The following is a 115343-nucleotide window of genomic DNA, read 5'->3' on the forward strand; positions in this document are numbered from 1 at the left end:
GTGCTGGACGTCTACCGTGAACCCATGCCCGCTATCGCCGGCTCACCGGTACCCGGCGCGCAATTCCAGTCCGCGGTCGAACACTCGGGTCGCGCGATCCCCCACGTCTCGCAACAGCTGATCCAGAAGTACCTTGCCGACCTGGCCCAGATCGGTGTGCTCACCCGGTGATCCGCAGCGAGAAGTGATCCCAACGAAGGGACGATGATGTCCAGCCCAGCCCGCACCGTGTACCCCGAGGGCGTGATCGGCGCGCCCAAGCACCGTCACGGTCACGCCGCGGAATTCGGCACCGGCCTGCCGCCCGGCACCGAGGTGTTCTCCGCCGACAACCACATCTCGGTGGCCGACGACATCTTCTACGAGCGGTTTCCCGACGACCTCAAAGATCAGGCCCCCCGGATCTGGTACGAGGATGGCGCGTATCTGCTCGGCCAACCCGGACAGTCAATGGTGGTGGGCGATTTCAGCGCGGTGCTGATGCAATACGACGATCTGGCAGGTGCGGCCACCAACAACGTCGAGGCGCGGATTCGTGAGCTCGCCGAAGACGGCGTCGACAAGGAACTGGCCTTCCCCAATGCGGTGCTGGCGCTGTTCCATCACCCCGACCACGACATTCGCGAGCGCATCTTCCGCGTCTACAACGAGCACATCGCCGCGGTTCAGGAGGGCTCAAACGGCCATTGCTACGGAGTCGGGCTGATCAACTGGTGGGATCCGCGCGGCGCCCGTCGTACGCTGACCGAACTGAAATCGTTGGGGCTCAAGACGTTTCTGATGCCGATCAGCCCCGGCAACGACGAAAACGGCCGGCTCATCGATTACTCCAGCTCGGCGATGAGCGCGGTATGGGACGAGATCGAAGAGGCTGGGCTGCCCATCGCCCATCACATCGGCGAGAGTCAGCCGAAATTTCCCAGCGAGGTCAACAGCGTCGCGGTGGCGATGATGGTCAACATCGACTCGTTTCGGGAGATGTTCTCCAAGTACATCTTCGGCGGCATCCTGGACAGGCACCGACGGCTGCGGGTCGGCTGGTTCGAGGGCGGAATCGCCTGGGTGCCGACGGCACTGCAGGACGCCGAGCACGTCCTGGCCTCCTACCGGCACATGCTGCGCCACCTTCCCGAGCACGACATCCGCTACTACTGGAACACCCACATGTGCGCCTCGTTCATGGTGGACGGGCTAGGCCTGCGACAGATCGACGAGATCGGCATCGACAAGGTGATGTGGTCGTCGGACTATCCGCACAACGAGAGCACGTTCGGCTATTCGGAGCGGTCATTGGCCGCGGTGGTCGACGCCGTCGGCCCCGAGGACGCCGTGCGGGTTGTCGGCGGCAACATCAAGAAATTCCTGGGGATTTGAGCATGACGAACACAATCGCTGCCCGCCGCTCGGTGCTCGACGCTCCCGACGAACCCGACTGGGCCCGGATGCGCACCGAGGTCGGGGCGCGGATACGGTCCGCGATGGCCGAACAGGGCATCGACGCGCTGATCCTGCTGATGAACGGCTCCGTCGGATATGCGACGGGAGCCAGCTGGCCGCTGTTGGACGCGGGCCTCTCGCACGTGGAGCGCCCGGTCGCGGTGGTGCTCGCCGACGACGTGCATCCACACCTGTTCATGCCGCTGCGCAGCGGATCGTCGGCGGAGTCGCCGGTGCCCGACGACCAACTGCACGGCCCCGCTTACCTCGAATTCGACCACGGCGTCGAGGATTTCGCCCGGCAGCTGGCCGGGCTGATCCCGCCGGGAGCGAGCATCGCCGTCGACGAACTCACCGGGGCGATGCGACGCGCGGCACCCAAACTGTTTCCCGCGGGACCGCCGACCGATGCGGCCATCGTGCTCGGCGCGGCGCAATTGGTGAAGACCCGCGACGAGCTGTCCTGTCTGCGCAGGTCGGCCCGCATCACCGAGCAAGCCATTGTCGACGTGCAGCAGGCCCTGGTGCCGGGCGTGCGGCAGATCGATCTTTCGGCCACCTTCGTGCGTCGTGCGTTCGAACTCGGGGCCACCACCAACATGCTGGAGGCCATCTGGCAGGTGATGCCGAGTTCGCGGGAGACCGGGGTGTGGACGACGCACGGCGATCTCGCGCTGCCGCTGCTCCCCACCGACCGGGAACTGGCCGCCGGCGATGTGCTGTGGACCGACATCAGCATCACCTACCACGGATACTGCTCCGACTTCGGCCGCACCTGGATTGTCGGCGAGAAACCGACCCCGCGCCAGCAGGAGCAGTTCCTGCAGTGGCGCACGGTCCTGGACGCCGTGCTCGCGGTGACCAAAGCCGGTGTCACCTCCGGTGATTTGGCGCGTGCGGCGATCGCCGCCAACGGTGGCCGCAAACCGTGGCTGCCGCATTTCTATCTGGGCCACGGCATCGGCACCTACCCCGCCGAAGCGCCGATGATCGGAACGGATCTCGGCGAGGAGTTCGACGACAACTTCGTGTTTCCGCCCGGCATGGTTCTGGTTCTGGAACCCGTGATGTGGGAGGACGGCACCGGAGGCTACCGCAGTGAGGAGATCGTGGTGATCACCGAGGACGGCTACGCGCCGATTACCGACTACCCCTATACGCCCTATGGCGACTGAAATTCTGCCCGACACCCGGGCACTACGAACCGGACGCCGGGAACGCGCACTGGCCCAGATGGACGAGCACGGCCTCGACATCCTGGTGCTCGGCCGCCAGGCCAACATTCGTTATGTGACTGGCGCGCCCCAGCTCTGGATCGCCGGGACGCGGCCGTTCGGTCCGATGTGCGTGCTGGTGCGCGCCACCGGAGACATCTACCTCAACAGCACCGACGACGAGGGGGTCCCCGAGGAGATCGACCACGATCACCTCTACGGGCTGGCCTGGAACCCGATGACGCTCATCGACGTGCTCAAGAAGGTCGACGGCGCCGAGGCGGCGCGCCGGGTCGGAACCGACGCCATCACACCGACTTTCGCCGCTTTGCTGCCCGACGCGTTCCCGAATGCCGAACTCGTGGACGCCGAGCCGGCGATGCGTGCGGCCCGGCGCATCAAGACACCCGACGAGATCGCGGCGATGGACAGCGCGCTGCGCATCGCCGAACACGGATTGGCCACCGCCCTGGGCGAATTGGCGCCGGGCGTATCCGAGCAGACGCTGGCCGGGGTCATGATGGAGGCGATGGCCGCGGGCGGGGTCAGCACGCCGGCCACCCAGGACGCCGCATGGGTGACCTCGCCGGAACGGCCGTGGCATCGCGGTCAGGCGCAGGCCCGGCCGGGCGACCTGGTCGCATTCGCCGCCGGGGCACTGGCCGATGGCTATGTCGCGGAGGTGGGCCGAACGTGGCCCGTCGGCGATGGCGCCGACACCGTGGCGCTGTTCGCACGGTCGAACACGTTGTACGACAAGATGCTTGCCGCCTGCCGTCCCGGTGCGTCCACTAGTGATCTGCTTGCCGCCTACCAGGCCGCCGGCGAGCCGATACCGCCGATGCCGATCGCACACGGGCTGGGATTGGGGTTCGACCCGCCGGTGGTCTCCGAAACCCTGGTTGCCGCGGGCGAACACGACCAGCTCGACGCCGGCATGGTGCTGGCGATTACCGGCTACGTCTGGCAGCAGGGCATCGGCGCGGTGTTCCGCCGCGACACCGTCCTGATCACCGACCGCGGCGTCGACGTGCTGACCACCAGCCCGACGTGGGCCAGCGGCTGAAAGCACCTGCGGCGCTGCGGATTCAGGCGTAAGAGATCTCTGTCGGTAGCCCCGACCGCTTCGGGGTATGAGTCGTTGACCTTCGGGTCTCAGATGATTTCTTGGGCAAGGTTGCCGAGAACTGGCCGTGTCCTCAGGGGCAAACGAATCAACGGACCTCGAGGTATAGGCCCTTAAGTGGTTTCGCGACCAATCTCCCTGCGAACGGCGCAGCGGTCCTCGCCAGCGGGACTGCCCACTCTGCAACCATGGTGCCTCCACTCTTGACGCGTCGATCTGGTGAAACGTTTCGATCAGGTCGGAGGAATACTTGCCGTCAATCGAGCGCCATTGTACGAAGGCGGCCGACTAACCTGGAAGTTCCCTTCTGTGCCGACCAATGTCGGCTGCCCGCAGCGACTTCTGAATTCCCTTGCATCACTTGCGTTTCGCGTGTCACGGGAGGGCATTTTTTGTCGGTGGGTATCGATAAATTTGGGCTGTGAGTATCGATCGCGAGGCTTTGACGGAGGCTTTCGACACCATTGACGCTGCCTTCGACGAACTTGTCTCACACGACTGCGACGCACTCGCGACCCGGGAGCTGATGGCGCTGCTGGAACGGTGCGAGAAGGTGCGCCGCCGGCTGCCGGCGGTCGAACACCCATTCATCAACAATCTCGTGCGGCAAGCGACGCCCCAAGAGATCGGCGGCAAGCTGTCGCATGCGATTGCCGAAGCGACGTTGATCAGCCGTTCCGAAGCGTCTCGGCGCATCCGCGAAGCCGCCGACCTGGGGCCGCGGCACGGGTTGACCGGCGAACCGCTCGCGCCGATGTTGGCGGCCACCGCCGCCGAGCAGCGTCGGGGCACGCTGGGGCCGGGTCAGGTCGCGGCGATCCGTAAGTTGTACCACCAGTTGCCCGGCTGTATCGATGCCGTCACGCGCGAACAGGCTGAAGCCAAATTGGCCATCGAAGGCAGCCGCTTTCGGCCCGAGCAAGTCACGGAGCTGGCCGCCATTTTGGCGGATTGCCTCAACCCCGATGGCACGTACACCGATCAGGATCGTGCACGGCGCCGCGGACTGAGCCTGGGCAACCAAGGTTGCGACGGGATGTCGGAGTTGCGGGGCCGGCTGACCCCCGAGGCCCGCGCCACCGTGGAAGCGGTGTGGGCGAAATTGGGTGCCCCGGGAATGTGCAATCCCGACGACGAAAGCCCCTGTGTGGAAGTCAATCCCAGCGAGCGGTCGATTGAGCGCGACTCCCGCAGCGCGAGCCAACGCCAGCACGACGCGATGAATGCGGCACTCAGAGGATTGCTTGCTTCGGGCGAACTCGGGAAGCACAACGGGCTGCCGGCTTCGATCATCGTCACCACCAGCCTGGCCGAGTTGGAGGCCGCCGCCGGTCGCGGCCTGACCGGTGGTGGCACCATCCTGCCGATGAGCGACGTGATCCGGTTGGCTCGCCATGCCCGCCACTACCTGGCGATCTTCGACAAAGGCAAAGCCTTGGCGCTGTACAGCACCAAACGGCTGGCGTCACCGGCGCAGCGAATAGTCCTGTACGCCAAGGACCGTGGCTGCTCGGCTCCGGGCTGCACGGTACCCGGTTACTACTGCGAGGTTCACCACGTCACCGATTGGGCCACCTGCCACACCACCGATATCGACGACTTGACCCTCGCATGTGGGGCCCAACACCGACTCCTGCAACCCGGGGGCTGGACCACCCGCAAGAACGCTCGGGGTGACACCGAATGGCTCCCGCCCCCGCACTTGGATCGCGGCCAACCGCGCGTCAATACCTTCCACCACCCCGAGAAGCTGCTGCAAGACCGTGACGACGACGCGCCTTAGCTCACGCGTCCCTCCTCGGCCAGGGCCGAGTCCAGCAGATCTCCCACGCGATACCGTTCCCACGCGCTCAGTAGGTTGCACAACATTTGCAGTGGCGCGCGGACACTTTCGTCGTCCCTGATCCGCGGATCCGTGCGGCTGCTGGGCACGGTGTCGAATCGCTTGCGTATCAACGCCGGCACGTCCAACAGCCAGGCGACTCCCATGGCGGCGGCGTACAGCAGCGTGTGACGGCGCAACCGGGCCGCATCGAGTTCCGGGCCGCCATGGCGATGGACTTCGGCGACGAACAGCTGCAGCAGATCGTCGAGATGTACATCCCACAGCTCGGTTTCGGCGCCGGACATCGCACCCCAGATGGCCATGCCCAGATTCATCTGGCTGACGCATCCCCAGTCCATCAGGCCGCAGTGCAACACATCGTCGGCGTCCCGCCAAAACCACGCATTGTCGATGTTGGCGTTCCAATGGCACAACGCGACATAGTCAGCGTCACCGGCCAATTGGCCCGTGACGGCGTGCTCGTGGTGCGCGAGGCGGGACGCATCGTCGCGCAGGCGGGCCAGGAATTGCGGCGAGCGCACATCCGCGGGCAGTAGCCCGGGATGAGTCTCGGCGAATTCGGCAAGCTGGCCAAGTCGTCGTTCCAGTTTCTCGACGGACAGCGGTGCGCGTTCCCCCACCGTCGCGGCCTGCACGTCCAACGGAAAGTCGTCGGCCGGAAGGTGCCCCGATCGATGTGTTCCGGCCAGCCGGGCCAGGGCGGTGAGCAGCGCCCGATAGTGCTCCAGCGGCTCGGGCATTTCGTAGTCGAGGCACTTGTGATATTGACGTTCGATTCCGTTGTCACCGAATCGGATTCGTTCGGTTATCAGTATCCCGGTGCCGCTCTCCCGGTGATAGTCGCCGAACACCACGCCGGGCACCGCGATAGGAAAACCGGGTGCCCGCGACAACGCGGCGAACCGCACCTCCGTCTCCATTTGCGTCTTGCCCCGATCGCGAATGGGGTTGTCGAGGTCGCGGGAGAACTTGACGAACAAGTCGGTATGCAAACCCGCTGTCGCCGTAGCGTATTCGACCGACAGCATGACCTTGCGACCCGTGCTGCCCCCGTGCACCTCGGCGAACTCCGCTATCCCGGTGACCGCGTTGCCGTCGCCGAGCATGCCCGAAGCCCGGAATGCGTCGGTGAGAAAGCGGGCCCCACCCTCACGCAACGACGCGGGGTCGGCGGGAAACGTCAGCTCGGACTCGTCACCGACGACCCACCGCGAAGTCACCTGATTACCAGGTCTGCTCGGCGGCGCGCACCAGCATGTGGTTGACCGCCACCCGACGATCGCGGGTCACCATGAACAGCACCGCGTCGGCGATGTCCTCCGGTCGCAGCTTGACCATGCCGGCCGTCTGCTTTTCGAATGCCTCTCGTGACGAGTCGGCCAGGTGGCTGAAGATTTCGGTATCGACGGTGCCGGGCCCGACCACGCCGACCCGAACCCGCTTGCCCAGTACCTCTTGGCGCAGCCCCTCGCTGAAGGCGTTCACACCGAATTTGGTCAGCGAGTAGACCGCGGTGTTGGGGCGGGCCACCCAGCCGGCGGTCGAGCTGATGGTGACCAGGTCGGCCACGCCGCGCCCGGCGTCGGCGGCGGCCTCGATCAGGTGGGGCAGCGCCGCCCGGGTCGCGTAGAGGACGCCCTGCACATTGACGGACACCATCTGGTCCCAGTCCCGCAATGGCGCCTCGGTGGCGGGCGCCGACTGCATCAGGCCGGCATTGTTCACCAGGATGTCGAGACGCCCCAGCTCGGCGACCGTTTGCCGCACGGCGGCCGCGACCTGCTCGGCGTCGGTGACGTCGGCGGGCACCACCAGCGCCGTGCCGCCTCTTGACTCGACATCGGCTTTCAGGTCGGCCAGCCGGTCGGCCCGGCGCGCCAGCAGGGCGACCGCGGCACCCTCGGCTGCCAGCGCCTTAGCCGTCGCCGCGCCGATCCCGCTGCTGGCACCGGTCACCAGTGCCGCGGTCTGTGTCAGTGTTCCCGTCATAACCCGCCCAACGTAGGTGATGTGGCCAGTATTTCGTGCAGCACGTAGTCGGTGTCCTCGCCCAGGTCGGGCGCGCCCCGCTCGATTCGCGCCGGCCCACGCGTCATCCGCCATGCCGGCCCCAGCACCGGGCGCTGGCCTTCGCGGTGATCCGAGACGAACCGATACAACTCGCGATCCCAGAGTTGCTGATCCCCGATCACGTCAATGGCGTTGGCGCTCTTGGTGGCCGGCACTCCCGCGGCACGCAGACGACGCGCGAGGTCTTCTGCATCGAGATCACGGGTCAGCCGTGCGAGGTCGGCGTCGAGTGCCTCCACCTGCTTGCGACGCTCGCCGAAGGTGGCGTAGCGGGGATCGTCGGCCAGCGCGGGCGCCGCGAACACGTCACAGAGCCGGTGCCATTCGCCGTCATTGGCGACGGCCACACTGATCCAGGAGCCGTCTGCGCAGGGATAGCAGCCGTGCGGGCACATGTCGGGGTGATTGTTGCCGTCGGGTTCGAGGCGCCGTCCGGTGAGACTTTGTTCGAGCAGGCAGTCCCCGATCATCGAGGAGAGGGTTTCGACGGCCGAGATGTCGACGAATTGTCCTGTGCCACTGAGGTCGCGGTGCAGCAGCGCGATCACCGCGGCGTATGCGGCCGCGGCGCCGACCGTGGAGTCGCCGTAGCGCATGCTGGTTCCGAGCGGGGGCCCACCCGGATAGCCGACCAGCGAGGCGAGCCCGGCCAGCGCGGCGAAACACGGTGCGTAGCCGGTCTGGTGGCCCAGCGGCCCGTCGTTGCCCCACATTTTGATCGATACCGAGATGATGTCCGGTTTGATCTCGGTGAGCTCCCGATACCCCAGACCTTGCCGCTCCATCGCACCCGGGCGCAGGTTGTTGATCACGATGTCGCTGCGCGCGATCAGCTCGCGCAGTTGCGCCATGCCCTCGGCCGACTTGATATCGAGGTCCACGCTGAGGATCTCGGGATTGATGCTCAGGAAGAACGGCGCGTGGTTGATGTCGGTGCCGCCGTAAGCGCGCATCTCTTCGGGCAGGGCGGCCGTCTCGACCTTGATCACCTCGGCACCCAGCATCGCCAGCAGCTTGCCGGCGTACGGGCCGGCCCACACCTTGGTGAGCTCGACAACGCGCACGCCCTCCAGCGGCCCGCCGCGCGGGTTCTTCGGTGGTTTCAGCTGTGGTGCGCGCACCGCGGGCGGCGAGTGTGGCGAATCGAGCCGGCTCAGCACCGCCGCGGTGTGCTCACCGAGAGCTGGTGCGGCAGAACAGATCGCCGCGGGCGACGCGCTGAGCAGGTACGGCACCGTGGGGTAGGCCGCATCACCCAGCACGGGATGGCGGACGTTCTGGAAGAAACCGCGGTGCCGATACTGCGGCGAGTGGTGCAGATCGGCGGCCTCGTTGACCGGAACCAGCGGCACGCCCAGGCGCTGGGCTTCGTCGGCTGCCGTCTCCTTGTCCAGATCCACGACCCACGCCGCGAAGCCCTGCTGGAACGCCTTGACCTTGTCGACGGTGACCGAGAACTCGAGCCAGTCGTCGTCGAAGTCGTCGAGCCAAACCGGTTGGCCCATCAGCTTCTTGACGCCGAGCCAGTGCGCACGGCTGGTCATGTACAGGTAGACGAAGCCATCTGCACAGGCGAAGAACGACGCCGGGCCTTGCTGGTCGTAGTCGTCGCGGGTGCCCAGGGCGGGGACCTCCCCGGTGATCAGACGCCCCAGAATGCAATCGGCGCGGGAGACCAGCACGGCATGCCCGGAGATGTCGATGGCCTCACCCCGGCCGGTATGCAGCCGCCCGAACAACGTTGCCGCCACGCAGAGCGCACCTTCGAGTCCGGCCTCGTAGTCGGCCATGAACCGGCCCGGTCCCTGCAACGGCGGCTTGCTCGCATCCGGATGGCTGGGAGTGTGATAACCCCATCCGCTGGCATGGAATACGTTGATGCTCTTCGCGTTTGCGTAGTCGGCCGCGGCATTCTGCCCGAACGGAGTGATCGAGCAGAACACCACGTTCGGGTGCCGGTCCGCCCAGCCCGCCGCGGCGCCGTCGTCGATCACCGCGTCGGCGGTGCCGATGAGCTCGTGCAGACGCTCGGCCGCCGAGGCGGTGTCGAGAACGACGGAATGCTTGTTCGTGTTGAGGTAGGCGAACAGCACGCTCCCGTCGCACCCGTCGTCGAGGATGGGCGCCATAGCCCGAGTTGGGCTACCGCGCCCCGCCGCCTCGACCTTGATGACCTCGGCGCCGAAGTCGGCCAGCAGTTTTCCGCAGTACTCCCCTGCGACCGACCCCGCCAGCTCAACGACTCTGAAACCCGTCAGCGCCGACATGCGAGCTCAGACGGTCAGGGCTTCGCGCGTCCCGAGCGGCTCAGGCGCCACTCCGGCGGGAAGTTCATGTCGTTGTCCTTCACGACGTTGTTCAGGCCCTTTTCGAAGGTGCCGCCGGTGAGGTCGACTTCTTCGGCGTCGTTCTTGATCATCGGCAACATGCCCTCGACCATGCCGGTGAGCAGGCTGCCGAAGTATTCGCCCTTGTGCTGCTTGTAGAGCTCCAGGAAGGTCTTCTGCACCGCGACCGTGTCGGTTGGACGCGACCGCGAGCAGGCCAGCGCGTACTTGAGGGTTTCCGCCTCCAGCTTTTCGCGCGGCACCACGCTGTTGACGAAGCCGCAGTCGTACATCTCCTTGGCGCTGAACGGCCGTCCGGTGAACAGCATTTCGGAGAACTTGCGCAGTCCCATCGTCTCGGCCCACCACCACAGCCGGGGTCCCCAGCCGACGTAGCGAAACGCCGGGTGGCCGAACAGGGCATCGTCGGAGGAGATCACCAGATCGGCGTCGCCGGCCTGGTAGAAGTGCCAGCCGTAGCAGTAGCCCTTGGCCTCGATGATGCTGATCTTGCGGAGCTCTTGCAGCGGACGGTTACCGGCACGTGCCTTGGCGTAGAAGTCGGTGACGGTGGACAGGTAGCGGTACGACCCACCCGGCGGATACTTGACGTCGTCGTCGTTGATCGCGAGCTCGTGATGCAACGGCAAGCCCGGGTTCTCCAGCATCGGACGCTGCTCGGGCAGGTCCCCGCCGCTACCGAAATCCTGTCCCTCGCCCCGGATTACGACGACCTTGACATCGTCGTCCACATTGCACTTGTGGATCAGGTCGGCATAGTTCTGCCGCATCCCCAGGCTGGTGGCGTTCTGCGCGTCGGGACGGTCGAAGGTGATATAGGCGATCCGGTTCTTCTTGTCCTTCTCGAACTTGATGTACTGCTCGGCTTCTTTCTTCAGCTTTTCGTAGTCGTACTCAACCATGACGTTCTCCAAATCTTCGTTGATCTACGGGTTTTTATTTGAGCAAGCTGCCCGCGTCAACGGGAAGCGAAACGCCAGTGACATAACGTGATTCGTCAGAGGCGAAGAACAAGACCGCATTGCTGATATCCACCGGATCTACCCAGGGCACCGGCAAGGTGTGCATCATCTGCGAGATCGGCGCGAAGTCTTCGGGCCCGGGCTCGGCCAGGTCCGGGCGAAAGAGCCGGTAGGTGTTGTCGTTCATCACCATCGTGGTGCTCACCTGAGTCGGAAGCACCGAGTTGACCCGGACCATGTCCTGGCCCAGTTCGACGGCGAAGGCCCGCATCAGCCCGATCACGCCGTGTTTCGCGGCGACGTAGTGGCCGGTGTTCTGGTAGGCCTTCTGTCCGCCGACCGAGCTGGTGAGCACGATCGATCCGCCGCGGCCACCCGAAAGGATGTGCGGTACACCCGCTTTGACGGTGTGCCAGACGCCGCTCAGGTTGATGTCGATCATGTCCTGCCAGACGTTCTCCCGAATCTTGTGCAGCCTGCGGCCATCGGTGCCCACGCCCGCGTTGGCGACGATGATGTCGAGCCGGCCGAGCTGTTCCACACCGCTGTCAACCGCGGCCTTGAGCGCCTCGTAGTCACGGACATCCACCTGGGCGGTCACGATTCGCCGGTCGAGATTTTTGACCAGATCCGCGGTTTCGGCGAGATCCTCGGGAGTCGAATGCGGGTAGGCCAGATTGTCGATCGGCCCGCAGATGTCGATCGCGATGATGTCGGCGCCCTCTTCCGCCAGACGCACCGCATGACTGCGCCCCTGCCCGCGAGCGGCACCGCTGATGAAGGCGACTTTGCCCTCAACCCGGCCGGTCATCAGGGCACCACGGTTGGCAGGGTTTCCCAGCCCCGTACCGACGACGTCGGGCTCAGCGTGGCGTTGGCCAGATCCGGCTCCCACTCCGGGAAGCGCTTGAGGATCTCCTCCAGGGCGACCCGGCCTTCCAGCCTGGCCAGCGCCGAGCCGAGGCAGAAGTGTGCTCCCACACTGAACGTGAGGTGCGGCCGGGGCGGACGATGGATGTTGAATTCGCCTGCGTCGGGGCCGAACTGGCGCTCGTCGCGGCACGCCGCCCCGAGCAGCATCAGCATCACGCTGCCTTCCGGCACCGTCTGGTCATAGAAGCTGACATCGCGCGTCACATAGCGCGCCATGTGCGGCGCGGGCGGCTCGAAGCGCAGCAACTCCTCGATCGCCTGCGGGATGAGCGAGGGGTTGTCGACGAGTTCGCGGCGCTGGTCGGGGTGCTCGGCGAGAACCTTGCCCGCCCAACCGATCAGCCGCGTCGTCGTTTCATTGCCCGCTCCGGCCACCACGTTGAGGTACACGAGAATCTCTTCGCGCGTCAGCCGCCGGGTGACCCCCTTGTCGTCGACGAACTCCACGTTGAGCAGCTCGGTCATGATGTCGTCGGACGGATTGTCGGCGCGCCAGTCGATGTAGGCCTCGAACTGCTCGCCCACCGACAAGCCATGTTCGGCCGCACTCATCGGCTTGCCGGGCTCGGTGCGCAACTGGGCATTACCGCGATCGCGGATGTACTCCTGGTCTTCTTCGGGAATGCCGAGCAGCGCGCTGATGACCTTCATCGGCATGATCGCGCCCAGGTCGGTGACGAAGTCGAACCGGCCGGAGCCCACCAGCGGGTCCAGCGATTGCGCGCAGAACTCGCGGATCATCGGCTCCAGCGCGGCGATCTTGCGGGGGGTGAACATCCGCGACAGCAGCTTGCGGTGCACGTCGTGAATCGGCGGGTCTTCGAAGATCAGCATGCCCGGCGGGATCTCGAGGTTGGCCTTGATCAGCTCCATGATCACGCCGCGGGCGGAGCTGAAGGTTTGGTGGTCGATGATGCCCTTGTTGACATCGGCGAATCGGCTCAACGCGTAGAAATCGTATTCCGAGTTGTAGTACAGCGGCGCCTCGTCACGCAGGCGCGCAAACATCGGATACGGGTCGGCGATCAGCTCGACATCGTACGGATCGAAACGAACATGGCTCTCGGTGCTCGCCGTCACGAAATCCCTCCTAGCACTACCGATTCCGGATGCCGACGCGATCGAAACACCGCTGAAGTTGCCAGTGGATGAGCGCCGGACCCGGTTCGGGCAATTTGTACACTCCGCTTAAATGCGTTTGCTTCGACAAACGCACGGGCTCGGCTGACACGATGCTCGCCGACGGCCCGTGAACGTCGGCTTACTCTATTCTCGTAGAGAACCATATAGCGGATGCTGTGGCAAGACCCAAAAAGCACGAAATGCGGCGCGTCGCACGCCTGACCGGCGGTGTCGGTTCGTCAGCCGGAGGCGGCGGCACGGCGCCCGCCCGCCGGGTGCACCTCGCCGGCCGCGGTGAGCCCGCCCCGATCCGGACTCTTCAGGATGCCGGTGGCGATGGCCGTCAGGATCGCGTCGAGTTGCTCCGGGGTGTCGACCACCCGGTCGCCGTGCGCGGCTCGCATCAACAGACCGTTGATGAAGGTCAGCGTGACATTGCTCAGATCTTCGACCACCGCCGATTCCAGCTCGGCCCCGCGCGGCATCAGTTGCACCAGGATCTCGCGGTGCAACTTGGTGAAGGCGTCGGTGGCCTGCTGCAGAATCGCGGCCATCGCGGGATCCCGCGCCGCCTGCATGGTCAGCTCGTAACGGGCCTTGGTCCAGGACAACTGCGGCTCGGTGCCGGCCTGGATCACCACCTGCGCCAGCAGCGACGGCGTGGGGTTGTCTCCGCTACTGCCGGCGCTGTCCGCGATGGACTGCAGCCGTTCCAGATCCAGCTCGGCCAGTCGTTCGGCGACCGCACGCAGCAGCGCGGAGCGGGTCCGGAAATAGAACGAGGTGGTGCCGTCGGGAACGGCGGCCTTGCGGTCGACCTTGAGATGACTCAGCCCCTTGGCCCCCTCGGCGGCCAACAGCTCGATCGCCGCATCGCACAGATCGCGGCGGCGCTCAGCAGGGTTGGGCTTTCGCCTTTTCGCCGACGCGGACGGGTTTCGAGCCATGAACACAGGCTTTCGTGGCGAGGATCTAAAGTGAATATTCGCTGACGTGCAGCACGACCATACTCTATGTTCGTAGTGTCCGTAAAGCACGCGTCGCTAGTGCAACGGTGTCATCACGATTCGCCCTATTGGACGACAATCGGCGTTCGACCTACTTTGCTTGAATTCGATGCTCGCTACGACGACCGCTCGGCTGACCAGCGCCATCCTGCTCGGCGCGCTGTGTTGTGGCTGCCATCCGGCCCAACACCCGACCGCCACCTCAACCAGCACCGCTGCACCGGCCACCCCGTCCGTGGCGCCGGTGGTCAGGATTGCGCCGCTGCCGGTGCGGCCGGTCGAGAAGTCACAACCGACCACACCCGACAAGTGCCCCGCGACGAATCCGGCCGCCCCGGCACCGTCGAGCGGCGTCCTGGTCACCTGCGACCTCACCCGGACCACACGGTACACCTTGGGACCGGAGATGATGCGGCTCGAGCTGACCCACGTGGACGCCCCCAAGCCGCTGACGGCGGATTTCTACCAAGTGATCCTGACCGTGGACCCGGCCTCGGAGACCGCATGGGCGGGGTTCACTGCGGCACACCCGCACGCCCACATCGCGTTCATCCGCGACGATCTGGTCCTGGAGGCACCGATGATCCAGGAGCAGGTCACGTCCGGGCAGATCGCGCTGACGACCCAAACGGCTGCCGCCGCCACCCAGTTGGCTCAATTGGCGGGCCGACCGGCATGACCGAACTCGCGATCGGCTTTCTCAACGGATTCGGGCTTCCGCCAATAGAATTCGTCGAGCTCGCCGCGGATCTCGGCTGCCGCTACGTCTCGGCCGTGGTGCAGGGCGCCCCCTTGGTACCGCTCGGCTACGCGCCGTTTTCACTCAAGGACGACCCCGCGCTGCGATCCAATGTGCTTGCCGCGATGCGGCACCATGGCGTGGCCGCCTCGCTGGGCGACGGGTTCCTGGTGCTGCCGGACACCGAAACCAGTTCATTCGCAGCGGATCTCGACGTATTGGCCGAGCTCGGCGTACCCCGAATCAACGTCGTCAGCCTCGACCCCGATCTCGGCCGCACCTTCGACCAATTCGCCGCGCTGACCGAGCTGGCCGCTCAGCACCGTATCCAGACCCTCGTCGAACCGGTGCCCGGGCTGACAGTGGGTGACCTGCCCACTGCTCTCGCCGCACGAGAATACATCGGACGAACGGACTTTCGATTGCTGATCGACACCATGCATCTGGTGCGCTCCGGTTCCGGCGCCGCCGATCTCGCGGCCGTCGAGCCCGAACACATCGGCTACGCCCAACTCAACGACACGACGCTGCGGCCGCGATTGGAGAACTACATGGAGGAAGCCATGTTCGAGCGCATGGTTCCCGGCGAGGGTGAACTCCCCCTCGCCGACATCCTGTCCGTGCTGCCCGCCGACATCGTGCTCGAAATCGAAGTGCCGCAACGGTCGTTGGCGTTGGCCGGGGTCAGCCCGATCGATCGGACGCGTCCGTGTGTCGAGGCCGCACGCCGCTTGTTGGCCGAGGTCGGCCGCTAGCCTGTCAGCTCGGTTCGCGAAGCGGCAGGCCGGCGGCGCGATAGATATTGTCGATGACGGTCATGTTCTCGATCGCGTCCTGGGGGGTGGTTTTCACCGGCTCACCGCGCAACACCGCCGCGGCGAACGCGTCGAGCTGGTAGGCGTACGTGGCCCGGCGCGGAAAGCTTTCCACGCGATTGTCGTTCGCGGTCCGGATCGAGAGCCGATGGAACATCTGCGGCAACGCCGGATTGAGCACATGCAACCGGCCGCGTTCGCCGACCACCTTGGCGCTGATATCGACAAGACGTCGCGACCACATCGAGCAGCGCACGCGGCCGGTGTGTCCCGCGGCGAACCGCAGCTCGGCCGTCATCGCCCGGTCGATCTGGGGATCGTGCAGTTTCGCCTGCGCCGAAACGACTTCCGGGGTCGAGCCACCGAACGTGCGGACCATGTTGACCGTATAGCAGCCGGCATCCATCGTCGCGCCGCCGGCCAGCGCGTAGTTGTATCGGATGTCGGAGAATTTCGGCAGCGGGAAGCACAGCGTCGCCTCCACGTGCTTGAGTTTGCCCAGCTCCCCCGAGGCGATGATCTCCTCCACCCGCAGGGTCTGCGGATGGTAGCGATAATGGAAGGCTTCCATCACCACTCGATCCGACTTCGCGGCCAGGTCGGCGATCTCGCGGGCCTCGGCGGCGTTGGCGGTGAACGGCTTTTCACACAGCACGTGTTTGCCGGCGTCCAGGGCGGCTCGGGTCCACTTGCCGTGCAACCCGTTTGGCAGCGGGTTGTAGATCGCGTCGAGATCCGGATCGGCGATCAGCGTGTCGTAGTCATCGTGCACGCGGTCGATGGCGTGCTTCGCGGCGAAGGCGCGGGCACGCGCGCCGTCGCGTGCGGCCACCGCGGCGACCACCACCTCGGCGTTGTCCTTGGCTGGCTTGACGAGCGCCATGGGCGCGATCGCGGCGGCACCCAGGATGCCGATCCGCACTGGGGCTTCGTTTCCGGACACGGAATGCACGCTAGCACTTGGAAACTGCGCCGGGTGCGTCAGCGACGCGCGAATGCCGGGGCACGCTCCGGCCTGACCCCGACACCGATGAAATATGCGGGCAGAAAGGACAGCCACGGCAGTCGCTGCATCACGTCCAGGAAGGCCGCCGGCGGAGTGGGGTTGCCGCCGCGCAACAGCGGACCGATGCCCCGCTGCAGAAACCGTTGCACGCCTTGGGTCACCGCGGTCGGAAACAGCCGTCGGCGCCGGACGGCCGCCAGGTCCCGCTCGGTGACCAGATGCTGCCGCAGCGGCTCGGCCAAGATGGTCGCGGCCGCCACGGCATCCTGGACCGCCAGGTTGATGCCCATACCACCCAGCGGGGACATCGCGTGCGCGGCGTCTCCGATGCACAGCAGCCCGTCGGTGTGCCAGCGCCGCAGGCGATCGACCCGGACGTCGAGGTGCTTGATCTGGTCCATCGACTTCAGCGTCGCGACGGCCGCGGCGGATTCCGGAATGAGCGCGGCGACGTCGTTCCGAAACGCCTCGATGCCTTTCTCTCTCAGCTCCGGGTCCGTTCCCTTGGCCCCGATGTAGGCGATCTGGTTGTAGCCCTCACGCGGAATCACCCCAAGGGCCTTGCCGGGGCCCACCCGCGGCAAGAACGAGAACTCCTGTTTGCCCTCGCGCGGCAGGCTGAACCACCACACGTCGAAGTTCACCGGAAATTCGACACTCGGCAGACCGGCCGCACGGCGAACCGCCGACCACCGGCCGTCGCACCCGACGGTCAACTCGGCCCTCAATTCACCCGGCCCGTCCGGGCCCTGGTAGCGCACCCCGGTGACCCTGCCACCCTCGCGCAACAGCCCGGTGGCCTCCGTCTTCATCCGCAACGTGAAGGTCGGTTCCTCACTCGCGGCGTCGGCGAGCAGGTTGAGCAGATCCCATTGCGGCACCATCGCGACGAAGGGATGGGGTTGGCGCAGGCGATTGAAGTCGACGTAGGTCACCGACCGGCCGTCGGCTTCGAATTTCGCGCTGTGCAGCTCGCTGTGCGGCAAGGCCGCGAAGCGCTCCCACAGGCCCAGCTCGTCGAGCAGGCGCAATGTGGTGGGATGCACCGTGTCACCGCGAAAGTCTCGGAGAAAGTCACCATGCTTCTCCAGCAGGGTGACCTCGACGCCGGCCCGGGCCAGCAGCAGCGCGAGCACCATCCCGGCCGGTCCGCCGCCGACCACCGCGCATGTTGTCGTTTCAGTCATGACCCCCCCGAAATCCATTGCCGCATAACGTTGTTAGCCGAATAGCTGCGGGTCGGCGTCGTACACCGAGACCGGCTCGGTCAGCACCCCGTTCTCCTCGACGTAGCGGTCCCACAACTCGAGAAGCTCGGCCAGTTTGTCGGGATGGGTGGCGGCGAGGTCGTGGATCTCGCCCCGGTCGCGGGACAGGTCGTAGAGCTGCCACTCGCCCGGGCCGTACGGTGGCGGCAGGTAGAGCGCCTTCCAGTCGCCTTGGCGGATCGCGCGGCGACCGAACAGCTCCCAGCCGGTGCCGGTCTCGCCCGGGTGAACCGCCTCGGTGTCGCACGACAGGTAGGGCACCAGCGAGCGGCCCAGCACCGGTTCGACGTCACGGTCACGGTAAGAGGTGCCGGGATGTTCGACGCCGGCCAGTTCCAGCACGGTGGGAGTGATGTCCATGACGGTCGCGAATGCCGTGCCGATCGCGTCCTGGCGCGCGAAGCCCGGCCAGGTGACGAAGCCGACCACCCGAATCCCACCCTCGGTGGTGAACGCCTTGTGCAGACGTGACGGCGCGGTGGCCGCCTGTGCCCAGCGGGGGCCGTACCAGATGAACGACGTCGGCCGGCCCAGGTTCTCCAGGCTGTTGTCGCAGTTCTTTTCGATCTGCGCGACGATCTGCGGGCCGCGCAGCGGCATCGCCTCGACGATCGCACCCTCGGCGCCGTTGTCGGACATGAACATCACGACGGTGTTGTCCAGCTCGCCGGTCTCGGCCAGGTAGTCGATCACCCGGCCGATGTTCCAGTCCATCCGGTCCACCATGCCGGCGTAGACCTCCATGGCGCGGGCCGAAAGCGCGCGCTGCTCGTCCGTCATGTCGGCCCACTCCGGGGCGCCATCGGCCACCACCGGGTGCGGCTCGACATCGGGCGCACACAGGCCGAGGCGCTTGAGCGCCGCCAATCGCTCCTCGCGCAACGCATCCGGGCCCGCGTCGTAGCGACCGCGGTACTTGGCAATGGACTCGTCGGGCGCCTGCAGCGGCCAGTGCGGCGCCTGGAACGGCAGGTATGCGAAGAACGGGCGGTCGTCGTCCTCGGCGCGGTCGCGGAAATAGCCGAGCAAGGTGTCGGTATAGGAATCCGACGAGTAGAAGTCTTCACCCACCGTGACAAACTGGTCGTCCTCGGTGTAAAGCGTTGGCACCGGCGAGAATCCGCGGCCCGCGGCGCCGCCGTAATGGCTGGCGCCCGCGGGCAACAGTGCAAACGAACGCTCGAATCCGCGTGCCCACGGCGATCTTTCGATCGTGTGGCCCAGATGCCATTTGCCCGACATCACCGTGAAATAACCCGCGTCACGCAAGAGCTCGGGCAGCGCGACGACCCGGTCGTTGAGATAGCCCTCGTAACCGGGCGCACCCTGAAATCCCGGGACCGCGACCTCCAGCATCGTGCCGATACCGGCGATGTGGTGGTCGGTTCCGGTCATCAGCATTGCCCGGGTGGGCGAGCAGGCCGGCGCCGAATGGAAATCGGTGAGCCGGATACCCGCGTGAGCGAGCCGGTCGAGATTGGGTGTTTCGATCTCGCTGCCGAACGCGCCGATGTCGGAAAACCCGAGGTCGTCTGCCAGGATCACCAAAAAGTTGGGCCGCTTCACGCTGAAGCATCCTGTCAGGTCCGGCACCCGAATGGAACGTCCGGGAACTGACTAGGCTCGGTTTTGCGAAACACCGAGCCCGGACACCGACGAAGGGGCGCGCCATGTTGGCACAGTTCGAGATGTCCATTCCCCTGGTCGCCGCGCCGATGTCGGGCGGCCCGACCACGCCGGCGATGGTGGCGGCCGCAACCGCGGCCGGCGGCCTGGGCATGCTCGCCGCGGGCTACAAAACGGTAGAAGCCGTCGAAGCCGAGCTCAAAACCGTTCGTGCCGAGGCAATCCCGTTCGGCATCAACCTGTTTGCGCCAAACCCGGTGCCGGTCGATCCCGACAGCTACCGCGCCTACGCCGCGATCATTCAGCGGGAGGCCGACCAGCTCGGCCTCACCCTGCCGGCCGATCCCGTCGAGGACACCGACCGGTTCGACGAGAAGATCGCGTTGTTGCTCGACGACCCCGTGCCGATGGTGTCGTTCACGTTCGGCATCCCGCCGCGCAGCGTGATCGCCGCGCTGCGGCAGGCCAACACCGTGGTGGTCCAAACGGTGACGACGCCGGACGAGGCGCTGCAAGCACATGACGCCGGCGTCGACATGCTGGCTGTGCAGGCGGCGGTCGCCGGCGGGCATTCCGGCACGCTCTCGCCGCTGCGGCCGTTGCAACCGGTTCCGATCGTGGATCTGGTCAAACAGGTCGCGGCGGCGGTGCCACTGCCCGTGCTGGCGGCCGGTGGGCTGGCCACACCCGACGCGGTGGCCGACGTGATCCGCGCGGGTGCCGCAGCCGCCGTCGTCGGCACCGTGCTGTTGCGCGCCACCGAGAGCGGTGCGTCGGCAACTCACCAGGCTGCGCTGACCGATCCCGCTCGGACCGAGACCGTGCTCACCCATGCCTTCACCGGACGCCCCGCCCGCGGATTGCGCAACACGTTCATCGACGATCACGAGGCCCAGGCACCGTTCGGCTATCCCGCAATTCACTACCTGACCAGCCCGCTGCGCAAAGCCGCTGCCGCAGCGGGGATACCGGACTACGTCCACCTGTGGGCGGGGACGGGATACCGGCACGCGACCGCCGAACCCACCGCGGACATTCTGCGGCGGCTTGCGTCGAATCTGTGATTATTCGCCGAGCAGCGAGGAGCTCAGTTACTCAGGTACAAGTACCAAAGGCCGTCGGAATGCTGAACGCACGAGAAATGAGTCCAGGTCCCGGGATGAACGACCTCGACGTGCGGGCCGTCCACCATGCACGCGGCCTGCGTCGCGTAGTTGCCCTCCACCAGAATCTCGTCGGCGTTACTGATCCCGACCCCGGTTGTCATTAGCCCAGCAAACGCCAGCGCGCTAACGGCTATCATCTTTCTCACGAAAAACCTCCTGCTCGCGCTCGAACTTATCTTCGCGCTTGAGGCCCCGACACCCCCGGTGTTGCGTTGACGCTACCAGCTCGCGATCGCCCGTGCAGCAAATCAATAGAATTTGCGAGACCGCCCCGACCCGGCTCGGGTGAGCAGTGGCGCCGTCCCGGCCGAATGGGGCCGCGCGGTACGTCGAATTGTTCGGATAGTGCGGGCCGCAGACTACCGATACGCCAGGTGAAACAATGGTGTATAAGCGGTACTTTCGATATGCACTGAAGCTCTCGGCCGTTAAATTGTGCGAGTGGATGCCTCGCCAGCCGACGTCACCAGAGTCCGGCACACGGTCGACGCACACCACGGTGCGGTGACCGAACAGGCTCCTACCGAAGCCCCGACTGTCGTGAGTTCCGAAGGGCCCACCGTCCCAATTCAGCTCGCCCGGCCCGGGCACCGTTTCTGGACCAAAGAACTGGCATTAGCCCTGGCGGGAATGCTGGCCACGCTCATCACCGCCGTGACAGCCTCGTATTTCGCGTACCAAACCAGCGTTGCTACCGCTGAAACCGTCCGCAAACAAAGCGATGTCGAATTTGCCCGAAATGAGCGCAAGAGTACTTACACCGAGCTCTTGGCGAAGATGCAGATCATGGTTGCCATCGAGCAAGAGGTCGACATTTCTCGATACAACCGGGACGCCGACCCGCTGACCGAGCCGGCCTTCCTCGACGAAATAGGCAAATGGGAATCGGCAAGCCTTCAATTGTCGAATGCCGCCGCGGCGGTGGACTTGGTCGGATCGGCATCCATGCGGCTTCGGACGCTGGCGCTGCGCGAGGCCAACAACTCCCTGTCCACCGCGTACGCGGCACTCAACACCGAATATCTGCACAACCCGACGAATCGCCAGAAAATCGATGCGACGATCCGGGAGTTCGATTCACGACGTACCGCGATGATTCGGGCACGAGTCGACCTGATCGACGAAGCCCGCGCGGACCTGGGGATGCTGGGCAACCGGCCGTGAGGTCGCACCGTTCTAGAACTCGAAGCGGTTGAGCATGTCGTACGGGCCGAACGGCGACGCGTTGAAGAATCGGTAGATCCACCGCACCAGCGTGCTGTCGATCTTCTCGTAGCCGGCCTGCGCCGGTGTCTGTTCGACCAATCGCAGCTTCCGATTCCACGTTTCGATGTCTCGCGCGTTGCCGATGCCCCACTTGATGATGCCCCGGGTGAACACCTTCGACAGCATTGGCGCCAGCGCGGAGAGGCTGTCGAATTGCAGCTCGCCGCAATCGAATCGGTCCAGCAGGCGCGCGAACAGCTCGCGGACTCCACTCTCGTCCACGTACATCAGCAGCCCCTCGGCGACGACGAGTGTCGGGTGGCCGGTGGGAATCTGGTGGAGCCATTGCGGATCGGTCACCGACGAACCGATCATCCGGTAGCGCTCGGTTTCGTCGTACAGGCGCCGGCGAAGCTCGATGACACTGGGCTGGTCGAGGTCGAACCACAGCACCGCCGGCGGTACGTCGAGGCGAAAGACACGGCCGTCGAGGCCACAGCCCAGGTGCAAGACGACCGCATCGGGATGGTGCGCAAGGAAATCGGCGGACCACACGTCGAGCTGTTTGGCACGCAGCGCAACCAGGTACTGGTTCGACGCCGGCAGTGAGTTGCGGTGTATGCGTTTGAAGTCGTAGTCGATCCGGTCGACGGCCTCCGCGGCGGCATGGTCACCCAGAATCGGATGCCGGGTGCGGCTTTCGTGGGCGCGCAGGTATAGCGTCACGAGGTTCGTCCACTCCACCGAGCCCCAACGGACCGAACTGAAATCAACCTTGCCCGTCGTCACTGTCCCCTCCTGGATTGGTGGCCTACGGATAGCGAAGCGCATCGGCGGCCTCGATGGCCACCCCCGAAGTACTCGGCGGGGAATACAAGCTGGTCACGCGGGTGCAGGCGCTTCGAATCGAAGTTTGCCCATCCGATCGCCCTTGGGCTCCGAAGAACTATCGAGCAACGGTTGTGGCGGGTGACACCGCTAGGTCAAGAAAGGGGCCTCTCGATGCGACAGGTGACGTTCAAAATGGTTGCCGCTGGCGACGGTTCACCACCGACCTCGACCGGATACTGCTACTACCTGGTGGCCCACGCGGTCGCGACGGTTTTACTGCTGATCACCCTGGTTGCCGCGATATGGCAATTCATGGACTGGGTCGTGACGCCGTCATGCCCGGAAGCCAGTCCGGTGTCGTCGTCAGCGGTCGCGGTGGCTGCGGGGACCACCGCGCCGCTGACGGACAAGCCCACACCCACCACCGCGTCGGTGTCGTACCGCAACACGGCGCGCACCGACACGCTGGCCGACTCCGGTGACTGCCCGTGCCCGAAGGCCGGACAGTGACCGGTCAGAAGGCCTCGGGATCCTGCTGCACGGCTGCCGGCACCGGATGCTGGTACAGGCGCGACGCGTTCTCCCAGGTGAATTTGCGGATCGCGTCGGGCGGTAGATCACCGATCTCCTCGTGGATCGTCTGTTGAGTGTGCGGCCAGGTCGAGTCGCAATGCGGGTAATCGGCTTCGAGCATGATGTTGTCCATACCGATTCGGTCGCGCTGCACGAACGACGACTTGTCCTCCACCGCGCAGAACCAGAAGTTGCGGGTGAAAACCTCTGCGGGAGTGAGCTTCTCCCCCATCGCTGCCCAGGTCCCGTACATCGCGTGATAGCTGAGCATGTGGTCGAGGCGATCGAGCAAGCCTGCCACCCAGCCGATTCCGCCTTCGGACAGACAGATCTTGAGATCCGGGAATCTGCTGGGCAATCCGGAGTACAACCAGTCGACGGCCGCCGAAATGGCGTAGGCGAAGAAGAGCACGCCCTGGACGTCGGGAGGTGCGTCCTCGGTGGTCGACGGCGAGGAACCCGACGATCCGATGTGCAGATTCACCACCGTCCCGGTCTCGGCACACGCGGCCATGATCGGATCCCAGTGTCCTGAATGGATACTCGGCAATCCGAGCATCGCGGGGTTCTCGCTGAACGTGACGGCGTGAAAACCGCGCTCGGCGTTCTCGCGGATCATCTCCGCGCCCAGTTCGGGGTCCAGCAGCCAGGGCAGCTGGCAGGGAATGATCCGGTCGGGGTACGACCCCGCCCACACCTCGAGGTGCCAGTCGTTCCAGGCGCGAACCGAGGCCAGCGCCAGATCGCGATCCTTGGTCACCTGCTGCAACCGCTGGCCGGCGAATCCCGGCAGGAACGAGGGAAAGTTCAGCGACGCGTAGATGCCGTTGAGGTCCATGTCCTTGACGCGTTCGTGAATATCCCATGCGCCCCTGCGCATTTCGTCGAATCGAACCGGCTCGAAGCCGTACTCCGCCACCGGTCGCCCTACCACGGCGTTGAACCCGACGTTGGGCAGTTCCTGGTTGTCGTAGACCCAGGTCTGTCCGCCGGTGTCGGTGTCGACGACCCTGGGCGCCCGGTCGGCGAACTTTCGCGGCAGCCGGCCGGTGAACGTGTCCGGGGGCTCCACGATGTGGTCGTCCACCGAGATCACCGTGTAGCGGCGCGGCGAACGCGGCGGGTCCGGCAGAAACGTGACCGAGCGCTCGTCACCGGTCTTGGCCGTCGTGAAACTCAGGTTCGAGGCCAGCTCGTCGATCGATTTCACCAGTCAGCTCCTTGTGCCAGCGCGAGCAGACGCAAAAGCGCCTGAATTCGGCGTGAATTGGGTGCTTTTGCGTCTGCTCGCCGTTCAGCTGAGTACATCGGGATCCGCCTTGATGGTCATCCGCGCCGCCCCCGCCCAATACACGTCAGCGGCGCGCTCGATCAGCGATCGCTGCATGCCCGCCATGTCGGACCAGTTCATCGCGACCGGCTCCTTGCCGGTGAGCATGACGTCGTAGGCCAGCTTGCAGACCCGTTCGATCGACGCCGCCCGGTACACCGCCTCGGCCAGGTTGCGACCGGTCGCAATCACGCCGTGGTTGGCCAGAATCGTGAGGTTGGCGCCGCCGATGCGGGCCGCGAGATCGGCTGCGCGGCCGGGGCTGTCGACCTCGCCGTCGTAGGCGCCGACGAGGCACAGGTCGTCGAGGAACAGCGAGCCCGTCTGATGCACCAGCTCGGGCAGTCTGCCCAGCGCCGCGAGCACACAGACGTAATACGGATGATTGTGAATCACCACGCGGGCGTCCTCGCGGACCCGGTGCAACTCGGTATGAATGTGGATTGCCGGAGTGACATCCCAACGGCCGCGCACCACCCGAGCTTCGCTGTCCACCAAGCAGATATCGGACGCGGTGAGTTCCTGCCACCAGAGGCCCCACGGATTGACCAACATGTCGGTCTGCCCGTCGAGTTGCCAGGTGATGTGTCCGGCCATGTTCTCGGAGAACCCGATGCCGGCCAGATGACGGAAGGCCACGGCGAGCGCCTGCTCGTTGGACAGCTCGACGCCGATCGGGGGCACCACGGACGGTGCCCACACCTCCAGACCACCTCGTCGTGGATTAGGCGTGTTCATGATCGGTCTCCATCCTTGCTCGAATATCTTGGCGGAGATCGCCTTTGGCGACCTTTCCACCGGACGACCGGGGTATTTCGTCGACGACAATGAGGCGTTCGGGCAGCAGTTCCTTCGAAACCCCCAGCGCCAACAGGTGATCGACGAGAGCGGGCAGGTCAACGGTCGCGGAGTCGGCGAGTTCGGCGTAGAGGCAGACCCTTTCCCCGAACACCGGATCCGGCATCGCCACCGCCGCCGCGAGCGCAATCGCCGGATGGGTCATCACGGCGTCCTCGACCTGTGAGGCGCTGATGTTCTTGCCGGCACGCAGGATGAAGTCGGACGTGCGGCCGGTGATGGTCAGGTAGCCGTCGGCGTCGAGTTCGCAGATATCGCCCATCAGCATCCACCCGTCGCGGGTGAACAGCTTGTCGTGGTCGGTACCCCCGAGATAGCCGAGACTGGTCGCCGGGCCCCGGCACGCCGGCTGGCCCCGCCCCGTGGCGGTGACGTCTTGATCGCCGTCGAAGAGCCGCACCGCCATTTCGGGAACGATCCGGCCGCCGGTGCGCAGTCGACGTTCCAGCGGGTCCTCCACGGTTGTCGCACTGAGTAACCCGGTTTCGTTCGAGCCGTAGAATTGCAGGATCTTCGCCCCGGTCAGCTCTTCGAATTCGGCCGCGGGCCGGTACGGTATCGCCTCACCGCCGGTGAAGACGACACGCAGCGAACTCAGGTCGTAATCCCGGGACGCGCGGTCGGCCATCAGCATCGTCAATTGCGAACTCACGCAACATAATACGGTTATCTGGTGCCGGGCTATCGCCTCACACGCCGCGCGCGTGGCGAAGCGGTCCAGGATCACCGAGCTGGCACCGAGATAGATCGGAGTGGTGTGGCTGGTCCATATTCCGAAGCCGAAAGGCGTGGGAATGACCGGCAGGAACACGTCGTCGGATGTCAACAGCCCGTTCGCGACGGCCTTCTGGTGAAAGTAATGCCACCGGTTCTGCGTGTGCACGACGCACTTGGGCAGCCCCGTGGTTCCCGACGTGGAGTTGATCAGGAAAACATCGTCGGCGCCGAGTTGAGATTCGGCGGCGACGGCCTTGCTCGGCACGTCGGTGTTCAGGCGCGGCAGGCCCGCCTCCTGTTCCAGGATTACCAGAGCAACCGACGATTCGGCCGCGGTCGCGGCGGCGGCTTCGCTGTGCTTGGGGTCGCTGATCAGGATCGCCGGCTGCGCATTGCGCAGCAACGCGCCCACCTCGCGGGTACCGGCGCGCGCGCCGATGCCGACGACGACGGCGCCACACCGTTCGATCGCTACGAACAGCGCGTGGATCGCGGTGGAGTCACCGTGCCACACCGCAACTCGATCACCGCGCACGATGCCGAGACCGGCCAGTTGCCCCGCCAAACTCGCCGCCACAGAATCGAATTCGCGCCACGTCAGCGCCACACCGGGTTCATCGCAATACGCGAAGCGATCCGGTGATTGTGTGGCATTGCGGCGCACCGCATCCGACAATGTCGAGTCGGACCACCATCCGGCCGCGCGAAACCGGGCCGGGTCCTCGTCGGTGAATGCCGGCGAGCCCACGGTGTCCAACTCACCGGCGCTCATTACCAAATGATAGGAAAACCGCTGATGATTCGGTTGGCGGGTCAGCGCTGAGCCATCCGGCTATGGGTGCTGCGGCAATGGAAGAGGATCGCCCGGGCCATGCACCAGCCGCGGGGGCCGCTTCGGGGGCGGAGGCCGGTCCGGGTTGATGGGCCCACAGTTCAGGCCGACGATGCAGCCCGGGCCTCCGCCGGCGGGTTTGACCGGTAGGGCGCCGCCACCATCCCCGGGGGGCGCGGGGAGCACCGTCGAAGTGGGAATCGTTGCGCTGCTCCGCGACTGGTCGAGTGCGTCAATACCGCCGAACGCCAGGCCAAGTACGGCCGCTCCACCGCACAAGGCGGCTGCCGTTTTGCCGTTGTAGATCGCCACCCCGTCCAGGGTAACCGCGCGCGGACCCTATGGCGGCCGCCACGACCGGCTGCGCTCATTACGACTGCGGAAGTCGCGGCGGGTTGGTCGCGGGCGGAGGCCGGTTTGGGTTGATGCGCCCGCAGTTCAGACCGACGATGCAGTTACCGGCACTGCCTTGGATCGTCAGGCCCATCGGCTGCGACGCGTCGCTGGCCCAGCAACAAGGGCCGGGTGATGGGGGCGGGTCGCTCAGGCTGGTGCTTGGCGCACCAGGATCGGCAAGTCCGAACAGTGCCACGGCCAGCCCCGCCGCACCGCCACACGCTGCGGCTATGGTCTTGCATTTGCGATTACGCACGTGTCAAATCGTAGTTCTCTTGCGGTACGTAGGGTAGAGCCGCGGGCAAGGAGACTGTCGTTATGGAACTCAGGCAATCCGGTGGGGTTGGTTCGAGACTGCAAGGCAAACGGCTGTGGCCGGGCGTGCTGGGTGGCGCCGCCGCGGGTGCCGCGGGCACCACCACGCTGAATGTCATCACCTACCTCGACATCGCGGTGCGGGGCCGTCCGACCAGCAGTACACCGGAACGAACCGTCGAAGCCATGGCGAGGCTGTTCGGCCTCACGGTTCCCGGCAGCGGCGACGTGCTCGCCAACCGAATCTCGGGCCTCGGCGCGCTCACCGGGTACGCCGCGGGCATTGGCATGGGCATCATCCTCGGGTTGGCGTATGCCCTGGGCTGGCGGCCGGGACTACTGGTCGCCACGCTGGTCGCATCGGCCATCGCCCTGGTGGGCACGAACGGACCGATGACCGTTCTCGGGGTCACCAATCCGCTCACCTGGAGCCCCGTCGACTGGATCAGCGACCTGATTCCGCATCTCGGCTACGGCATCGTCACCGCCCTGGTGCTGCACTACCTCGCACCACTGTGCCGGCCGCCGGACGAAACACGAGCGGGCTGAGGCGCCAGTTCGTCCTCACCATCTGACGCAGCCGGACGGATGCTTTCTGGCCGCCGCGGTGTTGAACTTTGAAATCGACGACGGCGTAAGTCCGGAACGGGAAAGGATTACGACACATGGCCGCAACCAACCGCCAAGGCCGGCCTGGACGGCGTGCGTGAAAACCGCACAGGTCGAGGGGCTACTCGCGCGTTATCGCTCATCCGGCCGTACCTTCACGGCCGGTGGCATTTCGTCGTTTGCCCTTGACGATGGGCCGCCCCACGCACCCGCGGTGGTGTGCGTGCACGGCGTTCCTGCCTCGGCCTACCTCTACCGCAAGGTGGTACCGGCAATTGCCGCCAGCGGATTGCGCGCCATCGCGATCGACCTGCCCGGCCTGGGGTTCGCGGAACGGCCTATCGATGCCGACTACACCTGGACCGGACTTGGCCGATGGTTGCTGTCGGCGATCGACGAACTGCAACTCGACCGCTTCCACCTGGTCGTGCATGACATCGGCGGCCCCATCGGATTCGAGGTGGCCAACGCCGTACCCAAGCGGGTGCTGTCGATGACGCTGCTGAACACCCTCATCGAAGTGCAGTCGTTCCATCGGCCATGGCCGATGGAACCTTTCGCGCGCCGGGGCATCGGAGAAGCGTGGCTGGCATCCCTGCGGGTGCCGGGCGCTTTTCTGTCCATCATGCGACTCGTCGGGGTGAGTCGCCGGGTGCCCACCGCCGAAATCGCCTGCTGGCTGCCGCTGCTCTTCGGCGACGACGGCGGGCGGGCATTCCTGAAGATCATGCGCGGTTTCGAACTGAACGCCGCCAAGCAGCAGCAGTACCTCGATGCCGTCCGGCACCGGCCGTACCCGGTGCAAATCGTCTGGGGAGAACGCGACAAGATGTTGCCGTGGCGACGTCAAGGCGTCCAGGCGCAACGCGCCGCGGGCGTCACGGAGCCGATCCTGTTGCCGGGCAAGCACTTTCTACAAGAGGATTACCCTCAGGAAATCGCCGACGCGGTCAGTCATTTCGTGTCGCGCCATAGCTAACCCTGGATCGTGGGACGAATGGTGATGTCTCCGATCTCCACATCGTCGGGTTGCTCGATGGCGAATGCGATGGCTCGCGCGACAGCCTCTGGCGGAATACCGAAGTCGTTCATCGTGCGCCGGACCTGTTCGCGCAACGCCGCGTCGTCGATGGAGCTGTCGAGTTCGGTGTCGACAAAGCCCGGAGATATCGACGTCGTGCGCACCACGCCGTCGGTGGACTCTTGACGCAGACCTTCCATCACGGTGCGTACTGCGTTCTTGGTCGCCGCGTAAACCGCCATGGTGGGCACGATCTTCAGCCCGGCCGTCGACACCGTCGTCACGAAATGTCCCCGGCCCTGCTCGCGAAAGACCGGTAGTGCCGCGGCGAATCCGTGCAACACCCCACGCAGGTTGACGTCGATCATCGCCGCCCAGCCGTCGACGTCGCGCTCCGAGATCGGTCCGATCTTGCTGATCCCGGCGTTGCTCACCAACACGTCGAGTCGACCGAACTGATCGACCGCGGTTCCGACGAGCAGCTCGAGGTCCTCGCGGCGGGCGACGTCGAGCCGGCAGGTGGCGGCCTGTCCCCCGTGCGCGCGGATTTCCCCAGCGATCTCGTCAAGGCGTTCGACGCGTCGCGCACCGAGGATCAAGCGTGCGCCGCGTTCGGCGAGCAGACGGGCGGTCGCCGCACCGATCCCGCCGCTCGCGCCGGTGACGGCCACAACCTTGCCTTCCACACCCGTCATCGCTATCCCTTCACGCCCGTGAATTCCCCACTGCGCCATTGTCGCCCTAGACGTTCGTCTAGCACTGGCCGCGCTCGGCCGTATACCCTTGCTCGGTGCCGTCCCTCAAAAAGCCGACCGCCCGGCTTGGTTCCACACCGCGCTCCGCCGCGCAGCTACGAACCCTACGCGCGGCGATGGAGCTGTTCGCCGAGCACGGCGTGGGTGCCACGTCGTATCAGATGATCGCCGATGCCATCGGGGTCACCAAAGGCGCGATCTACCACCAGTTCAACACCAAGGACGAGATCGTCATCGCCGTCGCGGAGATGGAACTCGCCAGGCTTGAAGACGCACTGGAAGCCGCCGAGGCACTGGACTGCCGCATCGAAGCGCGCGAACTGCTGCTCAATCGCGTCATCGACCATGCCGTGGAGCACCGTCGCGCGGCCAACACCCTGCAGTTCGACCCGGTGATCGTGCGGTTGCTTTCCGAACACGAACCATTCCAGCGTTTCGTCGAGAGGCTGTACGGAATGCTCGTCGGCGACGGACCCGGACCCGATACCCAGGTGCGGCTGGCCGCCCTGACGTGTGTCGTCGGCGGTACCGTTTCGCATCCGCTCGTCGCGGACCTCGACGACGACACCCTGCGCAACCAGCTGCTGGATATGGCGCGCCGCATCGTTGACCTCCCCGGCGTGTCCCCACGCCGAACCGCCCGTGGCGCGAAACGCGTCTCGGCCTGACCAGCCGCATCCGCTCCGAATTCGTTTGTAGACAAGCACTTTGCGCGCTGAAGCAGTTGCCTATTGACATCACTATACGATCGTCTAGGGTACTAGACGATCGTATAGGAGCCGCGGAACGGAGATCCACGATGTCGTGGAGCGAGCAATTCATCGACGCGTTCAACACCCATGAGGTCGAGCCGATGGTCGCCATCTGCTCGCCGGACATCAAGTGGGAGGACGTCTCGGGCCACATCGAATTCGAGGGCCACGAGGGCGTCAAGAACATGGTCGAAGTCACCCTGATGGCCGTGCCGGACTGCAAATTCACCCACCACGGCGGCATGCAGGACGGCAACCGCTACATGGTCGAATGGACCATGTCGGGTACCGCGTTCGACATCGAATTCGCTTGTCGCGGTGCCTCGGTCGGCGAGACGGACAACGAGGGCCGCATCGTGCACAACCGAGACTACTGGGATTCGCGGTCCTTCCCGATGATGCCGGGCGGCCCGGTGAACCCCGAGCTTTCCGAACTGCAGGAGCAACACCATGGTGCCTGAAAAGCTCGTCACGGCCGACTGCCACATCACCCCGCCGCTCTCGATAGTCAACGAGCTGCCGGAGCAGTACCGGGAGTACTTCCCCCGGCTCGAGAAGGACGAGAACGGCAAGGACGTCTACAAACTCGGTCACATCGTGTCGCTGTCGATGATGACCGGCGCGGGCACCGATTCCGACATCCAGGCCGACGCGACGGGCGCCGAGGGCAACGTCGTCAGCGAGGCCCACATCAGCCTGGACGCGGCCGAACAGCTCGCCGATCTGGAGCGCGACGGTGTCTACGGCGCGGTGCTGATCGGCCGAATCGCGGACATGCCCAACGGGATTCCCGCCGACGCCGACATCGCCTACTGCAAGGTGGCCAACGACTGGCTGGCCGACCATTGGGGCCCGTATCTCGACCGGGTCGCGCCCGGTATTCACTTGCCGTTCAAGGACGTTGCGGCCTCGGTGGCCGAACTCGAGCGCGCCGCCGGCATGGGGCTGCGGCCCGCACTGCTGCCGGACGGGATCTTCGAGCGTCCCTACTACATGCAGGAGTGGGAGCCGCTGTGGGAGGCCGCCGACAGCCTGCGGATCCCGATCACCATGCATGTCGGTGGCCTGCGCCAACCATTGGTCGGGCCGGGGCTGATGGCGTACCCCGGCCGGCAGGACATCGGCTGGTATGTGCAGAGCTGCGGCATGGGCGAAACGCTGGGCTGGATGACCTACAGCGGCGCATTCGAGCGCTATCCCAACCTGCACGTGATCTGCACCGAGGGATACGCGGGATGGCTCGCCTTCGCGATGCAGTTCTACGACCACCACTTCAGTCAGAGCCGCCTGCACCAGCTGGGCATCGACGACCTGATGGGCCCGGCCAAGATCGACGTGCACCCGAGCTACTACCTGAAGCGCCAGACGCACGCCACCTTCATGTGGGATCCGCTTGCGATCCGCAATCGCGACCTGACCGGTCTGGACTGCCTGATGTGGGGCAACGACTATCCGCACCACGAGGGTTCGTTCCCCTTCTCCGCGGACTGGATCTCCAAGCAGTTCGACGGTGTACCGGCCGGCGAGGTCGACCAGATCTGCCGGGGCAATGCCGCCGAGATCTTCGGCATCAAGGTCTAGCCGGTGTCTGATATCGCCGAGCAGTTTCGCCTCGACGGCAGGGCCGCTCTCGTCACGGGTGCCGGAAAGGGTATCGGGCGAGGCATCGCGCTGACCTTCGCCAAAGCGGGAGCCGATGTGGCGCTCGTCGCCCGGACCGAACAAGACCTGGACGCGGTCGCCGAAGAGATCCGGGCGCTCGGCCGCAATGCCGTCGCGATCCCCGCCGATGTCACCGAAATCGACTGTCTCACAGATATTGTCGAGACGGCGGCCCGCTCGCTGGGTGGCCTGGACATCCTGGTGAACAACGCCGGTGGCGTCGAACAGCTCGGCACCTACCCCGACATGACCGTCGCCCTGCTGGAGAGCGCCTTCCGCTTCAATGTGTCGGCCCCGTTCGAACTCGGCCGGCACGCGTTGGCGCACATGCTGGCTCGCGGGGGTGGGGCCATCGTCAACATCGGGTCCATGTCGGGCATGCAGAACGAGCGCGGCTTTCTCCCTTACAGTCTGGCCAAGTCGGCACTGGGCAAGCTCACTCAACTCGCGGCCATCGAACTGGCGCCGAGGGTACGGGTGAACGCCATCCTGCCCGGCTGTGTCGAAACCGAGGCGCTGCGGGGATTCATGGATGCGATGCCCGATGTCCGCGAAGGTCTGCGCGCCAAGACTCCGATGCGCCGCAACGGAACCCCGGACGATATCGCATCGGCCGCTTTGTTTTTCGCCTCGCCTGCATCGTCGTGGATCACCGGCAAGCTGCTCGAGGTCGACGGCGCCGCACCGGCCGGGCTCTTTCCCAACGACGCGCCCGACCTCTAGGGAGACGACATGATCCGATTCGACGGCGACGTCGTCATCGTCACCGGCGCCGCCGGCGGGATCGGCCGATCCCAGGCGGTCGAACTGGGCCGCCGCGGTGCTCGCGTCGTCGTGAACGATCTGGGCGGCAGCCCCCGGGGTGGCGGCTGCGACCCGTCGATGGCGCAAGAGGTCGCCGACGAAATCGTCGCCGCCGGCGGTGCGGCGGTGGCTTCGGGTGCGAGCGTTTCGTCCGGCGAAGGGCCCCAACAGATCGTCGATCTCGCGATGGACACCTGGGGTCGCGTCGACGGCCTGATCCACAACGCGGCGATCGTGCTGGACGACCATTTCGAAGACGTCACCGACGAGGACTTCGACCGCATCACCGCGGTGAATCTGCGTGGCACGTTTCGCACGGTGCGCGCCGCCTATCGCGCGATGAAGGACGGCGGCGGCGGTCGCATCGTGACGCTCACGTCGGCGTCCGGTCTGTCCGGCGCGTTCGGGCAGGCGGCATACGCCACCACGAAAATGGGTGTCATCGGCATGACGCGCTCGGTGGCCTGGGAGGGAATGCGGTACGGGATCCGGGTCAACGCGCTCGCCCCGGCCGCGTTCGACACCCGCCTGTTCTCGGTGTTCACTCCCGACGGCGACGCGGCACTGCGCGGACGGCCCCCAGAACTCGAGATCTCTTTGGACTCGGCCGAATACGTCGCGCTCCTGACGGCGAGCCGGGTCACCCCGATGGCGCTGGCCTTGGTGCATCGCGAATGTCCCGCGACGGCAGAGGTTTTCGGCGCCACCGGCGGCTACTACTGCCGCTATGCCATCTCGCACACCGAGGGTGCGACGTTCGGACCGCACCCGACGATCGAGGACGTCGCCGGAAACTGGGAGCGAATTCGGGATCGTGCGCTGCACAACGAACTGGACGGCGAGGCGATGGCCTGGGGGGTCCAAGCCTATTCCGCGCGGCTGCAGGCCCTCGCCCTGGAACTTCAGATCAGCGGCTAGGCGGCGTCGGCTCGGCTACTGTCTCCTCTGTGCTGATCGGATTCCTACTCGCTCTGGGCTGTTCGGTGTGCTACGGCACCGCCTCGGTGCTGCAGGCGGTCGCGGCGCGGTCGGTGGAATCGGGCGGCAAGTCCGGTGTCGACGCTCTGTTGCTACTGCGCGCCCTGCGTCAGTGGCGCTACATCGTGGGCATCGGCCTGGACGGCCTCGGTTTCGGACTGCAGGTCGCGGCGCTGCGCCTGGTCCCGATCTACGTCGTCGCCGCCGCGCTGGCCGCCTCGATCGCGGTCACCGGCATCGTGTCCGTGTGGGTGCTCTCGGCCCGGCTGTCCAGGGCCGAGTGGACGGCCGTGGGTGTGGTCTGCGTGAGCCTCGCCGCACTCGCGTGCGCGGCCGGGCCGGGACACTTCCGGCACGGGCCGCCCGGACTCGGCTGGGCCATGGTCGTTGTCGTCGTCGCGATATTCCTCGGCGGGGCGGTTGCCGGCCGGTTGCCCGCCCGGGAGCGGGCGCTCGCGCTGGGGCTGGCCGCCGGAAGCGGGTTCGGTGTCGTCGAGATCGGGGTGCGCCTGCTCGACGAGATCGACCCGACCAAGGCCGAGTTCTACACCAACCCGCGCTGTACGCCGCGGCCGGCGGCGGCGCCGCGGGATTCCTGTTGTTCACCTCGGCATTACAACGCGGGTCGGTCACCACGACGGTGGCCGCCATGGTCGTCGGCGAGACCATCGCACCCGCACTGGTCGGCGTGCTGTGGCTGGGCGACACCGCGCGGCCCGGCTGGGGCTGGCTGGTCATCCTCGGATTCGTCGTGGCCGTGGGCGGCACACTCGTCCTGGCCCGATTCGGCGAGGCGCCCACCACCGCGGAATGAGCTACGACGGTGCGGATTCCGAAACTGGTTGTGCAGCAGCTGCATACGTCGTGCCGCGCGGCTCCCGGGTCAGCAGCACACCGCCCTGCGCGCTGACGCCTGCGGCGATCAGCTCGCGCTTGAGGATCTTGTTCGTGGCGGTCGCCGGAAGATCGTCGTTGATGCGCACATAGCGCGGCCACGCCTTCGGCGAGAGGTCGCTTTGCGCGGCCAGGAAATCCTCGAGATCGGCTGGCCGCAAATCCATTCCGCGGCGAAGCACCAGCGCGGCCATGACCTGGTCGCCGACCCGCTCGTCCGGCACGGCATACACCGCGACCTGGCTGACCTGTGGCAGCCGTTCCAGGATCCGCTCGATCGGTGCCGCCGCGAGGTTCTCGCCGTCTACCCGCATCCAGTCGGCGGTGCGGCCGGCCAGGTAGATCCAGCCGTCGGCATCGCGGTAGGCCAGGTCGCCCGCCCAGTACATACCATGCCGCATCCGCTCGGCAGTGGCGTCCGGATCGTTGTAGTACCCGACGAACGGCCCGGCGCCCTGGGTGTTGACCAGTTCGCCGACGGCGTCGTCGAAATTGGTCAGCGCGCCGTGTTCGTCGAACCGCGCGACGGCGCACTCCTTCAGGGTGGACGGGTTGTAGATGCTGACCCCGGGATACGGCTTGCCGATAGAACCGGGCGGCGTACCATCTTCGCGCACCACGATCACCGCGAACTCGCTGGACCCGAAGCTGTCGACCACCCGGCACCCGAAACGCCGTGCGAATTCCGCGATATCGCGGTCGGTTGCCTCATTGCCGAACGCGATGCGCAGCGTCGTGTCGGCGTCGTCGGGACGCTCGGGCGTGGAAAGGATCAAGGCCAGCGGCTTGCCGACGTAGTTCAGGTAGGTCACCCGGTAGCGGCGGACGTCGTCGATGAACCGCGACGGCGAAAACTTGGCCGGGACCATCAGGGCGCCGCTGCCGACGGCGACGGCCCAGCCCGCGGCGACGCCGTTGGAGTGGAACAGCGGCATCGCCAGATAGCAGATGTCGTCCGCGGTGACGTCGTACTGGAAGATCAGGCTGGCGCCGCACATGATCGCCATCCCGTGCGCGAACCGCACCGCCTTCGGATTGCCGCTGGTTCCGGAGGTGAAGATCATCATGAACGTGTCGGCACCGATGACCTCGCGGTGCGGGGTCAACGGCGGCGCCGCGGCGGCCGCATCCGCGTAGGCCGCTGCACCCACATCGAGAACCTGAATTCCGTTGAGATCCAAGCCCTCCAACAACGGCAGGTGCTCGTCGTCGACAAGCAGGATCTGGCAGTCGGAGCGTTTGATGTCGGAGAGCAGCGCGGGGCCGCGGCGGGTGGTGTTGAGGCCGCACAGCACGTAGCCGCCCAGCGCGGCGGCGGCCATCGCGCGCAGCATCGCCGGTGAATTGCCCAGCGCGGCACCGACATGCAACGGGCGAGCCGGATCGGCGAGAGCGATCAGCGCCGCCGCCTCCGTCTCGGCTTCGGCGAGATGTTCGCGCCAGGTCCAGGTTCGCTCGCCGTAGGCGATGGCAGGGGTGTCGTCATGCCTGCGCTGCCGCAAGAGCTGCTGAACCGTCTCCGGCACTGTCTTACTTCCTCGTCGATCTCATCGGGTCGTCAACACCAACCCGGCGTAATCGTGTTGGGCCACCTCGTCACAGTGGCGCCGATAGGTGCCGAACCCTCCGACGTAGGGCATGAAGGTGTGCTTCTTGCCTTCGATGTTGGCACCCAGATACCACGACGATGCGGCCCTCGGGAACAGGGTCCGCTCCGCGGCCTGGGCCACCTGCTCGGTCCAGGCAACGGCCGCGTCGTGGCGTGGTTCGACCTCGGTCACCCCGAGTCGTCTTGCGGCGAGCACCAGGTCGATGACCCAGTCGACCTGAACCTCGGCGTGCAGCACCATGTTTGCCAGCACCGAGGGACTGCCCGGGCCGCTGATCGTGAACAGGTTGGGCAGGCCCGGCACCATCAGCCCGAGGAAGGTCAGCGGGCCGTCACCCCAGATGTCCCGTAGCCGCTCTCCCCCGGGCCCGGTCGGGTTGATTCGGGTCAACGCCCCGGTCATGGCGTCGAAGCCGGTGGCGAAGATCAGCACATCGAGGGGATACGTCGCTTCCGTGGTTCGTACCCCGTGCGCGGTGATTTCGGTGATGGGCTCGCGGCGCAGGTTGACCAACCGGACGTTGTCGCGGTTGAAGATGGCGTAGTAGCCGTTGTCGGTGCAGATCCGTTTGGTTCCGATCGGGTGATCGACCGGGATGAGATCGGTTGCGACGACGGGATCGGTGACGATTTCCCGGATCCGCTCCTCGGCGAACCGCCTGGCGATGTCGTTGGCGGCCAGGTCGCTGGTCTGATCGGGGAACGTCTTGGCGAACAGGACGCCACCTTCGCGCCAGCGCTTCCACAGCGCGTCGGCCTGCTCCTGGGGTTCGGCGTCCACGGCGTTCTTGTGATAGGTGCCGTGCGGTGTGCCGGCCGCCGCGTAGGACGAGGTCCGGCGGCGCTCGGGATACTGCTCCTGGATCTCTCGTTGTTCCTCGGCCGACCACGGCCGGTTGGGCATGGGGATGGTGTAGTTCGCGGATCGCTGGAATACGACGAGGCTCTGCGCCTGAGCAGCGACGATCGGCGCCACCTGGATCCCGGATGATCCCGTGCCGATCAGGCCGACCAGCTTGTCGCGCAGATCGGGGTCTTCGCGCGGCCACGCGGCCGTGAAATACACCTCGCCCGAAAAGTCTTCAGCGCCTCGAATATTGGGCCGATTCACCGCCGACAGGCAGCCGGTTGCGCACAGCAGAAACTGGGCCGCATAGGTTTGGCCGGTCGCGGTCTCTACCTGCCAGCGACCTCGATCGAAGCCGGCACTCACTACGTCGACACCGAATCGGTAGTGGCGGCGCAGGCCGTAGCGGTCGGCGACGTGCCGCAGGTAGGCGAGGATCTCCGGCTGGGCGGCAAAGCGTTCGCTCCACTGCCAGCTCTTCTGCAGTTCTTCGTCGAAAGAGTAGGAATAGTCCACACTTTCGACGTCGCACCGCGCGCCCGGATAGCGGTTCCAGTACCAGGTGCCACCCACATCGGGGGCTGCCTCAAGGGCGATCACCGAGAGGTCCGAGCAGGCCAGCCGGTGCACGGCGTACAACCCGGCAAACCCGGCGCCGATCACGATGACGTCACTTGCTTCGGTCATGTCGACGCACCCGAAGACGAGCGCAGCAGGCGGCGCAGGTCGGCGCAGACCAGCCGCCGCGCCGATGCGGCCGGCCCGAAGGATTGAATGGTCATGAAGCCGTGGAACAGTCCGATGTCACCGTCGGGCCCCGGAACCGACCGGTCGGCGGCGCTCGCGACATCGTCGGAGTTGGTAACCGGCATCCGCCGTGCGGCCACCGCGGCGCGCGCCTGCGCACCGGTCATGGATTCGACGCGCGGAAATCCGGCGTTCAACTGGTCGAGCATCGCCTGCACGCCATCGTCCATCCGCACCTCCGACCTCACCGTTGAGGTCATGCCGGCCGGTATCTCAACAGGGTGATGCCGGCTTCCGGCAGATCGTAGAACACCGGCGCCACCCGCATGCCGATCCGGATGTCACTCGGGTCGATATCCACCAGTTCGGTGCTGATCCGCGGCCCGACGTCCCACTGCACCACGGCGAGCAACTGCGGTATCGCATCGCCCCAGGGCGGGGCGGTGGGCCGGCGGGCAACGGTGAAGGTGTACAGGGTTCCCGCACCATCGATTTCGCGCCATTCCAGGTCGTCGGCCAGCGTTGCCGGGGCCAGCGTGCGGGGATAGAAGACGCAGCGCTGCAGCGAGGGCGAGTACTGCAGCACGATTCGGTGCTGGGCCAGGCCATCCCAGAAGGGCTTCGAGACCGGCGTGGGTTCGGGAACCGGCAAGGTCATAACCTCAGTCCCCCCGCATGATCAGCGCGACCTGCTCGCTCATGATCCCGCCGTTGCCGGTGACGAACGCGGTGTGGCAGTCCGGCACTTGCGCGCCGCCGGCGCGTCCCATCACCTGCCGCGCGCCGTCGGCGACATGATGCATGCCGCCGGCCATGCCGGCCTGGCCGAACGACAGCTGACCGCCGGCGGTGTTGAGCGGGAAGTCGCCGCGGTAGGTCAGATCGTGCTCGGCAACCCAGGACATGCCTTGGCCTTTGGGGCAGAAGCCGGCATCCTCCAGACTCATCAGCACCGTGATCGTGTAGCAGTCGTAGATCGACGCGATATCGACATCGGAGGGTTCCAGCCCCGACATCGCGAAGGCCTTGCCGGCGGCACGCGCAATCGGGGTATGCAGCAGGTCGTCGGCGTAGGTCGGGGTCTTGAAGGCGATGTGCTCGCCAAAACCCTTTATCCACACCGGGCGATGGCGGCCGCGGCGGGCGATGTCGGCGTTGGCGAGCAGCACGCCCACTCCCCCGTGCACGCGCATCACCGTCTCGAGCATGTGGATCGGGTCGGCGATCATCGGGCTGTCCAGGACGTCGTCGACGGTGATCGGGGTGCCGTGGAAGACCGCGCCGGGATGCGCGCAGGCATTGGTGCGCTGGTCGACCGCGATCTTGGCGACCGCGGCCGGGTCATAGCCGAATTCCGCGGCGTAGCGCTGGGCGATCTGCGCGTACGGCGCATTCTGACCCAGGTTGCCGTACGGGATTTCGAACTCGGCCTGCGGCGACCCATAGTTGTTCGACGACGCCCCATACCAATTCGGGGCCGGCGCCGGGCGCTGTTCGGATTGCGGCACGTGCAGCGACCCGGGTACCACGGCGAGCACCGCGTCGCAGATACCGAGTTCGATCGCGACCGCGGCCCGCCAGATCATTCCGGCCGACGTCGCCCCGCCCAGGTCGACTCGTTCGCCGAAATCCAGGGCCAGGCCGAGGTATTCGCACAACGTCGCCGGGGCGAACATCGCCGATTCGGCCACGCCATGGGTGAGCAGGCCGTTGATGTGCGCCGGATCGATGCCGGCGTCCTCGACGGCCAGCTTCGCCAGCAGCGCGTACTGGTCGAGGGTGAACAGCGGCGGCCCGGTCGGACGCCGCTGCGCCGGCAACTCCGCGATGCCGACGACGGCCGCTTCGCCACGCAGTCCCGTCACGACGGCGCACCGCTGATGGTTTCGCGAAGGGGCAGCTCGACCGTCGCGGTTCCGGGCATCAGCACGGTGTCGTCGCGGCGGCCGGTGATGTCGAGATCCACCAGGCCGGCCCCGTCGGTCAGGCGCTTGGCGGTGACCACCCCGCCGAAGATCAGTGGCTCGCCGGGCAATGCGGTGGCCCGGTTCTGCACCGAGAAGGACACCAGCCGGCCGCGCCCGCCGATCCAGTCGCCGAGCGCGCGGGCCAGCAGCGCCGCCTGAAGCGGACCCTGCACCAAGACGTTGTCGTAGCCTTCGACCTCGCGCGCCCACTCTTTGTCGTAGTGGATCCGGTGGCCGTTGTAGGTGGCGGCGCTGAAAAAGAACAGCTGGGTTTCGTCGGCGGTGACGGACAGCGCGGGGATCTGCTCGCCCACCTCGACGTCGTCGTAAAACACCTGTGCCATCGGATTCCTAGGGTCGGGCGATCATCGACGTCGAGGCTTCGGCGACCAGCTCGCGGTGCTGGTTGCGGTACACCGTGTGCCAGGTGACCAGGACGAATCTGCCGGAGCGGCCCTGCTTTTCGACGATCGACTCGACGGTGCGCACCATTTCGATCTCGTCGCGATGATAGGCCGGCAGATGGAAGGTGAAGCTTTCGCCGCCGGCCATCCGTTTCGGCGCGCGCGGAAAGGCAAGACTGCCCGACACCGCGCCCGAGGAACCATCGGGCCGCAGCGAATCCAGATGCGCGACCCCGAGCACGGCGTACTGCAGAAACAGCGGCGGGCAGATGATGTCGCGAAAGCCGTTGCCGCGAGCGTAATCCGGATCGAAATACAGCGGATTGTGGTCACCGACCGCCGCCGCCCACCGCTGCCAATCACGCCGATTCACCTCGCCGGTCGCGGTCGCGGCGACGGTACCCACTCGCGACGCCGATTCGGCGTCGATCAGGGTGTCCTCACTCACGGGTCTCCTCCAGGGTTTCTTCCAGCCAGGCCGCGGCGACGTCGGGCCCGCCACCGAGAGTGGAGCCGAGCCTGGCTCGCTCGGTCCACAAGTGCAGATCCGTTTCGGTCACATAGCCGATCCCGCCGTGCAATTGGTGGGCGTCCAGGGTGACCAGCCGGGCCGCCGTCCCGGCATGGATGCGCGCAATGGCCGTTTGCCTGGTCGCCACCTGTCCCCGCGCGATCCAGAACACGGCGGAGTGCGCGGCCAATCGCGCGGCGGCCAGGGCGATGTGCATGTTGGCGATCAGATGCTGCGCCGCCTGGAAGGACGCGATTGGGCGGCCGAACTGATGGCGCAGCTTGGTGTATTCGACGGTGCGGTCCAACACCGCCTGCCCGACCCCGACCAGGTCCAGTGACCCCAGAGCCACCGACGCATTGGCCAAGCGGCGCAATGCCGTTCGAACGTCAGCGTCGTTGAGCAGCGCTTCGGCGCCGACGATCGCATTGTCGAAGCGCACCGCGAACGCCCGGTATCCGCCAGCCATGGTCAGCGGCTCCAGGCTCACTCCCGTCGTGCTGGTGACGACGGCGAACACCAGCGTGCGCTCGCCCGCCGCGGCCGACACGACGATGAGGTCCGCGACGTCGGCGTCGGCGACGTAGTCCGCGACCCCGTCGAGCCGCCACCCGGTCGAGTCGGGGGCGGCGCGCAGCACGGCCGAAACATCAGCGGCGTCACGGGCGTTCCACAATGCCGTGGTTGCGCGGACCGTCCCGCCGGCCAGCCCCGGCAGACACGCCGTCTTGACGTCCGGCGAGCCGAGCTGATCGATGGCCAGCGCCGCCGTAATGGTGCTCAGCACCGGCGTCGGACACAGCCCGCGGCCGGCTTCGGTGTAGAAGACGGCGAGATCGTCGAGCGAGCCGCCCGAACCGCCGTACTCCTCGGCAGTCCCGAGGCCGAACACGCCGGCGTCGGCAAGCGCCTTCCACAGCGTCGGGGTACTTCGATCGGCGCCGGGTTGACCGAGCCCGCGCACGAGAGTGACCGGGCACTCCGCGGACAGCAGCGCGCGCACCGACGCCGCGAACTCACGCTGCTCGGCGGTGGGGATCGCTTTCATGCGTCACCGCCCATAGGACGGCATTCCGTGCCCGCGCTGGGCGATGACATCACGCAGCACCTCGTTGGTGCCACCACCGAAGCGCATCAACGGAGCGGCCCGGTACAGCCTTTCGAATTTGCCTGCCAGAGGCGCGGTTTCGCTGCGATGCGCCAGCAGGCCGTCGGGGCCGAGCAGATCGAGCGCCAGATCGGCGATGCGCTGCCGCAGCTCACTGGTGAAGACCTTCTCGACGCTGACCTCCACGGTCGGAATCACGCCGCTGTCCAGGATCGAGGCCGCCTCGTAGCCCATCAACGTCGCCACCTCGACGTCGGCTTCGGCCTGCGCCAGCCGACGCCGAACCCCCGCATCCTCGGCCGGCACCGAACCGTCGCGCCGCGGGCTGCGGGCAAGTTCGCGCAACTCGTCCACGGCGCGACGCAGATCGCCCGCGTTGGTCAGCGCACCGCGTTCCAGATCCAGCGCGCCGGTGATGTAGGTCCAGCCTCGGTTGACTTCACCCACCAGGTTCGTGACGGGGACCCGCACGTCGTCGAAATGCACCTCGTTGGTGCGGTAACCCGACCACGCGTAGAGCGGGCGGATCGTGACACCCGGGCTGTCGATCGGCACGATGATGACGGAAATCCCGCGATGGCGCCCACCATTCGGATCGGTGCGCACGCACAGCCACTCATGCGTCGCACGCTGCGCCCCGCTGTTCCAGATCTTGCTGCCGCTGATCACCCAATGCTCGCCATCACGGGTCGCGCGGGTCCGCAGGCTGGCCAGGTCCGTTCCGGCCTCGGCCTCGGAATAGCCCACGGCGCAGATCATTTCGCCCTTGGCGATCAGCGGGAGCCACTCGGTCTTGTTCTGCTCGGTGCCATGCCGCATGATCATCGGCGCCACCGAGGTGACGGTCAGGTCGGGTCCGGGCACGCCCCAGTACTCGAACTCGCTCATCAGCAGGTGTTGATGCACCGCGCCGAGTCCGAGGCCGCCGTACTCGCGCGGCCAGTTCAGTCCGAACCAGCCCTTGTCGCCGATCGTGCGGCGGAATCGGGCCACCTCGCCGTCGGGGAATTCGAGATCGTGCTCGGCCAGTTCGGCTCTCAGTTCCGGGGTGACGTTTTCGGTAAGGAAGTCGCGAACCTCGGTGAGCCACGCGCGTTGCGCGGCGTCAAGTTCGAAGTCCATCCGGGCCCCTTTGCCTGTTCACCCAGCCGCGATCAGCGTAACGCCGCCGCGCCGTTTCGCCCTGACGTTACGCCCGTGCCTCGCAGGCCGTCACGCGTGTCGCCGGCTTTCGCTGACGGTCGTCATTGACGATCGTCAGTGAAATGGGTATGGTCCTGGCATGTCGTCGCCGGTCGTCAACGCCAGAGAGGCGCAGCGATTACAGACCCGTGCCCGCCTGTTCGACGCCGCGGTGGCCGAGATCGGGCAGTCCGGATTGGCGGGCGCAGACGTCGCCGCGATCGCCGCGGCCACCGGGGTGTCGCGGGGTACCTTTTATTTCCACTTCCCGACCAAGGAACATGTGCTGGTCGAGCTGGAGCGGGCTGAAGAAGCAAAAATTGTCGCCAGACTCGTCACCAAGGCGAACAAGGCCCGTGATCTGACGACGCTGCTCGGCCTGCTGGTGCGTCAGGTACTTGCCGCGGAAGAACGCCTGGGGCCGGTGGTGTTCCGAGACATGTTGGCTCTGCACTTCTCCGCGACGCGACCGGTGGTAGACGAGACCGCGGACCACCCGTTGGCCGAATTCGTCATCTCGGCGATCAAGGAAGCCCAAGACGAGCGTCGGGTGCCGCGCAACGCGGACGCCGAAGAGCTCGGCGTGATTTTCATGACGGGCCTGTTCGCGTTGCTCGCCACCAGCGGCGCGTCCAAATCGCGGGCCAAGCTGTTGGACCGGTACGTCAAGACGGTCGTCAAAGGAATGGAGACACCATGACCGACACAGGCATCGACGGATACCGAAAGTACCTGGCGCAGCGCGACGGCGACGCCGATCTTTTGCATCGCCGGCTGGCCAACCGCGAGGACTTCTTCACCTCATTGGAGGCCGACCCGGTGCGTTCGGCCCATCCGATCGATCGACGCGTGTTCCTGCGGAATCTGCGCCGCCGCCGGCCCGAGCCGGGGCGGTCCCGCCAGATGCTGTTCCTGCTGGCGACCGCAAAACTCAATCAGGCGGAGCGATTCGGTGTGGACCTGGGCGACACCTACGGGCGCATCGGCGGTGCGGACGAACCGCCGGAGCGAATCTATCTGGCGCTCGAGGAGCACTACCACACCCGGCTATTGGCCTATGTGCTCGACATTTTCGAGCTGCCGTTCCAGGTGGTGGTGCCGCCGTTCGTGATGCGCCAATTCGTCAAGATGGAAGTGTTTCTGCCCGAGCGAGTCGGATTCCCGTTTGTCGGCGCCGCGGAAATGGCCGGCTGCATCATGTTTGACGAGTTGCGCCGTATCGGCGTCGAATTGTTTGCCGACGAACCGGATGTCGCCGCACGGATCGACCGCCTCTACGCCGAGATCCTGACCGACGAATTGGGCCACGTCGGCTATTGCGCTGCCCACTGCGGCACCGCGGGCAGAGCGGTAATGCGTTGGCTTTACCCGACTTTCGGGCGTTTGTTCGCGCGCCAGACCGCCGAGATCAGCCTGCTGGTCGATCGCGAAAGACTGCATGCCCGGCTGGACGCACCGTTCGATGCCGCCGGCCTCGCCGCCGGTGTTCCGAACCAGACGTTTGTCGCCGCACACCCCTGACCGCCGGTCACTTGGGGACACCGTCTGTAAAAACGCTGTCAAGCTCCCGTTAATATCCGCCGCATGCGTCGCGGAAATGGCTTGCGGCTGGGATGATCTTGAAATTGGCTGATCGAAATTCGGGAGACGTCATGCCGACTAGTGAGACACGCCTCCGCCAGGAGTTGCGCAACTATGCCGTTGAATTGCGACAGCTGGCGTACACCCTCCCCAACGGGGTTGGCGAACATTCCCTGCTTCAACTGTCCGACCGGATGCATGCCGCCGCCGAGCAAGTGGTCCGCAAGGGAGCGTAGCCACCCACTCGGGATCGCCGGCCCCATCGTCGAGTGGTCAGCGCCCGCCCTTGAGGCGAATCTTCCAGCGCACGAAGCCTAGGTAGAAAACGCTGAGCGCGATCAGCATGCCCATGTTGAACCACCACGTGCCGGCATTGTGGTGCCAATGTCCGTCCTTCGGGACTTGAGGGCCCGGTTCCAACTTGGTCAGGTCGATCGTGGACGCCGACGCCGCGAAGCCCCACCTCGCCGGGGTTGCCCAGGACATCTGGTCGAGCCCGATGCGGCCGGTGACGGGAATCATGCCGCCGGAGAACACCAGCTGCGACATCACCGCTACCACGAGCAAGGGCATGATCTGGTCGTTGGATTTCGCGATGGACGACAACAACAGGCCGAGCATTGCCGAGGCGACGGTTGTCGCCGCGACGTCGACGAAAAGCTCCAGCGGAGCCTTGCCCAGCGCCGCGGCACCCTGCGTCGGTCCGCCCTTGCCCAGCAGCGTGATGACGGTGACGATGCCCGATTGCGCGATCGCGAACACGGTATAGACGCAGACTTTGGCCAACAGGTACGCGGACGTGGACAGGCCGACCGCCTGTTCGCGCAAGAAGATGGCGCGCTCGCCGATGAGATCTCGGATCGTCAACGCGGTCCCCATGAACACCGAACCGACGTTGAGCAGCACCAGGATCTGCCCCGGCTCGGTGGGTGCATTGCCCACCGGGTTCGGGACGCCGAAGCCGACGGTGCCCGGCACCGACATCGACAGCGAACCCATGATGAACGGCAGCAGCGCGAGGAAGACGAAATAACCCCGGTCGGAGACGATCAACCGCATCTGCCGCCGCGCGATCGTGGAGAACTGCCGCAGCAGGCTGGTGTGCGACGGATCGCCGATCTCGGCGGGTTTCTCCGGCGGCGGCGGTGGTGGTGGCGGGCCGGTCCGGGCCAGGTATTGCGCCTTGGCCGAGTCGGGATCGCCGGCGACCGAGCTGAAGATGTCGGCCCAGTTCGTCGTGCCCATGGCCGCACCGATCTGGGCGGGCGGCCCGCAGAACGCGGTCTTGCCGCCGGGACCCAGCAGCAGTACCTGGTCGCAGACGTCCAGGTAGGTGAGCGAGTGCGTGACCACCAGCACCACGCGGCCGGCGTCGGCCAATTGCCGCAGCATCGTCATGACCTGCCGGTCGAGCGCGGGGTCCAGACCGGACGTCGGCTCATCGAGGATCAGCAACGACGGCCCGGTCAGCAACTCCAGCGCCACCGAGGCGCGCTTGCGCTGACCGCCGGACAGCTTGTCGACCCGGGTGTGCAGGTGCTGGGTCATCTCCAGCTCCTCGAGCACCCGGGCGACCACCTGCTCGCGGTCGGCCTTGGTGGTGTCGGGCGGCAGCCGAAGTTCGGCGGCATACCCCAGCGCGTGCTCGACGGTCAGCTGACCGTGCACGACGTCGTCCTGCGGCACCATCCCGATCCTGCTGCGCAGCGAGGCGTATTCGGCATGGACGTTGTGGCCCTCGAACGCCACCGTGCCGTTGGTGGGGTGGGTGTAGCCGGCCACCAGTCGGGCGAAGGTCGACTTGCCGGCGCCGGACGGACCGATCACCGCCGTAAGGGTTCCGGGACTGGCGCCCAGCGAGATGTCGTCGAGCAGCGTCTTGTTGTTTTCGATCGTCCAGGTCACCCCGCGCACGTCCAGGCCGCCGAGGCGGGTCTCGGCCGCGGTGTCCGCGTCGCGGCGGGCCAGCGCGCCGTCGGCGTACACCAGGTCGATGTTGCCGATCGTGACGACGTCGCCGTCCTTCAGCAGCGCCGAGTCGACGCGCTGACCATTGACGAAGGTGCCGTTGATGCTGCGGTTGTCATGGATCTCCGTGCCGCCCGGCGTCGGGATCAGGGTCGCGTGGTGGCGCGACGCCAGCACCTCGGGAATGACGATGTCGTTGTCGTTGGCCCGGCCGATCTTGATCGCGCCCGGCGCGTCCACTCCGGCTTTGCCCGGCCGCAGGATCTTCATCATCGACGTTGCGAGGTTCGCGCCATCGCCACCGACACGGCTGGTCATGGCGGTCGGCGGGTCGGCCGGCGCCGCGGGGGGAACCTGCGCCGGTTCGGCGCGGTAAATGTGCGGCGACGACATAGGACCACTAGCCGGCCCGGCCGGTTGGGTACCCGTCGGGTTGGACGGCAACGGCCCCGACGGATGGCTCGGCTGCGAGCCGGTCGGATGCGTCGGGAGCGGCCCCGATGGCGCGCCGGGCTGCTGTCCGCCGGGTGGGTATGTCGGCATCGGCCGCGACGGGCTCGCCGGTGGCTGCGGGGGCAGGCCCTGCGCGACCGAGCCCGTCGGCGGGCGCCCTTGCGCGAGCCGCGGGTCGTATGACCCGGTGGAAATGGGGATCGACGTCGTCAGCGGTGGGGTCCCGGCGGAGCCCCGATGGCGGCCGACCTCGAACGTCACCGTCGGCCCGTCCGGGTTACCGATGTTGACGCGCTGGCCGTCCTGGATTTCGACGGCCGGAACTCGCCGGTTGTTCACGTACAGGCCATTGAGGCTGCCGTTGTCGATGGCGACCCACCGGCCCTGGTCGAAGCGCAACACCAGGTGAATCCGGGAAATCAGCGGATGGGCGACACGGACGTCCGCCCGCAAGTCACGTCCGACAACCACATCGTTGCCTGGTGCAAAAGTCCGTTCGGATCCCTCGTACCGCACGGTCAGCACAGGTGGGGCTGCTCGGCTCACGAGCCCCACTGTATCGGCGTCGGGGCCGATTCGGGGACTGGTGGCGCAAACGCATTTCCGTCCCGTGCCGGTTCGGAGCCCGCGACGGCCCGTGGATTCAACGGGTTTCGATCGCGCCAGTGCGGGTGCCGGACGCGCACACATCCGGATTTCGAGAACTTCGACGAACGAAGTGTTTCCCGAATATCCCCGTGGTCCAATCACTTTCGAGATATCGAGAGACTCGTCGTCGTTCCCGGGCGGGCGAAGGCGCGGCGAATTCGGCCTCGATGCCAATCGATTTCGGCGAGTGCTCGAAGATGTGAACATGGAACAGCCAACCAACGCCGCCGCACTGCTGGGCGATCGGGTCGCGGTGGTGACGGGTGGCGGTGGCGGTATTGGCGGGGCGACCGCGCAGCTGTTCGCCCAACACGGCGCCCGGGTCGTCATCGCCGATATCGACGCCGAGCTGGCAGGGCGCACCGCCGACCAGATCTCGGCATCGGGCGGATCGGCCTGGGCGATCGTCATCGACGTGCGAGATGCCGATCAGGTTGGCGCCCTGGCGCGATCGGTGCTGGACCGCTTCGGCCGAATCGATGTGCTGGTCAACAATGTCGGCCATTGGCTGCGTCATCCCGGCAATTTCGTCGACACCGACCCACAATTGTGGGACGAGCTCTACCGCATCAACCTGCACCACGTCTTCCTGGTCACGCGCGCGTTCCTGCCGGCGATGGTCCGTCAACAGCGCGGCTCGATCGTCAACGTCTCCTCCGTCGAGGGGTTACGCGGCTACCCCGAGGATCCGGTCTACGCCGCGTTCAAGGCGGCCGTCATTCATTTCACCCGCAGCCTCGCGGTTCAGGTGGGCCGTGACGGCGTGCGGGTCAACGCCATTGGCCCCGACGTCACCGAATCGCTGCAGGTGCCTTACTCGCGGTGGCTGTCCGAAGCCGAACAAGCGCAGTGGCCGCAGTGGGTTCCGGCGGGACGGATGGGGCTGCCCGAGGACCAGGCTCGCGTGATCCTGTTTTTGGCCTCCGACCTGTCCGCCTTCGTCACCGGCCACACGATTCCGACGGACGGCGGCACCGGCGCGGCCGGCGGATGGTTCCGTTCGTCGCGGCGGGCCGACCGGGAGTGGACCAACCGGCCGATCGCGCCGTGATCGCTCAGGCGTAGGTCAATGCGGCGTTTTCCAGACGGATTCGCACGTTGAGCAGCAGCGCGTTGGCAATGCTGAACGCGATCGCCGTCAGCCACGCCGAATGGATCAGCGGCAGCGCCGCGACCTCGGCGACCACCGCGATGTAGTCGGGGTGGCGCACCCATCGATATGGACCGCGCCGAACCAGCGGTGCGCCCGGGATCACGATCAGCCGCGGATTCCAGTGTCTTCCCAGGGCCGCCGCGCAGCGCCAGCGGACGACGCAGCTGAGCACCACGACCGCGAGCATCGGCCAGCCCAGCCAGGGCACAAACGGGCGTCCGAGGGACCAGACCTCCACCAGACACGAAACCAGCAGCAATGCATGCAGGCTGACCATCGCCGGGAAGTGGTCGAGGCCGAATTCCTTGCCCCCGTGGGCGATTGACCATTGAGCGTTTCGGTACGCGACGACGAGACCGGCCAGGCGTTCAACGCCGATCATTGCGATGAACAGGTAGTAATACATGGCCTTTCCCCCTTCCCCGGTGCACGTGATGTTATGTCCACGAGGATCCGCCCTCGACGGTTCAGCAAACAGGGCGAGCGCGAACCAAGCCGGACCGAACGGCGCCGGGACCATGTCGCAATCCCCGTCGGGCCTATCGCCAAAACTGGTGGCTGGGTTGCGTTTTCTCGAGGTCAGACCCGCTCGGCGGCCTCGAACCGTGCTTGATCCTCGAGGACCGTGACCGGTATCCCGTTAAGGGCACCGTTACCCGAGGGCTCGTCGACAAACGTCGGTACCGAGAGCGCATTGGTGTTGGCGCCCGGTGAACCGTTGGCGACCGACATGCGGGTGCCCGGCTTGCCGTGTCCCCAGCCGTGGGGCATCGACACCACACCGGGTTTGATCGCGTCGGTGATCTCGACGGGCACCTTGATCTCGCCGGCCTCGGATTTCACCGTGACGACGTCATTGTCGGAGACGCCGCAGCGCGCCGCGTCGTCCGGATGGATCAGCAGCGTGCACCGGTCCTTGCCCTTCATCAGTGCGGGCACGTTGTGCAGCCAGGTGTTGTTCGACCGCAGGTGGCGACGGCTCACCAGGACCAACGGCTCGGCGGGGCGCTGCATACGCGCCTCCAGCCGCGGCAGGTCGTCGAGCAGATACTGCGGGGCCAGCCGGATCTTGCGGTCCGGGGTGCCCAGAATCTCCGGCAGCTGCGGCACCATCGGCCCGAAGTCGATGCCGTTGGGGTTCGCCTTGAGCAGCTCCAACGTGAGCCCGCCGGGATTTTTGCCGTACTGATCCCCGAATGGCCCGGTGCGCAGCGTGAGGTCCAGCATCCGCTCGGGTCCGCCGTGGTCGTAGAGCTTGCGGATCTCGGCGCCGTCCACGCCCGCGGTGAAGGCCAGGTAATCGAAGAAACCGTCGTCGATCGCGGCAACGTCGACGTCCTCGGCCGGGGTACCGGTGCACAGGCCGGTCAGCCGGATCAGGATCTCCCATTCGTGTGGGCGGTCACCCGGGTCGAACACCGGCGCGGAGTAGTTCGCGATGCTGTGAATCGCGAACAGCAGGATCAGGTCGTCGTGATGCGGCTGCTCGAGCGGGGAGAGCCCGGGCAGAATCACGTCGGCGTGACGCGTCGTCTCGTTGAGCCAAAGATCCACCGAGATCATCGCCTCGAGCAACGGCAGCACTTCGTCGAGCTTGTCGCCGCCGGGCGTGGACAACACCGGGTTGCCCGCGATCGTGATCAGCGCCTTGAGCTGCCCGTCGCCAGGGGTGGCGATTTCTTCGGTCATGCACGACACCGGGGCCTGCCCGAGCACCTCTTTGGCGCCGCGCACGCGGGTATGCCAGCGCCCGAATTCCGGCAGACCGCCCTCGAGGCCGGGCAGCGGCTGCGTGGTGATCGACCAGGCCGCCGGCTTGGGGAACATCGCGCCGCCCGGGGTGTCGAAATGGCCGGTCAAAATGTTGATCACGTCGACCATCCAGCTGGCCAGGCTGCCAAACTCCTGATTGCACAGGCCAATTCGGCCATACACCACCGATTTCTCGGCGCCGGCAAGCTCGCGCGCCAATTGCCGGATGGTGTCGACGTCGATGCCGGTGACGTCGCTGACCCGCTCCGGCGGCCAGTCAGCGGCGACTTGGCGCATGGTGTCGACGCCGTCGACATGTGGCCCGGGATTCACCAGGTCCTCGGCGAAGAGGGTGTGCGCGACGGCCAGGAGCAACGCCGCGTCGGTGCCCGGCACGATCGGCAGCCACTCGTCAGCCCGGGCCGCGGTCTGCGTACGCACCGGGTCGATCACGATCACCTTGCCGCGTTTGCGAATTCCGTCGATCAGGCCCATCACGTCCGGCGCGGCCAAGAGTGATCCCTGCGACGCGGCGGGGTTGGCGCCCATGATGACCAGCAGGTCGGTGCGCTCGATGTCGGGCACCGGGAAGTTCCACCACAGGCCGTACATCAGGTGCGACGACAGGTTCTTCGGCCATTGATCGACCGTCCCGGGTGAATACGTGACCGGCATCCCGGACATGCCCATCAACACGCCGGCGTAGCGGGCCAGCGAAAACGAGTGCGCCAGCGGGTTGCCGGTGTAGGCGGTGACCGCCCCGATCCCGTACTTCTCGATCACCGGCGTCAGCAACTCGGTGCAGCGCCGAAACGCCGCATGCCAGCTGACTTCCTGCCAGGCGCCGTCGACCTTGATCATCGGGCTGCGAACGCGGTCCGGGTCGTGGTGCACCGCGCCCAGCGACACGCCCTTCGGGCAGAGATGGCCACGGCTCCACACGTCGTCGCGGTTGCCGCGAATGCCGGTGACCGCACCCGCTTCGACGTGAATCTCCAAGCCGCACATGGCTTCACACAGCGGACAGGTCCGGATGTGTTTACCGTCAGCTCCTGGTTTCATCCACCCACTGTATTGCGCTACTCGGAGTAGCGGAAGTGGCAAGTACTGAGCTCAGCCGACCCAGGGTCCGATGCCGCCGACCTTGTCGATGCGGATGCGGGTGAGGACTCCCGACGGCGCGCCGTCCGGCGGGAACTTGGTGTTCGGGTCCCCCAGAATGGGGTTGAGCTCCGTCAGCAGCTCGGGGGCACCCCCCTCGACGATCCGCGCGGTCCCGGTGATGGAGAGGTAGGGCCGCATCCCCAGGCCCCCCTTGTCGAGCGCCACGATCGTGACGGCGACCCGGGGATCCTTGCGGACGTTGCGGACCTTTTTGTGCTCGGCCAGGTGGGCGGTGACCAGCTCGTCCCCGTCCGGCGTCGACTGCAACGCGACCCAGACCAGGCTCACCTGGGGGCTGCCGTCGGGATTGATGGTGACCAGGGTGGCGTCGGCACCCTTACCGATGAGGTTTCGTGCAGCGTCGTTGAGGTCCATGCGTTGTTCTACGGCTGCCCGCCACGATTCATTCCCGGACGTCGGCCTGTAACCACCGGCGCTATTCCTTGAGAGACATTTGAATCTGACAAGTTACCTATACATCGATGTGGCATCAGCCCTAGCGTCGTGTACGTCCGAACGACCTGCCCAGGACCTAGGAGCCGGAGGCGCGGCCATGACCGATCAGCAGCCCCCGATGAATATCGAATACCTCCGTCGTGAGGTGCTCGCCCGGATCGACGCACACCCACTCGATGACTGGTCCCCCGCCATGTTGCGAGCGATGATAGCCGTCTTCGACCTGAACGGCGTCATGCCTGCTCCGGTACAGCGCTTCCAGCCGCGCATCGTCCGGTAAAGCGCTCTCGCCGCCTGACTAGGGTGCTACGGGAGTACCTGCGGTCGGTGAGGAGTCACGGCGATGGAGATGTGGGAGCTGGTGGCCCGTGAGCAGATCCGTGACACGCTCGCCCGATACAACTGGTCCGGTGACGCCGGCCGGGTCGACGCGCTTGCCGAGACATTCTGCGTAGACGGCGTTCTCGAGATTCGTGGTGCCGAGCCGCTGCGTGGCCGCGCCGAGATCGTGGCGTTCCTGGGCGGTGTCACCGGCAAGATCGCGGTCGAGGCGGACGTGAAGCCGGTCGTTCGGCACAACGTCGCGAACGTCCTGTTCACCTCGCTGGCTCGCGACGAGGCGCAGGTCTCGTGCTACTTCACTGTCGTCACCCATATCGGGCTCGACCATTTCGGCCGTTATCGCGACATCTTGGTGCCCGACGGCGACGCCTGGCTGATCAAGCACCGCAAGGTATCGACGGACTGGGCAGCCGCCGACTCCGCCATGGCCCGGCCTACCTGAATTCCTGGCGCTCAATCGCTTTCGCGTTCTTGAGTGTGCGTCCCGGGTTTTGAGTGTGCGTTCACGGCGGAGACACGCCGGAAAGTCCCGCACTGAGCGCACAGCCAAAGCCGTCAGCGCACACCGAACGCCCTGAACGCACACTCAACGGCGGCGGGAGACCATGCCGTATGCCGACCAGCGGAACACCGCTCACCGGCTCCACGGCGGCATGGCAAGGTGACAGGCGTGGCAAATACCTCTGCGGCGACCGTCGAGCATGACCTGCGTGAAATCACCACCCCGAAGGGCGCTTTGCGTTATTACGACTGCGGCCCGGATTCCGCTCCGGTGCTGCTGTTCCTGCACGGCTCCGGCCCCGGGGTCACCGGCTGGCGCAACTTCCGCGGAATTCTGCCCACGTTCGCCGAGCATTTCCGCTGCCTGATCCTGGAATTCCCCGGCTTCGGGGTCAGCGACGACTTCGGCGGCCACCCGATGGTCACCGCGTTCGGAACGGTTTCGCCTTTCCTGGACGCGCTCGGAGTCCAGAAGGCCCACATCGTCGGCAACTCGATGGGCGGCGGGGTCGGCATCAACTTCGCCATCGGCAACCCGGACCGCGTCGACCGGCTGGTGACCATCGGCGGCATCGGCACCAACATCTTCAGCCCCAGCCCCAGCGAGGGCATCCGGCTGTTGCAGGAGTTCGTCGAGGACCCGACCCGGCAGCGCCTCGTCGACTGGCTCAAGTCGATGGTCTACGACCAGGCCCTGGTGACCGACGAACTCGTCGAAGAACGCTGGCAGCTGGCCACCGATCCCGCCACGCTGGAGGCCGCGCGCCGAATGTACGGCAAGGCGGCGTTCGCGGCGATGAACTCGGCGATGGCCGCCTCCGACCGTCCCTTCCCCTGGGCGATGATGCACAAGCTGGCCGCCCCCACGCTGCTGACCTGGGGCCGCGACGATCGGGTGAGCCCGCCCGACATGGCGCTGATCCCGATGCGCACCATCCCCAACGCCGAGCTGCATATCTTCCCGAACTCCGGGCACTGGGCGATGATCGAAGCCAAGGCGGCCTTCGAAAGCACGGTCCTGGGCTTCCTGTCCCGCTAGCGGCGATCGCGAGGGCGGGCGAAGCGGGTGGGCGCCATCAGGTTAGCGGCTGTCCCGCAAGGCCTTTCAACAGCAGGGCGTGCGCGTCGGGATTGCCGTCGAGAACCCGGCTGGTGCGAGTGGTGATCTGCCACTGGTCGTCGATGCGCCGCAGCGCGAAATGGTGTGCGGTGGCGCGCCACACCCGGTAGCCGTCACCGTCACGAATGAGCACCAGCGACTCGCACACCGCCACCGCCTCGTCACCGTCAAGCGTGACGACGCACGGCCCGAGAAAGTGTGAGCAGCCCTTTTTCACCAACTGCTGGTGAGCCTGCGAGCTGATCATCGCGTGCACGTCGGCCCGGCCCTGCATGCGCCAGCCGTCGACGTCATACACGCCGTCGGTCGCCCACAGGCGCGCACTGGCATCCGGATCGCCGGCGTCGACCGCGGGACCGTAGGACGCGATCAGCTGCCTTATGTCGCGGTCATCCTCGAGGCGGCGCAGCCGGGCCACCAATTCCGCCACGTCGGTCACAGTCGTCTCCTCATCGCTGAGTGGCGCAAGCGTCGACGGGCAGGACGATCGCGGCAGCGCCGGTGACCACGACGACCTTGTCGACTAATCCAGTCATCGCTTGATTAGATCGAAGCCGCGGTAGCCGGCGTCGGCCACCTCGGCGCAGATGTCGTTGTAGGTGGCGAATCCGCCGACGAACAGCATGAAGCCCCTGGGCTTTCCGGGCACGTTGGCGCCCATGTACCACGAGTTCGCCTTGGTGAACAATGTCGTCTCGGCACGCCGGGCGCATTCGGCGCCCCAGCCGTCCACGCTGTCCATGGTGGCTTCGATGGCGGCACACCCGTGGCTGTCCAGGTAGCCGACCGTCCGGGCGATCCAGTCCACCTGCGCCTCGGCGTGCAGCACCATGTTCGCGAGCACGGCGGGGGCGCCCGGGCCCGAGATCAGGAACAGATTGGGGAACCCGTCGACGCCCAGTCCGAGATAGGTACGCGGTCCGTGGGCCCAGTCCTCGCGCAGCGTGGCACCGCCACGCCCGACGATGTCGATGCTGCCCAGCGCCCCGGTCATAGCGTCGAAACCCGTTGCCAGCACGATCGTGTCGAGGTCGTAGTGCGTCTCTCCCGCGTTGATGCCCGTCGCGTCGACCGAGTCGATCGGTGTGTCACGGACGCTGACCAGCGTCACATTGGGCTGGTTGAACGTCTGAAAGTAGTTGCTGTCGGTGCAGATTCGCTTCGTCCCGATCGGATGGTCGGTGGGGATCAGCAGATCGGCGACCGCCGGATCGTCGATGACCGCGCGAACCTTCTCCTCGTAGAACATGCGGGCCTCTTCGTTGGCTTCCAGGTCGGTCATCTGGTCCGGAAAGGTCTTCGAGAACAGCACCCCCCCTAGCTGCCATCGTCTTTCGAACGCCGCGCGCCGCTCCGCCCGGGTGAACTGCATCGTCGGCTTGTCCGCGGGGAGGTGCGGCGAGCCGCCGCTACTGCGCCACGACAGCCGGCGCCGCTGCGCATAGCCGGCCTTGATCTCGTCGAGCTCGCCGGCGGACAGCGGTGTGTTGCCGGCCGGGACGCTGTAGTTGGCGCTGCGCTGGAACACGTACAAGTGCGCGGCCTGCTCGGCGATGATCGGAATCGATTGGATACCAGACGATCCCGTGCCGATGACCGCCACCCGCTTGCCGGTGAAGTCGACGGGTTCGTGCGGCCAGTGTGCGGTGTGGTGGATCTTGCCCGAAAAGGTGTCCAGGCCGGCGAAATTCGGGGTCATCGCCGCCGAGAGCGGCCCGGTCGCCATCACACAGAACCGCGCCGAGAGCACCACCCCGGTGTCGGCGGTGACCGTCCAGCGCAGCATCGTCTCGTCGAGCACGGCGGCCAGCACGCGGGTGCCGAAGACGATGTCGCGGCGCAGGTCGAGCTTGTCGGCGACCCAGTTCAGGTAGTCGAGGATCTCGGATTGGGTGGCGTATTTCTCCGTCCAGTTCCACTCCTGCTGGAGTTCGTCGGAGAACGAGTAGCAGTAGTCGACGCTCTCGACGTCGCAGCGTGCGCCCGGATACCGGTTGTAGTACCAGGTCCCGCCGATCTCGGGCGCGGCCTCGAGCACCCGCACCGAAAGCCCCTGCGCGCGCAGCTTGTGCAACGCGTACAAGCCGGCGAACCCGGCGCCCACCACGATCACGTCGAGAGCATCATTCACCAGCAGCACGTTATTGGCCGGTTCGCCGCCGGGCGCCCGCCTTCCCGGTCACCGGACGCTCCGGTCGGGTTCTCCCGGCCATCGGGCCGACGCGGGCGCGGCGCCGGATCGTTCCCGCACGATCGGCGGCATGGCAGAAGTTGCACACCTAGAGGTCGAGCTGGATGGGCGCGGCTACCGGTTGCGCTGGCCGCGCGGCCAGACCCTGATCGATGTGTTGCTCGACGCGGGCATTGACGCGCCCCACTCGTGCCGGGAGGGCCGCTGCGGCTCGTGCGTGGCCACCGTCGTGGCCGGCGAGGTCGACATGGCGGCATGCCAGGTGCTGGGACCCCAGGACGTGCGGGACGGCCTGATTCTGGCGTGTCAGGCCAGGCCGGCGAGTCCGGCTCTGCACATCGAGTTCTGATTCGCATTTCCGCCCGCTCATCGGGATTTCCTTTGGGACGGGCGAGGACTGCGGTAGACCATTACTTAGCCCACACACGTAAGGAAAACGATATGAGCGACCGGGTACTCGACCGGGTAGTGGCCATGGCCGACCAATTGCGCGACCAGGCCGCCGAAGCCGAACAAATTGGCCGGCTTACCGACGACACCGTCAAGCTGATGAAGGGCGCCGGCCTGATCCGGCTGCTGCAAACCAAGCAATACCAAGGCTTCGAGGTCCACCCCCGCGAGTTCGCCGAGACGACCATGGCCACCGCCGCGCTGGATCCGGCCGCCGGCTGGATCGTCGGCGTGGTGGGCGTGCACCCCTACCAGTTGGCGTATGCGGACCCGAAGGTGTCCGCCGAGATCTGGGCCGACGATGTCGACACCTGGATGGCATCCCCGTACGCGCCGCAGGGTGTGGCCAAACCCGTCGACGGCGGTTACCTGTTCAACGGTCGCTGGCAGTTCAGCTCGGGCACCGACCATTGCGACTGGATCATCCTGGGCGCGATGCGCGGCGACGAAAAGGGCATCCCGTTGATGCCGCCGCAGATGTTGCACATGATCCTGCCGCGCAAGGACTACGAGATCGTCGAGGACTCGTGGAATGTGGTGGGGCTGCGCGGAACCGGCTCCAAGGACGTGATCGTCAAGGACGCGTTCGTCCCGGCCTACCGGACGATGGACGCCACCAAGGTGATGGACGGCACCGCCCAGCGCGAGGCCGGCATGACCGAGCCCCTGTATCTGATGCCGTGGTCGACGATGTTCCCGCTGGGCATCTCCGCGGCCACCATCGGCATCGCCGAAGGAGCACTCGCCGCGCACCTGGACTATCAGCGCGAGCGCGTCGGGGCCACCGGCACCGCGATCAAGGACGACCCGTACGTCATGCACGCGATCGGTGAGGCCGCCGCCGACATCAACGCCGCCCGCCAGGAACTGCTGGCCAACGCCGACCGGATCTACGACATGGTCGCGGCCGGCAAGGAGGTGTCGTTCGCCGACCGCGCGGCCGGACGCCGCACCCAGGTGCGCGCGGTGTGGCGCGCGGTGGCAGCGGTCGACGAGATCTTCGCCCGCTCGGGCGGCAACGCCGCCCGAATGGACAAGCCGCTGCAGCGCTACTGGCGCGACGTGCACGTCGGCCAGATGCACGCCATCCATGTCCCCGGTACCACCTACCACGCGGCCGCACTGAGCTCGCTCGGCGTCGAACCCCCAGAGGGTCCGCTACGGGCGTTGATTTAGGAGCCTTCGATGACAGACCTGAAAAGCCTTGGCTACATTACTATTTCGACCCGAGACATCGAACGGTGGCGCCGTTTCGCGTTCGGCGTCCTGGGTTTCGCCGAGGGTAAAGGCCCCGACGAGTCCGCGCTGTATCTGCGGATGGACGAGCGCGCGGCACGGCTGATCGTGGTGCCCGGCGAGACCGATCGGGTGCTGACCATCGGCTGGGAGGTCCGCGACCACCCGGCGCTGCGGCGGATCAAGGCGACCCTCGACGGGGCCGGCGTGCCGTTCAAGCAGCTGTCGGTCGAGGAGGCCGAGGCCCGCCGGGTGGAAGAGGTGATCGCGTTCGACGACCCGGCCGGCACCACACTCGAGGTGTTCCACGGCGCGGTGCTCGACCACAGCCCGGTCGTCACGCCGTTCGGCGCACGATTCGTCACCGGCGATCAGGGCCTGGGCCATGTGGTGGTGCCGGCGATGGATCCCAACGGCGTGTTCGACTTCTACACCGAGGTCCTGGGTTTCCGGTCTCGCGGCGCATTCCGGGTGCCGTTGCCCAAAGAGTTTGGCCCGGTGCGGGTTCGCTTCCTCGGCATCAACGAACGTCATCACAGCATGGCGATCGTGCCGGCCGCGCATATGCGTGACCCGCGCCTGGTCCACATCATGGTCGAGGTCGACACCCTCGACGCGGTGGGCCAGGCTCTGGACCGCGTCAATGCCGAGGGCTTCCAGTTGTCGTCGACGCTGGGCCGCCACACCAATGACAAGATGATCTCGTTCTACGTCCGGGCGCCCGGCGATTGGGACATCGAGTTCGGCACCGAGGGCATGCGGGTCGACGAAAACTATTACACGGCAGAGGAAATCACCGCCGACAGCTACTGGGGTCATCAGTGGGTCGGCGAGATGCCCGCGGCGATGCGGCTATGACGCCTGACACCGACGTCACGCCGATTGCGGCGTCGTCGATTACCGCATGGGATCACGAGGCCGACGTCGTCATCGCCGGATACGGCGTCGCGGGTGCGGCGGCCGCGGTCGAGGCGGCCCGCTCCGGGGCCGACGTTCTGGTGTTGGAGCGCACCGGTTCCTGGGGCGGCGCGGCGGCCATGGCCGGCGGTTTCATCTACCTCGGCGGTGGCACACCCCTGCAAAACGCTTGTGGTTTCCAAGATTCCGTCGAGAACATGGAAGCGTTTCTGAACGTGGCGATGGGACCGGGCGCCGATGCGGACCGGATCGCCGATTACTGCGCCGGCAGCGTCGCGCATTTCGAGTGGCTGGTCGGATGCGGCGTGCCGTTCAAGGCGGAGTTCTTCTCCGAGCCCGGCTGGGAGCCAATGGGTGATCAGGGCCTGATGTACAGCGGCGGCGAAAACTCCTACCCGTTCAACACGATCGCCACCCCCGCTCCGCGCGGTCATGTCCCGCAGATGCAGAACAAGAAGCAGGGCGAAGCCAGCGCCGGCTACATGCTGATGAAGCCCCTCGTCGAAACCGCAACCGCGGCGGGCGCACGCGCGCTCTACGACGTGCGGGTGCAGTGTCTGATCGTCGAGTCCGACGGCAGGGTGGTCGGCATCCGGGCCCGCCAGTACGGCACCGAGATGACGATCCGGGCGCGCACCGGTGTGGTGCTCGCGACGGGAAGCTTCGCCTACAACGATGCGATGGTGGCGCGTTATGCGCCGCGGATCGCCGGACGGCCGGCCGCGTCGATCGAGCAACACGACGGGCAGGCGATCCGGATGGCGCACGCGCTGGGCGCCGATCTGGCCCACATGGACGCCACCGAGGTCGCGATCTTCATCGACCCGCAGCAGCTGGTGCGCGGGATCCTGGTCAACGGCCGTGGCCAGCGCTACGTCGCCGAGGACACCTACCCGGGCCGCGTCGGACAGCTCACGCTCTACCACCAGGACAACACCGCCTACCTGATCATCGACAGCGATGCCCAGGAAGAGGCAATGGCGTCGTGGTCGCCCAAATTCATGCTGCGGGAGGCGACCTGGGTGGCCGACAATGTGGCGGACCTGGAGCGCGACATCGGCCTGGCACCCGGTTCGCTGCAGGCGACCGTCGCCGCCTACAACGAGGGCGCCGCCCGCGGTGAGGATCCGCTGCTGCACAAGAAGCCGGAATGGATCAAGCCGATCGGCACCCCGGTCGGCGCGATCGACCTGCGCGAGAACACCGGCGGTTTCACCCTGGGCGGGCTGGCCACCACGCTGGACGCCGAGGTGCTGCACGTCAGCGGCGAACCCATCCCGGGGCTGTTCGCCGCGGGCCGTTCGACCGCGGGGCTGGCCGCCTGGGGCTATGCCAGCGGCGTCTCTCTCGGTGACGGCAGCTTCTACGGCCGCCGCGCCGGACGCTCGGCCGCCAAGGGCTGAGCTGCGCTGATCTCCCCGCACTCGAAGTGTGTGCGTCGAAGGCTTTGAGTGTGCGTGCTGGGCGAGGTGTCCCGGCGTGTCGCCACCCTCAGCGCGCACTGAACGCCAGCGGGGCACAAGGCGGCGATTTTCCGCGTGGTGTGTGACAGCGGCCACAGGCGTGTGGTAGAAACGAATATTCCTAATAGGAATATGTCAGCCAGACACACATGGAGGACCGATGTCAGGGACCGCGCGCACCGTTGCGACCGCAGAACCCAGCACTCCCACGGCCGTCATCGACCGCATTTCGCTGGTCCTCGACGCGTTCGACGGGCCGGGCCGGCTGACCCTGGCACAGATCGTGCGGCGCACCGGCCTGCCCCGCTCCTCGGCGCACCGGATGCTCGAGCGCCTGGTGCAGCTGCGCTGGCTGCGCCGCAGCGGTCGCGACTACGAGCTCGGGATGCGCTTGGTGGAACTCGGGTCGCTGGCCGTGCATCAGGACCGCCTGGTCCGTGCGGCCGGTCCGCTGCTGGGCGAACTGCACCGCGCCACCGGGCTGGTCGCACACCTGGCGGTGCTGGACGGACCGGATGTGGTCTACCTCGACAAGGTCGGCGACCGCATGGCCGACGCGATCCCCACCCGTGTCGGCAGCCGGCAGCCCGCGCATTGCACCGCCGTGGGCAAGGCGATCTTGGCCTACCGCGACGACGACACCCAGGTCGATCTGCAGGTGCGCAAGACCAAGTATTCGGTCGCCACCAGCTCGCAGCTGGCCGCGGAACTGGCCAAGGTGCGCGCCCACGGCGTCGCATTCGAACGCGAGGAGTCGCTGCCCGGATTCGGTTGTGTCGCAGCGCCCATCGGCGGACCGGGCGAGGCCGTCGCGGCGGTGTCGGTCTGCGGCCCGATGAACCGGATGACGTTCGATCAGCGACTGACCGCACCGGTGCGCATGACGGCGATGGGCATCTGGCGCAACGCCGAGGACGGCCCGCGCCGGGTGGCACCGACCCTGCAGCCGCTGCGTCCGATCCGGCCGGTACGTCCCGCGTTGCAATACGCGTGAATCCGTTCGCCGGCGGCGTCGCGGTCATCACCGGAGCCGGCTCCGGCATCGGCGCGGGCCTGGCCCGTCACGCGATAACACTTGGAATGACGGTGGTGCTCGCCGACATTGACGCCGATGCCGTGGCCGCAGTGCGCGAAGAGCTCTGCGCCGCGGGCGGATCGGCCGTCGACCTGGTGTGCGACGTGCGCGACCCGGATGCGGTCCAGCAGCTCGCCGAGCGCACCTACCGCGATATTGGCCCGGTGCGGCTGCTCGTCAACAACGCGGGCGTCGAGCAGTTCGGCTATCTGTGGGACACGCCCGTCGCCAACTGGCAGCGGGTCGTCGACGTCAACGTCAGCGGAGTGTTCCACGGCGTGCGTGCTTTTCTGCCGAAGATGATGGCCACCGACGCGCCCGCCTGGGTGTGGAACCTGTCGTCGGTCGGCGGCGTGGTGGCAATTCCGCTGCAGGCGCCCTACATCGTGAGCAAGCACGCGGTGCTGGCGTTGACCGAATGTCTGTATCTCGACGTGCGGTCCGCCGGGCACGGCCAGCACATTCACGTGCAGGCGGTGTTGCCCGGCGCCGTGAAATCCAACATCTTCGAATCGGCCGGCGGTGTCGACGCGAGCGGTGACGCCGCGGTGGCCGAGGCGCAGCGCGCGGCGATGCTGGACGTGAAGGCAGCGGCCATGGATGCGCGGGCGGCCGCCGCGACGATCTTCGAGCAGGCCGCCGAGGGTCGCTTCTACCTACTCACCGAACCGGAGTATGTCGGGTCGGCAATGGCGGAGCGAGCGAATGTGCTTGCGACACAGAGCCATCCAGATCCGCGCCGGAAGTGATCAGCTCGGCTGCCCGCTCCGCGATCCCGAGTATCGCCGCGTTCGTCGGCGCCGATACCGGCGAGGGCATCACCGAGGCGTCGACAACCCGCAGGCCGTCAACCCCGTGCACACGCAATTGCGGGTCCACCACCGCAAGGTCGTCCGTACCGATTCGGCACGTGCCGACCAGGTGGAAGAAGGAATCCGTGCTACGCCGCAGGAACGCGCGGCAATCCTCGTCGCTCTGGACTTGTTCGCCGGGAAGAAGTTCCGCACCGCACCAGGGCGTCAATGCGGCGCCATGCGCGATTTCGCGTGCCTGCCGTAACGCCACGACCATCCGAGCGATATCGGTCCCCGGCTCATCGGGCGCACCACCGAAAACACCACGGAGAGCCCCGGACTCGCACCCTGCCAGCGCGGGTCGATGGCGGCTTCGGCGAACATCATCAGCACGTCGGGGTCATCGTGCGCGTGGCTGCGGGTCAGCAACTGCAGCGGGCGAAGCGGGGTTTCCTCGGCGCCGCGCTTGGCGTCGTAGGACACCCACGCGATGGGATGATCCTGAAGATTCTCACCGACGCCAGGAAGATCGATCACCACGGGCACACCGTGTTCGCGAAGCTGGGCGGCAGGTCCGATCCCCGACCGCATCAGCACGTTCGGCGATCCGATCGCGCCCGCACACAAGATCACTTCGCGGTCGGCATAGATGTCCTGGCTCAGGCCATCTTTCGAGTACCGGGCACCGAGGCAGCGCGAACCGGCCATGACCAGCTGCCTCACGTGGGCCTGGGTCACGACGGTCAGATTGGGATTCGAGCACACAGTCCCCAGGTAGGCATCGGCAGCGCTCTGCCGCTTGTCCTCCACGACATTCTGTTCCACCCACGACACGCCCTCGGCCGCCGCGCCGTTAGCGTCGGGCGTTTCCGGGTAGCCGGCTTCTAGTACCGCTTGATACGCCGCTCGCGCAAGGGAATTCGGTGCCGGGAGCTCTCCCACCCGCATCGGACCGGCCAGCCCCCGGACTTCGGGGTCCCGTCCGTCCGCGCGCTCACTGCGTTTGAGATACGGCAACATCGTCCGGTAGTTCCAGCCGCTGGCGCCTTGCTTTTCCCACGCGTCGTAGCTGGAGGCGTGCCCGCGGAGGTGGACGAGGCCGTTGATGCTGCTGGATCCGCCCAATACCTTCCCGCGCGGGCAGCCGATCACCGCGCCGTCCAGTCCGGCCTGAGGTGTGGTGCTCAGCGCCCAATCCACCGGGGATCGCCACAGACTCATCGCGTCCAGCGGGATCCCGCTGTACATCGCTTCCGGCCCGGTGTCGGGTCCGGCTTCCAGTAGCGCAACCCGCAACCCGGTGCCCTCGACCAGGCGGGATGCCAACACACATCCCGCCGATCCGGCACCGATGACGAGGTAGTCGACTCTGCTGTCAGCCATTGAGCCGAGGCTAGGCGCGTGCAGCCGAGTTCACTGGCCGCGTCACGCGCCATTCTGGACGAATCACGCAGCCGGGGTGCGATTTACGTGTGTCGGCTACTCGTCGACGATGGCCAGTTCCCCGCGGCGCACCGCCTCGACGATCGACTCGCGCAGCGCCGAACACACCAGGAACACCCCACGGCCGGCGTGCGCGGACACCTTGCGGGCTTCGGCCCGCTCGGCACACCGGTCGGTCGCCTCCGCATTCCACTGCACACTGGTCTGGTTCCAGGTGCTCTTGCGGACCAGCACCTGCGCGCCGCAGCTACCGCATGCCACGGGCAGCATCGGCATCTCGTCGAGCCGATTGTCCGTCCGCACAGGCGAATCGAGCGCCATCACACCGAACCTTGCGCCGCCATGTTCGCTTCGACCTCTTTCATCCACGCCTCGTACGGCCGGGTCGTGTCCAGCTCGAACTCGAAACGGTCCACCATGTCCGGCTGCACGTCGGCGACGTCGACGTAGAACTGCTCATACCAGCGACGCAGCTGATACACCGGGCCGTCCTCCTCGACCAGCAGCGGGTTGTCGATGCGTGCCTTGTGCCGCCAGATCTCGACGTCCTGCTCGAAACCGAGCTTGACGTAGTCGCCGAGCTGGATCGCGGTTTGCATGGGGTCGTCGCCGGGCAGCGCTTCGGACTTCTTGACGATGATGCCGTATTGCAGCACAAAGGAATTGGAGTCGATCGGATAATGGCAGTTGATCAGAACGGACTGCGCGTCACCGTACTCGTAATGGTAGGTCAGGTCGTCGATCATGAAGGACGGCCCGTAGTAGGACGCCACCGAGGTGTTGCCCAGCATCCGTGAGCCTTCGGTGCCACCCATGTCGGGGCGGCCCTCGCCGTTCATGTACTGCGTCGCGACGTGTCCCTCGAAGATGTTCTTGAAGTAGGTCGGCAACGCGCCGTGGATGTAGTAGAAGTGCGCCATATCCACGACGTTGTCGATGATTTCGCGGCAGTTGCTGGTTCCGACGACCGTGGTGTACCAGTGCCAGTCGGTCCACTCGTCGCTGGTGGCTCCCTCGATGCGCGGGATCGTCACCCCCGGCGGCGGCGGTTTGCGCTCCGGGTCGTTCCAGACGAACAACATGCCGTCCTGCTCCAGCGTCGTCCAGGTCGCCGTGCGGGCCAGCTTGGGTGCGCGCCGGGCGTAGGGCACCTGCTTGCAGCGCCCGTCACCGCCCCAGCGCCAGTCGTGGAACGGGCAGGCGATCTCGTCGCCCTTCACCTCGCCCTGGGACAGGTCACCGCCCATGTGCCGGCAGTAGCTGTCGAGAACGTTGAGCTCGCCGTTCCCGCTGCGGAAGACGACAAGTTTCTGACCGAAGGCGTTGATCGCGTGCGGCTTGCCGTCACCGAAATCTCTGATCAGCCCCAGGCAATGCCAGCCGCGGGCAAACCGCGTCGGTGCGGCTTGGGCTTCAATGAGCCGAATTTCGTCGGTGTCATGCATGGGCATGATTTAACGCCACAAAAAGCACCAATGGGGGTTGCCGTTCCACTCATCAGGACGACTAGTCCGCCGCCTGGTCGACGCGACATACCGTTCTCGGCGTGACAGCACACAGCGCGACGATCCCTGCCGGGCTTGCCGTGACCGACACCGCCGTCGACCTGCTGGTCGTCGGCTCGGGCACCGGGATGGCGGCGGCGCTGGCCGCTCACGAACTCGGGCTGTCGGTGCTGGTCGTGGAGAAGGCGTCGCACGTGGGCGGCTCGACCGCCCGCTCCGGTGGCGCCCTGTGGCTGCCCGCCGGCCCGGTGCTGGCCCAGGCCGGCGCCGGCGATACGCCGGAGCACGCCGCCACCTACCTGGACTCGGTGGTGGCGGGTTCGGCGCCGCGGCAGCGCTCGACGGGATTCTTGACGCACGTGTCCGCGACGGTCGACATGCTGCGGCGGACCACCGCGCTGCGCTTCTTCTGGGCGCGCGACTATTCCGATTACCACCCCGAGGAGCCCGGTGGCAGCGCGGCGGGCCGCACCTGCGAGTGCCACCCGTTCGACACGTCGCTGCTCGGCGCGTACCGCACCCGGTTGGAGCCGGGCTTGATGGAGGCGAGTGTCCCGGTCCCGACGACGGGTGCCGACTACCGCTGGATGAACCTGGTGGCGCGGGTGCCGCGCAAGGGAATTCCGACGTTCGCCAAGCGAATCGCGCAAGGGGTGGGCGGCCGGATGCTGGGCCGGCGTTACGCCGCCGGCGGTCAGGGCCTGGCGGCCGGCCTGTTCGCGGGCCTGTTGCGCGCCGGCATCCCGGTGTGGACCGACACCAGCCTGCTGCGCCTCGACCTCGACGGTGACCGGGTGCGGGGCGCGGTGGTTTCACACTGCGGCCGCGAGGTGCTGATCACCGCCCGGTGCGGCGTCGTGCTGGCCACCGGCGGTTTCGACCACAGCATGGACATGCGGTGGAAATTTCAGTCGGAGTCGCTGGACGCCAACCTGAGTCTCGGCGCGGCGGCCAATACCGGCGACGGTATTCGTGCCGGGCAAGAACTCGGCGGCGGCATCGATCTGATGGACCAGGCGTGGTGGTTCCCCGCCGTCGCGCCGCTGCCCGGTCAGCCACCCGCCGTGATGCTGGCCGAACGGTCGCTGCCGGGCAGCCTGATCGTGAACCAGCACGGCCGCCGCTTCGCCAACGAGTCGTCGGACTACATGTCCTTCGGCCAGCGGCTGCTCGAGCTGGAGCGATCGGGCAGCCCGGTCGAATCGATGTGGATCATCTTCGACCAGCAGTACCGCAACAGCTATGTCTTTGGCGCCCAACTGTTTCCGCGGATGCGCATCCCGCAGACCTGGTACGACGCCGGCATCGCGGTACGCGCCGACGACTTCGCCGAACTGGGCGCGCGGATCGGCTTGCCGATTGCGGATTTCACGGCGACGGTCACCGCTTTCAACCAAAACGCCGCTGCCGGTGCCGATCCCGACTTCGGCCGGGGACGCAGTGCCTACGACCGCTATTACGGCGACCCGACGATCTCACCCAATCCCAACCTGCGCGCGCTGACCAAGGGACCGTTTTACGCCGTCAAGATGGTGCTGAGCGACCTGGGCACCTGCGGCGGATTGAAAGCCGACCACCGGGCGCGGGTGCTGCGCGAGGACGGTGCGGTGATCAACGGGCTCTACGCGATCGGCAATACCGCCGCCAACGCGTTCGGCACGACGTATCCGGGCGCGGGAGCGACGATCGCGCAGGGCCTCGTGTACGGCTACATCGCCGCGCGGGACGCGGCCGGCGTCGACTAGTCGGCTTCGCGCTTGGCCTCGACCTGCTTCTCGACCTCGCGCCAGTAGCCCGGCGTGGTCCGCGCTTTGCCCGAAGAACCCTTCGGCGCCGTCTGCAGTATGCGGTCGGCCTCGTCAATGTCCTTCATCATTTCCAGGGCGAACTCCCGCTCGGCGGCGTAGTACTTGGCCGCCCAGCGCAGCGCGAGCACCGAATACGCCCATGCGGGTTCGGCTTCGGCTCCCTCGGCGTCGTCGACCGCCTTGCGGTGGCAGTCCTCGGCATAGGCGACATATTCCTGCAGTAATTCCTTGAGCCGGGCCGGGTTGCTCAGATGCCCCAACGTCATCCGCATCAGCACGCTGTGTTTGAGCACCGGCGGATCCACCGGTGCGTCGGTGGCCCACTCGGTGACGGCGGCCATCCCGGCCTCGGTGATCTTGTAGAGCCGGCGGGTGCGGGTGCCCTCGTCGCGCTCGACGCGAGACGTCGCCAGGCCCAGACCCTCCAGCTTCTTCAGCTCCGTGTAGATCTGGCTGAACGACGGGCTCCAGTAATACAGGTCGACGCTCCAGTCGATCCACTTCTTCAGGTCGTAGCCGGAGACTTCCTCTTCGTAGGACAACATGCCCAGCAAAGCCCAGCTGGTCGCCGCCAGTCCCGCTTTGCCCGGCTTTCCGCTGGTCTCCGCCACGTCGCCAGGTTAACAACACGGGCCGGCAGCGTGGGCGGCACTGACCGCTGGCCGGGACACCGCAATGTGGCCGGTTTTGGGTGACGACCGCTCCCCCGTGGGCTTTGATTTCCTTGTCGGCCGCACGTGAGAAGGAGTCCCCGCGTGAAATTCGTCTTCCCGCTGCCCCATATGCTCCGGCTCAAGGCCACCATGCAGCCCTGGGAACCAGAGGTCACCGGGCCCGACCAGACCCGGATGGCCAAGTGCGCCGACCGCTGGGGCTACGACATGATCGCTTTCCCTGAGCATCTCGTCATTCCCGCCGAGCATGTCGAATTGTCCGGGCCGCACTATCTGCACTCGACGGTCGCCCAGGCCCATGTCGCCGGTGCCACCGAACGCATAGCCATCAACTCCTGCGTCACGGTCTTGCCGCTGCAGCATCCGATCGTCCTGGCCAAGGCGTTGGCCACCGCCGACTGGATGAGTGGCGGCCGGATGATGGTGACCTTCGGAGTCGGTTGGCTGGCACGGGAGTTCGAGCTGCTCGGGGTGCCGTTTCACGAACGGGGCCGCATCGCCGACGAATACCTCGCCGCGATCGTCGAATTGTGGACCAGCGACAACCCGCAATTCGAGGGCCGCTACGTATCTTTCGACAACGTCGCGTTCGAGCCGAAACCCGTTCAGAAACCGCATCTTCCGATCTGGATCGGCGGTGACGCCGACGCGGCACTTCGCCGGGCGGCCAAACACGCCTCCGGGTGGTGGGCGTTTCTGACACCTCCCGAGCAGATCGCCGAACGAGTGGACTACATCAAATCCCAGCCGTGCTATGACGGCCGGCCGTTCGAGGTGATGCACGGCATGGGTACCAATCGGGTCGGCGAGGGGCACGTTGTCCAGAAGGGCAATCGCGACCGGCCGGGCATGAGCGCCGAGCAGATCATCGACAGGTTGAACTGGTTCGCCGAGCAGGGCGTGACGGTCAGCGCCGTTCCCATTCCCGCGGTGCGCGGCGTCGACGAATATCTCGACTACGCGCAGTGGGTGATCGAGGAGATCAAGCCGAACGTCCGTTAGCTGGCGCCGGCGACTTTCCGTCGCGGTGCGAGGAAATGCCTCCTATGCAGTAGGACACGTGTCGTAGCGGCGGCGGTATCGCACCGACACCATGGAGTTGTCCGCACGGTCAACGGGCACTTCACACCTCCGGTGTCGTGACGGTCAACTCCCTGGACGAAAGGTGCGGACAATCGTGGCTCGAAGATTCGCTTTTGCCGGTCGAACGCAAGGCCTCTACCCACCGCACCCGGCCGGAAGCGCACTCCCGCCACGGCTGTTACGCCCTGGCCATCCTTTGCTGGCCCCGATCCAACTGGGCGCGTTGTACGCACCGAACCGGATCCTGATGGCGCCCATAACGCGCACCCGCGCCGCCGACGATGGGGTGCCCACCGCGCTGATGGCCGATTACTACGCGCAGCGGGCGAGCTCGGGGTTGATCATCACCGAGGGCACGTTCTCCTCGGCGCGGGGACGCGCGTACCCCGGCCAGCCCGGTTTGCACACCGATGCGCAGCAAGCCGGATGGGCACGGGTCGCCGAAGCGGTCCACGCGGCCGGCGGCCGAATCGTGTTGCAACTCATGCACTCTGGCCGTATCTCACATCCCGACATCCTGGACGGTCAACTGCCCGTCGGGCCGTCGGAGATCAGGCCGTCCGGCACGGTGCACACCGCCGCCGGCAAGAAGACCTTCGTTGTTCCGCACGAACTCAGCGCCTGCCAAATACGCTGCGTGATATCCGATTTCGTCGCCGCGGCATGCCGAGCCCGCGCCGCCGGCGCGGACGGCATCGAGATCGACGCCGCCAACGGATACCTGCTGAGTCAATTCCTCACCTACGACGCGAATTATCGGCGCGACGCGTACGGCGGGTCCGCCCACGACCGTGCGCGGCTTCCGAGCGAAGTCATCCGCGCGGTCGCGGAGGCGATCGGGCCCGAACGGCTGGGGTTGCGCATCTCTCCGGGCAATCCGGAGAACGACATTCACGAACCGGACCTCGAGGCGCACCTGATTCTCGCGAAGAACGCCCGCGAACTGGGGTTGGCTTACCTGCACGCACGGGTCCCACCCGAACGGCCGATCTATTCCTGGTTGCGTCGCCGCTGGCCGGACCGCCTGCTGCTCAACCGCAGGTTCCAGACGACGACCACCCGCGAACGAGCCGTCGACGTCGTCACGGCCGGGACGGCGGACGCCGTGACGATTGACCATGCGTATCTGGCGAATCCGGATCTGGTGCGGCGATGGACCTACGGTGCACAACTCAACGAGCCCCGCATGGAATTCCTCTACACCGGTGGCGCGTTGGGCTATACCGATTACCCGCCCTTGTGATGAGTAACCAAGGTCACACTGGCGGGCGCGGTCCCCGCTACGTCCGGATGGTGTTCGGTTTCGAAGAAGAGTTAACGACGGAAGGACACACCATGACGAGCGGCTCGCTGCACGGCACGCGACCGGCCGAGATGGACGAGGACCCAGACGAGCGAATGTCCCGGCGGGTGGCCGAATATTTCGACAATGATCCGCAATTCCGGGCGGCTGCTCCGCTTCCCGGAGTGATCGAGGCGGTCGGCACGCCGGGTCTGCGACTCACCGAGGTCTTGGAGACGATCGTCGAGGGCTACGCCGATCGGCCGGCACTCGGCGAACGCGCGCGCGGATTGGTCACCGATGCCGCGGGCCGCACCTCCGTGCGGCGGCACCCGCGTTTCGACACCATCTCCTACCGCGAAGTGTGGGACCGGGTGCGTGCGATCGCCAGCGCCTGGCGCAACGACCCCGAGAACCCGGTCGTCCCGGGCGATGTCGTCGCGACAATCGGATTCTCCAGCGCCGACTACCTGGTCGTAGACCTGGTCTGCGCCTACCTCGGATTGGTGACCGTGCCGCTGCAGCACAACGCACCGGTCGCGAGGCTGCGCCCGATCATCGAGGAGTGCGAACCGAAGATCGTCGCGGTCAGCGCCGAATATCTTGATCTGGCAGCCGAATCCTTGTTGACCAGCACCTCGTTGCGGCAGGTGATGGTGTTCGACTACCAAGCCGGGGCCGACGAGCAACGGGAGAACTTCGAACAGACCCGGGTTCGCTTGCAGGGATCGGATGCGGCGGTGGTCGTCACCACGGTGGACGACGTCGTCGAGCGCGGGCGCGAGTTGCCCGCCGTCGCACCGTTCACCGAGGACAGCAACGAGCGCTTGGCGATGATCATGTACACCTCGGGCAGCACCGGAACACCCAAGGGCGCCATGTACACCGAGCGGACGATTACCACGCTGTGGGCGTCGATGCTCTTCCTCACGCCCGGACTGCCGGTGATCAACGTGAATTTCATGCCGTTGAATCACCTCGGCGGCCGGTTGCCGCTGGCGTCGGCATTCCTCGCCGGGGGTACCAGCTATTTCGTCCCCGAGTCCGATCTATCCACCCTGTTCGAAGACTGGGCGCTGGTGCGGCCCACCGAAGTCGGTGTGGTTCCGCGGGTGGTGGAGATGCTGTACCAGCACTACCGCGGCGTGGTCGACCGCGGGATCGCCGAGGGGGCAGATCCCGCAACCGCCGAGCAGGATGCGCTGACCGAACTGCGTGAGCACGTGCTGGGCGGGCGGGTTATGGGCGGCTTTGTCGGCAGTGCGCCATTGGCCGCAGAGATGAAGGCGTTCTTGGATTCGATGCTGGGCGTGCACGTTACGGACGGCTATGGGCTGACCGAAACCGGAATGCTGACCCGAGACGGCATAATCTCACGCCAACGTGTCATCGACTACAAACTGGTCGATGTGCCCGAGCTCGGCTATTTCCTCACCGACCGGCCTTACCCGCGTGGGGAATTGCTCGTCAAGACCGACACGATGACGCCGGGTTACTACAAGCGTCCGGAAATCACCGCCGAGGTCTTCGACGAGGACGGCTTTTACAAGACCGGCGACGTGATGGCCGAGATCGGGCCCGATCACCTGATCTACGTCGACCGCCGCAACAACGTTCTCAAGCTTGCACAGGGCGAGTTCGTCGCGGTGGCCAACCTGGAATCCATTTATGCCGGGGCGCCACTGGTACGGCAGATCTTCGTCTACGGCAACAGCGAACGGCCCAGCCTGCTGGCTGTCATCGTGCCCACCCCCGAAGCACTCGCCGAATACGGCAACAGCCTCGCGCTGAAATCGGCGATACACCAATCGCTTCAGCAGACAGCTGCGGCGGCGCAGCTCCAATCCTATGAGATGCCAGTCGATTTCATCCTGGAAACCAAGCCGTTCACCGACGAGAACGGACTGCTCTCCGGTCTGGGCAAGCAGCTACGCCCCCGGCTCAAGGGCCACTACGGCGAAGCACTCGAGCAGCTGTACACCGAAATCGCGGCCGCACAGGTCGACGAGGTCCGGGTGCTGCGCGAGACTGCGACCGACCGCCCGGTGGTGGAGACGCTGACCGCCGCCTGCCGAGCCTTGCTGGGTATCTCGGACGCGGACCCCGAAGCCCACTTCACCGACCTCGGCGGAGATTCGTTGTCGGCGTTGAGCTTCTCCCGCTTGTTGGCGGAGATCTTCCACGTCGAGGTTCCGGTGTCGGTGATCACCAGCCCGGCCAATGACATCGCGACGATCGCCGACTACATCGACGCCCAGCGCGGTACCCGCGTCCAACGTCCGACGTTCGGCACCGTGCACGGGCAGGGCGCAACCGCTGTTGCCACCGGCGAACTGACGTTGGACAAGTTCATCGACGCCCAGACATTGTCCGCCGCACCGTCTTTGCCGCATGCCACCGGGGCACCGCACACCGTGCTGCTGACCGGCGCGAACGGCTGGCTGGGACGATTCCTCACGCTGGAATGGCTGGAGCGACTCGCCGTGCGGGGCGGCCAGCTGGTGACGATCGTGCGTGGCCGCGATGCGGATGACGCCAGGACGCGCTTGGAAAATGCCTTCGACAGTGGTGATCCCGAACTGCTGAGCCGGTTCCGCGAGCTTGCCGCCATGCATCTCGAGGTGCTGCCCGGCGACATCGGCGATCAGGATCTGGGTCTGGACCCGGCTACCTGGCAACGGCTGGCCGATACCGTCGACCTGATCGTGCACCCGGCCGCACTGGTCAACCATGTGCTGCCCTACGACCAGCTGTTCGGGCCCAATGTCGTTGGAACCGCCGAGCTTATCCGGCTGGCGATCACGACCCAGATCAAGCCCGTCACCTACTTGTCCACCATTGCGGTGGCGATGACGGTGGCGCCCGGTCAGTTCCAGGAGGACGGCGACATCCGGCGGGTGAGCCCCACTCGTCCGCTCAATGACGACTACGCCAACGGGTACGCCAACAGCAAGTGGGCCGGCGAGGTACTGCTACGGGAGGCCAACGAGCTGTGCGGTCTGCCGGTCGCGGTGTTCCGGTCGGACATGATCCTCGCGCACACCCGATACCGTGGCCAGCTCAACGTGCCCGACATGTTCACCCGGCTGATCTTCAGCCTGCTGGTGACGGGCATTGCCCCGCATTCGTTTTACGAACGCGACCCAGCGTGCAGCCGGGCGCGGGCACACTACGACGGCCTGCCGGTCGACTTCATCGCCGAGGCGATCACCACGATCGGCTCCCGGGTCACCGCCGGCTACAGCTCGTTCGACGTCATGAACCCGTACGACGACGGCGTCTCGCTGGATGTGTTCGTGGACTGGCTTATTCGGGCTGGCAACAAGATTCAGCGCATCGTCGACTACGACGAGTGGCTGGCCCGCTTCCAGACCGCGCTGACGGGTCTGCCCGAGCGGCAACGTCAGCAGTCGGTTCTGCCGCTGCTGCACGCATTCCGCAAGCCCGAGAAGGCGATTCGGGGTGCGGCCGCGCCGGCCGAGGCGTTCCACGCCGCGGTGCGCGCCGATAAGATCGGACCCGCCAAGGACATCCCGCATATCTCCGCGGAGTTGATCGACAAGTACGCCGACGACTTGCGGCAGCTGTCCTTGCTCGGCTGATTCCAGACATCTACAGAAGGGGTTGTGCCGTGGAGATCTCCATGTTCACTTCTGTCGGTGACGGCGCGGGGCGACCACTCGTCGACGCGTACGTCGAGGGGCTTGCACAGATCGCCGCGGAGGGTTTCCGGCGCGTATGGTCGGCCCAATTGCCTTGGGAGCCCGACGTGATGAGCGTGCTGGCCGTGGCGTTGCGCGAGGTGCCCGGGATCGAAATGGGCACGGCGGTGCTACCCATCCAGGTCGCACATCCGATGCTGACCGCGCAACGCGCGTTGACGCTCAGCTCGATCGGCGAAGGCCGGTTCAAACTCGGCCTCGGGGTCAACCATCCGCAATTCAGCGAACAGTGGTGGGGAGTTCCCTGGGACAAACCAGTCCGACGGATGAGCGAGCACCTCGACGGACTGCTCCCGCTGCTCGCCGGCGAACCGGCTGATGCGATCGGCGAAATCGTCACGACCCGCGGCGAGCTGCAAATTCCCGGTGTAGCGGCCCCCGAGGTTTATCTCGCGGCGCTGGGCCCGCAGATGCTGCGACTGGCGGGCCGGCGCAGCGCGGGAACCATCACGTGGATGACCGGGCCCAAGACGCTGGCCAACCACATCGGGCCGACCCTGCGCGACGCCGCCGCGGCGGCCGGCCGCCCCGAGGGTGCGGTCACGGTGATCGCGGGCCTGCCCATCCTGGTCACCGATGACATCGACGGCGCCCGGGCGCTGGCCGCCGAGGAGTTCGCGGTTTACGGCACGCTGCCGTCGTATCGCGCGATGTTGGACCGGGAGGGCTTCGCCGGCCCCGAGGATGCCGCCCTGATCGGCGACGAAGCCACCGTGGCCGAGCGTATCGACGAACTACGCGGCGCCGGTGTCGACGAACTCACCGCCTACCTGTTCGCTGACGACGACGATACGCTCGCGCGAACCCGCGCGCTGTTACGCAAGGCCGCCGGCCCGGCCGGCTAGCGAGGTCACCGGATGCGCAGGCCGCGCTTGCGGACCCAGAGCACCGCCGCGATTGTTCCCACAGCCCACACCGTCAGCGCAATGGCCAGGTGGACAAAGCTTTTCGTGTCGCGGCCGAACACCGGCCAGATCAGCGCGGGTATCTTGGTCCAGAGCACCTGATGCTCGACCCCGTTCATCGGGTCGGCGAAGTAATACAGCGCGTAGGGCAGCGTCAGCGCCGCGATCCAGCCGCGAGTGCGGCGACGGTCACCACGCTGGCGCCATCGCCGCGTCAGCGGCTCGACCCCGACCGGGTGCAACACGGAAAAGAAGTTGCCCACCCCCAACCAGCTCACGATGGGCACCGCGACCGTCGGGATCGTGATGGCCAGGCGCTCGGGGTTTTCCAGCCACAGCGTCAGCACCACCGCCGTCACCAAGGTCGGCAGCCCGACGATCACGAGCAGGGCCAGGTTCTTGATCAGCAGCACCCGCCAGAACGGCACGCCTTCGGACACGGCCGCGGTGACGCGATAGTGATCCGCGCCCAGCAGGTTCGTGGTGGTGACGTCGGCGAGGATCCACGACGAGAAGTAGGTGCCGACCAGGACCACCCAGTCCTGGTGGCGCCCAAGAGTCAGCGGCTGCACCGCCAACCACCCCACGGCGAACACCAGGTTGGCCACCACGCCCATCAACCAGGTGCGGGGCGGGGTGAAAGCCCAGCGGATCTCCGCCGCAATGGCCGGCCCCAGGCTTCGGTGTAAATCCTTGGCCGCCCGTTTGGCCGCGGCGGGCCGGGGCGCCGACGCTCGCACCACCGCCCGCAAGACGGCACGCAACCGCGGGTGCGTCGTCTCTTGCAGTTCCACCATGTCAACCCAACGTGAGCGACCGACCGCGCGATCACCGGCTCCACCAACGCTTTTCACTTCGCCGACCGAACTGGTCACTCAAGCGTTGGGTTGATGAACCGTCGGTGCAATTCCTCGGTGAGCACATGGATGTCGCGGGTGAGCTCGGTGTTGGTCTTCAGCTCCAGCTCCTGAGTCTGAAAGTCGTGGTCGGCCCTGGCCTGTTGGAAGGCCGCCTGACGGTTCTGGCCGATCATCACGAACGTCGACAGGAAGATCGCCTCGAGGGACACCACCAGGGTCAGCGTCGGCCATGGACTGGGTTCCACAAACGCCATCCACACGCCGAACAAGGCCGCGTGCAGCCAGACGAAATTCATCGATCCGGCAAATGCCGTGATCCGGTCCGCCAGCCGCAACTGAAAATTGGCGCTGCGCCGCTTGGCTTCCTCCAGGACGGCGGGGTGATGGATCTGTCCGCCGCGCAGCAGCCGGCGCGGGATCAATTGCGGATTGTGTCGATGGCCGTCGGCTTGGGTCGTCATGAGCCGCTCCTTTCTGCCACGGTGATACGCGCGCTAATGCTAGCGGCCGATTGGCCGTTCAATAGCGAAGATCTTGAGGCTCAGCCCGCCTTCACCGTTTGCGTGGCTGGGAGCTGCCGACGGCGTGTGCTGCGCACACCCGCCACACCGGGGAACGCGACCACCGCCACCGCACGCACGGCGGCGGTTGAACATGGTGCCGATTGGCTCAGTGAAGCACCAATTCGCCTGCCGCACCTGGCTTCCCCGCAACCGGTAGCTTCTTCCGGGTGGCATAGTAGAACGTGTTACAGTTTGCCGATTCCGACCGGCGGTTCCCACAGCCGGGCGTTTCAGGCGAGGAGGACCGCATGGATTCCAGCGCCGCTGGCCGCGCGCACCCCAGATCGTCGAAACACATTGCGGCAGAAATGAATTCGGCGTAATGGCACCGCGCAAACGCGTCGTAGTGGCGGGGCTGGGCGACGTCGGCCTGTTGACCGCGATCCGGCTGGGTAAGCACGCCGACGTGGTCGGAATTTCGGCCAAGTCCGCGCTGGTGAGCGGTCAGGAACTCGGGGTGCGGATCTCCCGCCCCGGCGACTGGGCACGCGACTACTGGATTCCGTTCGACCGGTTCCGCGGTTTGGATCGAGTGCGCACGGTTCAGGCCACGCTGACCGGAGTGGACCTGGCTTCCCGAACCGTGTTCGGCCGCGGTGGCGACGGCGCGACGATCGCCGAGGAATTCGACGCGTTGGTGATCTCCACCGGGGTGACGAACGGATTCTGGCGTCAACCGACCATGCAATCCCCCGACGAGATCGGCGCCGACCTGCACGCCGCGCACAACCGCCTGGCCAGCGCGGACTCGGTGATCGTCATCGGTGGTGGTGCGGCGGCGGTCAGCAGCGCGGTGAACATGGCAACCACGTGGCCGGACAAGCGCATTGACCTGTACTTCCCTGGAGACGCCGCATTGGGCGGGTATCACCCCCGGACCTGGGAACGGATTCGCGGCCGGCTCACCGAGCTCGGTGTGGGGCTGCACGCCGGGCACCGCGCGGTGATCGCAAACGGCTCGGCCGGCGCGGAGATCACCAGCGCACCCGTCAGCTGGAGCACCGGACAGCCGCCGGCCAGCGCGGATGCCGTGCTCTGGGCAATCGGCAAAGTACAACCCAACACCGACTGGTTGCCGCCCGAACTGCTCGACGAACACGGCTTCGTTCGGGTATCGCCGGAGTTGGAAGTGCCCGGCCATCGCGGCGTTTTCGCGGTCGGTGACGTCGCCGCGAGCGATCCCCTGCGCAGTTCGGCGCGTAACCGCGGGGATTCCTTGGTAGCGCACAACATTCGCGCCGAGTTCACGGGCCGGCGACTGCGCACCTATCGGACACCGGGACGACGGTGGGGCTCACTGGTAGGAATCCAGGCCGACGGGCTGGAGGTCTTCCTGCCCACCGGCCACGCGTTCCGGCTGCCGGCCTGGTCGGTCCAACGGGTGGTGATGCCTGGGCTCGTCCGGTGGGGCATGTATCGCGGTGTGCGGGCTAACAACCCGCTGCGGTAATCGCATGTGCGCGTGAAAGTCTGACCACGACGGGTGCTGTCCGACCGCTCGTGTGCCACGATGATTGCGTGCGCGCATTCGACTGCCCGGTGTGCCACGGGTTCGTTGCATTCGAATCACACCGTTGCCCGAATTGCCAGGCCACGTTGGGATTTCACACGCCGTCGATGGCGATGGTCGCGACCGCCGCCGGTGCCGCGGTGGTCGGCGGTAGCCGCTGGATCGGGTGCACCAAAGCCGCCGGCCTGGGCTGCAATTGGCTGGTACCCGAGGAGCAGCCGGATCACGCCAGCCGGGGTCGCTGCCTGCCCGATTCCCTGATCCGGCGGGAACCGGCCGCCGACGACACCATCGCGCTCGAAAAGCTGGTGTCCACCGCGGTGGACCTGCGCAGACTCGCCTATCAGCTGTTGGACCTCGGACTTCCGGTGACTCCGTTCTGGCGCGCCGACGGCGGGCTGGCCTTTGACCTGCTGTCCAGCTACAGCACCGGGGAGAAGATCGTGATCGGCCATGCCGGTGGGGTGATCACGATCGACCTGACGGAATCCCTGGACGCTTACCGGGAATCGCTGCGGGTGCATCTCGGCGAGCCGTACCGCACGATGCTGGGGCATTTTCGGCACGAGGTTGGTCACTACTACCAGAATCTCTTGGTCGAGGCCGGCGTGCGCCATCTGGACGAATGCCGGGAACTCTTCGGCGACGAACGCGCCGACTACCAAGCCGAAATCGCGCGTCACTACCAATTCGGGGCCCCCGAGAACTGGGACGAGTCGTTCATTTCGGAGTACGCGACGATGCATCCGTGGGAGGACTTCGCGGAATGCTTTGCGCACTATCTGCACATCACCGACACGATCAATACCGTGCGCGAGGCCGGCTTGATTCTGGTCGCCGATCGGTCGAGTGTCGCCGTTCCCCGTGACATCGTCCCGCTGGCTTCCTACGCCGACGCCCCCATCGAGCGGCTGCTTTATGACTGGAACTGGCTGGCGCTGTTTTTCAACCGCATCAACACCGCGATGGGCAAGCCGCCGCTTTACCCCTTCGAAATCCCACCCCCGGTGATCCGCAAATTGGGCTTCGTACACAAGGTGATTCGTCAGGCCTCTCTCGACAACACCGAAACGCCAAACCCAGCCTGAACCGCCCCGTCCGCGGCCGGCGACCGGCCGCGACGAACGTCGAAGCACGCCGCCGGACGGTGCTGAAGACGGCTATTGGGGTCGGTGTGATTCCAAACCGCGCCGAATGGGAATAGAGAGCGGGTGGGCGAGCCGGAGGTGAGTGCGTTCGAGAAGTTGGTGGCCCTGCTCAACTACCCGATGTTCGTCGTCACCACACAGTCCAATGGCAGTACGGCCGGCTGTCTGGTGGGCTTCGCCTGCCAGGCCAGCATCCGTCCGCCCCGTTTCCTGGTCGGCTTGTCCCCGCAGAACCACACCTTCCGCGTGGCCGCCGACGCCACCCATCTGGCGGTGCATGTGTTCGATATCGAACACATCGACCTCGTCGAGCTATTCGGCAGCCAGACCGGCGACGAGACCAACAAATTCGACCGATGCCGCTGGCATCGCGGCCCAGCGGGACTGCCCATTCTCGACGACGCGGCCGCCTGGTTCGTCGGCAAGATCCTCGATCGCTTCTGTCTCGGCGATCACGTCGGGCACCTGCTGGAACCGCTGGGTGGCGACCCGCCGACCGAAGAGGAGGAATGGGTGTCATTTGACGATGTCCGCTCGCTGGATCCGGGCCACGAGGCATGACGGCATCCGATCATCACCGTAAGCGGGCGGACACGGTGCACGATTACCCGCGGGTGGGCGCCGTCAGCGATGTCGCCGAACTCGCGTCGTTCTATGCCGAGTCACCGGCCGGGGTGCGCGTCAACATGATCTTCAGCGCCGACGGAGCCGCCGTATTCGGCGGACGCGCCGGGCCGTTGTCGGGTCAAACCGACCAGCAGCTGCTCAAGATCCTGCGAGGTTTCGCCGACGTGGTACTCGTCGGCGCTGCCACCGCGCGCGCCGAGAACTACGGTCCGGTGCAGCTCAGCGACGCCCAACAAGCCGAACGGAACCGCGGCGGCAGGAGCAAGCCGCCGCCGGTCGCCGTGATCAGCCGGTCCGGCGTGCTCCCGACCAGACTTGTCAGCGACCCCAGCCAACCTCCGCTGTTGGTGACCTGCGCGGAGTCCGCGGTGTGGCACAACCGCAACAGCGATCAGCGATGCGGCGTATTGGTGGCCGGCGAGGAGACCGTAGATGTCGCGCGGGCCGTTGCGCTGCTGCGCGCGCACGGGCTGACCCGGATCCTCTGCGAGGGCGGGCCGACTCTGCTCGACGAACTGGTGGACGCCGACGTCGTCGTGGAGGTCTGCGTCACGCTGGCCCCCAAGCTGGCCGCGAGCCAACCGGCGGGTCACCGACGGCGACCGTCTCGGTTGCCGCTGCCGGCCACGTTGCGGCTCCAGCACGCACTGGCCTACGACGACTATCTGTTTTTGAAGTATCGCCGCTGATCATGATGCATTTTGGCGGGCGCCGAGCCCGCCGCGGCCGTTAGCCCTGCGAGTAACCCCGGCGCACGGTGCGGTCCAGAATGCCCAGCGTCGCCCGCAGCGCACCCTCGGAGATCACCGGGAAGATCCCGGCTTCTCGCCATTTCGGGTCGATCTTCGACCAGTCGTAGAAAGACGTGACCACGGTGCCCGCGGCGTCCTCGGTCGGCTCGAGCGCGAAGCCGTAGATGTGGCCGATCTGGGGGCGGAGCTGGCCGAGAACCGTCCACGAGATCAGGCGATCGCGGTCGAACTCCGTGATCTCGACGGTGACGTCGTACTTGCCGAGTTGCGGGTAGTCGTTGAGCGCCTCGCGGTCCATGTGCACGACGAAGCTTTCGCCGTCCGCTGTCACCGGATCGCCGTCGGCGTCTTGCAGCATTCCCGTCGAGTCGATCGCGACATGGCCCTGCGGGTCGCACAGCAGCCTGAAGATATCGGGCGCGGGTGCGGCAATGGTGCGCTGAACCTCGATGCGGTCGGTCATGCGTCCTCCCAGTCAACGTTGATGGGTCGCCGGTTACTTTACGGCGGCCACGCCGGTCGATGTCCGAAACCGGATGCCCCGCAACGGTTGCCTCGCCGCCCGCAGTGCCCGTGCTGTTCTGCTGCGATGGCGCCGAGCGCGGTGCTGTGTCACCGTGGATTGATGCGGCGGTGCTATTTCCGAGTGGACGTCCGGGCCTACCCCCCGGGCGGGCGCGCCGCGGGCAGGTCCGGGGCGAGCGCCCGGTTTCGGTGCGGTGACACAAGTTCAAACGGTCGTCGAATTGCCTGTGCGACATCATGTTGCGCCCACCGCCGGCCACTTTCGCCGCTTGCAGAGGAGGACCATCGGCCAAGTGAGCAATTCAGACGACGATGACGGTTACCGCAACATCGCGGTGAACGGACTGCGGCCCAACGAACTTCGCTGGGCGCTGAACCACGATTTCGTTCACGGCATTGCGTACGCGTTCAAGAATCCCGTCGCGGTCGCCAACGCAAGCGACGATCCCGACGACGATCGAAAGACCTACTTGGTGCGAATCAAACGCGACGACTTGGCCGCCGCGCTGGGAAATATCAACGAATGGATCGTCAAAAACCCCGGTAAAGCCGGGATCCACGCGTACGGGTTCCTCCGGGCGCTGTCGAGAGAGGGCCTCAGCGAACGCCGGACCGGTGACGAGGAGCGTCGCTGAGCGCCGAATTGATCCGTTTTCGGCCGCGCCGAGCGGCGCTTATGCCCTGGTTCGCGAATTAGCTGGCATTCTCGCTATTCACCGTGCCTCCGGCTGGCCCAAGCTATTAGCCTTATGCCTGGCATAGAGGAGTCGGCGAATGGGTGACACCGCGGGTTCGCGGGAGGGCTCGCAGTTCGGGCCCTATCTGCTGCGGCGGCTGGTGGGTCGCGGCGGGATGGGCGACGTGTACGAGGCCGAGGACACGGTCCGTGAGCGGGTTGTCGCGCTGAAGCTGATGTCGCAGACGCTGTCCAGCGATCCGGTCTTCCGCACCCGTATGCAACGCGAGGCCCGCACCGCGGGACGGCTGCAGGAGCCGCACGTCGTGCCGATTCACGACTTCGGCGAGATCGACGGGCAGCTCTATGTGGACATGCGCCTGATCGACGGCCTGGACGCGGCCACCATCTTGAGCCGGTACGGACCGCTGAAACCGCCACGGGCGGTGGCGATCGTGCGCCAGATCGGCTCCGCGCTCGACGCCGCGCATGCGGCCGGTATCACGCATCGCGACGTCAAACCGGAGAACATACTGGTCAGCAGCGACGACTTCGCCTATCTAGTCGACTTCGGCATTGCCAGCGCCACCTCCGACGAGAAGCTGACACAGTTCGGCACCACGGTGGGCACCTTCAAGTACATGGCCCCGGAACGGTTCAGCGACACCGAAGTCACCTACCGAGCCGACATCTACGCACTCGCCTGCGTCCTGTACGAATGCCTGACCGGATCTCCCCCGTTCCAGGGCGACCAGGTCAGTGTGATGAGTGCGCACCTGCACCAGTCGATCCCGCGGCCCAGCGCCACGCGACCGGGCATTCCGGCCGCCTTCGACCAGGTGATCGCGCGCGGCATGGCCAAAGACCCGCTGGACCGCTACCCGACCTGCGGCGATCTGTCGGCGGCCGCGTATGCCGCCCTGGCCACGCCCGATCAGGATCGGGCGACCGACATCTTGCAGCGCAGCCAGGCCGAACTGCCGCCCGCCTACGCGGGTCAGGTGCCCCTCGGATTTGCGGCCACGCCCCCGGCCATGGCCAACCAGGCCCCGGGTTGGCCCTCGTCGGCCACCGGGATCCCCCCTCCTCCAAGCGGACCGATCCCACAGCCGACCGGATGGCCCGGCGGCCCCGGCTGGGGGACCGCCGATGCCGCCAGCATGGGGATGCCGTCGTGGAATCAACCGGCGCCCAAGCGCGGGCGCAATGCGTGGTTATGGGTGGGTCTTGCGGCCTTCGTCGTCGTCGCCTTGGTGAGCGCGGTTCTGGTTGTCGCCCAACCCTGGCGGTCGTCGGGCCCGTCCTCGTCGAAACCGCCGGCGGCAGCCGACGCGGTTGAACTCCGCGTCCTCGACGACGGTGTGCTGGTGGGCAGCTCCGCGGCACCGGTCACCATCGACATCTTCAACGAGCCGATGTGCCCGCCCTGCGGAAGCTTCATCCGGTCCAACGCGGGCGATATCGAAACCGCGGTGAACAACAAGAAACTCGCGGTGCGCTACCACCTGCTGGCCTTCCTGGACGACAAGTCGCACAGCAAGAACTACTCCACCCGCGCGGTGGCGGCCACGTACTGCGTCGCGGCCCAGAACGACCCGAAGCTCTACATGAGCTTCTACTCCGGGATCTTCGCCAGCTCCTTCCAGCCGCAAGAAGGCGCCCCCGAAGACCGAACCGACGGCGAACTGGCGCAATTGGCCAAAACGGTCGGCGTCGACGCCGACGTGATCAATTGCATCAAGGCGGGTGACGACATGGCGACCGCGAAGGCGAAGGCCGACGCCGGCGACACGACGCTGGCCGGGTTCAATGCCTCCGGCACACCGTTCGTGTGGGACGGCAACAAATCGATCAACTACCAAGACGCGACCTGGCTGACCAAGCTTCTCGGGTAGATCAGGGGCCGACCGCTGGACTTCTGGGCCCCGCGTCAGATCATGTTCGCGACTTGAGGGTCGTCGGTCGCGCCGACGAGGTGTGGCTGCGCTTCGAGCATGGCCCGGGTCGCGAGCCGTCCAGCTTCGACGGCGGCATCGATCTTCTTGAAATCCAGCGGACCGATCGTCGAGATGTCCGGCTCGATGATGGCCGCGATACCGGGTAACTCGAGCAGGTTGCCGGTCGAGGCCGCCAGGTCGACGGTGCGCAGCAGCGTCTCCTGCAGCGGCGGCAGGGCGACATCCGTTCCGGTGAGCAGACGCCGGACAAACCCGGGCGGCTGAACGATTGTGGGCAGCAGGCCAAAGCCCTTGGACGGCAGGAATTTTCGGCGCAGATCGACACAGATGACCTCGCCGTCACCGTCGGCGCACATCACGTCGGCCGGAAGGTTGTTCAACAGTCCCCCGTCGATCAGCAGGCGCTCGCCATGCTGCACCGGCGGAATCAGGCCCGGGATCGAGATCGACGCACGCACCGCGAGCGTCAGCGATCCGCGGCGATGGATGATCTGCTCACCGGTGATCATGTCCGCGGAGACCGAGAAAAACCCCTTCGGCAGGTGCTCGATCATCTTGCCGCCGAAGAACTCCTCGAGCAGACCTTCGATGCGGGTGCCGCGGGTGAGCGCGATCGCGGGGATCGTGTAATCGCCCAGCGGGCTGGTGTTTCCGACGAACCGGTATGCCGCGTCGGTCGCCTCATCCGCGTTCATGCCCTGCGCGAAGGCCGCGGCGGCGATGGCGCCGGCACTCGTCCCACCGAAACGATCGATCACGATGCCGGCCCGGGTGAGCTCTTCGTAGACACCGAAGTGCGCCAGTCCCCGCGCACCGCCACCCGCCAACACGAGCCCATAGGACCGGCCCGCGATTCTGCGGGCCAGCGCGGCGATTCCGTCGTCGTCGCTCTGATGATGCGAGACCGGCTCCAGCAGATCCCACCAGCCGGGATCCGGCACGGTCAACGCGATCAGGTGAACGGGACCTTGCGCATCGACTCGATCGAGCGCGCCCGGCGGCTGGGCTTGGTCGACCAGAACCACCAGCCGATCGCTTTGCGCGACAACGTATCGCCGCCACAGCTCGCCCGAGCCTCGGTCGGCCACCACCAGCACCCAATTGTGGCTGCGCTCGGCCCGGTCGAGGGTCTCGGCGAACGCCTCGACGAGTTCGGCGTGCGCCGTGACCGCCGCGGTCTTCTCGGCGGGCGGCGCGACGACCGCGATCGAGCCGTACGCGCCCAGTCGCGCCGCGATCGCGTCGACGATCGGTGCCGCGACCGCGTATCCGGTCGAGACGATGCCGATGACTCGCGGCGCCGAGGAGATGTTGGCGGACTTCGAGTCGCGCAGCATTCTCGCCATCGCGCGGACCATCGCCAACTGCAGTTGCGGAGTGTTGGCAAGCACCTCGCTGAAGGTCTCGCCGGCAATGCGCCAGACCACGCCGTCACGCATCGCTTGAACCCCCGCCGACCGCGCGGATCCGGAAATCACGCCCAGGTCCCCGATGGAATCGCCGGCCGCCATCTCGCGGATCACTTGCCCGTCGGCACCGACGGCCGCGAATCGCCCTGAGTCGATTACATAAATGGCGTCGGACGGTTCACCCAAATGAAAGAGCCATTCGTGGGCCGGGATGTGCAGCCGATCCACCGCGCTCGACAGGTCGTTGAGTTGCTTTGCGTCGATGTCGGCGAGCATCGGGACATTCCGCAGCGCCTTTCGCACATCGGCGACTCGCGATTCCCGTCGAGTACTCATCGAGCGACCGGTATGCCGACAAAACCGGGCGCACGGACGGCCGACGTGGCCGCAAGCGGGCTTGAAGAACGCATGCTCTTCCTCTCCGGCGCTCCAAAACAGGTATCGGTCAGCAGCTTATCTGCCGACCGATGTGCCTTCCGAATTCCGCCAGCTCTCGGGCGAACCAACCCCCGTTTGCCACCACCAACGCCGCGGCTCAACGAAGCAATCGGTCGCCAATCCTAGGACCACCGCCACGCGCTCGAATCCTTTTGGGGCAGAAACTAACCCGGCTCGCGTTCCGGACAGCACGACCCCTCTTGTCCCGAGCGAGCAAACGTGACCTTTGATTAACCGGCGGTTTACCCCTAATTTCGCGTCTGTAGGCCATTTTAGGATTTCCAAACTCGCCGGGGTGGTTTCCGGTAATGTCCGCACCGTCACCATTTGCCGGTACGAAGGACAGCCGTGAGCGCGAAGGACCAACGAGTCAGCGTGGTCGCGGCGAGCCTAATCACCGGGAAGGGCAGCGGATGGGTGACGATAGGCGAACTGGCGCCATACCCCGGCTGATGACGGCTTGTCATGAGACCGCAGCGACGTCGTGACTGCGGAGGAGCATTGGCATTAACCGGATTTCAGGTGAGCGGACTGTCACGGCGGGCAGCGAGGCGATCATGACTTCCTCTATGGAGATGCCGGGCGGGCAGCCCGGCAACCCGCTGGCCCACCTCGACTTGCACGACGGCGGCACCGTGCAAAGCGTGCCGATTATCGATCAATTGTTTATCGGCCGGGAGTGCGCGGGGATCAGCGAATCGCGCCGACTGGTGATCCGTGATCCCGAGATCTCCCGGACCCATCTCGAAATCCGGTTGGACGCCGTCGCCGATCAGGCTTTCGTGATCGACACCAGCACCAACGGTACGTTGCTCAACGGTATGCGATTAGCCCGCGCGGTTCCGGCGCCGCTGCGCCCCGGCGACGAGATCCGGATCGCCGATTCGACGATGGTCTTCCGCTCGCAGCGATTCACCGCGGACGCGATGACGCCCGGCGTCACCCGCACCCGGATCAGCCAGACCGCCATGGTGATGGTGGTCGGCGACATCATCAACTACTCGACGATCTCCGAAGTAACCGAAGGAGAGGTCATCGCGCAGAGTCTGCACACGCTGTGGCATGAAATCGGTGGAGTCCTGCAGGCTCATCGCGGCACGCTGAACCATTACGCCGGCGATGCGATCTTCGCGATCTGGGAGGCTAGCCAGTTCCCTGATGCCGGTGAGCGCGCCATCGATTTCGCGCTCGCCGCCAACCAGCTTGTCGGAGAGCTCGGGCCGAGACTACCGTTGCGCAGCCCGGACGGCTCGCCGATCCGGATGGGCTGGGGTGTGGTGGTTGGCATGGTCGCACTGGCGGCGATGACGAGATCGGTCGAGGCGGTGATCGGCGACTCCACCAACGTGGCGTTCCGGTTGGCCGGCCTCGCCGGCCGCCAGGGGCGCGCGTCGGTGATGGTGACCAGCGGCGTCCGCCGCACCGTCGGGACGCAATTCACGTGGGGAGAGGGCCAAGAAGTCGAGCTCAAAGGCCGCAGCGGGAAAGAGACGGTATTTCCCGTCCTCGGGCGCGAGCAGGCCGGCGGGTCAACGACTTTACCGGGGAGAAACGCTGCGGCGGAGTCGGCCGGTAGTCCCGAATCCACCGCGGAAATGCCCATTGCAAACGCCGACTGAGCCGCCCGACGGCTTTCACCCCAGGGGTCAATATGGATCTCGGAACGTCCCATGCGCAGCGCCGATCCGATGCCGCCGATTCGGCGATCACGGGCAGCGCAACGTCGAACGGCAATCCGGCCGCGACACCGTCGGATAGACGTCAGCCGATGGGCTCGCTCACCGTGCGCCGTCAGCCCTCGTCGACGGCGGTGCTGCTGGTGGCGGCGTTCGGCGCGTTCCTCGCCTTCCTCGACTCGACGATCGTCAACGTCGCGTTCCCGAACATCCAGCAGTCGTTTCCCACCTACCCCATCGGCGACTTGTCCTGGGTTCTCAACGCCTACAACATCGTCTTTGCGGCGTTCCTGGTGGCGGCGGGCAAGCTCGCCGACCTGCTCGGCCGCAAGCGAATGTTCATCTGGGGCGTGCTGCTGTTCACGGCCGCATCGTGGCTGTGCGCACTCGCCAACACCGTCGAGCAACTGGTCACATTCCGGATCCTGCAGGGCATCGGTGCGGCACTGCTGGTACCGGCCTCCCTCGCCCTGGTCGTCGAGGGCTTCGAGGTCGCGCGCCGCGCCCACGGCGTGGGATTGTGGGGCGCCGCGGCGGCCATCGCCTCGGGTCTCGGCCCGCCGATCGGCGGCGCGATCGTGCAGGTGTCCGATTGGCGCTGGGCGTTTTTGGTGAACGTGCCGCTCGGCGTCGTCGCGGTGGTGGTGGCCCGTCGCGAGTTGGTCGAGAGCCGTTCGCCCGGACAACGGCGAGTACCCGACCTGCGTGGCGCGCTGTTGCTCGCCGCCGCGCTCGGCCTGTTGACCCTCGGGTTGATCAAGGGTCCGGACTGGGGCTGGTCCGGCGCCGGCACCATCGGGTCGTTCGTCGCCGCGGCGGTCGCGCTGGTCGGGTTCGTGGCGAGCTCCCGGTTCCACCCGTCGCCGCTGATCGAACCCGCTTATCTGCGCGTGCAATCGTTCGTCGCGGGCAACGTCCTGACGATCATCGCCGGCGCCGGCTTCTACGGCTACCTCCTCACGCACGTGCTGTTCCTCAACTACGTGTGGGGATACAACCTGCTCAGGACCGGCCTCGCGGTCGCCCCCGCCGCACTGGTCGCGGCCGTCGTGGCGGCGGTGCTCGGCAAGATCGCCGACCGGCGCGGACACCGCACGATCATCTTCATCGGCGCGCTGATCTGGGCCGGCAGCCTGGTCTGGTACGTGCAGCGGGTCGGGACGCAACCGAACTTCTTGCGCGAGTGGCTGCCCGGCCAGCTGCTGCAGGGACTCGGGGTCGGTGCCACGCTACCGCTGCTCGGCAGCGCCGCCCTGGCCCGGGTACCCAAGGGCGGCAGCTACGCCACGGCGTCGGCGGTGGTCAGCAGTTGTCGCCAACTCGGCGCCGTCATCGGAATCGCGTTGCTCGTGGTCCTGATCGGCACACCGGCCCGGGGCGAGGCCGCCGAGGCGCTGCGCCGCGGCTGGGTGATGGCCGCGATCTGCTTCGTCGCGGTGGCCATCGGGGCTTTGTTCCTCGGCCGCACCGGCCAGGTGACCGCCGACCCTGTCGATGTCAAGCACCCGCCGAAACTCGAACCACGTTCGCGTGCAACGGCTGTCGCGCGGCACGAGCAGGTGCTTGCGGTCGGCCGCGATGACGACGTGCTGGAGACCCTGCCGCTGTTCGCCGGCCTGGACCCCGAAGCCCTTGCCGACCTGCGGGACAGCGCCGAGGAGATAGAAGTCACCGCCGGCTCATATCTCTTCCAGGCCGGCGACGCGGCCGACTCCCTGTACGTGGTGCGCAACGGCCGCCTGCAGGCGGTGCAACAGGGCGTCGCGATCCGGGAGCTGGGCCGCGGCGAGGTGATCGGCGAGCTCGGGCTGCTCACCGGCGCACCCCGGTCCGCGGCCATCCGGGCGGTGCGCGACTCCACCCTGGTGCGACTGACGAAGGCCCAGTTCGACAAGATCGCCGACGCCCGCGTGCTCGGCGCGTTGGTGCGCGAGCTGGCCACCCGGCTGCATCAGCTGCCACCGCCGACGTCTTCAAACCTGACCTCATGCGATGTGGTCGTCGCGGTAGTCGGCGTCGACACCGACGCTCCCGTGACGATGGTGGCCCACGAATTGGTGCACCTGCTGTCGGGTTATGTCCGCGCGGTGCGGCCGGGCCGCGTCGACCGCGAGGGCCTGGAGCGCGCCGAGCGGGCCGCGGACAAGGTGGTGCTGCAGGCGCAGGTCGATGACGCGGAATGGCGAGACTTCTGCCTGCGCGTCGCGGATCGGATCGTGCTCGTCTCGGGAAACCCTGCGCCGCCGGCTGATCCGCTGCCCGACCGCGCCACCGGCGCCGACCTGCTGCTGGCCGGTCCGCCGGCCAGCCGGGAGCACCGCCGCGCCTGGGAAGAGCTGATCACGCCTCGGTCGGTACTCACCGTGCACGCCGACGGTTCGGCCGAGGACCTGCGTCCGCTCGCCGCGCGCATCGTGGGGCGTTCGATCGGTCTGGTCTTGGGCGGCGGCGGCGCACGGGCGTTCGCCCATCTCGGGGTGCTCGAAGAGCTGGAAGCCGCCGGGGTCGTCGTCGACCGGTTCGCCGGCACCAGCATGGGCGCGATCGTCGCGGCGCTGGCGGCCAGCGGGCTGGACGCGGCGGGCGTCGACGCCTACGTGTACGAGTACTTCATCCGCACCAATCCGATCCGGGACTACACCGTGCCGGTGAAAGGCCTGACCCGCGGGCGGCGCATTCCGGCGCTGCTGCGCCGCGCCTACGGCGAACGGCTGATCGAGGAGCTGCCCAAGGAGTTCCGGTGCGTCAGCGTGGATCTGCTGGGGCGGCGCACCGTCGTGCATCGCCGCGGCCCGGTTGCCGACGCGGTGGGGTGTTCGCTGCGCCTGCCCGGGATCTTCCCGCCGTACGTCTATGGCGGCACGCTGCACGTCGACGGCGGGGTGCTGGACAACCTTCCGGTCTCGGCGCTGGCGAGTACCGAGGGCCCGCTGGTCGCGGTCGCGGTCGGTTTCGGTGGCGACGCGACCGCGTCCACGACTGAATTCACCGGTCCCCCACGTGTTCCCGGGATCGGCGAAACCCTCATTCGCACGATGATGATGGGCAGCGGGTTGGCCGCCGCCACGACGCTGGCTCAAGCCGACGTCGTGATCCGGCCCAGCACCCGCGGCGTCGGGCTGCTGGAGTTCCATCAGATTGACCAGGCCCGCGAGTCCGGCCGCGCCGCCGCCCGGGAGGCGTTGCCCGATATCCTCGCGCTCACTCACCGCTGAGCCCAACGCACACCGGAACATGATGCGGCATAAAAGATCTCGCTGAGTCTTGGGGCGCGCGGCGCGACCGATCGGCGAACGAAGCGGGTTCGCGTTGCCCGGAATTCACCGGCCGTTCGCATCGGCCGGCGCCCGGTCACCGCGAATTTCGATGGCCGGCGCCGAAACACCGGAGCCCCTGGCGGTAGCACGATCACGCATGCACCACCGCGATGTTGTAGTTTTCGAGCGACGATATTGGTCGGGGCTTACCGTCATGGTTGCCAGACCGTGAATAGGAGTCAGCCATGACCGGCGCGCAGGGCTCGCGGTTAGGGACGATGTTCGGTCCCTACTACCTCAAACGGCTGCTGGGCCGCGGCGGCATGGGCGAGGTCTACGAAGCCGAGCACACCGTCAAGGAGTGGACGGTGGCCCTCAAGCTGATGTCGCATGCGTACAGCCAAGATCCGGTGTTTCGCAAGCGGATGGAGCGCGAGGCCCGCATCACCGGCCGACTGCTGGAGCCCCACGTGGTTCCCATCCACGACTACGGCGAAATCGACGGGCAACTGTATTTGGAGATGCGCCTGATCGAGGGCATCGACCTGGGCAGCCTGCTCGAGCAGGACGGAGCGTTGGCTCCCGCTCGCGCGGTGGCCATCATCCTTCAGGTCGCCGCGGCACTCGATGCCGCGCACGCCGCGGGGGTCACGCACCGTGACGTCAAGCCGCAGAACATCCTGATCACCCGGAACGACTTCGCCTACCTGGTCGACTTCGGCATCGCCAGCGCGAAAACCGACGAGAAGCTCACCCAGATGGGCACCGCGGTGGGGACCTGGAAATACATGGCGCCCGAACGGTTTTCGAGTGATGAGGTGACGCCGCGCGCCGACGTCTACGCGCTGGCCTGTGTGCTGTTCGAATGCTTGACCGGGGCGCCGCCCTATCCGGCCGACAGCACGGGCGTGCTGGTCACCTCGCACATGATGGAGCCCATCCCGCTGCCCAGCACCCAAGGCTTCGGGGTGGACCAGGCATTCGATGCCGTGATCGCCGGCGGCATGGCCAAGAAGCCGATCGAGCGCTATGCCAGCGCCGGTGATCTGGCGGAGGCCGCACACGACGCGCTGTCCCGGCCCGAGCGCGATCGCGCCGCAACGATCCTGCGGCGCAGCGAAACCTCGGCCAAGGCACAGGACACCCAGCCCGAGGCGTCGACCTCCTCGGACACGCGATACAACCCGCTGGCGTCGACGGGACCGGAAACCCAGCCGGACGGCCCACCGCCGCCGCTGACATCGGCATCGGGCAGCGGCTCGCTGCCCACCGCCGAGCCCGGTGCCACCGGAGCGGGCCAACCACGCAACCGCAGCCGCTGGCCGATCCTGGCTGCGGCCGGCGTCGCGGTCGTCGTCGCCATTGCCGGAATCGGCATCTGGCTGACGATGAAACCCGCTGCCCAGCAACCGCCCAAGCCGAGTGCCGGGAAAACCCCGGCGCCCACCAGCCAGGCCCCCAGCAATGACCAGGCGCGGCTGATCAGCCTGCTGCCGCCGGGCTATCTGGCCGGCACGTGCACGCCGGCCACGCCCGAATCCGGGAGCATCTGGACCAACGCGGTCGCGATGGTGTCCTGCGGTCAGAACACTCAGCCCGGCGGCCCCAGCAAGGCCACTTACGGCCTGTTCCCGACTCCGGACCGGCTCAAGAAGTCCTTCACCGACGACATCGCGAACGTCAGCCTGGTGAACTGCCCCGGGGAGGGCGCCTCCCCGGTGAGCTGGCACTACGACCAAACCCCCAACGAGATGGCCGGATTGATCGCGTGCGGCACCTACAACGGCCACCCGAACGTGATCTGGACCAACGAGGAAAAACTCATGCTCAGCGACGTCGCGGGCGACCCCGCCACCGTCGAGGACCTGCACACCTGGTGGGACGCCTACGGCTGATCACCGCACCGGCGGCACCGGGACGAACTCCGTCGGGTTCGGCGACACCAGCGCCGAAAGCCTTCTGAGGCAGACGGACGGATCGACGTCATTGAGGTCGATCCCCGCAAAGGAGTCCGCGTCGACCCGCGCGCTGATCAAGCACGGCCGAATCCGTTCACCGGTAGCCGGATCCGTCGTCTCGACGACACCGCTGAAGATCACCACCTCAAACCGGCGTTCGCCGTCGAGTGCGAACAGGGTCGCCAGGCACAGCAGCGCGAGTTGGGCGATGGTGCCGGCGTACAACGCTTTCACCTGCCCCGCGGGACGCGGCGTCTCGACAACCGTTTGACGGCTCTTGACGTAGCGGTATGCCTTGGCAGTTGGGACGACATCGGCGGTGGGCAGTTCGTATTCGACCACCAATTGATGCAGCGCCGGCGCATAGTCGACGGCGAGCTTGGGGGTGATGCCGCTCGGCAATGGCATTGCCGTCAGGACGGATTCGACGTGGTCGGCCAGTTCGGCCGGACCCGACGCCGACGCGTCCGGCAGCTGCCGCAATCCTGCCCGAAGCAGATCGGTCAGCGCGGCCACATGAGATTCGATTTTCGCGTTCTGCCGTTCCACCTGAACGGCCACGCCGTCGAGGTTGTAGATTTCGCTTTCCAGGACAACGCCTTTGGGCCAGCAGCTGCGCTGCCATTCGCGCTGGCGCGCTAGCTCGGCGGCCCTGGCCCTCGCCTCGGCGGCCTGCACCGCCGCGTAGAGCGCCCTGGTGGTCTCGAGCTCTTTGAGCCGCTGCTGTTCGCGCACCGGGTGCCGGCGGCGGGCCAGCTGGTATTGGTAGCGGGCCTGCCCCAGCAACCGTTCGGCATCGGACAATCGGTCGTACGCCGGCGGTTGCACGAAGTCCGCCAGCCGGGGCAAGGGTTCAGCGATCTCCAAGTAGCGGATTCGCATTTCGCAGGCTTCGGCGTTCTCGCGGGCCTTGCTGACGGTGTAGTAGCGCTCCAGCATCCGGCACGCCGACTCCCAGTTCTCGGCGCTGGTTCGCCGCGAGGAGCGCCACAAGTTCCAGAGCGCGTGGTACGCCTCGAGTTCGGCGGCGCGACGCTGGCCGTCGTCGAATGGCCCCATGCTCTCCCCTGACCGGGTGACTTCCGTCCCTTCAGAACTTAACGCGTCAGGTGCGGCATGTGCAGCGGGGCGCCATCACGGGCATACGGGGTCGGCGGGCGTGGGGGCCACGGATTATCAAGCTCCGCGAGCGCGGTCGACCCCCACGCCCGACGACGGCCTCAGAGGATGTAGAGCATCTCCTGGTAGGTGGGCAGCGGCCACAAGTCGTCGGCTACAACGCCTTCCAGCGTGTCGGCGGCGGTGCGCACCGCTTCCATCGCCGGCAGCAGCGCCTCCTGGGCATGCGTGGCCTCGTCGAGTGCCGACTCCGCCGAGTGGTCCGACAGGGCCGCCTTCAAACTCGCCAGTGCCGCAGACAGATCGGCCAGCGGGGCCGAAACCGCTTCCAACGCCGCCGTGCTGGGCTGCACACCGGCCTTCTTCAGTGTCGCGACGTTCTGCGCGAGTTCGGTTTGGTAGCGGGTTGCGGCGGGCAGGATGACCGTCGTCCCGATCTCCAGCGCGAGCTTCGCCTCGACGGCGATCGTCAACGCGTACTGCTCCAGCCGGACCTCGTAGCGGCTGTGCAGCTCGCGTTCGTTGAACACCCCGTATTTCGCGAAGAGTTCGATCGCGTCCGGTTTGATCAGCTCCGGGATGGCGTCCAGGGTGGTCTTCAGATTCGGCAGGCCGCGCTCGGCCGCTTCGATCTGCCAGTTCTCCGAGTAGCCGTCTCCGTTGAAGACCACCGCCCCGTGCTCGGTAATGACCTCGGTGAGCAGCTTCTGCACCGCCTGATCGAAGTCCTCACCGTCGGCGACGGCCTGCTCCAGCACTCCGGCCATGTAGTCCAGCGAGTCCGCCATGATCGTGTTGAGCACGATCAGGGGCACGGCAACCGTCTGGCCGGAGCCGGGTGCCCGGAACTCGAACCGGTTCCCGGTGAAGGCGAACGGGCTGGTCCGGTTGCGGTCACCGGCATCGGTCGGCAGGTGGGGCAGGGTGTCGACACCAATGATCATGGTGCCCTTGCCCTTCGACGAGGTGGCCGCGCCCTTGGCGATCTGGTCGAACACGTCGGCCAGCTGCTCACCCAGGAAGATCGAGATGATCGCGGGCGGTGCCTCATTGGCGCCCAGCCGGTGATCGTTGGTGGCCGACGCGACCGACACCCGAAGCAGCCCGGCGAACTTGTGCACGGCGCGAATCACCGCCGCGCAGAACACCAGGAATTGCGCGTTCTCGTGCGGGGTGTCGCCCGGAACCAGCAGGGAGCCCAGCTCGGAGTTGCCCATCGAGAAGTTGACGTGCTTGCCCGATCCGTTGACGCCGGCGAACGGCTTCTCGTGGAACAGGCATTCCATGCCGTGCTTCTTGGCGATCGTCTTGAAGACCGTCATCAGCAGCTGCTGGTGGTCGGAGGCGATGTTGGCCCGCTCGAACATCGGCGCGATCTCGAACTGACCGGGGGCGACCTCGTTGTGCCGGGTCTTGGCCGGGATGCCGAGTTTGAACAGCTCTCGCTCGGTGTCCATCATGAATCCCAGGACACGCTCGGGAACCGCGCCGAAGTAGTGGTCGTCGAACTCCTGACCCTTGGGCGGCTTGGCGCCGAACACCGTGCGACCGGCGTTGAGCAGGTCCGGCCGCGCCAGGAAGAAGTGCCGGTCGACCAGGAAGTACTCCTGCTCGGGGCCGCAGAACGACACCACCTTGTTGAGGTCCTTGTGCCCGAACAGTGTCAGGATCCGCTCGGCGTGGATACCCATCGCCTGCTGGCTGCGCAGCAGCGGCGTCTTGTAGTCCAACGCCTCGCCGGTCATCGAAACGAAGACCGTGGGGATGCATAGCGTGTTGCCGTTCGGGTTCTCCAGGACATACGCGGGACTGGTCACGTCCCAGCCGGTGTAACCCCGGGCCTCGAAGGTGCTGCGCAACCCGCCGGAGGGGAAACTCGAAGCGTCGGGTTCGCCCTGGATCAGAGTTTTACCCGCGAACTCGGCGAGCGTCTGCCCATCGGAGACGGGTTCTAAGAAGCTGTCGTGCTTCTCGGCGGTCAGGCCGGTCATCGGATAGAAGACGTGGGCGTAGTGGGTGGCGCCCTTCTCCAGCGCCCAGTCCTTCATGGCCACCGCGACCGTGTCGGCGACTGCCGGGTCGAGTTTGGCGCCCTTCTCGATGGTCGCCACCACGGACTTGTATACCGACTTGGGCAGCCGTGCCTGCATTTCGGCCTTGGTGAAGACATTGGAGCCGAAGACCTCGCCGGGTGTCTCACCGGCGACGAAACTGACGGCCGGGGGGACATATGCCTCGACGTTGTTGATCGCCTGCAGGCGCACTGCGTTTCCGCTCAATGGAGTTCCTATCGCTGAGGGGGGTCAACGACCTTCCCCTGCGGGAAGGTGGACCGCCCCACAGTAGGAACCTTCGATTCCGAACTTGTTACGCGCGCGTCAACGGCGCGCTTCAAGCATTGCGGAAGTGAGACAACCTGTTTACGTCAGGCCGCGGCGTTGGCCCGCTTCCGGCGCACCAGCAGGGTCGTTTTGACGACGAGAAACACCACCGCCACCCCCATGAGCAGCGTGGACAGCGCATACGCGCCGTACTCGGCGCCGCGGGCGTAACGATCGTTCACCAGCAGCGTCAGTGTTTGCGACTCCCCCGGCAGGTTCGACGACACCATGATCACTCCGCCGAATTCGCCGAGGGTGCGCGCGGTGGTCAGCACCGTGCCATAGATCAGGCCCCACCGGATGGTCGGCAGGGTGATCCGCCAAAACGTCTGCCATGGGCCCGAACCCAGGGTTGCCGCCGCCTGTTCCTGTTCGGTGCCCACCTCCTGTAGCACCGGTTGGACCTCACGCACGACGAACGGCAACGTGACGAAGATGCTCACCAGGATGAGGCCGGGCAAGCCGAAGATGACCTTGATTCCGAAATCGTTCTCCACGAAGCCCAGCGCACCGGCCGACCCCCACAGCAGGATCAGCGCGACACCGACGATGATGGGCGAGACCGCAAAGGGCAGGTCGACGATCGCCTGCAGCGCGGCCCTACCTCGGAACCGGCTGCGCGCGAGCAACAATGACGTGAGAACGCCGAAGACCACGTTCAGCGGGACCACAATGACGACCACCAACAGCGACAGATGCAGCGCCGAGATCGCCGCCGGCGTGGTGATCCACGCGTAGAACTGGCCGAACCCGGGCTTGAACGTCCGCCACAGAATGATCGACACCGGCACGATCAGCATCACGCCGATATACGCCAGCGTCACGGATCGGGTGAGGTAACGGGCCCACAATGACGACGTCACGCGGCCTTTTCCTCCCGTTTGGCGGTGCGCCCGCCCAGGATCCGTAACAGCACCAGCACGGTAAACGAGATCGAGAGCAGCACAATGGATATCGCGGCCGCCCCGGTGCGGTCGTCGTTCTCGATCAGGGAGCGTATCCACTGCGACGAGACCTCGGTCTTGCCCGGAACCGCGCCACCGATGGTCACCACCGAACCGAACTCGGCGATACAACGGGAGAAGGCCAATCCGGCACCGGTCAGCAACGAGGGCGCCAGCGAGGGCAGCACGATCGTGGTGAATACCTTTGGACCGCTGGCCCCCAGCGATGCCGCCGCCTCCTCGACGTCGCGATCGATCTCGAGCAGCACCGGCTGGACGGCACGCACCACCAGCGGCAGGGTCACGAAGGCCAGCGCCATCCCCACGCCGGGGGGTGTGTGCTGCAGATGAATATGCACCGGGCTGTTCTTGCCGTACAACGCCAGCATCACCAGGCTGGTCACGATCGTCGGCAGCGCGAACGGCAGATCGATCACCGCGTCGATCAGGCCCTTGCCGAAGAAGTTGTCGCGCACCAACACCCACGCTGTGGCCAGCCCGAATATCACGTCGAGAGTCGTCACCACGACGGAGATTCCGAACGTCACCTGGAACGACTGCACCGCGGCATGCGAGGTGACCGCCAGCCGGCAGGCCTGCCAGCCGCCGCCGGCGGCCTGCCACGCAATCGCCGCCAACGGCAACAGCACGATCACCGAGAGCCACAGCGTCGTCACCCCGACCCGTAAAGACGTGAGACCGGGCCGGCTCGTGGGCCGCAGCCCTTCGGGCGGCTCCGGAAGTTGACTCCCGGGTTGGGCCAACTCGGGGCGGATGGCCTCCGGGTTGGGAACTATCGCGGTCGTCATCCGGTGGCCTGCACGTAGACCTTGGTGATGCTGCCGGTGTTCTTGTCGAAGAGTTGCGAGTCGGCGCTGCCCCAGCCGCCGAGGTCATCGATCGTCCACAGTTTCACCGGGACCGGATACTGACCCCGGAACGTGCTGGCGACGGCCGGATCGATGGCGCGGAATCCGGCCTGCGCCCATAGCTTCTGGGCCACGGCGGTGTACTGAAAGTTCTTGAAGGCGGTGGCGACATCGAGGTGCGCGCTGGTGCTCACCACTGCTACCGGGTTCTCGATCTTGAAGGTCTGCGACGGGATGATGTGTTCGACGGGTTTACCTTGCCGCTCGGCGGCAATGGCTTCGTTCTCGTAGCTGATCAAGACGTCTCCGCTGCCTTCGGAAAAGACGGCGGTGGCGATCCGCCCGGAACCGGGGCGCAGCTTGACGTGTTCGTGCACCAACTTGCTGATGAAGTCGATACCCGCCTGGGGGTCCGCGCCGCCACGACTCTTGGCCGCGTACGGTGCCAACAGATTCCACTTGGCCGAACCCGAACTCAGTGGGCTGGGCGTGATCACCTCGACACCGGGCCGCAGTAGGTCGTCCCAGTCCCTGATGTTCTTCGGATTACCCTTGCGCACAACCAATGTCACGACCGACCCGAATGGGTTGCCGTGGCCAGCTTGGCGGTCCCAATCCGTGGAGACCTTTCCCGCTTTCACCAAGCGGGTGATGTCGGGCTCGACCGAGAAGTTCACGACGTCGGCCGGTTTGCCCTCGACGACCCCGCGCGACTGGTCGGCCGACGCGGCGTAGGACGTGATCACCTGCACGCCTTTGCCTTCTCGGGTCTCGTTGAATGCCGGAATCACCGCGCTCCAACCGGGTTCGGGAACGGAATACGCGACCAGGGTGATCTTGGTATTGACATTGTTCAGTGCACTGCCGCCCACGGCATCGCTGGCGCCGCCCGCACATGCCGACACCAAACCGACGGCCGACAGCAGCGCGGCGAGCGGACGCCACCGTGATGCGATACCGATGTCGTCGAGCATGAGCCGGCCTTCCAGTGCGGGACTTGGGTGCGTCGATCCCGTTGCTGCGGAAGGGCACTAGGGCATCCGAGGAATTCGCCAACTCGAGACCGGACCGCGCACGGACAGCAGAGTCAGCGACAACAGCGCACGACGGCGGGGTGCTCCAGAGAACGGGCTGCCGCATGCATGGCGCGAGCGTAGCAAAGCAGCACTAGCCACAAGGCCCTGCCGCAACGCGGTATTCGTCGTCGCCAGTGAAGCGACGCCGGCCGAGCACCGGCTTAGCCGGTCGTGACGTCGACGTCACGCATCCGACGGGCGGCGGGCCCGGCCGGCAGCGGCGCCGGCGGCGAAAAAGTCACGTTGATGAAAAGAGCCGGACACCGGTCGGTACTGGTCGGGCAGTGCGGTCTCAGGCCGGCATCATTTCGGCGCGTTCGTCCACGATCTTGGCCGGGTTCGGATTTAATGCTCCGAAAGAGGGCGACCAGTAACCCTTTTCTCAATACCGTTGCGCGCCGCCACCGCGGCTCGAGAAAAGGATCCCCATGGCCCGCACCCCGACGACCACGGTCGCCGCGGCCGTGCACGTCACCGCCCTAATATGCGCAACCGCGTCATCGATCACCTGGGCGGCCGCGGCCCACGCCACCCCGGGTCCTCCCGCGCCGGACGCCGACCACGAGGTGGCCATGTACGGCGACCCGGCGGCCGCCGCCCCATTTTGGCGCCGCCAGCACGCTTCGGACTGCGGCGAGATCGCGGTCGCCGATGTCGTCGGGGAACTCACCGGTCACCTCCCCACCGAGCGCCAGGTCACTTCCGTAGCCGAAAACACGCCGGGAGCAACGGGTTCCAAGCCAATATGGACTCCGCCGGGCAACACCGACATCAGAGACCTACCGCCGCTGCTCTGGCACTACTGGGTCAGGGCCGACAATATCCAGACCAACATCGCTGCCCTGCAACAGAATCTGGCCGACAAGCGCAAGGTGATCGCCCTCGTCAACGCCGAGACCGTCTGGAACCGTCCCGGCAACCGCGACGTCGCGAACCACTTTGTGGTCGTCACCGGCATCGACACCAAAGCCGGTGTGGTGCATCTCAACGACAGCGGCATCGACACCGGCCGCGACGAACAGATCCCCATCGCCACCTTCGAACGGGCGTGGGCGCCCAACCGTAACTCCGCGGTCGTGACGCGGTCCTGACAAAAGGGAAGTTAAACCCGTTTCAGGTAAGGCTTTTCATCGGGCCCGACGCGATCTCCGCGGATCCACGACCGTTGGCGAGGCTGCACGACTCGGCCAGCTCGGGCCCATAGGTGGCCGCACCGCACTCACATTCCCAGCAGATATGCCGGCCACAGGAACACGGAATGGTGGCCACGATCATGTGTCCCGGCAGAAGCCAGTGACCACGTGCACACCGTTGTGGTGGTCTGTCCATCCATTGCGTTCGCGAGCCATGCGCTAGATCGTTGACATGAACACTCACGGGCACCACCCTCCCATCGGCCCGCGCACCATGCCAGAGCGATGTACGAATCGTTATCGTCTCGCTGACGTGTCGTTGTCTGCGAATTCGCGTGAGCGATCAGTTCTTTTCGAGAGTCACCTGGCTGACCCCGATTTGGCCGGTGCGGAACGCGTTGGCCCGGCCGGTCAGGTAGTTCAGATATCGCTCGTAGACCTCTTCGGACTGCATTTCGATGGCCTCGTCCTTACGCGCCTCGAGCGCGGCGGCCCACAGGTCGAGCGTCTTGACGTAATGCGGCTGCAGCGGCTCGCGCAGGGTCAGGGTGAAACCCATCCCTTCCGCCTGCCGCTCGACCGGGTCGAGCGAGGGCGGACCGGTGATCGTGTGCAAGAACATGACGCCATCGTCGGGCAGGACGGTGTAGGCCATTTCGAAGAAGTCGTCGTAGCGGTCGTGGCGACCCTGCTCGAACGCGCCTATCGACACGATCCGGTCGACCGGCTCGGTGAACTCCTCCCAGCCCTGCAGCAGCACCCACTTGCTGCGTTCGGTGTCCAGCTCGTCGAACATTTTCTGCACGTGGGCGGCCTGATCGCTGGACTTTGTCAGCCCGACGACATTGACGTCGTACTTCTCGATGGCCCGGCGCATCGTGGTGCCCCAGCCGCAGGCGATGTCGAGCAGCGTCATGCCGGGCCGCAGATCCAGCTCGGCCAGCGCCAAATCGATCTTGGCGATTTGCGCCTCTTCCAGCGTCATGTCATCGTGCTCGAAATAGGCGCAGCTGTAGGTCTGGGTCCGATCAAGGAACAGACGGAAAAAATCGTCGGACAAGTCGTAACGTGCCTGTGCTTCGTCGACGTTCGGGATCAATCCCTGAGTCATAATTGCGTCGCCTTTCCGGACCCAGGGTCCCCCCACTTGACATCTAAAGTTTGCACATAGGTACCCCCGCGCGCGCGGCGTAAACCAAATTCAAAGCGAGTTCTCAGCTGTGAGCTGCGCCTTTTGCGACTGTCGGCATTCGCCGATGAATTCCGGCCGGCCCGCCAGTCAGACCTTTGAGTCGGAAGAATCGAGAGCTTCGACAGAAGGAGGGTGGATTTCCATGTCCCCGAACAACACGGCGCTACCGCCGGTCGTCGATGCCGACACCTGGCGCGCCGAGCTCGACGAACTGCGCAAGCGCGAAAAGGCCGCCACCCGCGAACTGGATGCGATCGCCGCACAGCGGCGCCGCCTGCCGATGGTCAAGCTGCCCGACTACACCCTGGTCGGCGCCGACGGACCCGTCCGCCTGGTCGACGTGTTCGGTGGTCGATCGCAGCTCATCACCTACCACCACATGTGGTCGGACGGCGCGCAGTGGCAGTGCGGCGGGTGCACGGGTTTCACGTCGCAGTTCACCCGACTCGAATTCCTCGACAACTACGACGCCCGTTTCGTCATCATCACCAATGGCCCGATCGAGGAGGCACTCGCCTACCGGGAGAGGGTCGGCAATCGGATGCAGTGGTATTCGTCGTCGCAGACCCCATTCGGAGCGGACATGGACGCGCCTCCCGGCGGAGGCTTCGCGGTCAACGTGTTTCTGCGCGACGGCGACACGGTGTATCGCACCTGGCACACGAATGGGCGCGGCACCGAGCAACTCAGCCACTCGTTCGCGCTGATCGACCTATTGCCGTGGGGCCGCCAGGAAGAATGGCTCGATTCACCCGCGGGCTGGCCGTCGCGGCCTACCTATTCCGGCTGGCTGGACTCCCCCGACATCGCCCGCGCCTACGGGACAGAAGGCTAACGCCCGCCGTCGACCACTTTCACCGTCTTGTGCGGATAGCGTCGCTCCGCAAATTCCTTGGCCTTGGAATTCGGTAGCACATACAGGGTTTCCTTCTTGTCCTGCAACGGTTTGAGCACCAGGTCCATGAAGCTCTTGCGGTTGTCCAGGTAAGGCTCGATCACGTCCTCGCCGGCCGGGCACACGGCCAGGCAGTAGGCCGCCTTGTAGTTGGGCTTGAACGACAGGCTCTGCCACATCGACGCGTTCTCCGAATCGGTTACCCGCGAACGAAAATCGGCCGCGTCCGTACTATCGGCAACGGTCTGCACCCAATCCGTGAAGCCGCCCATGAACTCGCGGTAGTTGTGCGTCGAACACGCCAGCCAGTCGAAGCTGCCATCCTTGCCGATCGCGCCGACCGGGCAGGCCGCGACGCAGAGCTTGCATTCCAGGCACGGGCTGTAGTCCAGCGGTTCGCCGTAGCTGCTGATCGGCGTGTCCACCAGGATGGTGCCCAGCAGGATGAAGTTGCCGAACTTGGGGTGAATCACGTTGCGGTGGATACCCATGACGCCGAGACCGGCCACCACGGCGACGGGTTTGTGCGCCACCACCCAGATCCGGCCCGGGTAATTGTCCATCTCCATCGGAAAGGTCGCCGACGGATTCAGCACCCGATGGCCGGCGTCCTGCAGCCGTCGCACGATGCGGTAGGCCGCCTCGTTGAGCAACTCGCCGCTGCGGTGAAACTCCTGGTTGGCGACGCTGCGCGCCGTCGAGCGGATGTTGTCGCGGTTCATCTTGACCACCAGCGAGATGTAGCTCTTGGTGCCCGGCAGCGCGGCCTCGACGTGCTCGACCTCCGAGGCCAGGTCGGGGTTGTCGACGCTGGCGAACGCCACGTCGTCGACGCCCGCGTCCAGGCATATCTGGCGCAGCCAATCCGCATCGAGCACACCGGGTTTCTGCGGCCGGCGGGATCGCACCTTGCGCACGGTGGGATGCGCCGCCAGCCGGGCCGGAAATTTCTCGGTCATGCTAGGTATAGTACACAATACTTAGGCGGAGCCGGCCCCCATGCGGCAGGCGCACGAGGCGGTGATCGCGACGTCGGCGTGCGCGCCCGCCAGCGTCAATTGCTGCTCGATGATCGCCGCCTCCGCGGTTCGGCCGAGCCGCCGCAGACACTCGTGATAGCCATGCAGGCTCCACACGTTGTTGGGATGTTGGCAACATCTGCGCACCGTCGGATCGAGGCCGAGATCGGCGGCGTAGACGGCGGCCGCCTCGGCCACCCGACCCTGTTCCAGCAGCAAGGCACCATAGGCGTGGCGGGTCGGTTGCATCCAGCCCCAGGGTTCGTCGTAGGGCAGGGCGTCGTCGAGTTCGACAGCGCGGCGAAGATGCCGGAAAGCCAGATCGAATTGTCCTTGCCGGTAAGCGATCTCGCCGTCGAGCATCGCGCCGGCCACCGCAAGTATGTCACGACTGGTGTTGTTGAACAGATACCGAGACGCGGGAATGCGGGCATACGCGGCGATGAAGGCTGCTCGCTCCGCATCCGCCTGCGCCAGTTGGCCTTTGGCAGCGTAGGCCACGCCGCGGCCGTAGTGGATGGTCGCCACCGTGGTGCAGTACAAATCCTGATCGCTCGGCAATGACTCGGCTATCAGGTCTTCCCACCGACCGAAGCGGACGAAGACGTGCACCCGAAGCGGAACGAAGGCCTCCAGCCAGTCGGCCATCGGTGGTGATTCGATGGACAGCAGTTCTGGAGTGAGTTGCTGGGCGAGTTCATCGGCGGCCTCCAGCGCGACGCGGAATTGACCGGAGAACATCGCGGCGTACACGACGAAGTGCAAGTCGTGTGCCCGGTAGGCCGAGTAAAAGTTCAGCGCGCCTTCGCGTTCGAGAAACCGGCGGTCCGCCCGCACCGCAATCTGGTTCGACACCACCGCGTTGCGGTAGTCGCCGCACAGCACATCGATATGGGTGGGCATGTGTTCGAGGTGGCCGGCGTCGGGCACCATCCCGCGCAGCAGATCGGCCGCCGGCAGCGCCTGCTCGGGGTGGGCGGACAGCTCCATCGTGTGCAAGTAGAGATGCAGGATGCCGGGGTGGGCCCGGCCGCCGGGAGTCGTGAGGGCGGTCTGAAGAATCTGTTTGGCCTCGACCACTCGGGAACCCGGGGCCGGCTCGCCGGTGTGGGTGTCCCACAGTGTCCACGCGGTCAGATTGACCAGCGCATCCGCGGTCAGGGCCGCAACGTCCATGTCGTTCGGATAGGCCGTCGCCAGGTCCGTCATCGCTGCCGCGTACGAGGCGTTGCCGTCGGCCAGCGCCGCGGTGTCGGTCACGTCATCCGGCGGAAAGCGAGCGCTCAGCGCGTCGATCAGTCCGCGCTCAACGGCCGTCGCGCGCCCGCCGGTCGCCAACCGCAGCTCGTCTCGCGCCCGGGTCAGCGATGCGGCCAGCTCGACCGGGTCGAACGCGTCCCACGCTTTGTTGTAGTTGGGCCCCACTGAGTAGGCGATGCCCCATCGCGCGATGGCAAGGTCGGGGTCCAGGCCGAGTGCCTGCTCGAAGCACCGCACCGCCTCTTCGTGGTTGAACGCATACGCCCACACCATGCCGCGGTCGAACCACCGCTGCGCCTGAGCCGATGTGGTATCGACGGCCCGGTGGTAGGAGCCGAGGTCGTAGTACGGCTCGACGTCGCCGCGTGGGAGCGCCACATCGCCGACGATAACCTAAGCGGGCGAGTCGTTCTCGGCGTCGGCCACTGTCAACGGCAAAGCCAGGTCTTCCAGCGCGCGCTGCTCGGCCGCGATGCCGAGCCATAGCTCGACCAGGCCCGCGACCGCCATCACGATCGCTCCGATCAGGAACGACCACAGCACCTGACCCCGATCGCCCGAATTGATCAGCTCACCGAACAGCACGGGGCCGGTGATGCCGCCGATCGCGGTACCCACCGCGTAGAAGAACGCGATCGCCAGCGCCCGGGTCTCCATCGGAAAGATTTCGCTGACGGTAAGGTAGGCCGCGCTGGCACCCGCCGAGGCCAGGAAGAACGCTGACGCGAGCACGGCGATGAACGTCCACACACCGCCGGTGTGGTTCACGAACACCACCCCGAGAACAACCGCGATGACCGCGGAGCCGATGTAGGTCGCGGTGATCATCGGTTTGCGGCCGATGGTGTCGAACAGCCGCCCGAGAATCAACGGACCGAGGAAATTGCTCATCGCCCACAAGATGAAGAACACCGGCACTTTTCCGGAGGGAATGCCGTAGAAGCCGCTCAACAGCGTGCCCAGGTTGAACGTCACGCCGTTGTACAGGAAGGCCTGACCGATGAACAGCGCGAGGCCGAGGACCGCACGTTTGGGATAGAGCTTGAACGCCACCCGGGCGATCTCCACAAACGGAATTGCCTGGCGCTGACGAATTTTCAGCGGCTCGCCGTGCGGCTCGGGCAGCGGCTGCCCGGTTTCTCGCTGCACGTCTTGTTCGATCTCGCCGACGATCCGCTCGGCTTCCTCGTCGCGTCCGTGAATGAACAGCCAGCGCGGGCTTTCCGGAACGTTGCGCCGGACCAGCAGGACGAAGATGCCGAAGATGGCTCCGATGCCGAAGGCGAGCCGCCAGCCGATGTTCGCCGGGAAGTTCGACGTGTCCAGCAGGACCAGCGCGCCGGCGGCGCCGGCCGCCGAACCCAGCCAGTAGGTGCCGTTGATGATCAGGTCGACGCGGCCGCGAACCCGCGCCGGAATCAACTCGTCGATCGCGGAGTTGATCGCCGCGTATTCACCGCCTATGCCGGCGCCGGTGAAAAAGCGCGCGACGAAGAAATACCAAGGCGCAAAGGCGAATGCGGTGGCGACGGTGGCGACCAGGTAGACCGCCAACGTCGCGATGAACAGATTGCGCCGCCCAAACCGGTCGGTCAGGTGGCCGAAGACCAACGCGCCCAGGCATGCCCCGGTGATGTAGATCGCCGCCGCGTAGCCGATCTGCGCCGGGTCGAGCTCGATGCCGCTGCCCTTCTCGGTGAGCCGCGCCGACACGTTGCCCACCATCGTGACCTCGAGCCCATCGAGGACCCACACCCCGCCGAGCCCCACCACGACACGCCAGTGAAATCGCGACCACGGCAGCCGGTCCAGTCGCGCCGGAACCTGCGTCGTGATGGTTTTCGTCTGCGCGCCCGGGCTCATGCTGTCTCCGTTCTCGGCGGTGGATACAGAGATACCGCAACCGCACGTCGCACGCCGCAGAAGGGGCCGTTCGCGTCTGCGTAGCGGCCCGCGTGAGAAATGCCGAAATCCCGGGCCGCGCGCAGCGCGTGACCGATCTGGACGGTGATGCGTCGTCGCTATCCGCTGACATGGTCGGGCGGTCGAGGTGTGCCTGGCATCCTCGCGGACCCTACCAGTGCGCGACCTCGCCGCTGGTCAGCGCGGCAGGACAGGTCTGGCGCTCAGGCCGAGGGGTGCGCGGGAGCGACGACGGGAGGGAATTCGGGTCGCAGCGAGGTGTTCAGATCCTCCTGCTCGATGCGTGCCCACTGGTGGGACGAGAAATACCACGTCCACTTGCCGGTGGAAGGGCCGATCTTGAGCACCGCGCCATCGGTGTCGAAATGGAGTTCGTCCCCGTAGGTGATTTCCGCGCCATCCGCCCAGGTCACTGTGAAAGCCATGCGGGCACGCTACCGGGCATACCTAACCAATACCTGTACAAAGGCCGACAACTTAATTTCTTCCGCCGGCGATTCCGGCTCAGCAATCTTGGTGCCCCCGGGGCTTCGATTTGGCCGCAGCATCTCGATGAGGTGTCGACCATTTCCGGATCTTCGACCGGACTCAATAGATCCGGCCCGGGGCGTCGTCCCCATAGCAGAAGTGTTCGTGGCGCCGAGTGGCATTCCACGACGGGATGTAAATGGTCGGGTGCGGCGAGTTCGATTGTCGTTTCCTTGGCCGCGAGCCGGATTCCGCTTACTAGCCGGCCCCCTTGCCATTGTCGACCCGGTAGACGGCGCCGTGGATGGCGGCCGCGGCGTCGCTGGCCAGGAACGCGACCACATTCGCGACATCTAGGGGCGCCATCATGCCGCGCGGCGAGGCCGTTCGCATGATCAGGTCATAGTTCGGATCCTCTGGCGCAGTGAACTGTTCGAGTTGCGGCGTGAGCATGCCGCCGGGACAAACCGCGTTGACGCGCAAGCGATCCGCGGTGTACTCCACCGCCAGTGCGCGTGTCAGCCCGATGAGCCCGTGCTTGGCAGCGCAGTAGCCCGCCGAGTAGGCCTGCCCTTCGACGCCGGCAATCGAGGCGACGTTGACGATGTTGCCGCCCCGCTCCAGCAGGGAAGGCAGCGCGGCCCGGCACAGATAGAACGGACCGTTCAGGTTGACCGCAAGATCCTGAGTCCAGTCGTGGTCGGTCATCGACTCCGTCCGGCGCATCTGGTGCTTGCCGGCGATGTTGACCAGGACGTCGAGTCCGCCGAACTCTTGGACACACTGCTCGACCGCGTCTTTGCAGGCCGGTGCCGAACCGACGTCCACCGATGCGTAGGAACCATGCTCCACGTCGGCGAACACCTCGGCCAGGCGCGCGGTGTCGCGGGCTATACCGAAAACCGTTGCGCCCTGCCGGGAAAGCAACTTGGCCGTTTCGGCACCGAGGCCCGACGAGGCACCGGTCACGAACGTGACCTTGCCTTGCAGTGCTGTCATACCAGTTCTCGTCCTCTCAAGCCGCAGTGGTCAGTGCGCCTCGCTCCCGGCGAGTCGTGCGACTAGCAAATCAACTCTCGCGACAGCGTCTGCCACCAGGGGCCCCGGCCGCCTCACACCAGGCTGGCGCGCCTCAATACGACCGCAACGCCGTCGCGCAAGAGTTCAAGCGGCTCAATGGATCTCAAGGTTCGCCGGATCCGTCGCGCGGCCACCACCATGACGAAGCTCATCGCCAACCTGCCGATCGCGACCCGGCTCGTGCGCTTTCGCCAGGTCGACGGCGCCGAGCCCGCGCGCCGGCCGACGTAATAGCCGACGCATGTCGTCGTCGCGAGCGCGCAGACCAGCACCAGAACCGCCATGGTGATGAGCGTCCTTTGCCCCTGTCGCGCAGAGGTCACGCGCGAGACACACCTCGGCCAACAAATGCGCTCCCCGGCGCCTGCGGCCGTGGATCGACTCGGGCGCGACCGGCCTGATCTTCCGCTACGGCCCTCAAGTCCAGGTCGGTGCGCACGAACTCGTCGGGGACATGGACGTCTGGGAGACGATCGCCAAGGCGACGCGCTCGCGCCGATCGCCGGCCGGCGCGGGGCACGCGTGGATCACCCGGGGCAGCCAGCCGGTCGAGCTATCGGGGCGCGTGATGTCCGATTCGGCACCGCTGGAACAGCTTTCCCTGATGGGCTTCGACCACAAGTCGGCGATGATCATGGCACAAGCCGAACACGAGGACTGGTGCCGGTATTACCTGGTCGGTGGTCGAGAGCGATCCGGATCTGCTCGTGGCCGCGGTGGGCAGCCTCGCGGCCACGCTGTGGCGTCTGCGTCAACTCGGCTGCCGGTAACGCCCGTTGTGGCAAACCTTCACTCGGGTCGGGACGGTCACCGCGGACCAACGCAGCGAACCGTGGACGTGGCAATCGGATTCGGGACACACCATGCACGCCGATGCCGGAGATTGGGTCGTCCACGAGGACGGCAAAACGTGGTCGGTGCGTGATGACATCTTCAAGAACACATACCAGGAGGTAGGCGAATGACGCCTGGCACAGCAAAGGATTCGTTCAGGCCCGGCCGGCGAATCCGGGCGAGACGATCCACACCCTGGAGGGGCCGACGACCGCGGCAGCGGACGACTGGATTGTGCGCGGCGTTGAGGCTGAGCAGTGGCCGATTCCCGGCGACGAATTCGCCCGACGATATGCGCCGGCGGATACGGCGGTCATCGACGGATAGCCCGCGAGTTCTCTGGTTGTCCTGCGGTAATCTGTATCTCGGTTGACTCCCCAGCCTCCCGGAGGCGTTCTGCGGCGATCTTCAGGGGATCCCCTCCGTAGCGTGTCTGCATCTTCCTGGATGAACCGGCAGCTATACGGTTTGTGATTTCGGGCTGAGCTTGACGGAGTCCTTTGCTCAGCACTTCAGTGCAGTGGCCCCGGGCACGCGCAGAAGAGATCAAGCGCACCGATGAATTCGCCGGCCACGACGATGGGTATCGCGTAGACACCCCTGATCTGGTGGGCCAGCATGGCCGGCCCGTACACGGGCCACCGCATCTCCTTGGGATCGGCGAGGTCGATGGCCAGAATCGGAATCCGATGGACCACAGAGTCCAGACACGGTCCCTCACCCAGAGTGAACTGCAGTTCGTCATACATGCGCGCCGGCGCGCCGCTGGACCCCAGCGTTCCCCTGCTCGCGCCGTCGAAGACCAGCGAGATCGTTGCCGCATCGATATCAAACAAAACCACACAGGCCTCGCATAGACGATCGGCCGCTTCTACCCCGCGCCGGCCGTCGACGGCAGCGAGGAGCTGCTCGTGGATCGCCACATTTAGCCGAACAGAATTCGGGCAGCTGCGCGAGGACGCGAGGGTGTCGGCGGTGACGTCATCCTCTCCACCTTTTCACCGATTGTGGAGTTTGACGAGCACAACGGCGGATCAGCTCCAGAAGTGACTTCTCTTCGATGGCTTTTCGTCGCCCTGCACCTCTGACCACTCGCCGGGCGCGTAACTGTGCGGCCGCTTGGCGCCCGTGCGAACGATATCGAGGCTGCCGTCACTACGTTTGACGTACACGTCACCGAACCGCATATATTTTTCCGTTGCTCCGCCTTGGAGCGTCACCGTAACTGTCATGGTTGAAACCTCCTGGTGCGCAAGTAGAATGCCGGCAGATATCGCGACTGACGAATGGATGGAATTACCCCGCGCCCGACATGTCCCGTCATTTCGCTGTGCCACCTGTGTCGTAGCTTGGAATGAGACCCGGTGGCGTCATTGACCAATTCGAAATGTTGGACATTGGCAGAGCGGATGTCCGCTCGCAACGAGTCCAATACCTGCGACATTACGCCTATTTCGGTCGCCGGGTCGTTCCCGAACCAAAGTCATTGCTACACAATCGATAAGCGCTGTGCATGCTGGAACGTCGAGATCACGGCCAGGGTCGACTCCGCTCCCTGATTACCGTTCACCCCATTCGCGCGAAGGCCGTCGTACCCGGCGCCCGTGTCCGGGTCCCACATCGGCTCTCCCACGTCGTTGTCGCCCATAAACCAGGCCGCCGCGGCCCTGACGCCGGCGACCCAGACCGGATTCGTGTCGACGGCGGCGGCTAGTGCGCAAGCGTCCGCAAGCGTGGAGACCTCGATAGGCTGCCAACAGATCCAGGCCACGTTGACACAACGTCGCATCGGTGAGCGCAGCACCTGCAGCGATCATCGCCGCGGGCAGAACGGCGTTCGCGTACGTCAATCGAGGCTCGGGCCAAGGCCAGGTCGGGTCGTCCTTTGGAGTAGGTACTGAGGCGGCATAGTCGGTGAGCAGCGCCCGGGCAGCGCGGTGCTTTGGGTCAAAGGCGAGCAATTCGGCAGCGCCCAGTGCCGCGAACGCCATCGCGCGCGGCCGCCCCGATCGCACTTGCGTCGCGCGCTCGAACTGCACGATTGCCGACTCGCGGGCCCAGGCGACATTGCTGTGCGCGGCCGCGTCCCGAAACCCCAGATGCACAGCCCCCACGCGTCTTCTAGGGCCGGCTCGTCGACCCAGCTGCCCGTTCCGTCCATCCGATTACGGCATTCGCCGGTAAGCGCCTGCGCACCGCTCAGGAATTGCAACGCCACTCTGGCCAGACCGTTCAATGTTCTGTCGGGCCCGTGGTCTCGGGTGGCGACGACCAGCATGCGCGCCGCGTCGTCTGTACGGTAGCCATCCTCAGGAACCGGTTCGGCAAGCCGCGCACGTTCGACGGTGCCGCGCCGGTCTGTCAGCCGCAGCAGATGATCGAATATCGGTGCTGGCGACATCGCGGTCACACCCGTGCCTGTCGCGGCGCCAGGACGCGACGCGCCAGCGCTTGGTACGCGCCCGCTATCACCGGCCAAGACATTTCGGACGCCAACCGGCGGGCCTCGGCCGCCATCGAACCGGCGAGGCGCGGCTCTGTCAGCACGCGAGTCAAGGCGGATACCAACGCATCCAGATCATCATGCGCCACAACGATTCCGGCGCCATTGGAGAGCAGCTCGACGGCGTGCGGGAACGCGGTGGCCACAACCGGCCGCCCGCAGGCGACCGCGTCGACCAAAACGCCCGAGACGACCTGATCGGTCGAGTCATAAGGCACGACGACGACCGCGGCGGACTGGACGAGCGCGGTCAGCGTCGCAACATTGCGATAACCGGAATCGAAGCGCACCGAATCCAGGACGCCGCTGCTACGCGCTTGCTCCAACAGAGCATCGCGGTACGCCTCGCCCTCGGCGGCCAGCACCTTCGGGTGCGTTTGGCCCGCAACCACATATCGGGGTCGGCCGGGCAGACGACTAAGCGAGCCCATCGCCTCGATCACCCGCTCGACGCCCATACCCGGACGTAGCAGGCCCCAAGTCAGCAAGGTGGGGCGGCCCCCACGCACGCAGGAATCCGTCGGAACGGTCGCCCCATGCGGGATGGTAGAGACTTTTCGGCGGTCAATGTCGAAGCCGCGGCACAACCGTTCGTTGGCCACGTCCGACATGACAACTAGCTTGTCCGCCCGCGCCGCAACAGCCTCGAAAACCGAACGCTGGTGTCGCGAAGGGTTTTTCAGGACAGTATGGGCGATCACTATCGACGGGACCCGCAGCCCGTCCATGATGCCGATCACTTCGTCCCCGTCGATGCCACCGTAGATCTCGTAGTCATGCTGGATGACCGCGATGTCGCTCCGGTTCAGCAAGTCCGAACACGCTGCGACGGATGCCGCTGAGCCGTTGACCAACTCACCGATGACCCGGGCGCTCGACGAAGGCGATCCATCAGACACTTGCACAACGCAGACGTGATCGCCGTGGGCGATCAACCCTCGCGCCAGCGCGGCGCTGAACGTCGCGAGCCCGCACGGTGTCGGTGGGAAGGTACTCAGGATGCCGAAGCTGATTGAGCCAGAAAATCCCTGGCTCACAACGTGATCCGTCGATGACTGAAATGTAGCTAAAGCGCTCACGGTGTTCCCAACTAGAGATGTAACCGGCGTGTCCGGCGGGAGCGGTTGCTCAGCGCGGTCAGCGGTAACAGCTGACTCATCCCGGACTAGCTGGGCTTTCCGACTTTGCTCGACCATACACCCCAAAACTATTCATGACGTCAGCGCACCCAATGGCAGGTAAGGCCCTGCCCTGACACCCGCGGATCTGCGGAAGGGCAATTCACTTTTGCCAAGCCGAAAGAGGCTGGTTCACTGTGCATTTCGCGGTCCAGTTGGACCAGATATAGACCTTCCCCGAGCGATCGGCGCGGTCGACACCGGGATGGCCCCGCAGCGTGAGCGAAATGCATCCGGGTGAGATCGCCCGCAGACCCGTAGAGACCGGTGCTCAGTGGGCGCCAGACATGGAGTAGTCAACTACTCGTGCCGTTGCGCATGATCTGGCATGACAATTCTGAGGCACAACAATCGGGACCAGCTCTGCGTCGGGAGGTAGGGCAATGTTTGGAATCGGTAGACGCAATCGCGACAACGCGCGCAATCCACTGTTGACGGCGGCAGTAATAACAGGACTTTTCGCGGTCTGTGCGGCAGCCATCAACGCCCTCCCATCCTCCTTCAATTACCTCAGCCACGACACACCACCGCCGCCACCAGTGACGACCACCAGTGTGCCGACGGTGCCGGGTAGCGGGATCACGCTGGGTCCGCTCAAGAACGGGAAACTCACCGTGTCGGGCTCCGCCCAGAAAGGCGTTGTCGGTATGTGGGTGTCGATAGGCCCAAAGCCGCCGGGTGGTTACGACACCGGCTGCGGGACCGTGACTGACGGGCGCTGGCAAGTTGAGGTCGCCACCGATCCGTCGTGGCAAAAGTATCCACTAACGACCGTTCCCGCCTACGGTTCCTGTGCCGGTGCCGGAGGCGCGACTGGCCTCAAATTCACTTTCCAGGAGCCCGCAACGACGACGCCGCCGCCACCCCCGGGCCAGGTATTGGATTGCACGCGACAATTCGGCCCCAGCTGCCTGACCGGTCCGGGCTTCGGACCGGCGACGACCTACCAGCCGAATCAGTGAACGCTATTCGGTTGTGATGCGTGCCAATTCGTGGGCCACCGCGTCGAATGCGCGCAACGTGTCCCACAGCATCTGCGGATCCCCGGCGTCCGGCTGGGTGGATAGCTTCGCCGCGACCAGCTCGGCGGCCCGGTTGACGTAGATCATCTGACCGCACATGCCCTGGCACAGCACGACGTTGCTGCCCGGGTAGGGAAACCACACCTGGTTGCGGTACATCCCGCCGGGCATTTGAGTGTCGTCGGGGCTGGCGGCGAACGCCGCTCGAGAGTCCGGGCCGCCGTCGAGGGTGTCGGCGATCCACGCCGCCGGCACCACCTGCTCGCCGGTCAACGAGGCACCGTCGTGCAAGAACAGCGACCCGAACCGGATCATGTCGGTCAGACAGGCGCTGATGCCGCCGTCGAACAGCCCGGTTCCCTCCGTGTCCACGCCGATGGTCGCGTCGCAGTGCGCGCCGATGCGGCTCCACAGCAGGTCCGACATCAGTTCAGGCATCCGTTGGCCGCTCGCGATCTCGCAGATCCAGCCGAGGACGTCGGTCTCACACGAGCGGTATTGGAACGGGCCGCCGTGCGCCGACTTCTGCCGCAGGGTCAGCAGAAAGTCGCGCAACGTGGCGGGAGCGTCCGGACTGCTCGGGGGCGCCCATCCCATCGCCTGGTCGAGGACATGGATCTCCGCGGTCGGGTGAAGGTAGTCGTCCGAGAACGCGATACCCGAGCGCATGTCCAGCAAGTGACGCACCGTCGCACCGTCATAGCCCGAGTTCGCCAGGGCGGGAACGTATTTCGTGACCCGCGCGTCAGGCTCGATCACACCTGCCCCGTGCAGCGCGCCGACCACGGCGGCCACCAGCGACTTACTCACCGAGAACAGCAGGTGTTTGGTCTCGGCGCCCAGGCCGTCGAGGTATTCCTCGGCGACCAGCGCACCGCGGTGGGCGACGGCCCATCCGTCGGTCGCGGTGCCGGCCATCACGGCGCCGACGGTGGTGGGCGCGCCGTCGCCGGCGGTCACCGGGATCTCGGCGATCGAGGCGCTGGCTTCGGGCAACACCGCGACCGGCCCGGTCCCGCGCGAGATCACCGCCGTCGGCACGAAGTCGTCGATGTGCTGGAACGACCAGTGCGCGTAGGGCGGCGACAGCCAGTTGTCCAGTGAGATGCCGGGCGGGCCGCTCACGCTCGTGCGACGAGCCGGGAGACGATCGGCGCGGCCGGCGACAGGGGCGTCGAGACGAATTTCGCCTTCATGCCCCTGACCCAGCGCTGGCAGCGCTCGCTGAGCCGATAGTCGTCGGTCTGCAGGTGCGAGCGGGTGACGAGCACGCCGAGTTGGGCGCCCTCGGAACGTAAGTCTCCCGGCGCCGCGACCCGCATGTAAAACGCCTCGGACCCGTCGAGCAAGGTCGCCCAGTCGTTGGCGGACCGGTTAAAGGAGACGCGACCCTCGTCGTCGATGCGCCAGACGCCGGTGCGTGGCGTCGCGGTGAAGATCTCGAGATCCGGCGAGGTCTCGGTGATGATCACCTGGCCCCAGACCTCGTCCTCGCCGTAGCCGCGCTCCCAGCGTTCGTTGATCTCCCCGATGTCGAGCTCGTAGTCCACGTCCATGTACTCGAGCAGATGGAAGAGAAACAGCGGCATGTCGGCGTATGCCTCGGCGGTCAGGTTCGTCATGGGGCTGGCGCCACTCAGGCGCGGATTCACCTCGCCGAGGTAGAGCTGGTCGGAGTCCAGGTCATGGAGCAGATCCACCTCGAAGTAGCCCCGGTAACCCTCGCGGCTCATGACATCGCCCAGCTTTCCCACCATTTCTCGTGCGGCGTGCGTCTGCGCGGGAGGCAGCACCTCGCGCCAGATGTCAT

The 115343-nt window shown here is 66.2% G+C and carries 105 protein-coding genes and 1 pseudogene (2 of these 106 cut by a window edge); 47 read left to right on the forward strand and 59 right to left on the reverse strand.

The window, feature by feature from the left end:
• The 5 genes from car (G6N55_RS03610) to G6N55_RS03630 form a co-directional block, all read left to right on the forward strand.
• On the forward strand, positions 1–171 hold the 3' end of the coding sequence (gene car, locus G6N55_RS03610) for a carboxylic acid reductase (RefSeq protein ID WP_085225253.1). Its footprint begins 3342 nt before the window's first position; 171 of the gene's 3513 nt are visible here — the last part of the coding sequence; the start codon falls outside the window, past its left edge; it ends in the stop codon at positions 169–171.
• Between the two features lie 36 nt (positions 172–207).
• Complete coding sequence (locus G6N55_RS03615) at positions 208–1374, forward strand: amidohydrolase family protein (protein ID WP_085225370.1); 1167 nt, start codon at positions 208–210, stop codon at positions 1372–1374.
• A 2-nt stretch (positions 1375–1376) separates the two neighbouring features.
• Positions 1377–2612, forward strand: coding sequence for a M24 family metallopeptidase (locus tag G6N55_RS03620; protein WP_085225251.1), 1236 nt, complete (start codon positions 1377–1379; stop codon positions 2610–2612).
• A complete protein-coding gene (locus tag G6N55_RS03625; RefSeq protein ID WP_085225249.1) occupies positions 2602–3717 on the forward strand; it encodes a M24 family metallopeptidase in 1116 nt (371 codons plus the stop codon). The genes G6N55_RS03620 and G6N55_RS03625 overlap by 11 nt, the downstream gene beginning before the upstream one ends.
• A gap of 481 nt (positions 3718–4198) precedes the next feature.
• Positions 4199–5560 carry an HNH endonuclease signature motif containing protein gene (locus G6N55_RS03630; protein WP_085225247.1) on the forward strand — a complete coding sequence of 454 codons (1362 nt, stop codon included), beginning with the start codon at positions 4199–4201 and terminating at the stop codon, positions 5558–5560.
• Here the strand turns inward: G6N55_RS03630 and G6N55_RS03635 are convergent.
• From G6N55_RS03635 to G6N55_RS03665, 7 genes are all read right to left on the reverse strand, one after another.
• Positions 5557–6843: a hypothetical protein gene (locus G6N55_RS03635; RefSeq protein WP_085225245.1), complete on the reverse strand. Its 1287-nt coding sequence runs from the start codon at positions 6841–6843 to the stop codon at positions 5557–5559. The genes G6N55_RS03630 and G6N55_RS03635 overlap by 4 nt on opposite strands.
• Positions 6844–6847: 4 nt before the next feature.
• Positions 6848–7612, reverse strand: a complete 765-nt coding sequence (locus tag G6N55_RS03640) for an SDR family NAD(P)-dependent oxidoreductase (RefSeq protein ID WP_085225243.1) — start codon at positions 7610–7612, stop codon at positions 6848–6850.
• Positions 7609–9960 carry a CaiB/BaiF CoA transferase family protein gene (locus G6N55_RS03645; protein ID WP_085225241.1) on the reverse strand — a complete coding sequence of 784 codons (2352 nt, stop codon included), beginning with the start codon at positions 9958–9960 and terminating at the stop codon, positions 7609–7611. Before G6N55_RS03645 ends, G6N55_RS03640 begins: the two co-directional genes overlap by 4 nt.
• A 14-nt stretch (positions 9961–9974) precedes the next feature.
• On the reverse strand, positions 9975–10943 hold the full coding sequence (locus G6N55_RS03650; RefSeq protein ID WP_085225239.1) for an enoyl-CoA hydratase/isomerase family protein: 969 nt from the start codon (positions 10941–10943) through the stop codon (positions 9975–9977).
• Positions 10944–10977: 34 nt separating this feature from the next.
• Positions 10978–11814 (reverse strand): mycofactocin-coupled SDR family oxidoreductase, encoded by an 837-nt coding sequence (locus G6N55_RS03655; RefSeq protein WP_085225238.1) that lies wholly within the window; start codon positions 11812–11814, stop codon positions 10978–10980.
• Positions 11814–13016, reverse strand: a complete 1203-nt coding sequence (locus G6N55_RS03660) for a cytochrome P450 (RefSeq protein ID WP_085225236.1) — start codon at positions 13014–13016, stop codon at positions 11814–11816. The genes G6N55_RS03655 and G6N55_RS03660 overlap by 1 nt, the downstream gene beginning before the upstream one ends.
• 281 nt (positions 13017–13297) lie before the next feature.
• The gene (locus tag G6N55_RS03665) at positions 13298–14005 is read right to left on the reverse strand and encodes a TetR/AcrR family transcriptional regulator (protein ID WP_085225368.1); all 708 of its coding nucleotides are present in this window, start codon (positions 14003–14005) and stop codon (positions 13298–13300) included.
• Positions 14006–14174: 169 nt separating this feature from the next.
• Here G6N55_RS03665 and G6N55_RS03670 point away from each other — a divergent pair, with 169 nt between their 5' ends.
• Both G6N55_RS03670 and G6N55_RS03675 read left to right on the forward strand, forming a co-directional pair.
• Complete coding sequence (locus G6N55_RS03670) at positions 14175–14744, forward strand: SecDF P1 head subdomain-containing protein (RefSeq protein WP_085225235.1); 570 nt, start codon at positions 14175–14177, stop codon at positions 14742–14744.
• Complete coding sequence (locus G6N55_RS03675; RefSeq protein WP_085225233.1) at positions 14741–15559, forward strand: sugar phosphate isomerase/epimerase family protein; 819 nt, start codon at positions 14741–14743, stop codon at positions 15557–15559. Before G6N55_RS03670 ends, G6N55_RS03675 begins: the two co-directional genes overlap by 4 nt.
• Positions 15560–15563: 4 nt before the next feature.
• Here the strand turns inward: G6N55_RS03675 and G6N55_RS03680 are convergent, their stop codons facing one another.
• The 3 genes from G6N55_RS03680 to G6N55_RS03690 are packed head-to-tail and all read right to left on the reverse strand — an operon-like array spanning position 15564 to position 19459.
• Complete coding sequence (locus G6N55_RS03680; protein WP_372517611.1) at positions 15564–16571, reverse strand: Gfo/Idh/MocA family protein; 1008 nt, start codon at positions 16569–16571, stop codon at positions 15564–15566.
• Between the two features lie 29 nt (positions 16572–16600).
• The gene (locus G6N55_RS03685) at positions 16601–17812 is read right to left on the reverse strand and encodes an FAD-dependent oxidoreductase (RefSeq protein ID WP_085225364.1); all 1212 of its coding nucleotides are present in this window, start codon (positions 17810–17812) and stop codon (positions 16601–16603) included.
• A gap of 33 nt (positions 17813–17845) precedes the next feature.
• Complete coding sequence (locus G6N55_RS03690; RefSeq protein ID WP_085225231.1) at positions 17846–19459, reverse strand: arylsulfatase; 1614 nt, start codon at positions 19457–19459, stop codon at positions 17846–17848.
• A 104-nt stretch (positions 19460–19563) separates the two neighbouring features.
• Between G6N55_RS03690 and G6N55_RS03695 the strand changes: the two genes are divergently transcribed.
• Positions 19564–20583 carry a nitronate monooxygenase gene (locus G6N55_RS03695; protein WP_085225229.1) on the forward strand — a complete coding sequence of 340 codons (1020 nt, stop codon included), beginning with the start codon at positions 19564–19566 and terminating at the stop codon, positions 20581–20583.
• A 23-nt stretch (positions 20584–20606) separates the two neighbouring features.
• Here G6N55_RS03695 and G6N55_RS03700 read toward each other — a convergent pair whose 3' ends face one another.
• A complete protein-coding gene (locus tag G6N55_RS03700) occupies positions 20607–20786 on the reverse strand; it encodes a hypothetical protein (RefSeq protein WP_232078913.1) in 180 nt (59 codons plus the stop codon).
• 340 nt (positions 20787–21126) lie between these two features.
• Here G6N55_RS03700 and G6N55_RS03705 point away from each other — a divergent pair, with 340 nt between their 5' ends.
• A complete protein-coding gene (locus G6N55_RS03705; RefSeq protein WP_085225225.1) occupies positions 21127–21849 on the forward strand; it encodes a hypothetical protein in 723 nt (240 codons plus the stop codon).
• Between the two features lie 12 nt (positions 21850–21861).
• Here G6N55_RS03705 and G6N55_RS03710 read toward each other — a convergent pair whose 3' ends face one another.
• Positions 21862–22722, reverse strand: coding sequence for a class I SAM-dependent methyltransferase (locus G6N55_RS03710; RefSeq protein WP_085225223.1), 861 nt, complete (start codon positions 22720–22722; stop codon positions 21862–21864).
• A gap of 171 nt (positions 22723–22893) precedes the next feature.
• Here G6N55_RS03710 and G6N55_RS03715 point away from each other — a divergent pair, with 171 nt between their 5' ends.
• A complete protein-coding gene (locus tag G6N55_RS03715) occupies positions 22894–23232 on the forward strand; it encodes a hypothetical protein (protein ID WP_085225221.1) in 339 nt (112 codons plus the stop codon).
• 4 nt (positions 23233–23236) lie between these two features.
• Here G6N55_RS03715 and G6N55_RS03720 read toward each other — a convergent pair whose 3' ends face one another.
• The 3 genes from G6N55_RS03720 to G6N55_RS03730 all read right to left on the reverse strand — a co-directional run bounded on the left by G6N55_RS03720 (position 23237) and on the right by G6N55_RS03730 (position 26972).
• Entirely contained in the window at positions 23237–24505 is a 1269-nt protein-coding gene (locus G6N55_RS03720; RefSeq protein WP_085225219.1) for an amidohydrolase family protein, read from the reverse strand.
• Positions 24506–24589: 84 nt separating this feature from the next.
• On the reverse strand, positions 24590–25363 hold the full coding sequence (locus tag G6N55_RS03725) for a class II aldolase/adducin family protein (protein ID WP_085225217.1): 774 nt from the start codon (positions 25361–25363) through the stop codon (positions 24590–24592).
• The gene (locus tag G6N55_RS03730) at positions 25350–26972 is read right to left on the reverse strand and encodes a class I adenylate-forming enzyme family protein (RefSeq protein WP_085225215.1); all 1623 of its coding nucleotides are present in this window, start codon (positions 26970–26972) and stop codon (positions 25350–25352) included. The genes G6N55_RS03725 and G6N55_RS03730 overlap by 14 nt, the downstream gene beginning before the upstream one ends.
• 774 nt (positions 26973–27746) lie before the next feature.
• On the opposite strand from G6N55_RS03730, the gene G6N55_RS03735 reads away from it, so the two are divergent.
• A complete protein-coding gene (locus G6N55_RS03735; protein ID WP_085225213.1) occupies positions 27747–28292 on the forward strand; it encodes a hypothetical protein in 546 nt (181 codons plus the stop codon).
• A 157-nt stretch (positions 28293–28449) separates the two neighbouring features.
• Complete coding sequence (locus G6N55_RS03740) at positions 28450–29331, forward strand: alpha/beta fold hydrolase (RefSeq protein WP_085225211.1); 882 nt, start codon at positions 28450–28452, stop codon at positions 29329–29331.
• Here G6N55_RS03740 and G6N55_RS03745 read toward each other — a convergent pair.
• Positions 29328–30068, reverse strand: coding sequence for an SDR family oxidoreductase (locus G6N55_RS03745; protein ID WP_085225209.1), 741 nt, complete (start codon positions 30066–30068; stop codon positions 29328–29330). The genes G6N55_RS03740 and G6N55_RS03745 overlap by 4 nt on opposite strands.
• Positions 30069–30244: 176 nt before the next feature.
• On the opposite strand from G6N55_RS03745, the gene G6N55_RS03750 reads away from it, so the two are divergent.
• The 5 genes from G6N55_RS03750 (at position 30245) to G6N55_RS03770 (ending at position 34264) form a co-directional block, all read left to right on the forward strand.
• Positions 30245–30796 (forward strand): TetR/AcrR family transcriptional regulator, encoded by a 552-nt coding sequence (locus G6N55_RS03750; RefSeq protein ID WP_085225207.1) that lies wholly within the window; start codon positions 30245–30247, stop codon positions 30794–30796.
• A gap of 131 nt (positions 30797–30927) precedes the next feature.
• Complete coding sequence (locus G6N55_RS03755) at positions 30928–31341, forward strand: nuclear transport factor 2 family protein (RefSeq protein ID WP_085225205.1); 414 nt, start codon at positions 30928–30930, stop codon at positions 31339–31341.
• The gene (locus G6N55_RS03760; protein ID WP_085225204.1) at positions 31331–32461 is read left to right on the forward strand and encodes an amidohydrolase family protein; all 1131 of its coding nucleotides are present in this window, start codon (positions 31331–31333) and stop codon (positions 32459–32461) included. Before G6N55_RS03755 ends, G6N55_RS03760 begins: the two co-directional genes overlap by 11 nt.
• A gap of 3 nt (positions 32462–32464) precedes the next feature.
• Positions 32465–33265 carry an SDR family NAD(P)-dependent oxidoreductase gene (locus tag G6N55_RS03765; protein ID WP_085225202.1) on the forward strand — a complete coding sequence of 267 codons (801 nt, stop codon included), beginning with the start codon at positions 32465–32467 and terminating at the stop codon, positions 33263–33265.
• A 9-nt stretch (positions 33266–33274) separates the two neighbouring features.
• Positions 33275–34264 (forward strand): SDR family NAD(P)-dependent oxidoreductase, encoded by a 990-nt coding sequence (locus tag G6N55_RS03770; protein ID WP_085225201.1) that lies wholly within the window; start codon positions 33275–33277, stop codon positions 34262–34264.
• Positions 34265–34514: 250 nt separating this feature from the next.
• Here the strand turns inward: G6N55_RS03770 and G6N55_RS29675 are convergent, their stop codons facing one another.
• Positions 34515–34859 carry a hypothetical protein gene (locus G6N55_RS29675; RefSeq protein WP_232078914.1) on the reverse strand — a complete coding sequence of 115 codons (345 nt, stop codon included), beginning with the start codon at positions 34857–34859 and terminating at the stop codon, positions 34515–34517.
• 63 nt (positions 34860–34922) lie between these two features.
• Between G6N55_RS29675 and G6N55_RS29680 the strand changes: the two genes are divergently transcribed.
• The gene (locus tag G6N55_RS29680) at positions 34923–35138 is read left to right on the forward strand and encodes a hypothetical protein (RefSeq protein WP_232078915.1); all 216 of its coding nucleotides are present in this window, start codon (positions 34923–34925) and stop codon (positions 35136–35138) included.
• Position 35139: 1 nt separating this feature from the next.
• On the opposite strand, the gene fadD1 is transcribed toward G6N55_RS29680, so the two are convergent.
• Genes fadD1 through G6N55_RS03820 form a run of 9 tightly spaced genes read right to left on the reverse strand, consistent with a single transcriptional unit; the run spans position 35140 to position 43533 of the window.
• Entirely contained in the window at positions 35140–36744 is a 1605-nt protein-coding gene (fadD1, locus tag G6N55_RS03780; protein WP_085225199.1) for a fatty-acid--CoA ligase FadD1, read from the reverse strand.
• 21 nt (positions 36745–36765) lie between these two features.
• Complete coding sequence (locus G6N55_RS03785; RefSeq protein WP_085225197.1) at positions 36766–38361, reverse strand: flavin-containing monooxygenase; 1596 nt, start codon at positions 38359–38361, stop codon at positions 36766–36768.
• Positions 38358–38681: a hypothetical protein gene (locus G6N55_RS29550; protein WP_197747383.1), complete on the reverse strand. Its 324-nt coding sequence runs from the start codon at positions 38679–38681 to the stop codon at positions 38358–38360. The genes G6N55_RS03785 and G6N55_RS29550 overlap by 4 nt, the downstream gene beginning before the upstream one ends.
• A complete protein-coding gene (locus G6N55_RS03795) occupies positions 38678–39079 on the reverse strand; it encodes a Zn-ribbon domain-containing OB-fold protein (RefSeq protein ID WP_085225193.1) in 402 nt (133 codons plus the stop codon). Before G6N55_RS03795 ends, G6N55_RS29550 begins: the two co-directional genes overlap by 4 nt.
• 4 nt (positions 39080–39083) lie before the next feature.
• Entirely contained in the window at positions 39084–40286 is a 1203-nt protein-coding gene (locus G6N55_RS03800; protein ID WP_085225191.1) for a thiolase family protein, read from the reverse strand.
• On the reverse strand, positions 40283–40732 hold the full coding sequence (locus G6N55_RS03805) for a hotdog family protein (RefSeq protein WP_085225189.1): 450 nt from the start codon (positions 40730–40732) through the stop codon (positions 40283–40285). The genes G6N55_RS03800 and G6N55_RS03805 overlap by 4 nt, the downstream gene beginning before the upstream one ends.
• Positions 40733–40739: 7 nt before the next feature.
• On the reverse strand, positions 40740–41240 hold the full coding sequence (locus tag G6N55_RS03810; RefSeq protein WP_085225187.1) for a MaoC family dehydratase: 501 nt from the start codon (positions 41238–41240) through the stop codon (positions 40740–40742).
• Positions 41233–42351, reverse strand: coding sequence for an acyl-CoA dehydrogenase family protein (locus tag G6N55_RS03815; RefSeq protein WP_085225185.1), 1119 nt, complete (start codon positions 42349–42351; stop codon positions 41233–41235). The genes G6N55_RS03810 and G6N55_RS03815 overlap by 8 nt, the downstream gene beginning before the upstream one ends.
• A gap of 3 nt (positions 42352–42354) precedes the next feature.
• Positions 42355–43533, reverse strand: coding sequence for an acyl-CoA dehydrogenase family protein (locus G6N55_RS03820; protein WP_085225183.1), 1179 nt, complete (start codon positions 43531–43533; stop codon positions 42355–42357).
• Between the two features lie 160 nt (positions 43534–43693).
• Here G6N55_RS03820 and G6N55_RS03825 point away from each other — a divergent pair, with 160 nt between their 5' ends.
• The 3 genes from G6N55_RS03825 to G6N55_RS29340 all read left to right on the forward strand — a co-directional run bounded on the left by G6N55_RS03825 (position 43694) and on the right by G6N55_RS29340 (position 45410).
• Positions 43694–44293 (forward strand): TetR/AcrR family transcriptional regulator, encoded by a 600-nt coding sequence (locus G6N55_RS03825; protein WP_085225181.1) that lies wholly within the window; start codon positions 43694–43696, stop codon positions 44291–44293.
• A complete protein-coding gene (locus tag G6N55_RS03830; protein WP_085225179.1) occupies positions 44290–45114 on the forward strand; it encodes a hypothetical protein in 825 nt (274 codons plus the stop codon). Before G6N55_RS03825 ends, G6N55_RS03830 begins: the two co-directional genes overlap by 4 nt.
• Positions 45115–45245: 131 nt before the next feature.
• Positions 45246–45410: a hypothetical protein gene (locus G6N55_RS29340; protein WP_169718516.1), complete on the forward strand. Its 165-nt coding sequence runs from the start codon at positions 45246–45248 to the stop codon at positions 45408–45410.
• 37 nt (positions 45411–45447) lie between these two features.
• Here the strand turns inward: G6N55_RS29340 and G6N55_RS03835 are convergent, their stop codons facing one another.
• Positions 45448–48150: an FHA domain-containing protein gene (locus G6N55_RS03835; protein ID WP_232078916.1), complete on the reverse strand. Its 2703-nt coding sequence runs from the start codon at positions 48148–48150 to the stop codon at positions 45448–45450.
• Between the two features lie 298 nt (positions 48151–48448).
• Between G6N55_RS03835 and G6N55_RS03840 the strand changes: the two genes are divergently transcribed.
• A complete protein-coding gene (locus G6N55_RS03840; RefSeq protein ID WP_085225360.1) occupies positions 48449–49294 on the forward strand; it encodes an SDR family NAD(P)-dependent oxidoreductase in 846 nt (281 codons plus the stop codon).
• Positions 49295–49298: 4 nt separating this feature from the next.
• Here G6N55_RS03840 and G6N55_RS03845 read toward each other — a convergent pair whose 3' ends face one another.
• The 3 genes from G6N55_RS03845 to G6N55_RS03855 form a co-directional block, all read right to left on the reverse strand.
• Positions 49299–49802 (reverse strand): isoprenylcysteine carboxyl methyltransferase family protein, encoded by a 504-nt coding sequence (locus G6N55_RS03845; protein ID WP_085225177.1) that lies wholly within the window; start codon positions 49800–49802, stop codon positions 49299–49301.
• A 173-nt stretch (positions 49803–49975) separates the two neighbouring features.
• Positions 49976–52210: a molybdopterin-dependent oxidoreductase gene (locus G6N55_RS03850; protein WP_085225175.1), complete on the reverse strand. Its 2235-nt coding sequence runs from the start codon at positions 52208–52210 to the stop codon at positions 49976–49978.
• Between the two features lie 51 nt (positions 52211–52261).
• Positions 52262–52687 carry a PPOX class F420-dependent oxidoreductase gene (locus G6N55_RS03855; protein WP_085225173.1) on the reverse strand — a complete coding sequence of 142 codons (426 nt, stop codon included), beginning with the start codon at positions 52685–52687 and terminating at the stop codon, positions 52262–52264.
• Positions 52688–52865: 178 nt separating this feature from the next.
• Between G6N55_RS03855 and G6N55_RS03860 the strand changes: the two genes are divergently transcribed.
• From G6N55_RS03860 to G6N55_RS03870, 3 genes are all read left to right on the forward strand, one after another.
• Positions 52866–53048 carry a hypothetical protein gene (locus G6N55_RS03860; protein ID WP_085225171.1) on the forward strand — a complete coding sequence of 61 codons (183 nt, stop codon included), beginning with the start codon at positions 52866–52868 and terminating at the stop codon, positions 53046–53048.
• A gap of 63 nt (positions 53049–53111) precedes the next feature.
• The gene (locus G6N55_RS03865; RefSeq protein WP_085225169.1) at positions 53112–53552 is read left to right on the forward strand and encodes a nuclear transport factor 2 family protein; all 441 of its coding nucleotides are present in this window, start codon (positions 53112–53114) and stop codon (positions 53550–53552) included.
• A gap of 219 nt (positions 53553–53771) precedes the next feature.
• Positions 53772–54650 (forward strand): alpha/beta fold hydrolase, encoded by an 879-nt coding sequence (locus G6N55_RS03870; protein ID WP_372517612.1) that lies wholly within the window; start codon positions 53772–53774, stop codon positions 54648–54650.
• A gap of 37 nt (positions 54651–54687) precedes the next feature.
• On the opposite strand, the gene G6N55_RS03875 is transcribed toward G6N55_RS03870, so the two are convergent.
• Positions 54688–55170, reverse strand: coding sequence for a nuclear transport factor 2 family protein (locus tag G6N55_RS03875; protein WP_085225167.1), 483 nt, complete (start codon positions 55168–55170; stop codon positions 54688–54690).
• Positions 55171–55263: 93 nt separating this feature from the next.
• Positions 55264–56862 (reverse strand): flavin-containing monooxygenase, encoded by a 1599-nt coding sequence (locus G6N55_RS03880; RefSeq protein WP_085225357.1) that lies wholly within the window; start codon positions 56860–56862, stop codon positions 55264–55266.
• A gap of 130 nt (positions 56863–56992) precedes the next feature.
• On the opposite strand from G6N55_RS03880, the gene G6N55_RS03885 reads away from it, so the two are divergent.
• The 6 genes from G6N55_RS03885 to G6N55_RS29690 all read left to right on the forward strand — a co-directional run bounded on the left by G6N55_RS03885 (position 56993) and on the right by G6N55_RS29690 (position 62813).
• Positions 56993–57271, forward strand: a complete 279-nt coding sequence (locus G6N55_RS03885) for a 2Fe-2S iron-sulfur cluster-binding protein (RefSeq protein WP_085225356.1) — start codon at positions 56993–56995, stop codon at positions 57269–57271.
• 92 nt (positions 57272–57363) lie between these two features.
• Positions 57364–58548 (forward strand): acyl-CoA dehydrogenase family protein, encoded by a 1185-nt coding sequence (locus G6N55_RS03890; protein WP_085225165.1) that lies wholly within the window; start codon positions 57364–57366, stop codon positions 58546–58548.
• A gap of 9 nt (positions 58549–58557) precedes the next feature.
• Complete coding sequence (bphC, locus tag G6N55_RS03895) at positions 58558–59466, forward strand: biphenyl-2,3-diol 1,2-dioxygenase (protein ID WP_085225163.1); 909 nt, start codon at positions 58558–58560, stop codon at positions 59464–59466.
• Entirely contained in the window at positions 59463–60929 is a 1467-nt protein-coding gene (locus tag G6N55_RS03900) for an FAD-dependent oxidoreductase (RefSeq protein WP_085225161.1), read from the forward strand. The genes bphC and G6N55_RS03900 overlap by 4 nt, the downstream gene beginning before the upstream one ends.
• A gap of 220 nt (positions 60930–61149) precedes the next feature.
• The gene (locus tag G6N55_RS29685) at positions 61150–61983 is read left to right on the forward strand and encodes an IclR family transcriptional regulator (protein ID WP_232078917.1); all 834 of its coding nucleotides are present in this window, start codon (positions 61150–61152) and stop codon (positions 61981–61983) included.
• A complete protein-coding gene (locus G6N55_RS29690) occupies positions 61980–62813 on the forward strand; it encodes an SDR family NAD(P)-dependent oxidoreductase (protein ID WP_232078918.1) in 834 nt (277 codons plus the stop codon). The genes G6N55_RS29685 and G6N55_RS29690 overlap by 4 nt, the downstream gene beginning before the upstream one ends.
• Here G6N55_RS29690 and G6N55_RS03910 read toward each other — a convergent pair.
• From G6N55_RS03910 to G6N55_RS03925, 4 genes are all read right to left on the reverse strand, one after another.
• Entirely contained in the window at positions 62725–63135 is a 411-nt protein-coding gene (locus G6N55_RS03910) for a GMC oxidoreductase (protein WP_085225160.1), read from the reverse strand. The genes G6N55_RS29690 and G6N55_RS03910 overlap by 89 nt on opposite strands.
• Positions 63084–64241 carry a GMC family oxidoreductase gene (locus G6N55_RS03915; protein ID WP_085225158.1) on the reverse strand — a complete coding sequence of 386 codons (1158 nt, stop codon included), beginning with the start codon at positions 64239–64241 and terminating at the stop codon, positions 63084–63086. Before G6N55_RS03915 ends, G6N55_RS03910 begins: the two co-directional genes overlap by 52 nt.
• Positions 64242–64337: 96 nt before the next feature.
• On the reverse strand, positions 64338–64622 hold the full coding sequence (locus G6N55_RS03920) for a ferredoxin (protein WP_085225156.1): 285 nt from the start codon (positions 64620–64622) through the stop codon (positions 64338–64340).
• A complete protein-coding gene (locus tag G6N55_RS03925) occupies positions 64622–65746 on the reverse strand; it encodes a Rieske 2Fe-2S domain-containing protein (RefSeq protein ID WP_085225154.1) in 1125 nt (374 codons plus the stop codon). Before G6N55_RS03925 ends, G6N55_RS03920 begins: the two co-directional genes overlap by 1 nt.
• Positions 65747–65847: 101 nt before the next feature.
• On the opposite strand from G6N55_RS03925, the gene G6N55_RS03930 reads away from it, so the two are divergent.
• Complete coding sequence (locus tag G6N55_RS03930) at positions 65848–67551, forward strand: 3-ketosteroid-delta-1-dehydrogenase (RefSeq protein WP_085225152.1); 1704 nt, start codon at positions 65848–65850, stop codon at positions 67549–67551.
• On the opposite strand, the gene G6N55_RS03935 is transcribed toward G6N55_RS03930, so the two are convergent.
• The gene (locus G6N55_RS03935; protein ID WP_085225352.1) at positions 67548–68159 is read right to left on the reverse strand and encodes a PadR family transcriptional regulator; all 612 of its coding nucleotides are present in this window, start codon (positions 68157–68159) and stop codon (positions 67548–67550) included. The two genes, G6N55_RS03930 and G6N55_RS03935, sit on opposite strands and share 4 nt — an antisense overlap.
• Positions 68160–68369: 210 nt before the next feature.
• Between G6N55_RS03935 and G6N55_RS03940 the strand changes: the two genes are divergently transcribed.
• The 4 genes from G6N55_RS03940 to G6N55_RS03955 all read left to right on the forward strand — a co-directional run bounded on the left by G6N55_RS03940 (position 68370) and on the right by G6N55_RS03955 (position 75220).
• On the forward strand, positions 68370–69290 hold the full coding sequence (locus G6N55_RS03940) for a TIGR03619 family F420-dependent LLM class oxidoreductase (protein WP_085225151.1): 921 nt from the start codon (positions 68370–68372) through the stop codon (positions 69288–69290).
• A gap of 277 nt (positions 69291–69567) precedes the next feature.
• Positions 69568–70614: an alkene reductase gene (locus tag G6N55_RS03945; RefSeq protein ID WP_264002035.1), complete on the forward strand. Its 1047-nt coding sequence runs from the start codon at positions 69568–69570 to the stop codon at positions 70612–70614.
• 131 nt (positions 70615–70745) lie between these two features.
• A complete protein-coding gene (gene car, locus G6N55_RS03950) occupies positions 70746–74255 on the forward strand; it encodes a carboxylic acid reductase (RefSeq protein WP_163667691.1) in 3510 nt (1169 codons plus the stop codon).
• A gap of 41 nt (positions 74256–74296) precedes the next feature.
• Positions 74297–75220 (forward strand): TIGR03564 family F420-dependent LLM class oxidoreductase, encoded by a 924-nt coding sequence (locus G6N55_RS03955; protein WP_139827018.1) that lies wholly within the window; start codon positions 74297–74299, stop codon positions 75218–75220.
• Between the two features lie 5 nt (positions 75221–75225).
• Here G6N55_RS03955 and G6N55_RS03960 read toward each other — a convergent pair whose 3' ends face one another.
• Positions 75226–76077, reverse strand: coding sequence for a hypothetical protein (locus tag G6N55_RS03960; protein WP_179968117.1), 852 nt, complete (start codon positions 76075–76077; stop codon positions 75226–75228).
• 74 nt (positions 76078–76151) lie between these two features.
• A complete protein-coding gene (locus tag G6N55_RS03965; protein WP_085225145.1) occupies positions 76152–76601 on the reverse strand; it encodes a DUF1003 domain-containing protein in 450 nt (149 codons plus the stop codon).
• 424 nt (positions 76602–77025) lie between these two features.
• Between G6N55_RS03965 and G6N55_RS03970 the strand changes: the two genes are divergently transcribed.
• From G6N55_RS03970 to G6N55_RS03985, 4 genes are all read left to right on the forward strand, one after another.
• Complete coding sequence (locus tag G6N55_RS03970; protein WP_085225144.1) at positions 77026–78153, forward strand: FAD-dependent oxidoreductase; 1128 nt, start codon at positions 77026–77028, stop codon at positions 78151–78153.
• Between the two features lie 68 nt (positions 78154–78221).
• Positions 78222–79301 (forward strand): zinc-binding metallopeptidase family protein, encoded by a 1080-nt coding sequence (locus G6N55_RS03975; RefSeq protein WP_085225142.1) that lies wholly within the window; start codon positions 78222–78224, stop codon positions 79299–79301.
• Between the two features lie 180 nt (positions 79302–79481).
• A complete protein-coding gene (locus tag G6N55_RS03980) occupies positions 79482–79922 on the forward strand; it encodes a flavin reductase family protein (protein WP_085225345.1) in 441 nt (146 codons plus the stop codon).
• 35 nt (positions 79923–79957) lie between these two features.
• Entirely contained in the window at positions 79958–80677 is a 720-nt protein-coding gene (locus tag G6N55_RS03985) for a pyrimidine reductase family protein (RefSeq protein WP_139827025.1), read from the forward strand.
• Between the two features lie 40 nt (positions 80678–80717).
• Here the strand turns inward: G6N55_RS03985 and G6N55_RS03990 are convergent, their stop codons facing one another.
• Positions 80718–81203 carry an SRPBCC family protein gene (locus G6N55_RS03990; protein WP_085225138.1) on the reverse strand — a complete coding sequence of 162 codons (486 nt, stop codon included), beginning with the start codon at positions 81201–81203 and terminating at the stop codon, positions 80718–80720.
• A 355-nt stretch (positions 81204–81558) separates the two neighbouring features.
• Here G6N55_RS03990 and G6N55_RS03995 point away from each other — a divergent pair, with 355 nt between their 5' ends.
• Positions 81559–81900 (forward strand): hypothetical protein, encoded by a 342-nt coding sequence (locus tag G6N55_RS03995; RefSeq protein ID WP_085225137.1) that lies wholly within the window; start codon positions 81559–81561, stop codon positions 81898–81900.
• Between the two features lie 139 nt (positions 81901–82039).
• A complete protein-coding gene (locus G6N55_RS04000; protein WP_085225135.1) occupies positions 82040–83836 on the forward strand; it encodes a serine/threonine protein kinase PknE in 1797 nt (598 codons plus the stop codon).
• Between the two features lie 35 nt (positions 83837–83871).
• On the opposite strand, the gene G6N55_RS04005 is transcribed toward G6N55_RS04000, so the two are convergent.
• On the reverse strand, positions 83872–85644 hold the full coding sequence (locus G6N55_RS04005) for a patatin-like phospholipase family protein (protein WP_085225133.1): 1773 nt from the start codon (positions 85642–85644) through the stop codon (positions 83872–83874).
• A 659-nt stretch (positions 85645–86303) separates the two neighbouring features.
• Here G6N55_RS04005 and G6N55_RS04010 point away from each other — a divergent pair.
• The 3 genes from G6N55_RS04010 (at position 86304) to G6N55_RS04020 (ending at position 92574) form a co-directional block, all read left to right on the forward strand.
• Positions 86304–87365: an adenylate/guanylate cyclase domain-containing protein gene (locus G6N55_RS04010; RefSeq protein WP_232078920.1), complete on the forward strand. Its 1062-nt coding sequence runs from the start codon at positions 86304–86306 to the stop codon at positions 87363–87365.
• 149 nt (positions 87366–87514) lie between these two features.
• Positions 87515–90637 (forward strand): MFS transporter, encoded by a 3123-nt coding sequence (locus G6N55_RS04015; protein WP_139827024.1) that lies wholly within the window; start codon positions 87515–87517, stop codon positions 90635–90637.
• A gap of 287 nt (positions 90638–90924) precedes the next feature.
• Positions 90925–92574: a serine/threonine-protein kinase gene (locus G6N55_RS04020; RefSeq protein WP_085225130.1), complete on the forward strand. Its 1650-nt coding sequence runs from the start codon at positions 90925–90927 to the stop codon at positions 92572–92574.
• Here the strand turns inward: G6N55_RS04020 and G6N55_RS04025 are convergent, their stop codons facing one another.
• The 5 genes from G6N55_RS04025 to G6N55_RS04045 all read right to left on the reverse strand — a co-directional run bounded on the left by G6N55_RS04025 (position 92575) and on the right by G6N55_RS04045 (position 98924).
• Positions 92575–93696: a hypothetical protein gene (locus G6N55_RS04025; RefSeq protein WP_085225128.1), complete on the reverse strand. Its 1122-nt coding sequence runs from the start codon at positions 93694–93696 to the stop codon at positions 92575–92577. It abuts the gene before it with no gap.
• Positions 93697–93857: 161 nt separating this feature from the next.
• Positions 93858–96035, reverse strand: a complete 2178-nt coding sequence (locus G6N55_RS04030; protein WP_085225126.1) for a glutamine synthetase III family protein — start codon at positions 96033–96035, stop codon at positions 93858–93860.
• 146 nt (positions 96036–96181) lie between these two features.
• Complete coding sequence (gene cysW, locus G6N55_RS04035; protein WP_085225125.1) at positions 96182–97000, reverse strand: sulfate ABC transporter permease subunit CysW; 819 nt, start codon at positions 96998–97000, stop codon at positions 96182–96184.
• Positions 96997–97890: an ABC transporter permease gene (locus G6N55_RS04040; RefSeq protein WP_085225123.1), complete on the reverse strand. Its 894-nt coding sequence runs from the start codon at positions 97888–97890 to the stop codon at positions 96997–96999. Before G6N55_RS04040 ends, cysW begins: the two co-directional genes overlap by 4 nt.
• Entirely contained in the window at positions 97887–98924 is a 1038-nt protein-coding gene (locus G6N55_RS04045; protein WP_085225121.1) for a sulfate ABC transporter substrate-binding protein, read from the reverse strand. The genes G6N55_RS04040 and G6N55_RS04045 overlap by 4 nt, the downstream gene beginning before the upstream one ends.
• Before the next feature lie 530 nt (positions 98925–99454).
• On the opposite strand from G6N55_RS04045, the gene G6N55_RS04050 reads away from it, so the two are divergent.
• Entirely contained in the window at positions 99455–100117 is a 663-nt protein-coding gene (locus G6N55_RS04050) for a cysteine peptidase family C39 domain-containing protein (RefSeq protein WP_085225119.1), read from the forward strand.
• 385 nt (positions 100118–100502) lie between these two features.
• Here G6N55_RS04050 and G6N55_RS04055 read toward each other — a convergent pair whose 3' ends face one another.
• Positions 100503–101270: a class I SAM-dependent methyltransferase gene (locus G6N55_RS04055; RefSeq protein WP_085225117.1), complete on the reverse strand. Its 768-nt coding sequence runs from the start codon at positions 101268–101270 to the stop codon at positions 100503–100505.
• A gap of 223 nt (positions 101271–101493) precedes the next feature.
• Between G6N55_RS04055 and G6N55_RS04060 the strand changes: the two genes are divergently transcribed.
• A complete protein-coding gene (locus G6N55_RS04060) occupies positions 101494–102186 on the forward strand; it encodes a DUF899 domain-containing protein (protein WP_085225115.1) in 693 nt (230 codons plus the stop codon).
• Here G6N55_RS04060 and G6N55_RS04065 read toward each other — a convergent pair.
• The 12 genes and pseudogenes from G6N55_RS04065 to G6N55_RS04120 form a co-directional block, all read right to left on the reverse strand.
• Entirely contained in the window at positions 102183–103205 is a 1023-nt protein-coding gene (locus tag G6N55_RS04065; protein ID WP_085225113.1) for an epoxyqueuosine reductase, read from the reverse strand. The genes G6N55_RS04060 and G6N55_RS04065 overlap by 4 nt on opposite strands.
• 21 nt (positions 103206–103226) lie before the next feature.
• Positions 103227–104903, reverse strand: a complete 1677-nt coding sequence (locus tag G6N55_RS04070) for a tetratricopeptide repeat protein (RefSeq protein WP_085225111.1) — start codon at positions 104901–104903, stop codon at positions 103227–103229.
• Positions 104904–104918: 15 nt separating this feature from the next.
• Positions 104919–106388: an MFS transporter gene (locus G6N55_RS04075; protein WP_085225109.1), complete on the reverse strand. Its 1470-nt coding sequence runs from the start codon at positions 106386–106388 to the stop codon at positions 104919–104921.
• Positions 106389–106651: 263 nt separating this feature from the next.
• Positions 106652–106873, reverse strand: coding sequence for a hypothetical protein (locus G6N55_RS04080; RefSeq protein ID WP_085225107.1), 222 nt, complete (start codon positions 106871–106873; stop codon positions 106652–106654).
• 301 nt (positions 106874–107174) lie between these two features.
• The gene (locus tag G6N55_RS04085; protein WP_085225105.1) at positions 107175–107915 is read right to left on the reverse strand and encodes an SDR family NAD(P)-dependent oxidoreductase; all 741 of its coding nucleotides are present in this window, start codon (positions 107913–107915) and stop codon (positions 107175–107177) included.
• 113 nt (positions 107916–108028) lie between these two features.
• Complete coding sequence (locus tag G6N55_RS04090) at positions 108029–108280, reverse strand: hypothetical protein (RefSeq protein WP_085225340.1); 252 nt, start codon at positions 108278–108280, stop codon at positions 108029–108031.
• A 133-nt stretch (positions 108281–108413) separates the two neighbouring features.
• Positions 108414–108632, reverse strand: a complete 219-nt coding sequence (locus G6N55_RS04095) for a hypothetical protein (protein ID WP_085225103.1) — start codon at positions 108630–108632, stop codon at positions 108414–108416.
• A gap of 716 nt (positions 108633–109348) precedes the next feature.
• Positions 109349–109753, reverse strand: a pseudogene (locus G6N55_RS04100) (GAF domain-containing protein); the annotation flags it as partial.
• A 111-nt stretch (positions 109754–109864) separates the two neighbouring features.
• Positions 109865–110062, reverse strand: a complete 198-nt coding sequence (locus G6N55_RS04105; RefSeq protein WP_085225099.1) for a hypothetical protein — start codon at positions 110060–110062, stop codon at positions 109865–109867.
• 1174 nt (positions 110063–111236) lie between these two features.
• Positions 111237–112529: a glycosyltransferase gene (locus G6N55_RS04110; RefSeq protein ID WP_085225097.1), complete on the reverse strand. Its 1293-nt coding sequence runs from the start codon at positions 112527–112529 to the stop codon at positions 111237–111239.
• Positions 112530–113476: 947 nt separating this feature from the next.
• Positions 113477–114658 (reverse strand): serine hydrolase domain-containing protein, encoded by a 1182-nt coding sequence (locus G6N55_RS04115; RefSeq protein WP_085225093.1) that lies wholly within the window; start codon positions 114656–114658, stop codon positions 113477–113479.
• Positions 114655–115343 carry the final stretch of a biotin carboxylase gene (locus G6N55_RS04120; protein WP_085225091.1) on the reverse strand. Its footprint extends 772 nt past the window's final position, so 689 of the gene's 1461 nt are visible here — the last part of the coding sequence; its start codon lies beyond the right edge, outside the window; the stop codon is at positions 114655–114657. Before G6N55_RS04120 ends, G6N55_RS04115 begins: the two co-directional genes overlap by 4 nt.

It is taken from the genome of Mycobacterium florentinum, assembly GCF_010730355.1.
Lineage (GTDB): Bacteria > Actinomycetota > Actinomycetes > Mycobacteriales > Mycobacteriaceae > Mycobacterium > Mycobacterium florentinum.

Excerpts from the sequence above, each read along its gene's own strand:
- G6N55_RS03615 (WP_085225370.1), top strand. The coding sequence starts at position 208 with ATGTCCAGCCCAGCCCGCACCGTGTACCCCGAGGGCGTGATCGGCGCG.
- G6N55_RS03620 (WP_085225251.1), top strand. The coding sequence starts at position 1,377 with ATGACGAACACAATCGCTGCCCGCCGCTCGGTGCTCGACGCTCCCGAC.
- G6N55_RS03625 (WP_085225249.1), top strand. The coding sequence starts at position 2,602 with ATGGCGACTGAAATTCTGCCCGACACCCGGGCACTACGAACCGGACGC.
- G6N55_RS03640 (WP_085225243.1), bottom strand. The coding sequence starts at position 7,612 with ATGACGGGAACACTGACACAGACCGCGGCACTGGTGACCGGTGCCAGC.
- G6N55_RS03645 (WP_085225241.1), bottom strand. The coding sequence starts at position 9,960 with ATGTCGGCGCTGACGGGTTTCAGAGTCGTTGAGCTGGCGGGGTCGGTC.
- G6N55_RS03650 (WP_085225239.1), bottom strand. The coding sequence starts at position 10,943 with ATGGTTGAGTACGACTACGAAAAGCTGAAGAAAGAAGCCGAGCAGTAC.
- G6N55_RS03655 (WP_085225238.1), bottom strand. The coding sequence starts at position 11,814 with ATGACCGGCCGGGTTGAGGGCAAAGTCGCCTTCATCAGCGGTGCCGCT.
- G6N55_RS03665 (WP_085225368.1), bottom strand. The coding sequence starts at position 14,005 with ATGGCTCGAAACCCGTCCGCGTCGGCGAAAAGGCGAAAGCCCAACCCT.
- G6N55_RS03670 (WP_085225235.1), top strand. The coding sequence starts at position 14,175 with ATGCTCGCTACGACGACCGCTCGGCTGACCAGCGCCATCCTGCTCGGC.
- G6N55_RS03675 (WP_085225233.1), top strand. The coding sequence starts at position 14,741 with ATGACCGAACTCGCGATCGGCTTTCTCAACGGATTCGGGCTTCCGCCA.
- G6N55_RS03685 (WP_085225364.1), bottom strand. The coding sequence starts at position 17,812 with ATGACTGAAACGACAACATGCGCGGTGGTCGGCGGCGGACCGGCCGGG.
- G6N55_RS03695 (WP_085225229.1), top strand. The coding sequence starts at position 19,564 with ATGTTGGCACAGTTCGAGATGTCCATTCCCCTGGTCGCCGCGCCGATG.
- G6N55_RS03700 (WP_232078913.1), bottom strand. The coding sequence starts at position 20,786 with ATGACAACCGGGGTCGGGATCAGTAACGCCGACGAGATTCTGGTGGAG.
- G6N55_RS03710 (WP_085225223.1), bottom strand. The coding sequence starts at position 22,722 with ATGCGCTTCGCTATCCGTAGGCCACCAATCCAGGAGGGGACAGTGACG.
- G6N55_RS03715 (WP_085225221.1), top strand. The coding sequence starts at position 22,894 with ATGCGACAGGTGACGTTCAAAATGGTTGCCGCTGGCGACGGTTCACCA.
- G6N55_RS03725 (WP_085225217.1), bottom strand. The coding sequence starts at position 25,363 with ATGAACACGCCTAATCCACGACGAGGTGGTCTGGAGGTGTGGGCACCG.
- G6N55_RS03730 (WP_085225215.1), bottom strand. The coding sequence starts at position 26,972 with ATGAGCGCCGGTGAGTTGGACACCGTGGGCTCGCCGGCATTCACCGAC.
- G6N55_RS03735 (WP_085225213.1), top strand. The coding sequence starts at position 27,747 with ATGGAACTCAGGCAATCCGGTGGGGTTGGTTCGAGACTGCAAGGCAAA.
- G6N55_RS03745 (WP_085225209.1), bottom strand. The coding sequence starts at position 30,068 with ATGACGGGTGTGGAAGGCAAGGTTGTGGCCGTCACCGGCGCGAGCGGC.
- G6N55_RS03750 (WP_085225207.1), top strand. The coding sequence starts at position 30,245 with ATGGAGCTGTTCGCCGAGCACGGCGTGGGTGCCACGTCGTATCAGATG.
- G6N55_RS03755 (WP_085225205.1), top strand. The coding sequence starts at position 30,928 with ATGTCGTGGAGCGAGCAATTCATCGACGCGTTCAACACCCATGAGGTC.
- G6N55_RS03760 (WP_085225204.1), top strand. The coding sequence starts at position 31,331 with ATGGTGCCTGAAAAGCTCGTCACGGCCGACTGCCACATCACCCCGCCG.
- G6N55_RS03770 (WP_085225201.1), top strand. The coding sequence starts at position 33,275 with ATGATCCGATTCGACGGCGACGTCGTCATCGTCACCGGCGCCGCCGGC.
- G6N55_RS03785 (WP_085225197.1), bottom strand. The coding sequence starts at position 38,361 with ATGACCGAAGCAAGTGACGTCATCGTGATCGGCGCCGGGTTTGCCGGG.
- G6N55_RS29550 (WP_197747383.1), bottom strand. The coding sequence starts at position 38,681 with ATGACCTCAACGGTGAGGTCGGAGGTGCGGATGGACGATGGCGTGCAG.
- G6N55_RS03795 (WP_085225193.1), bottom strand. The coding sequence starts at position 39,079 with ATGACCTTGCCGGTTCCCGAACCCACGCCGGTCTCGAAGCCCTTCTGG.
- G6N55_RS03805 (WP_085225189.1), bottom strand. The coding sequence starts at position 40,732 with ATGGCACAGGTGTTTTACGACGACGTCGAGGTGGGCGAGCAGATCCCC.
- G6N55_RS03815 (WP_085225185.1), bottom strand. The coding sequence starts at position 42,351 with ATGAAAGCGATCCCCACCGCCGAGCAGCGTGAGTTCGCGGCGTCGGTG.
- G6N55_RS03820 (WP_085225183.1), bottom strand. The coding sequence starts at position 43,533 with ATGGACTTCGAACTTGACGCCGCGCAACGCGCGTGGCTCACCGAGGTT.
- G6N55_RS03825 (WP_085225181.1), top strand. The coding sequence starts at position 43,694 with ATGTCGTCGCCGGTCGTCAACGCCAGAGAGGCGCAGCGATTACAGACC.
- G6N55_RS03830 (WP_085225179.1), top strand. The coding sequence starts at position 44,290 with ATGACCGACACAGGCATCGACGGATACCGAAAGTACCTGGCGCAGCGC.
- G6N55_RS29340 (WP_169718516.1), top strand. The coding sequence starts at position 45,246 with ATGCCGACTAGTGAGACACGCCTCCGCCAGGAGTTGCGCAACTATGCC.
- G6N55_RS03840 (WP_085225360.1), top strand. The coding sequence starts at position 48,449 with ATGGAACAGCCAACCAACGCCGCCGCACTGCTGGGCGATCGGGTCGCG.
- G6N55_RS03845 (WP_085225177.1), bottom strand. The coding sequence starts at position 49,802 with ATGTATTACTACCTGTTCATCGCAATGATCGGCGTTGAACGCCTGGCC.
- G6N55_RS03850 (WP_085225175.1), bottom strand. The coding sequence starts at position 52,210 with ATGAAACCAGGAGCTGACGGTAAACACATCCGGACCTGTCCGCTGTGT.
- G6N55_RS03855 (WP_085225173.1), bottom strand. The coding sequence starts at position 52,687 with ATGGACCTCAACGACGCTGCACGAAACCTCATCGGTAAGGGTGCCGAC.
- G6N55_RS03860 (WP_085225171.1), top strand. The coding sequence starts at position 52,866 with ATGACCGATCAGCAGCCCCCGATGAATATCGAATACCTCCGTCGTGAG.
- G6N55_RS03865 (WP_085225169.1), top strand. The coding sequence starts at position 53,112 with ATGGAGATGTGGGAGCTGGTGGCCCGTGAGCAGATCCGTGACACGCTC.
- G6N55_RS03885 (WP_085225356.1), top strand. The coding sequence starts at position 56,993 with ATGGCAGAAGTTGCACACCTAGAGGTCGAGCTGGATGGGCGCGGCTAC.
- G6N55_RS03890 (WP_085225165.1), top strand. The coding sequence starts at position 57,364 with ATGAGCGACCGGGTACTCGACCGGGTAGTGGCCATGGCCGACCAATTG.
- bphC (WP_085225163.1), top strand. The coding sequence starts at position 58,558 with ATGACAGACCTGAAAAGCCTTGGCTACATTACTATTTCGACCCGAGAC.
- G6N55_RS03900 (WP_085225161.1), top strand. The coding sequence starts at position 59,463 with ATGACGCCTGACACCGACGTCACGCCGATTGCGGCGTCGTCGATTACC.
- G6N55_RS29685 (WP_232078917.1), top strand. The coding sequence starts at position 61,150 with ATGTCAGGGACCGCGCGCACCGTTGCGACCGCAGAACCCAGCACTCCC.
- G6N55_RS03910 (WP_085225160.1), bottom strand. The coding sequence starts at position 63,135 with ATGGTCGTGGCGTTACGGCAGGCACGCGAAATCGCGCATGGCGCCGCA.
- G6N55_RS03915 (WP_085225158.1), bottom strand. The coding sequence starts at position 64,241 with ATGGCTGACAGCAGAGTCGACTACCTCGTCATCGGTGCCGGATCGGCG.
- G6N55_RS03920 (WP_085225156.1), bottom strand. The coding sequence starts at position 64,622 with ATGGCGCTCGATTCGCCTGTGCGGACGGACAATCGGCTCGACGAGATG.
- G6N55_RS03925 (WP_085225154.1), bottom strand. The coding sequence starts at position 65,746 with ATGCATGACACCGACGAAATTCGGCTCATTGAAGCCCAAGCCGCACCG.
- G6N55_RS03935 (WP_085225352.1), bottom strand. The coding sequence starts at position 68,159 with ATGTTGTCCTACGAAGAGGAAGTCTCCGGCTACGACCTGAAGAAGTGG.
- car (WP_163667691.1), top strand. The coding sequence starts at position 70,746 with ATGGACGAGGACCCAGACGAGCGAATGTCCCGGCGGGTGGCCGAATAT.
- G6N55_RS03955 (WP_139827018.1), top strand. The coding sequence starts at position 74,297 with ATGTTCACTTCTGTCGGTGACGGCGCGGGGCGACCACTCGTCGACGCG.
- G6N55_RS03960 (WP_179968117.1), bottom strand. The coding sequence starts at position 76,077 with ATGGTGGAACTGCAAGAGACGACGCACCCGCGGTTGCGTGCCGTCTTG.
- G6N55_RS03965 (WP_085225145.1), bottom strand. The coding sequence starts at position 76,601 with ATGACGACCCAAGCCGACGGCCATCGACACAATCCGCAATTGATCCCG.
- G6N55_RS03970 (WP_085225144.1), top strand. The coding sequence starts at position 77,026 with ATGGCACCGCGCAAACGCGTCGTAGTGGCGGGGCTGGGCGACGTCGGC.
- G6N55_RS03980 (WP_085225345.1), top strand. The coding sequence starts at position 79,482 with ATGTTCGTCGTCACCACACAGTCCAATGGCAGTACGGCCGGCTGTCTG.
- G6N55_RS03990 (WP_085225138.1), bottom strand. The coding sequence starts at position 81,203 with ATGACCGACCGCATCGAGGTTCAGCGCACCATTGCCGCACCCGCGCCC.
- G6N55_RS04000 (WP_085225135.1), top strand. The coding sequence starts at position 82,040 with ATGGGTGACACCGCGGGTTCGCGGGAGGGCTCGCAGTTCGGGCCCTAT.
- G6N55_RS04005 (WP_085225133.1), bottom strand. The coding sequence starts at position 85,644 with ATGAGTACTCGACGGGAATCGCGAGTCGCCGATGTGCGAAAGGCGCTG.
- G6N55_RS04010 (WP_232078920.1), top strand. The coding sequence starts at position 86,304 with ATGACTTCCTCTATGGAGATGCCGGGCGGGCAGCCCGGCAACCCGCTG.
- G6N55_RS04015 (WP_139827024.1), top strand. The coding sequence starts at position 87,515 with ATGGGCTCGCTCACCGTGCGCCGTCAGCCCTCGTCGACGGCGGTGCTG.
- G6N55_RS04020 (WP_085225130.1), top strand. The coding sequence starts at position 90,925 with ATGACCGGCGCGCAGGGCTCGCGGTTAGGGACGATGTTCGGTCCCTAC.
- G6N55_RS04025 (WP_085225128.1), bottom strand. The coding sequence starts at position 93,696 with ATGGGGCCATTCGACGACGGCCAGCGTCGCGCCGCCGAACTCGAGGCG.
- G6N55_RS04040 (WP_085225123.1), bottom strand. The coding sequence starts at position 97,890 with ATGACGACCGCGATAGTTCCCAACCCGGAGGCCATCCGCCCCGAGTTG.
- G6N55_RS04045 (WP_085225121.1), bottom strand. The coding sequence starts at position 98,924 with ATGCTCGACGACATCGGTATCGCATCACGGTGGCGTCCGCTCGCCGCG.
- G6N55_RS04050 (WP_085225119.1), top strand. The coding sequence starts at position 99,455 with ATGGCCCGCACCCCGACGACCACGGTCGCCGCGGCCGTGCACGTCACC.
- G6N55_RS04055 (WP_085225117.1), bottom strand. The coding sequence starts at position 101,270 with ATGACTCAGGGATTGATCCCGAACGTCGACGAAGCACAGGCACGTTAC.
- G6N55_RS04060 (WP_085225115.1), top strand. The coding sequence starts at position 101,494 with ATGTCCCCGAACAACACGGCGCTACCGCCGGTCGTCGATGCCGACACC.
- G6N55_RS04065 (WP_085225113.1), bottom strand. The coding sequence starts at position 103,205 with ATGACCGAGAAATTTCCGGCCCGGCTGGCGGCGCATCCCACCGTGCGC.
- G6N55_RS04075 (WP_085225109.1), bottom strand. The coding sequence starts at position 106,388 with ATGAGCCCGGGCGCGCAGACGAAAACCATCACGACGCAGGTTCCGGCG.
- G6N55_RS04080 (WP_085225107.1), bottom strand. The coding sequence starts at position 106,873 with ATGGCTTTCACAGTGACCTGGGCGGATGGCGCGGAAATCACCTACGGG.
- G6N55_RS04085 (WP_085225105.1), bottom strand. The coding sequence starts at position 107,915 with ATGACAGCACTGCAAGGCAAGGTCACGTTCGTGACCGGTGCCTCGTCG.
- G6N55_RS04090 (WP_085225340.1), bottom strand. The coding sequence starts at position 108,280 with ATGGCGGTTCTGGTGCTGGTCTGCGCGCTCGCGACGACGACATGCGTC.
- G6N55_RS04095 (WP_085225103.1), bottom strand. The coding sequence starts at position 108,632 with ATGATCATCGCCGACTTGTGGTCGAAGCCCATCAGGGAAAGCTGTTCC.
- G6N55_RS04105 (WP_085225099.1), bottom strand. The coding sequence starts at position 110,062 with ATGACAGTTACGGTGACGCTCCAAGGCGGAGCAACGGAAAAATATATG.
- G6N55_RS04110 (WP_085225097.1), bottom strand. The coding sequence starts at position 112,529 with ATGGTCGAGCAAAGTCGGAAAGCCCAGCTAGTCCGGGATGAGTCAGCT.